Source organism: Aestuariibaculum sp. M13 (assembly GCF_024723255.1).
Classification (GTDB): domain Bacteria; phylum Bacteroidota; class Bacteroidia; order Flavobacteriales; family Flavobacteriaceae; genus Aestuariibaculum; species Aestuariibaculum lutulentum.
Genome location: NZ_JANIAC010000005.1, coordinates 57,672 through 173,014 on the forward strand (window position 1 = coordinate 57,672; position 115,343 = coordinate 173,014).

107 protein-coding genes (2 of these 107 cut by a window edge) are annotated in these 115,343 nt (G+C 34.3%); 62 read left to right on the plus strand and 45 right to left on the minus strand.

Translation table 11 applies throughout. The features are described from left to right. Positions 1-258: the start of a BatA domain-containing protein gene (locus NO995_RS15670; protein WP_258228322.1), read on the minus strand. Its footprint begins 1,668 nt before the window's first position; only the first 258 of its 1,926 coding nucleotides appear in the window; the start codon lies at positions 256-258; its stop codon lies off the left edge, out of view. A 78-nt stretch (positions 259-336) separates the two neighbouring features. After that, the gene (locus NO995_RS15675) at positions 337-1,344 is read right to left on the minus strand and encodes a glycosyltransferase family 2 protein (protein WP_258228323.1); all 1,008 of its coding nucleotides are present in this window, start codon (positions 1,342-1,344) and stop codon (positions 337-339) included. 107 nt (positions 1,345-1,451) lie between these two features. On the opposite strand from NO995_RS15675, the gene NO995_RS15680 reads away from it, so the two are divergent. Then, positions 1,452-3,344, plus strand: coding sequence for a peptidase M61 (locus tag NO995_RS15680; RefSeq protein WP_258228324.1), 1,893 nt, complete (start codon positions 1,452-1,454; stop codon positions 3,342-3,344). Between the two features lie 54 nt (positions 3,345-3,398). Here the strand turns inward: NO995_RS15680 and NO995_RS15685 are convergent, their stop codons facing one another. The 4 genes from NO995_RS15685 to NO995_RS15700 form a co-directional block, all read right to left on the minus strand. Continuing rightward, positions 3,399-5,207 carry a cytochrome-c peroxidase gene (locus tag NO995_RS15685; protein WP_258228325.1) on the minus strand — a complete coding sequence of 603 codons (1,809 nt, stop codon included), beginning with the start codon at positions 5,205-5,207 and terminating at the stop codon, positions 3,399-3,401. A 95-nt stretch (positions 5,208-5,302) separates the two neighbouring features. Then, the gene (locus tag NO995_RS15690; RefSeq protein WP_258228326.1) at positions 5,303-6,772 is read right to left on the minus strand and encodes a PhoX family protein; all 1,470 of its coding nucleotides are present in this window, start codon (positions 6,770-6,772) and stop codon (positions 5,303-5,305) included. A gap of 251 nt (positions 6,773-7,023) precedes the next feature. After that, a complete protein-coding gene (locus tag NO995_RS15695) occupies positions 7,024-8,520 on the minus strand; it encodes a S10 family peptidase (protein ID WP_258228327.1) in 1,497 nt (498 codons plus the stop codon). A 31-nt stretch (positions 8,521-8,551) separates the two neighbouring features. Then, on the minus strand, positions 8,552-9,316 hold the full coding sequence (locus NO995_RS15700; RefSeq protein WP_240573364.1) for a TIGR02757 family protein: 765 nt from the start codon (positions 9,314-9,316) through the stop codon (positions 8,552-8,554). 222 nt (positions 9,317-9,538) lie between these two features. Here NO995_RS15700 and NO995_RS15705 point away from each other — a divergent pair, with 222 nt between their 5' ends. Then, the gene (locus NO995_RS15705) at positions 9,539-10,348 is read left to right on the plus strand and encodes a hypothetical protein (protein WP_258228328.1); all 810 of its coding nucleotides are present in this window, start codon (positions 9,539-9,541) and stop codon (positions 10,346-10,348) included. A 78-nt stretch (positions 10,349-10,426) separates the two neighbouring features. Here NO995_RS15705 and NO995_RS15710 read toward each other — a convergent pair whose 3' ends face one another. Then, entirely contained in the window at positions 10,427-11,092 is a 666-nt protein-coding gene (locus tag NO995_RS15710) for an ABC transporter ATP-binding protein (RefSeq protein WP_258228329.1), read from the minus strand. A gap of 116 nt (positions 11,093-11,208) precedes the next feature. Between NO995_RS15710 and folE the strand changes: the two genes are divergently transcribed. From folE to NO995_RS15725, 3 genes are all read left to right on the plus strand, one after another. Then, a complete protein-coding gene (gene folE / locus NO995_RS15715; protein WP_258228330.1) occupies positions 11,209-11,796 on the plus strand; it encodes a GTP cyclohydrolase I FolE in 588 nt (195 codons plus the stop codon). Between the two features lie 116 nt (positions 11,797-11,912). Continuing rightward, on the plus strand, positions 11,913-13,169 hold the full coding sequence (locus tag NO995_RS15720; RefSeq protein ID WP_258228331.1) for an N-acetylmuramoyl-L-alanine amidase: 1,257 nt from the start codon (positions 11,913-11,915) through the stop codon (positions 13,167-13,169). Then, positions 13,166-13,441, plus strand: coding sequence for a hypothetical protein (locus NO995_RS15725; protein ID WP_375141565.1), 276 nt, complete (start codon positions 13,166-13,168; stop codon positions 13,439-13,441). Before NO995_RS15720 ends, NO995_RS15725 begins: the two co-directional genes overlap by 4 nt. Positions 13,442-13,479: 38 nt before the next feature. Here the strand turns inward: NO995_RS15725 and NO995_RS15730 are convergent, their stop codons facing one another. The 8 genes from NO995_RS15730 to NO995_RS15765 form a co-directional block, all read right to left on the minus strand. Further along, a complete protein-coding gene (locus NO995_RS15730) occupies positions 13,480-15,732 on the minus strand; it encodes a TonB-dependent receptor (protein ID WP_258228332.1) in 2,253 nt (750 codons plus the stop codon). Positions 15,733-15,820: 88 nt separating this feature from the next. Beyond that, a complete protein-coding gene (locus tag NO995_RS15735) occupies positions 15,821-16,117 on the minus strand; it encodes a hypothetical protein (protein ID WP_258228333.1) in 297 nt (98 codons plus the stop codon). A gap of 38 nt (positions 16,118-16,155) precedes the next feature. Then, complete coding sequence (locus tag NO995_RS15740; RefSeq protein WP_258228334.1) at positions 16,156-16,653, minus strand: DUF6787 family protein; 498 nt, start codon at positions 16,651-16,653, stop codon at positions 16,156-16,158. A gap of 33 nt (positions 16,654-16,686) precedes the next feature. Next, entirely contained in the window at positions 16,687-17,127 is a 441-nt protein-coding gene (locus tag NO995_RS15745; protein ID WP_258228335.1) for a DUF6146 family protein, read from the minus strand. 160 nt (positions 17,128-17,287) lie between these two features. Beyond that, entirely contained in the window at positions 17,288-17,926 is a 639-nt protein-coding gene (locus NO995_RS15750) for a DUF937 domain-containing protein (RefSeq protein WP_258228336.1), read from the minus strand. A gap of 105 nt (positions 17,927-18,031) precedes the next feature. Next, positions 18,032-18,982: a D-2-hydroxyacid dehydrogenase gene (locus NO995_RS15755; RefSeq protein WP_258228337.1), complete on the minus strand. Its 951-nt coding sequence runs from the start codon at positions 18,980-18,982 to the stop codon at positions 18,032-18,034. A gap of 80 nt (positions 18,983-19,062) precedes the next feature. Then, positions 19,063-20,127, minus strand: coding sequence for a 3-phosphoserine/phosphohydroxythreonine transaminase (gene serC, locus NO995_RS15760; protein ID WP_240573353.1), 1,065 nt, complete (start codon positions 20,125-20,127; stop codon positions 19,063-19,065). A gap of 84 nt (positions 20,128-20,211) precedes the next feature. Then, entirely contained in the window at positions 20,212-21,270 is a 1,059-nt protein-coding gene (locus tag NO995_RS15765) for an acyl-CoA reductase (protein ID WP_258228338.1), read from the minus strand. A gap of 179 nt (positions 21,271-21,449) precedes the next feature. Here NO995_RS15765 and NO995_RS15770 point away from each other — a divergent pair, with 179 nt between their 5' ends. Then, a complete protein-coding gene (locus NO995_RS15770) occupies positions 21,450-21,803 on the plus strand; it encodes a 4Fe-4S dicluster domain-containing protein (protein ID WP_240573351.1) in 354 nt (117 codons plus the stop codon). Positions 21,804-21,874: 71 nt separating this feature from the next. Here the strand turns inward: NO995_RS15770 and NO995_RS15775 are convergent, their stop codons facing one another. Continuing rightward, on the minus strand, positions 21,875-24,565 hold the full coding sequence (locus tag NO995_RS15775) for a TonB-dependent receptor (protein WP_240573350.1): 2,691 nt from the start codon (positions 24,563-24,565) through the stop codon (positions 21,875-21,877). 162 nt (positions 24,566-24,727) lie between these two features. On the opposite strand from NO995_RS15775, the gene NO995_RS15780 reads away from it, so the two are divergent. Both NO995_RS15780 and ychF read left to right on the plus strand, forming a co-directional pair. Continuing rightward, complete coding sequence (locus NO995_RS15780; protein ID WP_240573349.1) at positions 24,728-25,228, plus strand: hypothetical protein; 501 nt, start codon at positions 24,728-24,730, stop codon at positions 25,226-25,228. A gap of 114 nt (positions 25,229-25,342) precedes the next feature. Continuing rightward, positions 25,343-26,437, plus strand: a complete 1,095-nt coding sequence (gene ychF, locus NO995_RS15785) for a redox-regulated ATPase YchF (RefSeq protein ID WP_258228339.1) — start codon at positions 25,343-25,345, stop codon at positions 26,435-26,437. Between the two features lie 78 nt (positions 26,438-26,515). Here ychF and NO995_RS15790 read toward each other — a convergent pair whose 3' ends face one another. Beyond that, positions 26,516-28,423 carry a peptide-N-glycosidase F-related protein gene (locus tag NO995_RS15790; protein ID WP_258228340.1) on the minus strand — a complete coding sequence of 636 codons (1,908 nt, stop codon included), beginning with the start codon at positions 28,421-28,423 and terminating at the stop codon, positions 26,516-26,518. A 21-nt stretch (positions 28,424-28,444) separates the two neighbouring features. Next, positions 28,445-29,731, minus strand: coding sequence for a transglutaminase-like domain-containing protein (locus NO995_RS15795; RefSeq protein WP_258228341.1), 1,287 nt, complete (start codon positions 29,729-29,731; stop codon positions 28,445-28,447). A 240-nt stretch (positions 29,732-29,971) separates the two neighbouring features. Between NO995_RS15795 and NO995_RS15800 the strand changes: the two genes are divergently transcribed. The 4 genes from NO995_RS15800 to NO995_RS15815 all read left to right on the plus strand — a co-directional run bounded on the left by NO995_RS15800 (position 29,972) and on the right by NO995_RS15815 (position 35,762). Then, positions 29,972-30,877: a DMT family transporter gene (locus tag NO995_RS15800; RefSeq protein ID WP_258228342.1), complete on the plus strand. Its 906-nt coding sequence runs from the start codon at positions 29,972-29,974 to the stop codon at positions 30,875-30,877. 122 nt (positions 30,878-30,999) lie between these two features. Next, the gene (locus NO995_RS15805; RefSeq protein ID WP_240573344.1) at positions 31,000-32,850 is read left to right on the plus strand and encodes a DNA topoisomerase IV subunit B; all 1,851 of its coding nucleotides are present in this window, start codon (positions 31,000-31,002) and stop codon (positions 32,848-32,850) included. Positions 32,851-33,011: 161 nt separating this feature from the next. Beyond that, positions 33,012-33,155: a hypothetical protein gene (locus NO995_RS15810; RefSeq protein ID WP_240573343.1), complete on the plus strand. Its 144-nt coding sequence runs from the start codon at positions 33,012-33,014 to the stop codon at positions 33,153-33,155. A gap of 9 nt (positions 33,156-33,164) precedes the next feature. After that, on the plus strand, positions 33,165-35,762 hold the full coding sequence (locus tag NO995_RS15815) for a DNA gyrase/topoisomerase IV subunit A (RefSeq protein ID WP_258228343.1): 2,598 nt from the start codon (positions 33,165-33,167) through the stop codon (positions 35,760-35,762). On the opposite strand, the gene NO995_RS15820 is transcribed toward NO995_RS15815, so the two are convergent. Further along, on the minus strand, positions 35,759-36,556 hold the full coding sequence (locus NO995_RS15820) for a TerC family protein (protein ID WP_258228344.1): 798 nt from the start codon (positions 36,554-36,556) through the stop codon (positions 35,759-35,761). The two genes, NO995_RS15815 and NO995_RS15820, sit on opposite strands and share 4 nt — an antisense overlap. A 112-nt stretch (positions 36,557-36,668) precedes the next feature. Between NO995_RS15820 and bshC the strand changes: the two genes are divergently transcribed. The 5 genes from bshC to NO995_RS15845 all read left to right on the plus strand — a co-directional run bounded on the left by bshC (position 36,669) and on the right by NO995_RS15845 (position 43,693). Beyond that, a complete protein-coding gene (gene bshC, locus NO995_RS15825; RefSeq protein ID WP_258228345.1) occupies positions 36,669-38,270 on the plus strand; it encodes a bacillithiol biosynthesis cysteine-adding enzyme BshC in 1,602 nt (533 codons plus the stop codon). Positions 38,271-38,279: 9 nt separating this feature from the next. Beyond that, positions 38,280-39,653 carry an aminotransferase class V-fold PLP-dependent enzyme gene (locus NO995_RS15830; protein ID WP_258228346.1) on the plus strand — a complete coding sequence of 458 codons (1,374 nt, stop codon included), beginning with the start codon at positions 38,280-38,282 and terminating at the stop codon, positions 39,651-39,653. Positions 39,654-39,713: 60 nt separating this feature from the next. After that, a complete protein-coding gene (gene guaA / locus NO995_RS15835) occupies positions 39,714-41,249 on the plus strand; it encodes a glutamine-hydrolyzing GMP synthase (protein WP_240573338.1) in 1,536 nt (511 codons plus the stop codon). Positions 41,250-41,522: 273 nt separating this feature from the next. Then, positions 41,523-43,445 (plus strand): LysM peptidoglycan-binding domain-containing protein, encoded by a 1,923-nt coding sequence (locus NO995_RS15840; protein WP_258228347.1) that lies wholly within the window; start codon positions 41,523-41,525, stop codon positions 43,443-43,445. A 17-nt stretch (positions 43,446-43,462) separates the two neighbouring features. Then, positions 43,463-43,693, plus strand: a complete 231-nt coding sequence (locus NO995_RS15845; RefSeq protein WP_188222363.1) for a DUF3820 family protein — start codon at positions 43,463-43,465, stop codon at positions 43,691-43,693. Here NO995_RS15845 and NO995_RS15850 read toward each other — a convergent pair. Continuing rightward, a complete protein-coding gene (locus tag NO995_RS15850) occupies positions 43,683-44,078 on the minus strand; it encodes a hypothetical protein (protein WP_258228348.1) in 396 nt (131 codons plus the stop codon). The two genes, NO995_RS15845 and NO995_RS15850, sit on opposite strands and share 11 nt — an antisense overlap. Before the next feature lie 314 nt (positions 44,079-44,392). Between NO995_RS15850 and NO995_RS15855 the strand changes: the two genes are divergently transcribed. The 3 genes from NO995_RS15855 (at position 44,393) to NO995_RS15865 (ending at position 48,816) form a co-directional block, all read left to right on the plus strand. Next, positions 44,393-46,033, plus strand: a complete 1,641-nt coding sequence (locus tag NO995_RS15855) for a CTP synthase (RefSeq protein WP_258228349.1) — start codon at positions 44,393-44,395, stop codon at positions 46,031-46,033. Positions 46,034-46,111: 78 nt separating this feature from the next. Further along, positions 46,112-48,007 carry a membrane protein insertase YidC gene (gene yidC / locus NO995_RS15860; protein WP_258228350.1) on the plus strand — a complete coding sequence of 632 codons (1,896 nt, stop codon included), beginning with the start codon at positions 46,112-46,114 and terminating at the stop codon, positions 48,005-48,007. A 137-nt stretch (positions 48,008-48,144) separates the two neighbouring features. Next, complete coding sequence (locus tag NO995_RS15865; protein WP_258228351.1) at positions 48,145-48,816, plus strand: toxin-antitoxin system YwqK family antitoxin; 672 nt, start codon at positions 48,145-48,147, stop codon at positions 48,814-48,816. Between the two features lie 78 nt (positions 48,817-48,894). Here NO995_RS15865 and NO995_RS15870 read toward each other — a convergent pair whose 3' ends face one another. Then, positions 48,895-49,869, minus strand: a complete 975-nt coding sequence (locus tag NO995_RS15870) for a fasciclin domain-containing protein (RefSeq protein WP_258228352.1) — start codon at positions 49,867-49,869, stop codon at positions 48,895-48,897. 236 nt (positions 49,870-50,105) lie between these two features. On the opposite strand from NO995_RS15870, the gene mnmA reads away from it, so the two are divergent. The 6 genes from mnmA (at position 50,106) to NO995_RS15900 (ending at position 56,442) form a co-directional block, all read left to right on the plus strand. Beyond that, positions 50,106-51,293 carry a tRNA 2-thiouridine(34) synthase MnmA gene (gene mnmA, locus NO995_RS15875; protein ID WP_258228353.1) on the plus strand — a complete coding sequence of 396 codons (1,188 nt, stop codon included), beginning with the start codon at positions 50,106-50,108 and terminating at the stop codon, positions 51,291-51,293. Between the two features lie 26 nt (positions 51,294-51,319). Further along, entirely contained in the window at positions 51,320-52,924 is a 1,605-nt protein-coding gene (locus NO995_RS15880) for a S8 family serine peptidase (protein WP_258228354.1), read from the plus strand. After that, positions 52,924-53,865, plus strand: coding sequence for a nitronate monooxygenase family protein (locus NO995_RS15885; RefSeq protein ID WP_258228355.1), 942 nt, complete (start codon positions 52,924-52,926; stop codon positions 53,863-53,865). Before NO995_RS15880 ends, NO995_RS15885 begins: the two co-directional genes overlap by 1 nt. Before the next feature lie 287 nt (positions 53,866-54,152). Beyond that, on the plus strand, positions 54,153-55,529 hold the full coding sequence (locus NO995_RS15890) for an MATE family efflux transporter (protein WP_258228356.1): 1,377 nt from the start codon (positions 54,153-54,155) through the stop codon (positions 55,527-55,529). 9 nt (positions 55,530-55,538) lie between these two features. Then, a complete protein-coding gene (locus tag NO995_RS15895) occupies positions 55,539-55,766 on the plus strand; it encodes a hypothetical protein (RefSeq protein WP_240573326.1) in 228 nt (75 codons plus the stop codon). A 100-nt stretch (positions 55,767-55,866) separates the two neighbouring features. After that, positions 55,867-56,442: a phosphatase PAP2 family protein gene (locus NO995_RS15900; RefSeq protein WP_240573325.1), complete on the plus strand. Its 576-nt coding sequence runs from the start codon at positions 55,867-55,869 to the stop codon at positions 56,440-56,442. Here NO995_RS15900 and meaB read toward each other — a convergent pair. Next, on the minus strand, positions 56,439-57,521 hold the full coding sequence (gene meaB / locus NO995_RS15905; RefSeq protein WP_258228357.1) for a methylmalonyl Co-A mutase-associated GTPase MeaB: 1,083 nt from the start codon (positions 57,519-57,521) through the stop codon (positions 56,439-56,441). The genes NO995_RS15900 and meaB overlap by 4 nt on opposite strands. 52 nt (positions 57,522-57,573) lie before the next feature. Beyond that, the gene (locus NO995_RS15910) at positions 57,574-58,131 is read right to left on the minus strand and encodes a DUF2911 domain-containing protein (protein WP_240573323.1); all 558 of its coding nucleotides are present in this window, start codon (positions 58,129-58,131) and stop codon (positions 57,574-57,576) included. Positions 58,132-58,309: 178 nt separating this feature from the next. Between NO995_RS15910 and NO995_RS15915 the strand changes: the two genes are divergently transcribed. Genes NO995_RS15915 through NO995_RS15925 form a run of 3 tightly spaced genes read left to right on the plus strand, consistent with a single transcriptional unit; the run spans position 58,310 to position 60,939 of the window. Further along, positions 58,310-58,861, plus strand: a complete 552-nt coding sequence (locus NO995_RS15915) for an RNA polymerase sigma factor (protein ID WP_258228358.1) — start codon at positions 58,310-58,312, stop codon at positions 58,859-58,861. Then, positions 58,845-59,426 carry a hypothetical protein gene (locus NO995_RS15920; RefSeq protein ID WP_258228359.1) on the plus strand — a complete coding sequence of 194 codons (582 nt, stop codon included), beginning with the start codon at positions 58,845-58,847 and terminating at the stop codon, positions 59,424-59,426. Before NO995_RS15915 ends, NO995_RS15920 begins: the two co-directional genes overlap by 17 nt. Positions 59,427-59,436: 10 nt before the next feature. Continuing rightward, the gene (locus NO995_RS15925) at positions 59,437-60,939 is read left to right on the plus strand and encodes a CCDC174 family protein (RefSeq protein ID WP_258228360.1); all 1,503 of its coding nucleotides are present in this window, start codon (positions 59,437-59,439) and stop codon (positions 60,937-60,939) included. Between the two features lie 7 nt (positions 60,940-60,946). On the opposite strand, the gene miaA is transcribed toward NO995_RS15925, so the two are convergent. The 8 genes from miaA to NO995_RS15965 form a co-directional block, all read right to left on the minus strand. After that, positions 60,947-61,855 (minus strand): tRNA (adenosine(37)-N6)-dimethylallyltransferase MiaA, encoded by a 909-nt coding sequence (gene miaA, locus NO995_RS15930; protein WP_258228361.1) that lies wholly within the window; start codon positions 61,853-61,855, stop codon positions 60,947-60,949. Beyond that, entirely contained in the window at positions 61,848-62,708 is an 861-nt protein-coding gene (locus NO995_RS15935; RefSeq protein WP_258228362.1) for an ion transporter, read from the minus strand. The genes miaA and NO995_RS15935 overlap by 8 nt, the downstream gene beginning before the upstream one ends. Before the next feature lie 21 nt (positions 62,709-62,729). Continuing rightward, positions 62,730-64,697, minus strand: a complete 1,968-nt coding sequence (locus NO995_RS15940; protein ID WP_258228363.1) for a transglutaminase domain-containing protein — start codon at positions 64,695-64,697, stop codon at positions 62,730-62,732. 40 nt (positions 64,698-64,737) lie between these two features. After that, on the minus strand, positions 64,738-66,744 hold the full coding sequence (locus NO995_RS15945; RefSeq protein ID WP_258228364.1) for a DUF3857 domain-containing protein: 2,007 nt from the start codon (positions 66,742-66,744) through the stop codon (positions 64,738-64,740). Between the two features lie 38 nt (positions 66,745-66,782). Then, positions 66,783-68,147: an exonuclease domain-containing protein gene (locus NO995_RS15950; RefSeq protein WP_240573315.1), complete on the minus strand. Its 1,365-nt coding sequence runs from the start codon at positions 68,145-68,147 to the stop codon at positions 66,783-66,785. Between the two features lie 32 nt (positions 68,148-68,179). Continuing rightward, positions 68,180-68,848, minus strand: a complete 669-nt coding sequence (locus tag NO995_RS15955) for a YggS family pyridoxal phosphate-dependent enzyme (RefSeq protein ID WP_258228365.1) — start codon at positions 68,846-68,848, stop codon at positions 68,180-68,182. Positions 68,849-68,863: 15 nt separating this feature from the next. Beyond that, the gene (locus NO995_RS15960; protein WP_258228366.1) at positions 68,864-69,754 is read right to left on the minus strand and encodes a 3-hydroxyacyl-CoA dehydrogenase family protein; all 891 of its coding nucleotides are present in this window, start codon (positions 69,752-69,754) and stop codon (positions 68,864-68,866) included. A gap of 88 nt (positions 69,755-69,842) precedes the next feature. Then, positions 69,843-70,802 carry a Gfo/Idh/MocA family protein gene (locus NO995_RS15965; RefSeq protein WP_258228367.1) on the minus strand — a complete coding sequence of 320 codons (960 nt, stop codon included), beginning with the start codon at positions 70,800-70,802 and terminating at the stop codon, positions 69,843-69,845. A 161-nt stretch (positions 70,803-70,963) separates the two neighbouring features. Between NO995_RS15965 and NO995_RS15970 the strand changes: the two genes are divergently transcribed. Next, positions 70,964-71,605, plus strand: coding sequence for a protein-L-isoaspartate(D-aspartate) O-methyltransferase (locus NO995_RS15970; protein ID WP_240573311.1), 642 nt, complete (start codon positions 70,964-70,966; stop codon positions 71,603-71,605). On the opposite strand, the gene NO995_RS15975 is transcribed toward NO995_RS15970, so the two are convergent. The 5 genes from NO995_RS15975 to NO995_RS15995 all read right to left on the minus strand — a co-directional run bounded on the left by NO995_RS15975 (position 71,602) and on the right by NO995_RS15995 (position 75,357). Further along, positions 71,602-72,045, minus strand: coding sequence for a nuclear transport factor 2 family protein (locus NO995_RS15975; protein WP_258228368.1), 444 nt, complete (start codon positions 72,043-72,045; stop codon positions 71,602-71,604). The two genes, NO995_RS15970 and NO995_RS15975, sit on opposite strands and share 4 nt — an antisense overlap. Positions 72,046-72,056: 11 nt before the next feature. Then, positions 72,057-73,856: a Xaa-Pro dipeptidyl-peptidase gene (locus NO995_RS15980; protein ID WP_258228369.1), complete on the minus strand. Its 1,800-nt coding sequence runs from the start codon at positions 73,854-73,856 to the stop codon at positions 72,057-72,059. A gap of 44 nt (positions 73,857-73,900) precedes the next feature. Continuing rightward, the gene (locus NO995_RS15985) at positions 73,901-74,455 is read right to left on the minus strand and encodes a hypothetical protein (protein WP_258228370.1); all 555 of its coding nucleotides are present in this window, start codon (positions 74,453-74,455) and stop codon (positions 73,901-73,903) included. A gap of 94 nt (positions 74,456-74,549) precedes the next feature. Then, entirely contained in the window at positions 74,550-75,008 is a 459-nt protein-coding gene (smpB, locus tag NO995_RS15990) for an SsrA-binding protein SmpB (protein ID WP_258228545.1), read from the minus strand. A 139-nt stretch (positions 75,009-75,147) separates the two neighbouring features. Next, positions 75,148-75,357 (minus strand): dodecin, encoded by a 210-nt coding sequence (locus NO995_RS15995; RefSeq protein ID WP_240573306.1) that lies wholly within the window; start codon positions 75,355-75,357, stop codon positions 75,148-75,150. 271 nt (positions 75,358-75,628) lie between these two features. Between NO995_RS15995 and lpdA the strand changes: the two genes are divergently transcribed. The 5 genes from lpdA (at position 75,629) to NO995_RS16020 (ending at position 81,681) form a co-directional block, all read left to right on the plus strand. Next, the gene (gene lpdA, locus NO995_RS16000; protein WP_258228371.1) at positions 75,629-77,029 is read left to right on the plus strand and encodes a dihydrolipoyl dehydrogenase; all 1,401 of its coding nucleotides are present in this window, start codon (positions 75,629-75,631) and stop codon (positions 77,027-77,029) included. Between the two features lie 261 nt (positions 77,030-77,290). After that, positions 77,291-77,857: an RNA polymerase sigma factor gene (locus NO995_RS16005; protein ID WP_240573304.1), complete on the plus strand. Its 567-nt coding sequence runs from the start codon at positions 77,291-77,293 to the stop codon at positions 77,855-77,857. 224 nt (positions 77,858-78,081) lie between these two features. Next, entirely contained in the window at positions 78,082-78,909 is an 828-nt protein-coding gene (locus NO995_RS16010; RefSeq protein ID WP_258228372.1) for a mechanosensitive ion channel domain-containing protein, read from the plus strand. A 137-nt stretch (positions 78,910-79,046) separates the two neighbouring features. Continuing rightward, complete coding sequence (locus NO995_RS16015; RefSeq protein WP_258228373.1) at positions 79,047-79,961, plus strand: DMT family transporter; 915 nt, start codon at positions 79,047-79,049, stop codon at positions 79,959-79,961. A 229-nt stretch (positions 79,962-80,190) separates the two neighbouring features. Beyond that, entirely contained in the window at positions 80,191-81,681 is a 1,491-nt protein-coding gene (locus NO995_RS16020; protein WP_258228374.1) for a nitrate/nitrite transporter, read from the plus strand. Positions 81,682-81,763: 82 nt separating this feature from the next. Here NO995_RS16020 and NO995_RS16025 read toward each other — a convergent pair whose 3' ends face one another. Both NO995_RS16025 and NO995_RS16030 read right to left on the minus strand, forming a co-directional pair. Beyond that, positions 81,764-82,552, minus strand: a complete 789-nt coding sequence (locus NO995_RS16025; RefSeq protein ID WP_258228375.1) for a S1/P1 nuclease — start codon at positions 82,550-82,552, stop codon at positions 81,764-81,766. A gap of 15 nt (positions 82,553-82,567) precedes the next feature. Continuing rightward, positions 82,568-83,881 carry a voltage-gated chloride channel family protein gene (locus tag NO995_RS16030; RefSeq protein ID WP_258228376.1) on the minus strand — a complete coding sequence of 438 codons (1,314 nt, stop codon included), beginning with the start codon at positions 83,879-83,881 and terminating at the stop codon, positions 82,568-82,570. A gap of 791 nt (positions 83,882-84,672) precedes the next feature. Between NO995_RS16030 and NO995_RS16035 the strand changes: the two genes are divergently transcribed. The 18 genes from NO995_RS16035 to NO995_RS16120 all read left to right on the plus strand — a co-directional run bounded on the left by NO995_RS16035 (position 84,673) and on the right by NO995_RS16120 (position 101,246). Then, positions 84,673-85,134, plus strand: a complete 462-nt coding sequence (locus NO995_RS16035) for a hypothetical protein (RefSeq protein ID WP_258228377.1) — start codon at positions 84,673-84,675, stop codon at positions 85,132-85,134. A 214-nt stretch (positions 85,135-85,348) separates the two neighbouring features. Continuing rightward, on the plus strand, positions 85,349-87,193 hold the full coding sequence (locus tag NO995_RS16040) for a hypothetical protein (RefSeq protein ID WP_258228378.1): 1,845 nt from the start codon (positions 85,349-85,351) through the stop codon (positions 87,191-87,193). 122 nt (positions 87,194-87,315) lie between these two features. After that, complete coding sequence (locus tag NO995_RS16045) at positions 87,316-89,103, plus strand: DUF885 family protein (RefSeq protein WP_258228379.1); 1,788 nt, start codon at positions 87,316-87,318, stop codon at positions 89,101-89,103. 633 nt (positions 89,104-89,736) lie between these two features. Then, positions 89,737-89,934: a hypothetical protein gene (locus NO995_RS16050; protein WP_258228380.1), complete on the plus strand. Its 198-nt coding sequence runs from the start codon at positions 89,737-89,739 to the stop codon at positions 89,932-89,934. Between the two features lie 147 nt (positions 89,935-90,081). Continuing rightward, positions 90,082-90,645, plus strand: a complete 564-nt coding sequence (locus NO995_RS16055; protein WP_258228381.1) for a hypothetical protein — start codon at positions 90,082-90,084, stop codon at positions 90,643-90,645. 218 nt (positions 90,646-90,863) lie between these two features. Further along, the gene (locus tag NO995_RS16060; RefSeq protein ID WP_258228382.1) at positions 90,864-91,631 is read left to right on the plus strand and encodes a threonine/serine exporter ThrE family protein; all 768 of its coding nucleotides are present in this window, start codon (positions 90,864-90,866) and stop codon (positions 91,629-91,631) included. Positions 91,632-91,642: 11 nt separating this feature from the next. After that, positions 91,643-92,122 (plus strand): threonine/serine exporter family protein, encoded by a 480-nt coding sequence (locus NO995_RS16065; protein WP_258228383.1) that lies wholly within the window; start codon positions 91,643-91,645, stop codon positions 92,120-92,122. Positions 92,123-92,206: 84 nt separating this feature from the next. Next, entirely contained in the window at positions 92,207-93,274 is a 1,068-nt protein-coding gene (gene rsgA / locus NO995_RS16070; RefSeq protein WP_258228384.1) for a ribosome small subunit-dependent GTPase A, read from the plus strand. A 358-nt stretch (positions 93,275-93,632) separates the two neighbouring features. Continuing rightward, positions 93,633-94,139 carry a porin family protein gene (locus NO995_RS16075; protein WP_258228385.1) on the plus strand — a complete coding sequence of 169 codons (507 nt, stop codon included), beginning with the start codon at positions 93,633-93,635 and terminating at the stop codon, positions 94,137-94,139. Positions 94,140-94,241: 102 nt separating this feature from the next. Then, positions 94,242-94,868 (plus strand): hypothetical protein, encoded by a 627-nt coding sequence (locus tag NO995_RS16080; RefSeq protein ID WP_258228386.1) that lies wholly within the window; start codon positions 94,242-94,244, stop codon positions 94,866-94,868. A 79-nt stretch (positions 94,869-94,947) separates the two neighbouring features. Next, the gene (locus NO995_RS16085) at positions 94,948-95,598 is read left to right on the plus strand and encodes a hypothetical protein (protein WP_258228387.1); all 651 of its coding nucleotides are present in this window, start codon (positions 94,948-94,950) and stop codon (positions 95,596-95,598) included. Between the two features lie 152 nt (positions 95,599-95,750). After that, positions 95,751-96,482: a hypothetical protein gene (locus tag NO995_RS16090; protein WP_258228388.1), complete on the plus strand. Its 732-nt coding sequence runs from the start codon at positions 95,751-95,753 to the stop codon at positions 96,480-96,482. A 9-nt stretch (positions 96,483-96,491) separates the two neighbouring features. Then, positions 96,492-97,562 carry a sensor histidine kinase gene (locus NO995_RS16095; protein ID WP_258228389.1) on the plus strand — a complete coding sequence of 357 codons (1,071 nt, stop codon included), beginning with the start codon at positions 96,492-96,494 and terminating at the stop codon, positions 97,560-97,562. Beyond that, positions 97,534-98,235: a LytTR family DNA-binding domain-containing protein gene (locus NO995_RS16100; protein WP_258228390.1), complete on the plus strand. Its 702-nt coding sequence runs from the start codon at positions 97,534-97,536 to the stop codon at positions 98,233-98,235. The genes NO995_RS16095 and NO995_RS16100 overlap by 29 nt, the downstream gene beginning before the upstream one ends. Positions 98,236-98,249: 14 nt before the next feature. After that, positions 98,250-99,005: a hypothetical protein gene (locus NO995_RS16105; RefSeq protein ID WP_258228391.1), complete on the plus strand. Its 756-nt coding sequence runs from the start codon at positions 98,250-98,252 to the stop codon at positions 99,003-99,005. 32 nt (positions 99,006-99,037) lie between these two features. Beyond that, positions 99,038-99,541 (plus strand): hypothetical protein, encoded by a 504-nt coding sequence (locus NO995_RS16110; protein WP_258228392.1) that lies wholly within the window; start codon positions 99,038-99,040, stop codon positions 99,539-99,541. A 103-nt stretch (positions 99,542-99,644) separates the two neighbouring features. Further along, positions 99,645-99,989, plus strand: a complete 345-nt coding sequence (locus NO995_RS16115; protein WP_240573286.1) for a hypothetical protein — start codon at positions 99,645-99,647, stop codon at positions 99,987-99,989. A gap of 48 nt (positions 99,990-100,037) precedes the next feature. Then, positions 100,038-101,246, plus strand: coding sequence for a DUF418 domain-containing protein (locus NO995_RS16120; RefSeq protein WP_258228393.1), 1,209 nt, complete (start codon positions 100,038-100,040; stop codon positions 101,244-101,246). A gap of 71 nt (positions 101,247-101,317) precedes the next feature. Here the strand turns inward: NO995_RS16120 and NO995_RS16125 are convergent, their stop codons facing one another. The 4 genes from NO995_RS16125 to NO995_RS16140 all read right to left on the minus strand — a co-directional run bounded on the left by NO995_RS16125 (position 101,318) and on the right by NO995_RS16140 (position 105,503). Further along, positions 101,318-102,202 carry a hypothetical protein gene (locus tag NO995_RS16125; RefSeq protein ID WP_258228394.1) on the minus strand — a complete coding sequence of 295 codons (885 nt, stop codon included), beginning with the start codon at positions 102,200-102,202 and terminating at the stop codon, positions 101,318-101,320. 222 nt (positions 102,203-102,424) lie between these two features. Further along, positions 102,425-103,138, minus strand: coding sequence for a LytTR family DNA-binding domain-containing protein (locus NO995_RS16130; RefSeq protein WP_240573283.1), 714 nt, complete (start codon positions 103,136-103,138; stop codon positions 102,425-102,427). Beyond that, the gene (locus NO995_RS16135; protein ID WP_258228395.1) at positions 103,135-104,205 is read right to left on the minus strand and encodes a sensor histidine kinase; all 1,071 of its coding nucleotides are present in this window, start codon (positions 104,203-104,205) and stop codon (positions 103,135-103,137) included. The genes NO995_RS16130 and NO995_RS16135 overlap by 4 nt, the downstream gene beginning before the upstream one ends. A gap of 212 nt (positions 104,206-104,417) precedes the next feature. Further along, positions 104,418-105,503 (minus strand): acyltransferase, encoded by a 1,086-nt coding sequence (locus NO995_RS16140; RefSeq protein WP_258228396.1) that lies wholly within the window; start codon positions 105,501-105,503, stop codon positions 104,418-104,420. Positions 105,504-105,669: 166 nt separating this feature from the next. Between NO995_RS16140 and NO995_RS16145 the strand changes: the two genes are divergently transcribed. The 7 genes from NO995_RS16145 to NO995_RS16175 all read left to right on the plus strand — a co-directional run bounded on the left by NO995_RS16145 (position 105,670) and on the right by NO995_RS16175 (position 110,427). Beyond that, positions 105,670-106,878, plus strand: a complete 1,209-nt coding sequence (locus tag NO995_RS16145; protein ID WP_258228397.1) for a hypothetical protein — start codon at positions 105,670-105,672, stop codon at positions 106,876-106,878. 64 nt (positions 106,879-106,942) lie between these two features. After that, positions 106,943-107,305 carry a VOC family protein gene (locus tag NO995_RS16150; protein ID WP_258228398.1) on the plus strand — a complete coding sequence of 121 codons (363 nt, stop codon included), beginning with the start codon at positions 106,943-106,945 and terminating at the stop codon, positions 107,303-107,305. 47 nt (positions 107,306-107,352) lie between these two features. Then, positions 107,353-107,886, plus strand: coding sequence for a hypothetical protein (locus NO995_RS16155; protein WP_258228399.1), 534 nt, complete (start codon positions 107,353-107,355; stop codon positions 107,884-107,886). A 24-nt stretch (positions 107,887-107,910) separates the two neighbouring features. Next, on the plus strand, positions 107,911-108,669 hold the full coding sequence (locus tag NO995_RS16160; protein ID WP_258228400.1) for an SDR family NAD(P)-dependent oxidoreductase: 759 nt from the start codon (positions 107,911-107,913) through the stop codon (positions 108,667-108,669). A gap of 79 nt (positions 108,670-108,748) precedes the next feature. Then, entirely contained in the window at positions 108,749-109,039 is a 291-nt protein-coding gene (locus NO995_RS16165; RefSeq protein WP_258228401.1) for a hypothetical protein, read from the plus strand. Positions 109,040-109,089: 50 nt separating this feature from the next. Next, a complete protein-coding gene (locus NO995_RS16170; RefSeq protein WP_258228402.1) occupies positions 109,090-109,641 on the plus strand; it encodes a peptidylprolyl isomerase in 552 nt (183 codons plus the stop codon). A gap of 30 nt (positions 109,642-109,671) precedes the next feature. Continuing rightward, positions 109,672-110,427, plus strand: coding sequence for an NERD domain-containing protein (locus tag NO995_RS16175; RefSeq protein WP_258228403.1), 756 nt, complete (start codon positions 109,672-109,674; stop codon positions 110,425-110,427). A gap of 69 nt (positions 110,428-110,496) precedes the next feature. Here NO995_RS16175 and NO995_RS16180 read toward each other — a convergent pair whose 3' ends face one another. Next, the gene (locus NO995_RS16180) at positions 110,497-111,849 is read right to left on the minus strand and encodes a DEAD/DEAH box helicase (protein ID WP_258228404.1); all 1,353 of its coding nucleotides are present in this window, start codon (positions 111,847-111,849) and stop codon (positions 110,497-110,499) included. 43 nt (positions 111,850-111,892) lie between these two features. After that, complete coding sequence (locus tag NO995_RS16185; protein ID WP_258228405.1) at positions 111,893-112,783, minus strand: aldose 1-epimerase family protein; 891 nt, start codon at positions 112,781-112,783, stop codon at positions 111,893-111,895. A 79-nt stretch (positions 112,784-112,862) separates the two neighbouring features. Here NO995_RS16185 and pabB point away from each other — a divergent pair, with 79 nt between their 5' ends. Next, complete coding sequence (gene pabB / locus NO995_RS16190) at positions 112,863-114,155, plus strand: aminodeoxychorismate synthase component I (RefSeq protein WP_258228406.1); 1,293 nt, start codon at positions 112,863-112,865, stop codon at positions 114,153-114,155. Here pabB and NO995_RS16195 read toward each other — a convergent pair. Then, on the minus strand, positions 114,152-114,844 hold the full coding sequence (locus tag NO995_RS16195; protein WP_258228407.1) for a hypothetical protein: 693 nt from the start codon (positions 114,842-114,844) through the stop codon (positions 114,152-114,154). The two genes, pabB and NO995_RS16195, sit on opposite strands and share 4 nt — an antisense overlap. Before the next feature lie 124 nt (positions 114,845-114,968). Between NO995_RS16195 and tilS the strand changes: the two genes are divergently transcribed. After that, a protein-coding gene (tilS, locus tag NO995_RS16200; protein ID WP_258228408.1) for a tRNA lysidine(34) synthetase TilS crosses the window boundary here: on the plus strand, positions 114,969-115,343 show its start. Its footprint extends 951 nt past the window's final position; only the first 375 of its 1,326 coding nucleotides appear in the window; it begins with the start codon at positions 114,969-114,971; its stop codon lies beyond the right edge, outside the window.

Sequence of the window (115,343 nt, forward strand, 5' to 3'; positions counted from 1 at the left end):
TGTTTTAAAATTGTCGTAGTTTGAAGTAAATGGTTGCGCAAATGCCAAAACAATACAAGCCAAAAGCAGTAACCTTGTGAGTAATACCAGCCACTTTTTTATCTGTGAACTTTTACGGGTTTCAATGCTGACGCGTTTTAAAAATGCCACATTGGTAAATTCAACTTTTTGAAACTTACGAAGTTGAAATAAATGAATAATAATAGGAATGAGCAGTAAAAATAAAGCGTAAAGAAGTTCGGGGTGTTTAAACTGCATACTTGTCTATATAGGTTGAAAAGTACATAAAAGTACATGAATTTTTTGTAATTGAAAATTCAAGGAGACAAAACTAAATTAACAGAAGAAAAAATAATCGGTCATAGGGAACATACTCTGATTTTCGAAATAAGTCTTAATCTTAATTTGCGCTTTTGGGTTGGCTACAGTAACAATGCTTTGCGACTGCTTAATGGTTTCCAAGTGTGTAAAGGGTTTCATTTCCTGCTTATAAATATGTTTCCCAATTTTTTTGGGGTTGTCGCAAATCCATTCAAAAGGAATGTTATTTTTAATAAGTGTTTTGGCAATAGTTTTTCCTTTCCACCCGGCACCCCAAACTACAAGTGGTCTGGTATTGTCGTAATCTAACTCCAGGAAATAATGCATTTTTATGTCTAAAAAGGTATTCTCGGCATAATTATCATGTGTTCTGGAAGTCCGGGTTTGATAATCGCGCCAGTAATGCAGGAGTTTATCGCATGGAATAATTTTGTAGTTGTGCTTGTAAAATCGGAAAGTTAAATCGTAATCTTCGGGGTATCTGTTTGGGGTAAACCCGTCACAGTTTATAAAATCCTCCCTATGAATCATCCAGCAAGGTGAAGGAATCACACATTCTTTATAAATTTCAGAGTAATTATCTCCGGTTTTGGTTAATCCGTTAAGCCACGCTTCATATTTATTATACCCGTCGCTAATGCCTTCTTTAGAAAAATAATTAACCAAACCTGTAGCAACGTGCTGTTTACCGTGTTTTAAAAGATTGTTTAGTAACACCTCAAGTTTGTTTTTCGGCATAATATCATCACTATCCATGCGTGTGATATAGTCACCAGAACTTTCATTAAAACCTAACCGTAGTGCATCAATAATACCACTGCCATCATTTTTAAAGAGTTTAATTCTCGTGTCCTTTTTGGCGAACGATTTTACCAGATTATAACTATCATCGGTAGAAGAATCATCTATAATTAACAATTCCCAGTTAGTATAACTCTGATTTATTATAGATTCAATGCAGTTTGTAAGGTATTGTTCTGTATTTTTGAAAGGCGTTAATATACTTATCAGTGGATTATGCATTTGGCGAATATACGTAAATCATCATTTTAACAAAACCTTATGAGCCGATTGTGTAACAGAAATAGTAATTTGGACGTCACTTATAAGAATTAAATAAAATCAACTTAATGAATACAAAACCTATAACCGCCTTATTAGCGGGTATTTTGATGGCAAGTTGTAGCACATCAAAAAATTCAAGTAACGATTTAGCTATAAACACCCCAATTGAATCATTCATCAATTTATCTCACGTGGTTAACGATAAAGCGCCGGTAACTATAAATCCGGGACGTTTTACAACGCAAACCGTAACCTACAGATTACCAAGAGTCGTTCAAGGAACCTATTCTGTGAGTAACTTCGGAAAATATGTAGACGATTTTAAAGCCTTCGATTATGATGGCAACGAAATGCCTGTTGTAAAAACAGATATGAATACCTGGACCATTGATAATGCAAAGAAGTTAGATAAAATTACGTATTTAGTTAATGATACTTTCGATATTGAGGAAGTAGGAGGAATAGGTGAAGAACAACCGTTTTCGCCAGCAGGAACCAACATTGAACAAACAAACGATGTATTGAATTTACACGGCTTTATAGGGTATTTCGATTCATTAAAGAATAATCAATACAAGTTAGATGTTACGGCTCCTTCTAACTTTACCAGAAGCTCAGCATTACCCGAAGTGTCTTCTAAAACAAGTGAAGACGGACGCTTTGTAACAACAAGTTATTTTGCGACGCGTTATTTCGATATTACAGATAACCCGATGTTTTATGGGAATTTAAGTGTTGAAGAGTTTCAGGTTGGTGACATTAAAATCGTTTTAAGTGTATATTCACCAAACAAAATACATTCGGCTACATCTTTAAAAGATGCGATGTATAAAATGATGAAGGCGCAAAAGGCGTTTTTAAGAGATATTAATTCGACACCGCGTTATGATATTTTTCTGTATTTATCTGAAGGTTTAGCAGAGTCTCCAAAAGGTTATGGTGCTTTAGAACACCATACATCAACAGTCGTGGTTTTACCTGAAGCATCAAGCGAAGGGGAATTGGCTGAAAGCATGGTTGATGTGGTATCTCATGAGTTTTTTCATATTGTAACACCATTAAGTGTACATTCTGAAGATGTACATTATTTCGATTATAACAACCCAACATTTTCAAAACACCTGTGGATGTACGAAGGGGTAACCGAGTATTTTGCAACTTTATTTCAGGTAAATCAAGGCTTGGTTAGTGAAGCTGATTTTTACAATAAAATCATGCAGAAAATTCAAGGCGCTAAGAATATGGATGACGCAATGAGTTTCACAATAATGAGTGAAAACGTATTGAAAGCTCCTTATAAAGACCAGTATTTAAACGTGTATCAAAAAGGAGCCTTAATAGGTATGTGTATTGATATTACGTTAAGAGAAGAAAGTAACGGCCAGCGTGGTATTTTATCGTTAATGAAGGAATTATCTAATAAATATGGAAAAAACAAGCCGTTTGAAGATGATAAGTTGATTGATGAGATTGTGGCTATGACGTACCCGTCGTTACGTTCATTTTTCGATACCCATGTTATTGGAGATACACCAATTAACTACAACGAATATTTTAATAAAGTTGGTTTGGAAATCGGAGAAGGCCAAATTGAAACGAACTATGTATTTAATGGAGGTTCTTTAATTTTTGCAGCCGATCCACAAGCGGGAAAAATATTTTTCAGTGAAGCCGTAACAGAAAACAGTTTCTGGAATGATAATGGTGTACAACCTGGAGATGTGCTTAAAGCAGTAAACGGTACAGAAATGACCATGCAAAATGCCAATCAGTTATTACAACTAATGTTTGGATGGAATCCAGGAGAAGACATTGAAGTAACTTTAGAAAGAAATGGTGAAGATGTTGAAGTTAAAACTACAACAACACAATCGTATACCTTTGGAGAAGGTATTATAGAAAAGCCAGATGCTACAGAGGCACAGAAGAAACTTCGTGAAGCCTGGTTAAAAGGTTAATCTTAAAAGTTAATGAATAAAAAAGCCTGATGAAATCGTCAGGCTTTTTCTATTTTATATGGATTCGCTATTTTCGTTTTCGTCTGTTAGACTCTTTAAAAATGCAATAATATCTTGAATTTCGGTAGAAGTTAGATTTAAAGCATCTGGAGGAAGTGTTTGGTTTTCTAAAGCAATGCCTAAGCCTGCACCGCCGCCTTTATTATAAAAGTTTAGAACTTCTTCTAAGCTCTTAAAAACACCGTTATGCATATACGGACCCGTTTTGGCAACATTTCTAACGGTTGTTGTCTTAAAAAAGTGTTTGCGCTCTGGTGTATGAAATAAATCAAATCTCCCTAAATCGCCATCTATTTCAGCATGAATAGAATCGTTCGTTTTTGGTACACCAATCAATTCCATTTCGGTTTCTTTAAACGTGGTTGGTACCGTCCCGTTAAATAGTGGTGCAAAATGACAAGTCGCACATTTAGCTTTTCCGGTAAAGAGATTAAAACCGTTAATTTCTGAAATGTTTAAGCTGTTTTCTAAATCATTAATATTATTATCGAATTTAGAATTGAATGGCGCCAAACTGCGTATAAAGCTAGCTATGGCGTGCCTTATATAGTCTTGCTTAATAGAGTCATTAAAGGCTGTTTTAAAAGCTTCAATGTATTCAGGGTTGTGTTTTATGGCATTTTCAAATCCTTTTAAATCACTGTGAAACTCATTTTCATTGTTAATTACCGAAACGATTTGCCCCTCTAAACTTCCGGCACGATTATCATAGAAAAATCCTTTTTGTAATCCGGCATAAAGTAGAGTAGGACTGTTTCTGGTAACACCTTTTGAAATGGCTAAGCCATCGGTATATCCTTTTTCAGGAATGTGACACGTGGCACAACTTATAGATTTAGACGCAGATAATTCCGTTTCAAAAAACAAGGTTTTACCTAATGCAACTTTAGCTGAAGTTAGACTGTCATTATAATCTGAAAAATGGTTGAGGTTGAATGTGTTTTTAGAGAATAATGAAGTAGCATCGTTATTTATAGCTTTTGTAAATGGGAATTTTACCTTCCAGTCGCTTACTGTTTTATTCCAAAGCTCCAGATTTTTATGCGTATTAGATTTAATGAAGGCATAACGATTAAAACTATTAAAGTCTCCTGTTAACTCGCTAATGGCTTTTTCAATCGCTTGATGCCATGCCTTATAAAGTGTTTCGTCGTTAAATTCATCTTTATATATACTTAAATATGTTTCTAAAGCTGAATATGTGATTTGCCCTTCGGTAAGTGATTGTTCTAAAACGGGAGAATCAAAACCTGTAATACCTGTTAAAGCGGTTCTTATTATCTGGTCTCTAATCATCCATAAAACATGATAAGGTTTTATGTAATTAAAATTCAGATTTTTTTCAATAAGTTCTAACCTGATTTTTGTTTTTACAGCGTGATCTGCAATGGATTTAAAGTCTGGTGTTTCAGTAAAAATTTCTTCTTCTAAAACTTGAAAACCTGTTGGGTTATTAATTTTTATGTCGGTAGCATCCTCTTCTTCAACCTTTAAAATATTCGGCTGATTTAAAAACTTGTAATTTTCAGAATCAACAAAAGCCAATACGGGTTCGGCTTTTTTAAAATGAAATCTGGCATTTACATAATGCTTTTCGGAAGCTTTTATATTATCAGATTCCGATAGGCTGTCTAAATAGGCAATTGTTGATATAAGCTCATTTGAAAAAGCTTTTTGAAGTGTTTCGTTCTTGTTATTATCCCTGGCTAAATAAGCAGTTTTTTGTTCTTGTAAGCAGGAAGTGAATAACAGGGAAAAGAGGCCTATGAAAACATAAGCCTCTTTTTTAATTATAAATTTCATCTGTTTATTTTTATTGTTTTTAATGTCAGATGGAATACGCCAATAATCATTTCGGTTGGTATCAACTTAATTGTTATGGCTCATTTCATAGGATATTATCTCTTTAAGCCTTGAATTACGTAAAGCATACTACCTTCGTTTGAAGCAGGATTTGGATTTGCTAAAGGATCTGTAAAGTTAGCATCTGTCCAACCATGGTTTTGCGTGATTAATAAAAATGTTCTATCTACACCAACAGTCTCAGAAATATCAATCATACCTGTAATTTCCCAGTCGTTACTTGTAGAACCGTAACCAGCACCAGCAGCTAATTCCTGATCACATTCTAAAACGGTTTTTAGGTTTTTAGAAACAATATTATACTCGTATAATTGAGCAAAATGACTTTTTTCTGGAGTGTCAGGATATCCGTTTGGATCTTCCTGAATGTAAACGTAGTTTTCAGTAACAACTAAGTTGTCTGGACTATGGAATTCTTTAGCTTTTCCGTCTAAAATATCACCGTCTAAAACACAAGTAATAGTTCCAGATAACGGATTGTTTTCATCTAAAATAACGTGGTAAATTCTTCCGTAGAATGAACCTTTGTTTAGTAAAGCATCTTTTTTTCTACCAGTAACAGCAAAGAAAAATTCTCTGTTATTTTCAGATGAACCTTTTCTCCAGTCAATATCTTCAACTCTCGAAAAGCCCATAATACCTTTAGCTCTTGATTCAGTTTCTAACTCGTCTAAAGTTCTTTCGCTGTATTCTTCGAAAGTAATATCGTAAGATACACCTTCTTTCATATCCATTTCAAAGTTGACACCTTCAGTAAGCACTTTTAATCCATAAAGGTTTCCGTTTTCTAAATCGGCGTGATCACCAACATACATGGCTAATTGTCCAGAAGGGATGTTGTTATCACTTGTGTCATCTCCAATTAAAACAACAGTTTTTCCAGGAAATGCATTTTTATGCATGGCTACAGCATTTTCGGTAGACCATTGTCCTAAAGCTGGTAATAAATTAGCAACCGATGCTTCGTTGGCATCTTTAAAAGGATCTGTAGCAAACACCCCTTTTGAAGCGCCTCCCCATTCTCCTCCAGAAAGGTATAAAGGACCAAATCCGTGTTCTTCAGGCGTTATTAAAGAACCTGAGCATTGTGCAGTATTAGCGGTAGCTGCGGCATTTAGAATATATTCTCCATGAACTGGCTTAAACGTTTCGTCTAAAGTAATTCTTGCAATAGAATAATCGGCTTCTATATTATTAATAAGTGTGAATGTACCGTCTTCATTTTTCATCAAAGCAGCACCATCGGCCATACTTCCGTAAACGAAATTTGGAGATTCAACTAAAACGTCTTCTGAAGATAAAATTGGATAAACAGAAAGATTTTTAAATCCTGGTTTTAGCTTTAAAAAGTTAGGTGTTACTGAGTGCGCTTGTAATGCTACCTTGTTTCCTTTTAGAGACATTGATGCATTGGCTGTAGTTAAAGCTTCTTCCTGAGTTGTTAAATCGTTGTTGCAACTAAACAGAGAAGTTGCTACAACCGATGCAAGTACTAATTTTTTCATTGGTTTAATGTTTGATTAATTAACAACGTAAAATTAGATGGATAAACCTCTGAATATGTTAATTGTACATTGGCTTTAAATGAAGATTTGGTTATAGCAACGTTACCAATGTAAAGTAAACTTCAATATTTAAAATGATTCTATATAGAGTTGTGTAAGGTGATGATTTATAGTTGATTTAAAATAAAAAAGCGATTGATAATTTAAACCTTATCAATCGCTTTTAAATTGTTTTCTAACTTTTTAAGAAACTAATCTATCTCATATTTGGCAGCTTTTCCGTTAGATAGGGAGTTGCTGATAAATTCGCGTAAATCGTCGTTTGCAGTTTTTAAATCTTCATTTCTGATGTACATCATATGGCCACTTCGGTAACCTTTAAAAGCAAAACGGTCTTTCATTTTTCCACTTGGGTCGATTTGCCACATCGTATATTTTGCCCCAAAATATGTTGTAGCTCCGTCATAATATCCCGATTGTACCAACACCTTTAAATATGGATTTTGCGCCATGGCTTGTCTTAAGCCGTCGCGAGTATTATCGTTACTATCATCCCAAGGATGTACATCTCCAAACATATTGTATTTAATGTCGGTTTTAAATTTAAGATGTTCTCTTATGTAATAGTTAATAGCAGGAGTAAAGGCATGGTTCCATGTCGTTAATTCCGGGCTATAATCTGGCTTAACACCAATGTCTTTTTTGTCTAAACCAAGGTATCTGGAATCTAAACGACCAATAATATGTCCGCTTTCATCACGAAGTAAGTCTTTCCAAAAGAAGTTCGTAGGTACATCTAAGTTATTCTGAAGGATGGCTGTTTTGCTTAATCCTGAGTATTTTGCGTATTGTTCGGCAATATTATTTTTTTCAGTTTCTGAAATAAATCCACCTTTAGCAATGGCAGGCATTAACTTGTTGATTGCAAAATTTTCAACCTCTGGTAAAACGTCAGATAAATCTTTTTGTTGTAAATCTGAAGGTAGTTTGTCATGATACCATGCGGTTGCAGCATAATAAGGTAAATTTAAAGCAGAGTATTCTGGTTGTCCGGTGTTGTATTGTTTGTAATCGGCAGGCGAAACCATAATAACACCGTTTAAGTACATCCACTGGCTGTTTTGTAAAGCATTGGCTAATCCCATGACGCGGGTACCACCATAGCTTTCACCTATAAGATATTTAGGAGATTCCCAACGGTTTTTACGAGTGACGAAGGTGTTAATCCATTCTGCAAGATATTTTATGTCTGCATTAATTCCGAAGAAGGTTTCTCTGTTTGGTAGTTTTCCTTCTTTATTTTTAATCATCCTCGAATAGCCTGTGTTTACAGGGTTTACATATACAATATCAGCCACATCAAGAATAGAGTGTGGGTTGTTTTTTATACCATAAGGTTGAACCGGATAGCCTTCCTCATCAAGATTCAAAACCTTAGGTCCGGTGTAAGCAATGTGCATCCAAACCGAAGCTGATCCAGGTCCACCGTTAAATGAAATGACTAATGGTCTGTTGGCTCTGTCTTTTACGTCATTACGTTCATAATACGTGTAAAATAAAGTAGCAATTGGTTCGTCATCGTTGTTCCAAACGGGTTGTGTTCCAGTAGTTGCTGTGTATTGGAAACTTTTTCCGTTAATGGTAGCTGTATCAGTTGTTACAACGGTAGTATCTGTGGGTATTTTTCTGTTTTGAGCAAAAACAGTAACTATAGAAACCGAAAGAATCAGGGTAAAGAGTTTTGTCATAGATTTTAGTTTTTATTATGATTGATTATTTTTAAAAGCCTTCAAAGACTCCTAAGCCGAATAAGGCAAAATCGTATTTTACTGGATCTTTAGGATCTAAAGTTCTAAGCGCTGTATCTAATTCCAGAAGGGCTTTAGCATCGTTTTGCTTTCGAGTTAGTAAACCCAATTTTCGAGCGACATTTCCGGAATGAACATCTAATGGGCAAGATAATTGAGCGGGTGTAATGCTTTTCCAGATACCCAAGTCTACACCGGTGTTATTTGGTCTAACCATCCATCTTAGATACATATTTATTCGCTTTGCGGCCGAATTTTTTAGTGGGTCACTTACGTGTTTTTGTGTACGTTGTAAATGGTCTATTTCAAAAAATGTTCTTTTAAATTCCGAGATGGATTTCTGAACTGAATATGGTTCGGCGTGTAAAGCAAACAGTGTTTCAAGTCCGTTGTGTTTGGTGTAAATATGTTTTAAACACTTGATAAACTGAATGGCGTCTTCGCCGTTAAAGGTGCGGTGTACAAAAGGTTGTAGTTGCTCTAAATCGGTTTCAGAATGGTTTATAACAAAGTCGTAGGGTGTATGGCCCATCATATCCATCAATTTATTGGCGTTATTGATGATGCTTTTTCGGTTTCCCCAGGCAATAGTTGAGGTTAGGAAAGCTGCAATTTCAATATCTTCCTTTTGAGTAAATAAATGTGGGATTTGTATGGGGTCGCTCTCAATAAATTTAGGGCTGTTGTATTCTTCAACCTTGGCATCGAGAAATTCTTTAAGTTCTGAAGGGCTCAATATTTAAAATTTCAGATTAATTGTTTTTACATGAATTCAAAAATACCAATAAATACAAAATAAGGTTATTATAAATATGTTAAAAGCTATGGCCTTTATAAGATAAATTGCTATAAAATATCGGTAAAATGCACAAAAACACTTTAAAATGTAATATTGTGACATGTTTTTATATTAAAAATGAAATTTATAACGTTAATTAGTCCATCAAAACATTGTATTATGAAAAAAATTATTGCCCCAATTTTGGCCATTTTATTAGTTAGTTGTGATGGAGAAACTGTTAAGAATACTATTGACACCGCAACAGCTATAGATGCTTTAACCGAATATTCAACGGTGAATAAAGTGTTTCAGGATGTTGGAAATAACAGTGGAGATGCTGTTTTAAGCTCAGAAGGCACTGCTTCTACAGCAAAATTAACCGCTACAAAAGCAGAGGGTCCCGTTATTACTATTGATCCTTTGGATTTAACAACTTTTCCAAAAACCATTACTATTGATTATGGTACAGGTGTATTATGTAAAGACGATATAACTCGCAAAGGCATTGTAACAATTGTTTCAACCAATTGGTATGGCGTAGAGGGCAGTGTTCATACTTCTACATTTACCAATTATTATCATGAAGATTATAAAGTTGAAGGAACACACATTGTTGAAAATTTAGGACAAAATACAGATGGTAATTTAGAGTATAGTGTAAAGATTACCGGAGGAAAAATTACAACAACTTCCGGAGCTACAATTGAGTATTCAGAAGATTCAACTAGAACATGGATTGCTGGTAGTGATACGCCTTTAAATATTTGGGATGATGAATATTTATTAGATGGTATTCAAAACGGTACCAGTTCTAAAGGTGTGGATTATACTTTAACTGTTGAAGAATCACTGCATTTTGTATTATTACCACGAAGTATTGAAGCAGGAATTTTAGATATTGATGTAGCAGATATTGAAGACATCAAATTGAATTACAATACTAAAATGGTGACTATTTTAGGTAAAAATATCCCTTTCGGGTATTAAATTAATTTTTAAGTTATTTTAAGAAAAGGGCTTATAGAAAATTTAATAGGCCCTTTTTATATGTTCTATTTTCAGAGTTTACTGATTTGTAATATTTCCATCAACCATAACCAGTTTTCTGTCTGCCAGATTGGCTAATTCTTCGTTGTGTGTTACAATCACAAAGGTTTGACCGAATTCATCACGCAATTTAAAAAACAGACTATGAAGATTCTCGGCAGTTTCGCTGTCTAAATTTCCCGAAGGTTCATCGGCAAAAATTAAGTCCGGATTATTAATTAAAGCACGAGCTACTGCTACACGTTGTTGTTCTCCTCCGGAAAGTTCATTTGGCTTGTGGTCGTAACGATGCGATAAACCCAAAAAGTCCAGTAATTCTTTAGCGCGTTTTTCGGCATCTGCTTTTTTTGTTCCTTTTATAAATGCTGGTAAACAAACATTTTCTAAAGCTGTAAATTCAGGAAGTAATTGGTGAAACTGAAAAATAAACCCAATGTGTTCGTTTCTAAATTTAGCCAAGGCTTTATCTTTAAGATTGCCAATATCAATACCGTTAATAGTTAATTGATAATCTTCTTTTGATGAAGCTTTGTCTAAAGTGCTTAATATTTGTAAAAGTGTGGTCTTCCCTGCGCCAGATGCACCAACAATAGAAACCACCTCGCCTTTTTTAATATGTAGGTCAACACCTTTTAAAACTTCTAAATCGTTATAGAATTTATGTATGTTTTTTGCTTGAATCATGTGTTTGAAATAGGAGCCGTGAATTTACTACTTTAAGCCGTTCTGTACAATTAAGAATTGTTTTTTATTGCCAAATGCGATTTAAGCTATATCTTTATTCTTCTAAAAAAATTGAAATGCATTACAAATCATTCGAAGAATATAACGACGAAGCAACCGAAGGAATTAAAGATAATTACAATAAAATTATTAGCGATTTAGGAGAAGATACAAATCGTGATGGATTGCTTAAAACACCTGAACGCGCGGCAAAAGCGATGCAGTTTTTAACTCAAGGGTATCATCAGGATCCGGTGGAGATTCTTAAAGGCGCCATGTTTGAAGAGAGTTATAACGAGATGGTTATTGTTAAAGATATTGAGTTGTATTCACTTTGTGAGCATCATATATTACCTTTTTTCGGTAAAGCGCATATTGCCTATATTCCAAACGGACATATTGTTGGACTAAGCAAATTACCTCGAGTGGTCGATGTTTTTGCCAGACGATTACAGGTGCAGGAACGCCTAACCGAACAGATTTTAGATTGCATTAACGATACTTTAAAACCGCAAGGTGTTGCTGTGGTTATTGAAGCGTCGCATATGTGTATGATGATGCGCGGTGTGCAAAAACAAAATTCATTAACAACAACTTCAGGGTTTCGTGGGCAGTTTGAAAAAATAGAAACGCGAAACGAATTTTTAAAGCTGATAGGGAAGTAGTTTATTCATTTTCATTTGATTTAAAACGAATGTCGTTTTAATGTCGTGTGAAAGACCTGATGATTTTTTTTGAATGTTTTTAAAATGAATTTATTCTTGTTAAAAATTCAATTTTAATGAAAACTTTAGACTTCGGAACTCAATTAATTGAAATTAGAAATGCCAAGGGGCTAACTCAGGAAGAGCTTGCAGAGAAGTGCAATATATCTGCTCGAACTATTCAGCGAATCGAGTCGGGGAAAGTGCAGCCAAGAGCCTATACAATTAAAGTTATTTCAGAAGCTTTAGGATTTGATTTCTTTGGAGATAAAGTAAGTTTAACTGAAACTTTAAAAGAAAGCAAAAGTTTAAAATTGAATAATTCATCCATTTTATGGTATGTACAAGATTTATTTAATTTAAAAACAAATACAATGAAAAAAGTATCTATTTTAACCACTTTATGTCTAATTGTTGGAGTTAGCTTAATTTCTTTTAAATCTGAAATTAAAGCACAAGGTTCAAAAAAGGACAAAACTTTTTCTTATTCCGAAATTGAAAATAATAACCCTAGAGATTGGAATGGAAGAATTCAAGTTGTTTTTACGAGTGAACAAACGTTTGAAAATTTGGTTTTCATCAAAAATAGATTAAAAGAACAGGGAATCACTCTTACTTATAAAGAAGTTAAATTTGACGATAAGGATAAATTAGAATCTATAAATTATTCTGTAGATTGTAGTGATGGATTTAAAGGAAGTTATGCTATAAATCAATTAAATTCTGTTAACCAGAATAAGAGAATAGGTTTTTATCGAGATTATTCAGAGTCTACTAAAACCCCTTTCTTTATCGGAAATTTAAAAAAGGTAATTGTAATTGATGCTGGACATGGTGGTGTTGATCCTGGGAATATTTCAGATGAAATAAAAGAAAAAGACATTGTTTTAAAAATAGCTGAAAAGGTAAAGAAGATTTATAAAGAATCTGATTTTGAAATTTTAATAACAAGAACTTCAGATGATTTCATTAGTTTAGGAAATAGAGTTAGTTATATTAATAATTTAAGTCCGGAGCTAGTTATATCATTACACACTCACGTGGTTAATAATGCAAATACTAATGGTTTCAATTTTTTTGTTAGCAGAGATGGAAAGTTTCAAGAACAATCGAATACTTTAGCAAGTAAGATGATTTCAAACCTTGAAGTCAATTTCAAGGTGAATGAAATTAAAAATGCTAATTTTGTAATTTTGAAAAATATTAATTGTCCCGGAGTTTTAATTGAACTAGGGAACATGATGAATCCAGAAGACAAAAATTTGTTGTTAACCGAAAAAGGACAAAATAAAATTGCGGAGGAAATTGTTAAAACAATAAAATATTTAGATTGAGTAAATACAAAAAATTATTGTTAGGCATTTTATTTGATGCCATTGGTTATGTGTCATTTATAATTCCTGGAATAGGGGAGTTTTCAGATATTGTCTGGGCACCACTTTCTGGCTGGTTAATGACTAAGTTGTATAAAGGAAAAGCGGGTAAAGTGGCAGGGGTTATAACCTTTGTGGAAGAAGCACTCCCTGGTTTAGATGTAATTCCAACTTTTACTTTAATGTGGTTGTATACTTATGTTCTGAAAAAGGAACCTAAAGATTTAAAATAAAAAAATCCCTTTCTAAACAGAAAGGGATTTTTTGTAGGTTATAATTGATATTTTAATCCAATATTAATGTTTCTACCCATATTAAAAATGCCGTCTGGTTTTAAACGCGACAGGTGATTGATATAGGTTTTATTCGTCAGGTTCGTACCAGAAATACTTAAAGTAGCTTCATTTTTAAATAAATTAAAACTTCCGCCAAATCCTGCACTAAGTAAGTTGTAACCATCGGTTGAGGTTTCAAAGGTGCTTACGTTATTTTGATTAAAGGTACTTGCTAATTTCACAAAGGTATATCCATTTTTAAGCCAAGGTTTTTCAAACTCAACTCTTAAAACATTGCTTAAAGAGTTCGCTGGAATTAACGGTAAATATTCATCATTAGCCTGTTTTCCTGTTACTGTTTCAAAGCTTGATTCGATGTGTAGCCAGTGTATAGGGTGCGGGTGAATATGTACACCTACTTCACCACCATATAGCTTGGCATCATTCTGAATATAATCGTAAACCGGGGTGTCGTCTATTGTATTTCCGTTTGGCGATAAGTAAATATAGTCATTTACCTTGTTGTAAAATCCGTTGACAAAAAACTCAACGTGTTCGTTTTTAAATTCCAGAGCAATATCGGTTTGAAAATTTTGCTCGTTGTTTAAATCTGCATTACCAACTTCGTAACGATTGGATCCATGGTGAATACCATCGGAAGTTAATTCGGCTAAATTAGGCGCTCTAAACCCAGAAGCGAAATTAACGCGTGCGGTCAGGTTTTTAAAGATGTTAGTTTTAAATCCTAAGGCACCATTAAAACTATTAAAATCCCGGTTTAATCCGGAAACAACGTTAATGTTTCGGTTATCGTAACGTGCACCAAGCTGAATATCGATAGCTTCAAAATGAATATGAGAGGTTCCCATAACACCAAAATCGTTGGTTGTTGCATCGGGAATTAGTTGTTCTTCACCGTAGTTGGTGTTTACCTGATTCATGCCTTGAACACCCACGATGGTTTCAAACTTACCTAATTGAGGTAAGGTGTATTTTACATCGTAATTGGCCGTTTTTAATTTCATTTGAAGCGACGGCACTAAAATTTCATGGTCTTCGTCATGTTCATCTTCGTGGTGTTCTTCTTCTTCATGTTCTTCGTGTCCTTCCTCATCTTCATCATGATGGTGCTCGTCTTCAAATTCTTTTCTATCGTTGTAAATATAACCTAAATTAATATCTAACTTCGAGTTGTTAAAGAAGATGGTAGATTTAGAACTGAATACATGATTCGTTATATTTTGGTATCCAAGCATTGGTGTTTTTAGAGTAGATTGTACACCTATTTCTTCAGGAATACCTAGCTTAGAATTGTTTACATTGTATCTGAATTCCGTTTTAAAGGTATTAACCTGATAACCAATTCCGGCTTTAAAATCCTGCTCTCTGAATCGTGTATTGGTTACACGGTATTCGTCTGTATCGTAATCGGAATGTTCAGTAAGACTTCCTCTAAATAACAATTTAAAATTATTTTCAGATGATTTGTATCCGGCACTTGTGTTAAATCCTTGTGTGTTGCTGTAATAGTTACCACTAACATCTCCACTTGATGTATTGTCTTGAGCAAATTTTTCCGGGTTTAAATATAAAACACCACCAAGCGCATCACTACCATAAAGTAAGGACGCCGGGCCTTTAATAACCTCGACACTTTCCACACCGTTACTGCTAACTCCAAGACCGTGCTCGCTACCAAATTGCTGATTCTCCAGACGAACACCTTGGGTGTACACTAAAACGCGGTTAGAACTTAAACCACGAATTACAGGTTTACCAATACTTAATCCGGTAGTTACACTTTCCACACCGGCAATATTGCTGATGCCCTCTGTTAAATTTACAGCGCCGTTGGCATTTAAATTTTCAACAGAAGCACGTTCAACTTTCATAACGTTTTCACTTTGTAACTTATGAAATGGCGTAGAAATAATAATATCTTCCATTTCAATAGCTGAATATTCCAAACGTATTTCAATGAATTGCAGATTTGGGATATTAACAGTTAAGGATTTGGTCTCATAGCCTAAAATAGAAACCACCATTTTATAGTTTCCTGATGGTAAATTCTCTAAGCTAAATTGTCCGTTTTCGTCTGTAATTGTTCCTTTTTCAAGGTCTGATAGGTATATGTTTGTAAATGCTAAACTTTCGTTTGTTTTGTTGTCTACAACAAGACCTTTTAACGAATGTTGTGCATAAATATTAGTCATTGCTAAAAGCAGCAATGTATTTAATAATAATCGCATGTAAAGTATGTTTTAAAAACCAATTAAGGCTTTTGTAATTTAATAATATGTTGACACTAATTTCTTTGTTAGTGTGTTAGGTTCATTATTAAATAAGGGCAGGAGGACCACGTAAAGCGGTTTGTAAGCGTTGGTAATCACTTAGAAAATGGTATTGAGAAACAATTTCTGGTGATTGTTCTTTTGGAGTAAAAATAGTGTACTCAAAAAGATTAAATGTGTATTGATGATGAACTTTGTACTTGTAAAAGTCACAATCGGTATCCAGTTTGTGAAGGTGGGTTGTTTTTTCACCTTTACAAATATCGTGTTCATGATGTGCAAAAAGATGGGCGAACTCAAATACAGCAGGCTTCAATAGCGAAATAGCCAAAAGCAATGCCATGGTTTTAAAAATAATATTTGCTCTAACTTTTTGTTCCACTAGCTTAAAAAACGCTTAAACCCGATACGTTTCAATAATTTTTTTACAAAGGTCCAAAAAAAGTCGAATTGACCAAAAATCCAACCGATAGAAACTAATAAAATCTGATAAAAAATTAATCCGATGATGATATAAAGTATCCAATAAAGACCTGAGCCCAGATTTTCTTTAGTAATCCCGATAAGTTTCATTAAGGGTTTGCTGACATATAAGGAAGACGACCCCGTAACAGCAAAAACAATATAAATTCGAATAAATTCCCAACGGTAATTTACTTTCCATTTATTTTCCAGTTTTTTAAATGTAAAGAGCACAAACTTTATAAGTAGAAAATAAATAACCACGCTCAATAAAATATTGAAGATAATATGAGATTCTTTAATGAAAATATAAGATAATTTAAACGCCGAATACGCCAGAATAAGAACTCCTAAAACAGGGAAGAGGAGCTGCCAGTTATGTTGTATTTGCCAACGTTCTTTAAATTTTTGCACCATAAAAGTCTTGTACAACAAATGTAGTTAAAGTCCTTAAATTCTGGGAACAAAACCTGCTAATTGTTGCTTGTAGGTTAATTGAAAATAGATGAAATAATTATAGAGTTTGTAATTTACATCATAACCGTAATCGATTTGAGGTTGGTAGTCGATTTGCATTTCGTATAAATTGGGATTATAGCGTTGAGGTTGTATGACTCTGCTATTCCATTCGGTAACGTAAATACGATTTCTGTTTTCTAAATATTCTTGAGAATAGAAGCCTTCCGGTTTTGCTCTGCTGGCTAGCCAGAAATTAAAACCAGGTTCAATTATGATAATTTCATATTCTAAATCGTCATTGGCTATGGTAACGGTATCGCTGAGTTTCGTCGCATCCAATTGTTCATTGGTATTTGCAGTCGCAGCAGGTTTTGAAGTATTACATCCAATAATGAATCCAAAAGTAAGCAGTATGTATACCAGTGTTCTCATAAGATGTTAATTGTTACCGTTTGTGTAATAGTCTGAATTCTTTCATTAAAATTACAAAAACTGAAAATTTAAATAGCTATAGTTTCAGGTTTTAACAAAATAAAAAATGCCAGAATATTTTATCTGGCATTTTTTATTTTCAATGAGAAATGGCTATTTATTATTTTCCGAAAAGCCCGCCAAGCATGCCGCCAAGACCACCTTTCTTTTTGTCACCACCTAAAATCATACCAGCAACATCGTCAATCACACTTCCGTCACCATCGGCATCTAAAATAGTCGTTAGAAAACTTTGCTCACTTTCAGCAGAATTTCCTCCAATTAATCCGCCTAATAGGCTGTCTAAACCACTTGAATTATTAACGTTTTGTTGTTTCGCTTGATTTCCTAACATGCCCATTAAAATAGGAGCAGCTACTTTTAATATTTGTGCAACCGAACTTGCATCAATTCCGGCTTTAGCACCTAATGCATTTTCCACAGTCTGTTGCTTGTTGCCTAACACGTGGCTTAAAATTTTTCCTCCATCCTGAATGATATTGTCGTCTACGCCACCTTTAAACAAATCGCCCAGATTATCTAAAATACTACCGTCGTGTTTTCCACTACTTAAAGCACCTAATAAACCTTCTGCACCCTGTGGAGTAGAAGCATTACGTTTCATAGCTTGCATTAAAACCGGTAGAGCCATAGTTAAAACGTCTTGTGTTTTACTTTCTGACTGATTGGTTTGGTTTGAGACACCGTTAATAATTGTTTTACCTATATCGCTGTTTAGTAAGTCTAAAATACCTGACATGTTTTTAATTTTAATATTAATAGTTATTTGGTTTTTGAAGGTACAAAAAAAAAGTCCCATACATATGTATAGGACTCAGATATAACCTAAAGGTCACATTAAATTTTAACCAAGAATGCTGATGATTTGCTCAGCTAACTCAGTTCCAATTCTATCTTGCGCTTCGCTAGTCGCTGCACCTGTATGAGGAGTTAACGACAAAGAAGCATTCATTAATAACTGAATTTCCGGAGTTGGTTCTTTTTCAAAAACGTCTAAAGCAGCACCAGCAACTTTACCAGATTCTATAGCGTTTACTAAAGCAATTTCATCAACCACACCACCACGAGCAGCATTAGCAATAAATACACCATCTTTCATTAATTCGAATTCTGGAGCACCAATAACGTATTCTTTTTGAGCAGGTACGTGTAAAGTAATGAAATCGGCTTGTTTTAAAACGTCTTCCTTAGAAATTGTATTGATTTCGAAGTTTACTTTTTGTCCGTCGAAAAACTCTAATTCTAAGTTCGCTTTTTCCAGGAACGGATCGAAAGCGATTACTTTCATTCCTGCTCCTAAAGCTACTTTTGCAGTTGCCTGACCAATACGCCCAAAACCTAAAACACCTAAAGTTTTACCTTTTAACTCAACACCTTTACCATAGGCTTTTTTTAGCGCTTTAAACTTAGTGTCTCCTTCAAGAGGCATTTCTCTGTTAGAGTTGTGTAAGAAACGTGCTAAACCATAGAAATGTGCAAATACTAATTCTGCTACAGAGTGAGATGAAGACGCAGGTGTATTGATTACAGAAATACCTTTTCCTTTAGCGTATTCTACATCAATATTATCCATACCAACACCGCCACGACCAATGATTTTAATACTTGGACAAGCATCAATAAGGTCTTTGCGTACTGTTGTAGCACTACGTACTAATAAAACACTAATTTCTTTTTCGTTAATATAGTTTATTAACTGTTCTTGAGCTACGGTAGTAGTAATTACTTCAAAACCTCCTTTTTCAAGAGCTTCAATACCACTGTTTGAAATACCGTCGTTTGCTAATACTTTCATTTTATTTATTTTTTGTTTCCTTACAATCGGAAACCTTAATTGTTCGGTTTATTAATTGTTAGTCGGTGTTTATTTAAAATTTAAGCCTTGTTTTCTAATTCACTCATTACTTCAACAAGAGCCTGAACACTCTCGATAGGTAAAGCGTTGTACATAGAAGCTCTGTAACCACCAACACTACGGTGACCATTAACGCCGCTAATACCTGCTTCTTTAAGCATAGCATCGAAAGTTTCTTTTAAATCTTCGTTTACCAGGTTAAAAGTAGCGTTCATAGGCGAACGATCTTCTACAGCAGCGAAACCTTTAAATAAAGGGTTAAGATCTATTTCAGAATACATTAATGTAGCTTTCTTCTCGTTAGCTTCTTCAATAGCAGCAATACCACCTTCATTTTTAAGCCACTCTAAAGTTAACATAGATGTATAAACGGCAAAAACAGGAGGGGTGTTAAGCATACTATCAGCTCCAATGTGTTTTTGATAATCTAAAATAGCTGGAATATTACGAGATACTTTTCCTAAAAGATCTTCTTTAACAACGACTAAAGTTGTTCCTGCAGGACCCATATTTTTTTGAGCTCCGGCATAGATTAAATCGAATTGTGTAAAGTCTAATACACGAGAGAAAATATCACTACTCATATCGCATACTAAAGGCACATTTGTAGTAGGGAACGATTTAATTTGTGTACCAAAAATGGTATTGTTAGACGTTAAGTGTAAATAATCTAAATCTGAAGGAACGTTGTATCCTTTTGGAATATAGTTAAAGTTAGCATCTTTAGAAGATACAACTTCGATAATGTCACCAATTTTTTGAGCTTCTTTAATAGCTTTTTCACTCCAAGCACCAGTATTTACATAACCCGCTTTTTTCTCTAAAAGATTCATTGCAGTCATTAAAAACTGTAAACTTGCACCACCTTGTAAAAATAGTACTTGATACCCTTTACCTTCTAAGCCTAATAATTCTAAAACTAAGGCTCTTGAGTGTTCCATAATGTCAATAAAAGCTTTACTTCTATGAGACATTTCAATTAAAGATAAACCTTCGTTATTATAATCAATTACGGCTTTGGCAGCCTTTTGCAACACTTCTTGTGGTAAAATGCTTGGTCCAGCACTAAAATTATGTTTTTTCATTTCTGTTGTAGAGTTGTTGATTTTAAGGATACAAAGTTGCTAATTAATTGATGATTTACTACTGAAAATTCAATAATTTTTTCATTAAATTGATAATAAAAATTCAACAGAATCGACACTATCCGCATAATCCCAAAGTTCCGGTTTTTGAGTCGCTCCAAAAGCAATTTCTTTTTCACTGAATCCTTTAGCAACAATACATTGAATTTGCTTTTCGTCTGCTTCTAATTTTTCCTTCAATTGTTCCAGGCTATCGTAATATTCATAAAAGACCGTAGCAATGGGCGAAGCATAACTTTGGTCTTCTTTAATCATTAAAAAACCATTTTCAAGCATATCAAACTCACTCATCAAATACACGGCTTTATTATAGTCATAATTATTGGCGTATTTTGCCTTTTCTATAATGGGATGCCAGTTGTACATGGCATTAAAAAAGGCATCAAAATCATAACCTTTTGGGATGAATAGTTTTGATACATTTCTGCAGCCTAATCCATAATATCTAAAAATGTCTTCACTTAAGTTCTTAAGTTCCTCCTCAGTTTCATTTCCAGTTAGTACAGCAACAGAATTACGATTGTTGCGAATAATAGACCGTTTGTCTTTAAAATAGTATTCAAAGTATCGTGCTGTATTATTGCTTCCGGTAGCGATAACCGCATCAAAATTTTCAACCTTTTCTTCTGTGAAAGAGATTAAACCTTTGAAATCAGGTTCAACGAATTCTAAATATTTTGACAAATAAGGAAGCAGGTGTTTGTCGTTGCTGGATTGCTTTACTAATACTTTATGACCAGTAATTAAAACCGAAATAAAGTCGTGAAATCCTACTAACGGAATATTTCCCGCCATAATAATGGCTACCTGTTTTTGAGAACCATTTTCTATTTTATAAGGTTTAAGCCAGGTATTTAGTTTCGCAGGAGTTAGTGAATCGCTCCAGCCTTTTAAGGAAAACCTGATGTTTTCAGGCGTAAACCAACCATTGTGTTCTTCGGCTAATTTTAATTGATGTTTAAATCCGTCGAAAAACATGTCGTTCAATTCAACAGTATCTTGTTTTTCGATTGTATCGTTAGAAAATTGACGTATAAAATCTCCTAATTTTACAAAAGCATTAATTCTTTGCTGTAAATTCATTCTGAATTTGGTTATGAATAGTTTTGGCGTTATTTTTGCTTTGCAAAGTTAGAAAAATGTAATGAATCAGGTTTTTTAATCGCCAATTATTTGAGGGTTAAAAACTGATGTTTAAAAGTTTATTGAGCAAGTTTTTTTACATTTTGAAACATTAAAATTTAATTGAACTAGAGAAAGTTATGGCTATTATAATAACTGATGAATGTATTAACTGTGGAGCTTGTGAGCCGGAATGTCCAAATACTGCAATTTATGAAGGTGCAGACGATTGGCGTTACAAAGACGGAACAAGTTTAACAGGAACAGTAGTATTAACTAACGGTACAGAGGTTGATGCAGATGACGCACAAGAACCAATAAGTGATGAAATTTACTATATAGTACCAGATAAATGTACAGAGTGTAAAGGGTTTCATGATGAGCCACAATGTGCTGCCGTTTGTCCGGTAGATTGTTGTGTGCCTGATGATGACCATGTTGAAACTGAAGAGGAGCTTTTAGCTAAGCAACGCTTTATGCACCCGGAAGATTAATCGAAAGAGATTTTTATAAATAGAAAACCCAAGCTTTAAAGCTTGGGTTTTTTTATGTTGTATGGTTGTGTTTACAATTTAAAGCTCAATCTTCCAAAAAGATAAGTTCCGTCTGAACCCATTTGAACAGAATCGGCTAAACCACCCTGATCTGTCCAGCCATCAAATTGAGGTGTTGGATATTTGTTTAATAAATTGTTGGCTCCAATACTTATTTTAAGCTTTTCAGAAAGATCGTAACCAACACTTAAATCTAAGACTATGGAAGCTTTGTAAATATCGGTAGCAACTTCATATAAAGCATCGGCTTCTGCCTGAGTTGTTGCAGGAGAATCTACCCATTGAAAGTCTTGTAATTCAACTTTACTAAATTGAGTAAGGGTAAGGTTCGCATTAAATTTAGAAGTTGCATAGCCTAAATTCAACCCAAATTTATAATCAGGTGCAGCGGCTTTCAAATAGGCTTGAGAGAATGGTCCGAAGAATGTAAACTCATTTAAATCACCATTATGGATGTCTTTAATTTTTAAGTCATTTATATTACCAATAAGTCCCACTTTAATATTACCATCACTACCAATTGGAGTATCGTAACTTAGTACAATATCAACTCCACTGGTTCTGGTATCAACACCGTTGGCGAAAAACTGCGCAGCATCTACCTTTAATGGCCCTAAAATGGTTTGGTCGGTAAAGTTGTCTGTTAAGATGATGCGATCATCAACGGTAATGGAATAAGCATCAACTGTAGCAGTGAAATTACCTGCTTTAAAGGTGAATCCTAAGCTGGCATTAAATGCTTTTTCTTCGTTTAGCTGACCAATACCAAAGGCTTTGGTAACGGTACTGTTGTTTGCAGATAGAAGGGAAGGTACAGACTCTCCGGCTACAATATTGGTGAAAATAAGGTTGTAATATAATTGTGCTAACGAAGGCGCTCTGAATCCTGTAGATATGGATCCACGAAGCGAAAAATCTTCACTTATTTTAAATCTGGTAGCTAATTTACCATTAAAAGTATTTCCAAAATCGCTATAAGTTTCGAATCTAACTGCCCCAGCCAGCATAAAGGCTTCACTGATGTTGACTTCGGAATCTAAATAAATCCCATAATTGGTTCTGCTGCGATCTACTTCGTTAGCTGGGCTGTAACCTGGAAATCCTTGAGATCCGCCAGGTAAATCGTCTCCATTGGCATCTGTTGCTACCGTTTGAAGTGCTGGATTTGTTATGACTACACCATTTTCATCATATAAGCCATATGAAGGAATTTCTCCTGAAAATATTCCGAAGTTTTCGGTTCGGTATTCAAAACCAAAGGCCAAACTCACACCAGAAAAGATATCGTCATAATAATTACTAAAGTCAAGTCCTGTTGTGTTTTGTGATAAGTAATGGCCACCCGCATCAAAATCGACAGGAGAGGCATTTTTCATCGAGGCGTTATTACTGTTTTTTATGAAATAATGAAAGTTGTTTTTTCCGTAGGTGTTATTAAAATCAACATTCCAGCCATTTTGCATTTCATGTCTTACACCAACGGATACTGAGGCATCGGTAATATTGGACGTAATTCTTGGAGTGAATCCATCGGGGTACAAACTGGGAACAGAACGGTTATCGCCATCGTCAAAAGAATCTCTTGAAAACGCATTGGCGTTGGTGTCTCTAAAATTTCGACCACCAAAGGCATAAATTTCTGTGTTATCATTCACAGGAATTGATGAATTAATCATAAAATTGAAGCCATCAACACCCGCACTACCGTAACCTTTTCGCCAAGAAAATCCTGGTCTTAAGGTGTTTTCTTTTGAAAGAAATTCGGTTGTAATGTTAATATATCCGCCATCATCAGTTAAGGCTAAGCCGTAATTGGCGTCAATTTTTACAGTTTCACCATCCCAGTTTTTATCTTTTCCGTCTAAGCGATTTTTGCCTTCTACATTATAAAGTGTTTCACCTGTGGCTTCTTCCCAGCCATCGCCTATGGCTGTACTGTAAGCGCCATAGGTAATTCCGCCAGAGAATCCATCGGTATTATCCCTTAGAACAATATTAATTACACCGGCAATAGCATCAGATCCGTACTGCGCTGAAGCACCATCTCTTAAAACTTCAATTCTTTTAATGGCATTGGCAGGAATGGCATTTAAATCGGTTCCTGAATTACCGCGTCCCCGAGTTCCGAAGATGTTTACCAAAGAAGATTGGTGTCTGCGTTTTCCATTTATTAAAACTAAAGTTTGATCGGGACCTAAACCGCGTAAGGATGCCGGAACAATATGATCGGCACCATCGGATCCTGATTGCTTGCTGGCGTTAAAAGAAGGGGCAGCGTATTGTAAAATATCATTGACTTCCACCTTTCCTGTAGTTGAGGCTATTCCGGAAACATCTAAAACATCCACAGGGACTGGTGTGTCGGTAGCTGTCCGTTTAGGGCTTCGAGAGCCCACCAGAAGAACTTCGTCAAGACTAACGCCTTCCTCTAAAATGACATTTATTTTTGTTTGATTGTTAACAGGGACTTCTTTTGAGTCAAAACCTACGGAGCTGAAAACTAAAATGGCATTACCATCAACATCAATAATAAATTCGCCATTAAAATCCGAAGTAGTCCCGCTACTGGTACCTTTCACGACAATATTAACCCCCATAAGAGGTTCTCCTGAATTGTCTGTTACCGTACCTGAAACGCTTAGTTGAGCAAAAGAAAATGTTAAGCAACATAGGCTTAACAGCAGTGTAAAAATACTTTTCATATGAAACAATGGATTGGTTAGTAATATAAAGATAATCAAAAAGTTAATAGAATTGTGTGCTCTTGAAATTCCTTAGAAAAGGAGGTTTTTTAGATTTATTTAACATAATCAGAATTTAAACCATATTGTTTTTAAGATGTCTTAAGGCTTAAAAACAAACCGATGACTAACAAATACATGCGAATTATACATCGCTATTTAGGATTCTTTTTAATAGGAATCATGACCGTTTACGCCTTAAGTGGTGTGGTGTTAATTTTTAGAGATTCAGATTTTTTAAAGATTGAATCTGAAGTTGAAAAACAGCTACAGCCTAATTTGCCAACTAATCAACTAGGGCGGGAATTAAAAATCAGGGATTTTAAAGTAGCCAAAGAGGAAGGCGATGTTTTGTTCTTTAATAATGGGGAATATAACAAAGCAACAGGAGAGGCTAAATTCATTCAAAAGGAACTTCCATTAGTTTTAAATAAAATGACTAAGCTTCATAAGGCGAAGTCGAAAGATCCATTGTTTTATTTGAATATTTTCTTCGGGGTATCGTTGTTATTCTTCGCAATATCATCATTTTGGATGTTTATGCCTAAAACACATATTTTTAGAAAAGGTATGTATTTTACCGTTTTTGGAATGGTGTTAACTTTTATCTTGTTATTCCTTTAGTTTTAATTTTGTAGATATTGCGTCGATATTCTTAAAATAATTGAAGAATTAACTACATTTGCACTCGCAAAAACGAAGACCTAAGTCTTAATATTTTATCTAATATTTAAATACATGAAAGCAGGTATTGTAGGATTACCAAACGTAGGGAAATCAACTTTATTCAATTGTTTGTCTAATGCAAAAGCACAAAGTGCGAACTTCCCGTTCTGTACTATCGAGCCTAATATTGGGGTGGTAAACGTACCAGATCCGCGTTTGGAAAAATTAGAATCTTTAGTTAAGCCAGAGCGTGTATTGCCTGCAACTGTAGAAATTGTAGATATTGCAGGATTAGTAAAAGGAGCAAGTAAAGGTGAAGGTTTAGGAAATCAATTCCTTGCAAACATTAGAGAAACAGATGCTATTTTACACGTATTACGTTGTTTTGATAACGATAATATCGTTCACGTTGATGGTAATGTAAACCCTATTCGAGATAAAGAAACTATCGATATGGAGTTACAGTTGAAAGACCTTGAGACTGTTGATAAGAAATTAGATAAAGTGAAGCGTGCTGCTAAAACTGGTAATAAAGAAGCTCAAAAGGAAGAGGCGGTTTTATTACAAATTAAAGCTGCTTTAGAGGAAGGAAAATCGGTTAGGGCTTTAGAATTTAATGAAGATGATTATGAAGATTTCGTGAAACCAGCACAGTTTATTACAGAAAAACCAGTAATGTACGTTTGTAATGTAGATGAAGGTTCTGCGGTTTCTGGAAATGAATACGTTGAAAAAGTTCGTGAAGCGGTAAAAGATGAAAAAGCTGAAGTTTTAGTGCTTGCCGTTGGAACAGAAGCTGATATTAATGAACTGGAAGATTACGAAGAGCGTCAGATGTTCTTAGCTGATATTGGGTTAGAAGAACCGGGGTCTTCAAAGCTAATTCGTGCGGCTTATAAATTATTAAATCAGCAGACGTATTTTACGGCAGGTGTAAAGGAAGTACGTGCATGGACCGTAAATATTGGTGCTACTGCACCTCAGGCAGCTGGAGTAATCCACTCAGATTTTGAAAAAGGTTTTATTAGAGCTGAGGTAATTGGTTATGATGATTATGTAACTTACGGTAGTGAAAGTAAAATTAAGGAAGCTGGAAAAATGCGTGTTGAAGGAAAGAATTACATTGTTAAAGATGGTGATGTAATGCATTTCTTATTCAACGTTTAATAGAAAAATTTTAAATCATATTATAAAATCCTGTATTGGTCCTCAATACAGGATTTTTTATTTAAAAAGAATAATGATCTAAATTTTATTGAAACGACGATTCATTATATGTTTTCCATCCATATGGATTTCCATAACATACCTTCCTTCTTCTAAATGGCTAACATCTAAATCAGTTTTGGAATCTTTAATATTGTCGAAGTCATGTTCTTCTATAAAAACGCCATCTTTGGTTAATCGCACTTTTAGTTTACATGCTTTATTGGCTGTTGTGAAAATGCTCAGACTATCTTTAGTCATGCGTGGATAGATGGTTACAGAATATTTTAGTCTGTTTAAATCGGTTTTTGCAGATTTGCTAACTCTAAAGGTGTAGTTCTGCTCGTTGCCAAAATCGTTTTCAAAGGCATGCAATATATTGTGATTTATATCCTTTAGTTGAAGCCTTCCAAAGCCAGCTTTTCTATTATACCAGAACTCTAAACCGTCACCAACCGTATCGGTTAGTTTTAATCTGTATTTGCCTTCAGCTAAATTTAAAGTATCGTAATACTGCGTTGCAGCTTCAAGATTATTAGGTGCTTTTTCAAAAATAATAGTATTGTTTTCGTTTACAATAGTAAGGTGGTTTTCTCCTGGATTGTTATTGGTTAAAAAGTCTACAACTAGATTGGTAGGCAGGGTTGGGATATCATCAAATTCTGAAGTTAATGTGTTGTCTCCAGTCCATTCATCTTTTTTGCCGTTTGGATTTGTTAGTGTAACAGTAAAATGATTAACACCTGATTTGTATTCGATGTGATTAGGAATTGTTATCACTGTAGATTCGTAAAAAGGAAGATGGCCAACCCAGTCGAAGCTTTTTTCTTCAAAACCTTCCGTTTTATAAGAGATTGTAACCGATGTTAAAGGTGCTTTTCCTAAGTTTCTGATTTTAATTTTGGGTTGAAAACCTTTCGGATTTTCTCTATTGAAAGCTTCATCGCTGTTTGGGGCTATGATGTCTTCAATTTCAACATCGTTAGTATGATTTGGTGTTTTGTATTGAAAGAAATACGAGGTGATTTGTTCTTTGGGCTGGTTGATATTATTAGCTGAAAAAGGCATCATATTTAAATCTAACACATGGCTGCTTTTAGTTAAAGGCATATCTATAATATCAGGAAGTTGTAAATCGCCCGGACACCAATCGGCGCGGTCGTAAATCCATGTGCCGCCTTGCGGGTATAACGGATTGTCGCTACATTCTTTCCATAAATCGCGCTTGTCAATTGTTTTGTTATCAAAAGTTAATTCGCGCCATCGGCTGCAAAATTCACTGCAACCACTCGGGCGATCCATGCCGTGTCCTGTATGCTGAATTCTGAAACGTCCAAAGTCAGCATCATTTTGTTTTTTAATAGTTATCGGTTTTAAGCTATTTTCAATATCATTTTCTGGGTTGCCGTATTCAAAATTACCTTGCCACATCTCTTTGACGGAAACAAAATCGGCAACTGCCGGACCAAAATCTATTTTAAAGCCAATGGTTAAATCCCAGCCAGTTTCAGACGATTCATACCCAGAATGTACATAAGCCACCTGAACGCTATCGTGTAAAAAGGGAGCAAAGTCGGTAACATCGGTTTTCCAGGTATAGTTCCAGCCTTCTTTAAAACTGCTTCCGTAAGGTGTAAGCATACGTCCGATTTCAAATTCACGCTCGTTATTATTTTCATCTATACAGGTAATTTTCACCCGATCCATGTAATCCCAATGCGCTATTTTCATGTGCTCTGGGTAAGCCAGTGTTAGATACATGGTCACTTTCCTAATGGCTTCAGATTTTGATGGAAATGTTGCCCATTCGGTAAATGTATTAACACCTTCTTTGGGATTGGTGGTTATTGTAGTTTTGTTGTGTGCAATAACATGAATGCTTTCCTTTTTCGGTGTTTTGTTGCACGCTATAAACAGAAATAAAAAGCCTAGTATAGAGTGTTTCATGAGGTAAAAGGATTTTTGACGTTATTCTAAAATCAATTTAAATTCTTCGTTTGGCTTTTCGTCTGTTTTTATGGAGAAGCTTTGTTCAATATTGTTCTTAATATTGCTCACCACAATTTTATAGTCTGTGTCTTTTTTTAGTTTAATTTTTAAGAATTTATTCATGTCGTCGGTTGGACGAGGCGAGTAGCCAAAATCAATAATTTTATCATCTAAGTAAACATCAACTCTGCAATCTAAACGAGAGTCGCTTTGTGAAGTATTCTCATTTTTAAAAACAACAAAATTTGCTATAAGTTCATCGTCTGCAAGTTTTGAATTCTCTATAGATTCTTTGTAAAGATCAATATAACGTTGGGTAACATTTACGCCATGTATATAAGGCTTTTCGTTGTTTTCGTCAGCTTTTCTTTTCCATTCTTTTAAACTTTTCAAGGTTTTAGGGTTTAAAAGGGTTGTGTCTAAAGTTTTCAATAGGAATTTTGCAGCTCTGCCTGCGTAATAATATTGCCCTGTGGGTTTGTAGGATACCGCGTAAATCCAGTGTAGTGGGTTGTTGGGGTCTGCTTTACCGGCATCCGCTAAAAACCAGGATTTGTTTAAATCGTCAGGGTAGTATTCTATAAATTTCCATTCGTTATCAATCCAGACTTCACACCAGGTGTGGTTGCCTTTCATGTTGGTCCACATGGCTGTTCCTGCTAATCGGGAAGGAATACCAACGGAACGAAAAGCATCTGTTAATATTATAGATAATCCAGTACAAGTGGCCATATTTTCAGACATGGCTTCTTTTGGACTGGAATCAACAATCGATCGTTTTATGTTGTATTCAACATTAACCTCTTTATTAATAGGTTTGGCAATGGCGAAAATAGCATCCTTTAAATTGGTTTCGTATTCCACATATTTTGAAAAACGTTCGTAAAAGTCTTTTCGCCAAGGGTCACGGGTTTCGGCAACATTGGTATATGGTAAAACATCATTGAAAAAGATAGAATCGGGCAGCGTTTTGCACCAAGGAAAACGCTCCCGAGCTTTATAGGCGTATGCGGCATTTTCTAAAAGGAAGTCAGCTTTTAAAGTAGTTAAATCGCGCTCGGGCATATAACTTATTAAAAACGCCATACCTTCTTTTTGGTTTTTTGGAGCATCAGTTAATGCCTTTAAAATTTCGGGTGCGTTGTTATTTGCTTTAACTAAGGCGCTATCTAATAATGGATAATAGCTTTCGGGAATATCTTGGTATTTAGATTGGCAGCTTATTAAAACAGTTGCTGTAATAATTGATAAAACTAATTTTCTCATGTTTTGGGTTAATATGTGTGAATGTGTCAAATTATGAAAAAGGTAAAACTTAGGCTTTCAATTTTCGACTAACAACAGGTTTGCTTGTCTGAACATCGTAATATTTTGTTATATCTAAGAGTTGTTTTAAAATAGCGTTATACCTTCGCGCTGTGAAATGAGCTTTGCAATACATTTGAAGTTAGTAAAAATGTTACAGGCTAATTCCATCTGACAATAATATCAAATAGAAATCAACAGATGAAATCAAGACAATCTTTTATCTACGGTGTTTTAATAGGGATACTGGCGGTGGTATTATTTTCTTCAAAGGCCGTAATGGTAAAATTGGCTTATCAATACAACGTTGATGCTATAAGTGTGCTATTGTTACGCATGTTGTTTTCATTCCCTTTTTACATTATTATAATTTATATCTACAGGAATGAAAAAAAGTCTTTAGAAGTGACCCGAAAAGATTACGTATGGGTAGTGTTTTTTGGTTTTGTGGGGTATTATTTAGCGAGTTATTTTGATTTTGTTGGACTGACTTATATTAAGGCAAGTTTAGAGCGTATTATTCTGTTTATCTATCCAACTATTGTATTGTTTTTTAATAAGTTTTTTTTGAAGAAACCTATAACCAAAGTGCAGGCAGGAGCGATACTGTTAACATATATAGGGGTAGTTATCGCCTTTTGGGATGAGGTTGCCATTTCGGGAAATGACACCTATTTAGGAGGTTTTTTAATTTTTTTAAGTGCCGTGACCTATGCGTCGTATTTGGTTGGAACCGGATGGCTAATTCCTAAATTTGGAGTGGTAAAGTTTACATCTTATGCTATGTTGGTATCATGTATATGTGTGTTTATTCATTATGGATTTATAAATGAAATTGATTTATTAAGTTTTCCTTGGCAGGTTTACGGTTACGGATTTTTAATTGCGGTTTTTGCAACGGTTATTCCGTCGTTTTTAGTGTCAATGTCCATTAAGTTAATCAGTTCGTCAAACTTTGCGATTGTTGCAGGTATTGGGCCAATATCAACAATCATTCTGGCATCCATCTTCTTAAATGAAAAATTAACATTGTTGCAATTTTTTGGAGCATTAATAGTTATCATTGGGATATTATTTGTCAGCCTAAAAAAAGAATCAAAAAATTAATTTCGAGGTTCTTAACAAAATACACCCTTAATATTGTTAATTATTTTGTCGAAATGAGGTTTCATTTTTTCGCGGAGTGTATTATATTAGCATCAAATCTCACTTAACTTACTGGAAATTTTATGGCAGAAGAAACCAATTACACCGAAGATAATATACGTTCGTTAGACTGGAAAGAGCACATTCGTATGCGTCCAGGGATGTATATCGGAAAACTTGGTGACGGATCTTCTCCTGACGACGGTATCTACATTTTACTTAAGGAAGTTCTAGACAACTCGATTGATGAGTTTGTAATGGGGGCTGGAAAGAATATTGAAATTTCTATTCAAGGCAATAAAGTTATTGTTAGAGATTTCGGTCGAGGTATTCCGTTAGGTAAAGTTGTAGACGTGGTGTCTAAAATGAATACCGGTGGTAAGTACGATTCCAAAGCCTTCAAGAAATCGGTAGGATTAAATGGGGTAGGTACCAAAGCGGTAAATGCCTTGTCATCTTATTTCAGAGTAGAATCGACACGAGATAATAAATCAGCTTCAGCGGAATTTGAAAAAGGCGAGTTAACCAATCAGGAGTTTTTAGATGAAACCTCACGTCGCAAAGGAACCAAAGTATCCTTTGTACCTGATGAAACTATTTTTAAAAACTATAAGTTTAGAAACGAGTACATCGTTAAAATGCTTAAAAACTATGTATATCTGAATCCGGGTTTAACCATAGTTTTTAACGGAGAAAAGTATTTTAGTGAGCATGGTCTTAAAGATTTATTATCTGAAAATATAAATCAGGATGATAGATTGTATCCTATCATTCATTTACGAGGCGACGACATTGAAATTGCTTTAACGCACAGCAAAACACAGTATAGCGAAGAGTATCATTCGTTTGTTAACGGACAAAATACAACACAGGGAGGGACACACTTAAATGCTTTTAGAGAGGCTTTGGTGAAAACCGTGCGTGAGTATTACGGTAAAAACTACGATGCATCCGATATTAGAAAATCGGTAGTAAGTGCCATTGCTATTAAGGTGATGGAGCCTGTATTCGAGAGTCAGACAAAAACGAAATTAGGATCGACCGATATGGGAGGAGATTTGCCAACGGTAAGAACCTATGTTAACGACTTCGTAAAAACTTATTTAGATAACTATCTACATAAAAATCCTGAGGCAGCCGATAAGCTTCAGCGTAAAATATTGCAGGCTGAACGTGAGCGTAAGGAGTTGTCTGGTATTAGAAAATTAGCGAAAGACCGTGCGAAAAAGGCCAGTCTTCACAATAAAAAATTGCGTGATTGTCGTGTGCATTTTGGAGATACCAAAAACGAACGCAATCTTGAAACCACACTTTTTATTACCGAGGGAGATTCGGCATCCGGAAGTATTACTAAATCTCGTGATGTCAATACACAGGCGGTATTCAGTTTAAAAGGTAAACCGCTTAACTGTTACGGTTTAAGTAAAAAAATTGTATACGAAAACGAGGAGTTCAACCTGTTACAGGCCGCTTTAAATATAGAAGAGTCTTTAGAAGATTTACGTTATAACAATGTGGTAATTGCAACCGATGCCGATGTCGATGGGATGCACATCCGTTTGTTATTAATTACCTTCTTCCTTCAGTTTTTCCCTGAGGTTATTAAAGAAGGACATCTATATATATTACAAACCCCATTATTCAGGGTAAGAAATAAAAAAGAAACCATTTATTGCTATACGGACGAGGAGCGTGTTAACGCGATTGAAAAATTAAAGCCAAAACCTGAAATTACACGATTTAAAGGTTTGGGAGAGATATCTCCGGATGAGTTTAAACACTTTATTGGTGAAGACATCCGTTTAGATCCTGTAATGTTGGATAGCCATATGTCTATTGAAGAATTATTATCCTTTTACATGGGTAAAAACACACCTTCAAGACAAGAGTTTATAATTGATAATTTAAAGGTTGAATTAGATATTGTTGAATAAACAGGCTTTTAAATTATTGATAAATCATTATTTCAGGGTTAAATTAAGAATTTGATGATAAAGTTTCGTTAAAGTAGATACAGACATTATAGGTTTAGAGTTAATTTTGTAGTATAAAAATTAATAATTCCCTGTGTTGAGCAGGCTAAAAGCAAAATATAATGTTATACACTTTAGAAAAATCAAGCGAGACAAAAAGAGATTATTCTTATTTACACATTGAAGAACCAAATACAGTAAATAGAAAACGAACCATTAAAATTAAAGGGCGAGTAACGATTAGTGGCAAGCCTAAAGAAAACTAACACATTTAAATGATTGAAGAAGGCGACGATTTAATTAACGAACAAGACGAACCGCAAGAAACAATTACCCGTGTGACGGGTATGTACAAGGACTGGTTTTTAGATTATGCCTCGTACGTTATATTAGAACGTGCCGTGCCTGCAATAGAAGACGGATTTAAACCCGTACAACGTCGTATCATGCACTCCATGAAGGATCTGGATGATGGGCGTTATAATAAAGTAGCCAATATTGTAGGACACACCATGCAGTACCATCCTCACGGAGATGCAAGTATCGCCGATGCCATGGTGCAAATAGGTCAAAAAGATTTGTTAATTGATACCCAAGGAAACTGGGGTAATATCTTAACAGGTGATGGTGCTGCTGCTTCTCGTTATATCGAAGCGCGTTTATCGAAATTTGCGCTCGATGTTGTTTACAATCCAAAAATTACTGAATGGCAGGCCTCTTACGATGGTCGCCGTAAAGAACCTATAAATTTACCGGTTATGTTCCCGCTATTATTGGCGCAGGGAGCAGAAGGTATTGCCGTAGGACTTTCTACAAAAATATTACCTCATAACTTCATTGAACTTATTGAGGCTTCTATAAAGCATTTACAAGGCAAGCGTTTTACAATAGTTCCAGATTTCCCAACTGCAGGAATTGCAGATGTTTCGGGGTATAATGATGGCATGCGAGGTGGTAAAGTTCGTGTTCGAGCTAAAATTTCGCAATTAGATAAAAATACATTGGTTATCACCGAATTGCCTTTTGGGACGAATACATCATCCCTAATCGATTCCATTCTTAAAGCGAACGAAAAAGGAAAAATTAAGATTAAGAAAATTGAAGATAATACCGCAGCACAGGTAGAGATTTTAATCCACCTGCCACCAGGATTATCTCCAGATAAAACTATTGATGCTTTATACGCATTTACCAGTTGCGAGAGTTCCATTTCACCATTAGGTTGTGTTATCGAAGATAATAAACCGTTGTTTATTGGTGTTAGTGAAATGCTTCGTCGTAGTACGGATAATACGGTGCAACTTTTAAAGCAGGATTTAGAAATAAAACTTGGCGAGTTTGAAGAACAATGGCATTTTGCATCATTAGAACGTATATTTATTGAAAACAGGGTATATCGTGATATTGAGGAGGAAGAAACCTGGGAGGGTGTTATTCAGGCTATTGATAAAGGGCTTCAACCACACATCAAGCATTTAAAACGTGCGGTAACCGAAGAGGATATTGTTCGTTTAACCGAAATTCGAATCAAACGTATTTCGAAATTCGATATTGATAAAGCGCAACAAAAAATTGATGCTTTAGAAGAGCAAATTGCTCAAATTAAACATCATTTAGAGCATTTAATAGATTATGCCATTGCTTATTTCACCAGACTTAAAAAGGAATACGGTGAAGGTCGCGAACGTAAAACTGAAATCCGTGCGTTTGATGATGTAGATGCAACAAAAGTGGTTATTCGTAACACCAAGCTTTACGTGAATCGTGAGGAAGGTTTTGTTGGAACATCATTAAAGCGAGATGAGTATGTGTGCGATTGTAGCGATATAGACGATGTGATTGTCTTTACTAAAAACGGTAGTATGATGATCACTAAAGTTGATTCAAAAACGTTTGTTGGTAAAGATATTATTCATGTCGATGTCTTTAAGAAAAGAGATAAACGTACCATTTACAATCTTATTTATCGCGATGGTAAATCAGGACCCTCATATATAAAACGATTCAACGTTACAAGTATTACCAGAGATCGCGAGTACGATTTAACCAACGGTAATAAAGGTTCGGTATTACTATATTTTTCAGCAAATCCGAATGGTGAAGCTGAGGTCGTGACCATTTTATTAAGACAGGCCGGAAGTATTAAGAAATTGAAATGGGATATCGATTTTGCCGATATTTTAATTAAAGGAAGACAGTCTAAAGGAAATTTAGTTACCAAATACGCCATCAAAAAAGTAGAGCTAAAAGAAAAAGGAGTTTCTACATTAAAACCTCGTAAAATATGGTTCGACGATGCTGTACAGCGATTAAATGTTGATGGTCGAGGCGAGCTTTTAGGAGAATTTAGAGGGGAAGATAAACTTCTTATAATTAATCAAAAAGGGATCGTTAAAACCGTTACGCCAGACGTTACGTTACATTTTGATAACGATATGATTGTATTGGAGAAATGGAATCCGAAGAAACCTATTTCGGCTATTTATTACAATGGAGAACGCGAGCTGTATTACGTGAAACGTTTTTTAATTGAAAACGAAGGAAAAGAAGAATCTTTTGTTCCTGAGCATGAAAATTCTCGTCTAGAAATTGTTTCAACCGATTGGTTACCTATGGCTGAAGTCGAGTTTGCTAAAGAACGCGGAAAAGATCGTAAAGATAATTTAGAAATAAATTTAGAAGAGTTTATCTCAATAAAAGGTATTTCGGCAATCGGAAATCAGTTAACAAAAGATAAGGTTAAGCAAATTAACTTGTTGGACCCTTTGCCTTTTGAAGAACCTGAAGAAGTACATGCAGACGACTTAGAAGTTTTTGATGAAGATATAGTTGAAGGCGAGGAGGAAGACGATTCTCAAACTTCATTATTCTAATCGATTTTTCTTTGTTGTTTCTGAATTCTGAAGTTTATAAATTCAACGAATAATGAAAAGGCAATGGCGAAATACAAATAACCTTTAGGTATAGCTCCAACCGTATTTCCAAATAATGTGGTGTGCGACAGGTGAGCAGCTTCAGTAATAAGCATAAAGCCAATTAGGATTAAAAAGGCTAAGCCTAAAATTTGCATACTGGGATGTGCATTGATGAATTTTCTAATCGGGTTTGCAAAGCCAATCATAATAAAAATAGAAATAATCACAGCTATAATCATTAACATCAGATTGTAGTTGTGATTATCATGTAAACCGTTTGTCATTCCAACGGCAGTTAAAATGGAATCAATTGAAAATATAAAATCAATGAGCATAATTTGAACTATAGCCTGCGATAAGCTTTTCAATTTCTTTTTATTTAGTTGGTTTTCATCGTGATGAGGTAATTCTACTTTTTCATGAATTTCAGAAGTACTTTTAAAAATTAAAAAGAGTCCTCCGCCAAATAAAATAATAGCCTGCCAGCTGATGGATATATGTAGCCACGATAATTCTAAAGTATAAAAGGGTTCTTTTAAGCCAATTAAGAAGGTTACGAAAAACAGCAGGATAATACGCTGTATCATGGCTAACAGTAAGCCGATAGTTGTGGCTTTCGATTGCTGTTTTTCCGGAAGTTTATTGGCGGCTAATGAAATAAAGACAATATTGTCTATTCCTAAAATAATTTCTAAAAACGTTAAAGTAAGTAGCGCCATAATGGCATCGCTGGTAAAAAGGAAATCGAGCACGGTTTAAAGTATTAGTTTATAAATTTAAACAAAAACTCTTAACGAAATTTTTAGATTTTACCACTATATTAACTATATCTTTGCATCTGCGTTTCAATTTTTAATATAAACTATGTTATTAGACGGTATTTCATTTAAAAACACAGGATATTTTTCGAGTCTTATCTGCGACTACCTGGATGAAAACCCGCAATTGAAACCCTTTTACAATCGTTTTCCCAGCATAGAGAATTTTAAAGGACAAATAGAAGAAAAAGCATCTAGCTTTAATTTAGATTCAAGATTGACTTTGGTCAAAGCTTTAAAAGAGCAGTATGAAACGGTTGAAACATCAGAATTGACCTTAAGTCATATTGATGCTCTGCAAAACGAAAATACGTTTACTATTACCACAGGACATCAATTAAACCTGTTTACAGGACCTTTGTATTTTCTTTATAAAATAGTCTCGACAATTAATCTTTCCAGAGATTTAAAAGAAGCCTATCCTGATTATAATTTCGTGCCAGTGTACTGGATGGCTACTGAAGATCATGATTTTGAAGAAATAAATTACTTCAATTTCAACGGGAAAAAGGTGCACTGGAACAGAATAGCATCTGGCGCAGTAGGTGAATTATCAACCGAAGGTTTAGACGACGTTTTTAATTTGTTTGATTTAGAATTAGGAACTAGTAAAAATGCCGAATATTTAAAGCAACTTTTTAAATCGGCATATTTAGAGCATGGAAATTTAGCTGATGCCACACGATATTTAGCAAACGAACTGTTTAAAGACTATGGCTTAGTTATCATCGATGCTAACCATAAAACTTTAAAACAACAATTAGTTCCTTATATAAAAGAGGAGTTGTTTAGCAATACCTCCTTTACAAATGTTTCTGAAACAAACGCTCAATTAAGCGCCGTAAGTAGTGATTACACGATTCAAGTGAATCCTCGGGAAATTAATGTGTTTTACATTAAAGAGGGATTACGTGAACGTATCGTATTTGAAAACGAAAGTTTTAGTGTTTTAAACACTGAAATTTCATGGACAAAATCTGAAATAGAAAAAGAGCTTCAGGAGTTTCCGGAGCGTTTTAGTCCAAATGTTATTACACGCCCTTTGTATCAGGAAGTGATTTTACCAAACCTGTGCTACATTGGTGGTGGTGGTGAATTGGCATATTGGTTTCAGTTGAAACAATTCTTTAATAAAGTAAATGTGCCGTTTCCGGTGTTGTTGCTTCGTAATTCAGTATTAATAGAAACCGAAAGTCAGCATAAAAAACTTCAGAATTTAAATATATCAACGACCGATATCTTTTTAAAGCAATCGACGTTTATCAATAAAAAAGTACGTGAAATATCGAATATAGATATCGATTTTTCAGAACAAAAAGATACCCTTCAAAAGCAATTTGAAGACTTATATGCTTTGGCAGAACAAACCGATAAATCGTTTTTAGGAGCAGTAAAAGCTCAGGAAATAAAACAAATAAAAGGTTTAGAAAACTTAGAAAAACGTTTGCTTAAAGCACAAAAGAAGGCCTTGGCAGATCAGGTATCACGAATGACCGATTTGCAAAACGAATTATTCCCTAATCAAAGTTTACAGGAACGTAACACCAATTTCTCTCAGTTTTACTTGGAGTATGGTGCGCAATTAATTCCTGAACTTATTAAACATCTTAATCCTTTAAATAAGGAATTTTCTCTTTTAAAATTATAAATAGTAAGCATGCATAAAATTGACATGGGACTTATTGAAATGACACTGGATGTCATGAAATATGTCATTGGACGAGTATCAGAAGTAGAGCATCCTATCGGGAAGCCTAAAAAGTATGAAGAGTTAAAAGCATTGGTAGGAGAAACCATTACCGAAAAAGGTGTTGGTGGAGAATACGCTTTTAACTTATGGAAAGAGCACTTATCTAAGGCGAATGTGCCGGTAGACCACCCGAGAAATCTGGCGTTTGTACCAGCCTCGCCAACCAGAGCAGCTATTATGTTCGATTTAATTACGGCAGCGTCAAGTATTCATGGTGCTTACTGGATGGAAGGTGCAGGAGGTATTTTCTGTGAAAATGAAGCTATGAAATGGATTGTGTCTTTAACAGGCATGCCTGAAGGTGCTTTTGGTGTATTCACCAGTGGAGGTACTTCGGCTAACCTTTCTGCAATTGTTACAGCACGTGAAAACTGGCGCACAAACGATCCGAGTCATAAAGGTCAAAAAGGATTAATCATCACATCTATCGGGGCGCATTCCTCGGTTAAAGCTATGGCTAAAGTTGCAGATTTAGATGTACACTTGGTGGATACCGAAGATCGTTTAGAAGCTTCAGCATTAAGAGCAACGATTGATGGTTTATCTCCAATTGAGCGTGAGCGTTTATTTGCAGTAGTAGGTACCGGAGGAACAACCAATGCTGGTATTGTGGATGATTTAGATGGTATTGCCGATATCTGTGCTGAAGAAAATTTATGGTTCCACGTTGATGCAGCATACGGCGGAGGAGCTTTATTAGCCGATTCTGTGAAGCATTTATTTATAGGAATTAATAAAGCTGATAGTGTCACTATCGATCCGCACAAATGGTTATTCTCTCCTTACGATTGTGGGGCAGTTATTTATAAAGAACCAGAATTAGCAAAACAAGCACACTCTCAGCAAGGATCTTATCTAGATATTTTTAAAGATGAAGGTGCTCACGGATTTAATCCAACCGATTATCAAATACAGTTAACCAGACGTGTTAGAGGGTTGCCTTTATGGTTCTCATTGGCTATGCATGGTACCGATAAATATAAAGAAGCAGTAGAGCGTGGTGTTGAACTGGCGCAAATTGCAGGTAAAATGATTGAAGAAAGTCCGTATTTAGAACTGGTAAGAGAGCCAAGTTTATCATGTGTATTATACCGTAGAAAAGGTTGGGCTCCTCAGGATTATACCAACTGGACATACGACAACCACAAAAAAGGATTCGCTTTAGTAACTCCAACCAAATGGAAAAACGGCGATAATTTTGAAACGGTTTCACGTTTTTGTTTCATTAATCCTGATACCACCGAGCGTGATATCGAGATGATTTTAGAAACGATGGCCTAATAATTTTAAAAAAAAGCAGACACCTAATTGTCATTATAAAATCTATTATTATTTTTGCGCATGCAACACGATAAGGTATTAATTTTAGACTTCGGATCGCAATACACACAGCTTATTGCACGTCGAGTAAGAGAACTCAACATCTATTCCGAGATTCATCCATTCAACAAAATTCCAGAAGATTTAGCATCTTACAAATCGGTTATCCTTTCGGGTAGTCCGAATTCAGTAAGAGGAGAAGATGCTTTACACCCAAACTTAGACGGTATTAGAGGAGTAAAACCAATGTTAGCCGTTTGTTATGGAGCTCAGTATTTAGCACATTTTTCAGGTGGTAATGTAGCACCTTCAGACACCAGAGAATATGGTCGTGCTAATTTATCATTTATTAAAACTGATGAAGAATTCTTCGCTGGAATTAATGAAGGAAGTCAGGTTTGGATGAGCCACAGTGATACTATTAAAGAATTACCAACGAATGGTGTTTTAATAGCTAGTACTAAAGATGTTACTAATGCGGCTTACAGAATTGAAGGCGAAACAACGTATGCTATTCAATTTCACCCAGAGGTATATCACTCTACAGATGGTAAGCAATTATTAGAAAACTTTTTAGTGAATATTGCTGGTGTAAATCAAGATTGGACACCAGATTCATTTATTGATGAAACTGTTGAAGCTATTCAGGAGAAAGTTGGAAATGATAAAGTAGTACTTGGTTTATCTGGTGGAGTAGATTCTACTGTAGCTGCGGTACTTTTAAATAAAGCCATAGGCAAAAACTTATACTGTATTTTCGTAAACAACGGTTTATTACGTAAAAACGAATTCCAAAGCGTATTAAATCAGTACGAAGGTATGGGGCTTAATGTAAAAGGAGTAGATGCTTCAGAGCGTTTCCTTGAAGCATTAGCAGGTCTTGAAGATCCTGAGTTAAAACGTAAAGCTATCGGTAAAACATTTATTGAAGTTTTCGATGATGAAGCTCATAAATTAACCGATGTAAAGTGGTTGGCACAAGGAACCATTTATCCAGACGTAATTGAAAGTGTTTCTGCTACAGGAGGACCTTCAGCTACAATTAAAAGTCACCATAACGTAGGTGGTTTACCAGATTTCATGAAACTTAAAATTGTAGAACCTTTACGTGCTATCTTTAAAGATGAAGTAAGACGTGTAGGAGCAACCCTAGGTATCGACCCTGAATTATTAGGTCGTCACCCATTCCCGGGACCAGGTTTGGGAATCCGTATTTTAGGTGATATCACTGCTGAAAAGGTACGTATATTACAAGAAGTTGATGCGATTTTCATCAATGGATTAAAAGAATGGGGACTTTACGATAAAGTTTGGCAAGCTGGAGCGATGTTATTACCAGTAAACAGTGTAGGTGTTATGGGAGATGAGCGTACGTATGAAAAATGTGTGGCGCTTAGAGCTGTAGAAAGTACCGATGGTATGACTGCCGATTGGGTAAACCTACCATACGAGTTTTTACAAAAAACATCAAACGAGATTATCAATAAAGTTAAAGGTGTTAATAGAGTAGTATACGATATTAGTTCAAAACCACCGGCAACTATCGAGTGGGAATAATTTTCATTTCGAAAAAATAAATAAAATGGTTTGTATTGGGTTACGTTTGTTAATTCAATACAAACCATTAATTTTTTTAGTAGTTTGTCATTTTTACAAACAATATTTTTAGTTTAGCGGTATCTTATTTAATCATACTAAACGTATATAATAAGAGTTTTATATAATATTGTTAATCACGGATTTTTAATTTTGGCATATTATATGTGATTAGACAAAAGAGAAGCGTATCTAAAAAGGTACTTATCCTAAAAAAAAATAAAAATAGATTACATGTTTAAACATCTTTCCGTTTTAGGTTTTGCGGTTTTATTTGGTATAAATACGGCAAACGCACAAAATTTTAGTACACACCAGGTTAAAAAGGGAGAAACAGTAGAGGCGCTTGCTAAGCAGTATTATGTAACGCCGTCACAGATTTATGCGCTTAATCCTGATGCTAAAAAGGAATTAAAACCTAATACGATATTAATTATACCAATTTCTAAAGCCAATAAACCAGAGGTTGAGGAAACTAAAGAGTTGGTAGGGTTTAAACCGCACCGTGTTGGTAAAAAAGAGACTTTGTATAGCTTGGCTAAAGAATATGAAGTATCTGAAGAAGATATAAAAAAGCACAACAAGTTTTTATATGCTGAGCCTTTACGAAAAGGAGATAAACTTCAAATACCGGTATATAAAGTAACACGAAAAACAAAAGAAAGTGATGCTGTAACAACGTATATCGTTCAACCAAAAGAAGGAAAATGGCGAGTAGCATATAAATTTGGCATCACTTTAAAAGAATTTGAAGAGTTGAACCCTAATTTAGGCGATTCGCTTCAGGTAGGTCAGCAGGTTTATGTACCGAATATTGAAAATAAGGACCAGAAATCGGTAGATGAACAATACAGTTATTATAAGGTTTTACCTAAGGAAGGCTTTTACCGATTAAATATAAAGTTAGGATTAGACCAGGAAGCTTTAGAAACTTTAAATCCGGAACTAAAAGAAACCGGACTTAAAGAAGGTATGATTTTAAAAGTACCTTATTCGGCTACGGTAAATGGAGCATCTGCTAACGAGGTAAAACCAGTGGCTTTAAATAATAAAATATCAGATTTTAGTACTAAGCATATTGCAGTAATGTTGCCGTTTCGTTTAAATCGTGTCGATTACGATTCTGTGGCAGATACCAAGCGTAGTATTAAAAAAGATCCGTATTTAAACGCTTCATTGGATTTTCATTCTGGGGTATTGATGGCGGTTGATTCTTTAAAAAAACTTGGAGTTTCTTTAAAAGTTGATGTTTACGATACCAAACATGAAGTAAGTGAGGTGGCAAGAATTATTAATAATAATGATTTTGAATCTGTTGATGCTGTTATCGGACCGTTAACCTCAAATACATTCGAAAAAGCAGCGATAGAATTAAAACAATATAATACACCAATTGTATCGCCAATTGGAACAGATTTAAGATTGTATGATAATGTGTTTCAGTCAAGACCTTCAGATAAATTATTGAAATCGAAAATCATTAATTATGTTAAGTCAGACTCAGCTGATAAAAATATTGTAGTGATTTCTGATACTAAAAATTCGGCGATAGCTAATGAGTTGAAAAGTGAATTTACTTATGCGCGATTAGTGTTTTCGAGAAAAGATAAAGAAGGCAAAGATGCCAATTACATCATGGTTGGTGATGTGCAAAGTGTATTGAAACCAGGAAAAAACTATGTGTTTTTAGAAACGCAAAGTGAAGGTTTAGCATCTAATGCAACCAGTATTTTAGCTTCTCTTAATCAAGCTAAGAATGGAAATTCAGGCATTGAAATTATTTTAGTAACAACGAATTTCAATGAAGCTTTTGAAGGAGACGAGGTGTCTAACGACCAATTATCCAGATTACATTTTCATTATGCAACAACAGCAAAAAGTTATAGTGAAAGCGACAATAATTCTTTTGTAAAAGCGTATGAAAAGAAGTATGGCTTAACACCTAATAAACGTGCTGTAAAAGGTTTCGATTTAACTATGGATGTGGTATTACGATTAGTAACTTCAGAAAATTTATATACTTCGGTAAACCAGTCGCCACTTACAGAATATGTTGAAAACAAGTTTGCTTATAATAAAGAACTTGTTGGCGGATATTACAATAATGCGGTTTATGTGGTTAAGTACGATAATTTAAATATTGTAGTTGTAGAGTAGTCTATAAAACGAGATTTATGCTTACAGATAACAAGTTTTTAATAGACCTGGCACATACCAAAATGCCTTACGGTAAGTATAAAGATCGCTACTTAATAGATTTACCTGAGCATTATATTGTTTGGTATCATCAAAAAGGCTTTCCTAAAGGGAAACTTGGTGATATGCTCACTCAGGTATATGAATTAAAATTAAACGGATTAGAAGAATTAATCCGAAACATTAGAAAGCAGTACCCTAAACCGTAACATTAGAGTACTGCTGACTCCACTTTAACAAAAATTGCTTGAAGCGTTCGCTTCTTGCTTTGTAGGTCAAGGCCCATACAATAGACCATACCGAACATGCTATAAAAACACCTAAACCAAGTTTTAAATCATAAAGCGAAAGAGCAATGCTTATTATAACGCCTATTATTAGGTTAAGTATAAAAGCATGTTTAAGCTCTAGTTTAATAAATCCGGTTAGGCAATTCCAGGCATTTAATTTATTAGTGATATTAACGGTTTCCTGATGTGAAAAGTCTAAAGTAATAGATTGTGATAAGGGTATAGTAACCGTTAATTCATTTGTATTTCGAGTAAAGGTATAACCAAACTTTTTTAAAAAGGTTTCAGTATTTTCAATGGTCATGATTTCTGAATTTTTAGTTGTTCCTATTTGATTATAAGTAGGTTACAAGGTATTTTGTAAAAATAATTCTTTTGAATTAAAGCATTGCTAATAAGTATGTTAAGTTATTGTAATGTTTGAATTTATGAGAAATTGATGGTTTTCAACTTCAAAATTTAAGCATCCTTTAAAGAATTTTAAAATTTTTAATCAGATTTTAGTTTGCTGAAAATTGATTTCCTGATGCTGTTAATAATAAGCTATTAAATAACTAAAAAACTATTCGGTAATAACTATTTAAATTTTGTAAATTTGCCTGCGTTTATAAGCGCATCATGACAAGTACAGCAAAATACATTTTCGTAACCGGAGGAGTTACATCATCATTAGGAAAAGGAATTATAGCAGCATCTCTTGCAAAGCTATTACAGGCCCAAGGATACAGGGTAACCATTCAAAAATTAGATCCATACATTAACGTAGATCCAGGAACCTTAAACCCATACGAACACGGTGAGTGTTATGTTACGGAAGATGGTGCTGAGACTGACTTAGATTTAGGTCACTACGAGCGTTTTTTAAACGTACCTACCAGCCAGGCTAACAACGTTACTACAGGTAGAATTTACCAAAGTGTGATTCAAAAAGAGCGTCGTGGCGAGTTTTTAGGGAAAACAGTTCAGGTTGTTCCTCATATTACAGACGAAATTAAAGAACGTATTCAGATTTTAGGAAAATCTGGAGATTACGATATTATTATTACAGAAATCGGTGGTACTGTTGGTGACATCGAGTCTTTACCATACGTAGAAGCTGTTCGTCAGTTACGTTGGGATTTAGGTGAAGATAATGGTATTGTTATTCATTTAACTTTAGTACCATATTTAGCGGCTGCTGGTGAGTTAAAAACCAAACCTACACAACACAGTGTAAAAACATTGATGGAAAGTGGAGTACAGGCCGATGTTTTAGTATGTAGAACAGAGCATGATTTACCATCAGATATTCGTCGTAAACTGGCATTATTCTGTAATGTTAGAGAAGAAGCTGTAATTCAATCTATTGATGCTTCAACAATTTACGATGTACCTAATTTAATGATGAAAGAAGGCTTAGATAAAGTGGTTCTTAAAAAATTAGGTTTAGCCTCTACAACACCAGATATTTCTAAATGGAATGAGTTCTTAACACGTCTTAAAAATCCAAAAACTGAAATTACTATTGGTTTAATTGGTAAATACGTTGAGTTACAGGATTCTTATAAATCTATTTTAGAAGCTTTTATCCACGCAGGTGCTGCTAACGAAGTAAAAGTCAATGTAGAGTCAGTACACTCAGAATACATTAATAAAGATAACGTAGATATTAAATTAGGTCATTTAGATGGTATCCTTGTAGCACCAGGTTTTGGAGAGCGTGGTATTGAAGGTAAAATTGATGCGGTTCAGTATGTACGTGAAAACAATGTGCCTTACTTTGGTATTTGTTTAGGTATGCAAATGGCTGTTATCGAGTTCTCAAGAAATGTACTTGGTTTAAAAGATGCCGATTCTACTGAAATGAATCCTAACACTACAAACCCGGTTATCGACTTAATGGAAGATCAAAAAACCATTACCGATAAAGGAGGAACGATGCGTTTAGGAGCTTGGGATTGTGATTTAAAATTAGGAAGTATCGTTCGCGATATTTACAAATCTGAACACATTTCAGAGCGTCACCGTCACCGTTATGAGTTCAATGGTAAATACAAACAAGCCATTGAAGACGCAGGTATGAAAGCAACAGGATTAAACCCTGAAACCGGATTGGTAGAAATCGTTGAAATTCCTACACACCCTTGGTTTGTTGGTGTTCAATACCACCCGGAATATAAAAGTACCGTTGCAAATCCACATCCATTGTTCGTAGGATTTGTAAAAGCAGCTTTAAACCATAAAAAGAAGACATCAAGTGCCAGAATGGCACAAAAATAATATTGGTTAGCTTATTGCTATAGAATGTTGGTTGAAAGACCAACATTCTTAATATTAGACTAGATACAATCAGAATTCATGGAAGAAAAAAAATTAGATCTTAATTCGGTAATAGGTTTTATACTTATTTTCGGAATTTTAATGTTCATGCTTTGGAAAAACCAGCCAACGCCTGAAGAACTTGAAGCACAGGAAAAAGCAAAGCAAGAACAGGTAGCAGCTGAGAAGAAAGCTAAAGAAAAGGAAGCTTCATTTGTTGAAGCGGCCGAAGATTTTTCAGCAACATCAGCTTCAGATTCTTTAAAGTTAATCGCATTAAAAAATAAATTAGGTGCTTTTGCTTATTCAGCAGCTAACACTTCTAATGAAGAAACTTTAGTTGAAAGCGATTTATTAGCTTTAAAATTCAGCAACAAAGGCGGATATCTTTCAGAAGTTAGATTAAAGGAGTTTGTAGATTTCAAAGGAAATCCTATCTATTTAATAAAAGATAACAACGCATCTTTTAATATCAATTTCGGAACAACCGATAGCAGAATATTAAACACCAAAGATTTACTTTTTGCTCCGACCATTACTAAAAACGGAGATGTTACAGTAGTTTCTATGAAACTAAAAGTTTCAGAATCTAAGTTTTTAGAATACCGTTATGAGTTAAAAGAAGGTGATTATATGATGAATTTCACTATCCGTTCTCAAGGATTAAGTGAAATTATTAACAGTTCGCAAGACATTAACCTAGACTGGAACTTAAAAACCTACCGTCATGCTAAAAGTATTTCTTATGAGAATCGTTATACAGAGGTGGTTTATGAGTACGAAGAAGGTAAAGACAATTATTTAGGTCAACGTGAATTAAGTGATGATACCGCTGAAGATTTAACATATGTAGCGTTTAAACAACACTTCTTTACTTCTGTTTTATTGTCAGAGGAACCTATTAAAACAGCAAGTCTGGAGTCTCGTAATTTAGTACAAGACGAAGATATTGATACGGTTTACACCAAAGCCTTTACAGCTAAAATGCCTTTACAACTTAAAGGTGGCGAGTTAAGTCAGTCGATGGATTGGTATTACGGACCAACAGATTATAAAATATTAAACAAATACGACAGAAATTTAGATGAAATCGTACCGCTTGGATGGGGTATTTTCGGTTGGATTAACCGTTACTTATTTATTCCGTTCTTCGCATTTTTAAGTGGCTTCTTACCATACGGTATTGCTATTATCGTGATGACGATTTCTATTAAATTATTAATGTCGTTTGTACAATACAAGCAATTCTTGTCTCAGGCAAAAATGAAAATTTTAAAGCCGGAATTAGATGCCATTCGTGAGAAGTACAAAGACAATAAAATGAAAGCGCAACAAGAAACCTTAGCGTTACAAACTAAGGCAGGAGCGAGCCCAATGGCAGGATGTTTACCGGCATTAATTCAGTTACCTGTATTCTATGCGTTATTTCAGTTCTTCCCATCGGCTTTCGATTTACGTCAAAAAAGCTTCCTTTGGGCAGAAGATTTATCGTCTTACGATACTATTGCAGAATTACCATTTAAGATTCCATTCTATGGTGATCACGTAAGTTTATTCCCGTTATTAGCGTCTATAGCCATTTTCTTCTATATGCGTTTAACAACAGGGCAACAAGTGGCAACACAACCACAGCAGGAAGGCATGCCAGATATGGGTAAAATGATGAAATACATGATGTATTTCTCTCCAATCATGATGTTATTCTTCTTTAATAATTATGCATCAGGATTAAGTTTGTATTACTTTATTTCTAACTTAATCAGTATCGGAATTATCTTAGTGATTAAGAATTTTATTCTTGACGAAGATAAAATACATGCAGAGATGCAGGAGAAAAAGAAAAAGCCTAAGAAAGAAAGTCGTTTTCAGCAAAAAATGAAACAAATGATGGAAGAAGCTGAAAAACAAAAGCAAATGCAACAAAAACGCAAATAATTAGTTTCAATTATATTAAAAAGCTGTCATAATTTTATGGCAGCTTTTTTGTTTTATAATAGGTATAAAAACAATACTTTCGTTGTTTTGTAGTTATTTCAATAACCCCAAAATCTATTATAATAAAAATTACAACTATGAAATTATTACACTTTGGTTTAGGTCTTCTCCTGTCGTCTGTCGTTTCTGCGCAAAGCATAAATCAATTAGATGCTAACGGTAAACGCGATGGTATCTGGAAGAAAAATTTTGATGGAACCGATATTTTGCGTTACGAAGGTGAGTTTACCCACGGAAAGGAAACAGGGCTTTTTAAATTTTATAAAAATATTAGAAATAAAGCTGTTTTAACCGCTACCAAACAATTCAACCCACAGAATAATATAGCCGAAGTTATTTTTTATGCCTCTACAGGTAAAGTGATTAGTGAAGGCAAAATGGATGGTAAACTGTACATAGGCGAATGGAAATATTATCAAAAAAATAACGATAAGCTTTTAATTCTGGAGCATTACAATACAAAAGGCGAGTTAGACGGTGAACGTATTGTGTATTATAATAACGGAATTATGGCTGAAAAGCAAATGTATAAAGCTGGTAAACTTGATGGAGAGTCTTTATCGTATTCAGAAAATAATAAATTAATTAATCGGGCTAATTATCTTAATGGTGAAATGCACGGGGCTTATTTGGTTTATTTTTTAGATGGTACACCGGAAGTAGAAGGGCAGTTTAAAAACGGACAAAAATCTGGAGTTTGGAAGTATTATGAAAACGGCGCTTTAAAAGAACAGAAAAATTTCGATTAAAATTAAAAACCTCCTTAGTTAGCTAAGGAGGTTTTTTTAGATAATACTAAGATTATCATCATCTATCAATCAATTTGCTTAGTTTAAAGCGGGTAAAATTACTTTATCAATAACATGAACAACACCGTTTGTAGCTTGAATATCAACTAGACTAGTTACAATATTACTAACACGACCGTTAGCATCGGTTAATGTAAAAGCTGAAGCATCGGCTGTAATATCGCCTCCAAGTGTTGAAACAGCTCCACTAGCCAATTGCGACGATTGTACATTTGCATTTACAATATGGTGCAGTAATACAGCGTCTACTGTACTGGTTGAAATATCAGTTAAAGCGGTTGCATTTAATTCTGTTAATAAGGATACAAAGGCATCGTTGGTAGGCGCAAAAACGGTAAATGGTCCGGCAGTTGCATCTGAAACCGTATCAATGTAAGGAACCGTTGGGTCTCCTGTATCGGCGTAAGCCAAAACATCAACAAGAGTCGATAATGCCGTATTAGAAGTTGCAAACGTAGCTATGGTTGGTAAATCAATAACAGCATCTACAACGTGTATAATTCCATTAGATGCTTCAATATCTGGAATAGTAACCGATGAGCTTCCGTTAAACATCACTCCTGAAGTTCCGTTGTAATATAGACTCAATTTTGTACTGTTTGGACCGTCGGCCAAAGTATTGGTGTAGCCCATATTTCCAATTAGGTCAGATGACATAATATTAGAACCGCCAATAACGTGATTTAGTAAAATTTGTGTCAGAGCGGCTGTAGGTACTGTATCTAAAGAAGCAAAGCCTTTGGCTGATAAAAACGCAGAGAATGCGGTGTTGGTAGGAGCCAGAACTGTTTTGTCGCCAGCTGCAGAGAGTGCATCTACTAAATCGGCTTTTACAACAGCTTCTACCAGAAGACTTAATTCTGGAGAGGCTTGAGCAATTTCAACAATGTTTAATGGCTCTTGTATTTTGTCATCATCGTCATCACTACACGATGAAAAGACAACCACAGTCATTAATAACATAAGTACTTTTAAGAATTTTAAATTTTTCATTTTCGTCAGGATTTTAATTTGTTTAACAAATATAATAAAAGATTAAACAAAAAATATTAATCTAGTTTAACTTTTTTTTAAAAATATTAAACAAAATTATATTTTCTATTCAGACTTATGTCTTTTTATGTGTCCGTAAAATTGATAATAATACGTATCTTTGTGCCCTCATTTCTAGAAAATGAAATCGTACTATACGTACTAAGTGTAATTTATAAAAAGAAATTTTAGGATTGATGAAACGAGTTATCATAGGACTTTCAGGTGGTGTGGATTCAAGTGTTGCTGCGTATTTGTTACAGGAACAGGGCTATGAAGTTATTGGCTTGTTTATGAAGAACTGGCACGACGATTCTGTAACGATTTCAAATGAATGTCCTTGGTTAGACGATAGTAACGACGCCATGTTGGTGGCAGAGAAATTAGGTATTCCTTTTCAAACGGTCGATTTAAGCGAGCAGTACAAAGAACGTATTGTCGATTATATGTTTCAGGAGTATGAAAAAGGCCGTACGCCAAATCCGGATGTCTTGTGTAACCGTGAAATTAAATTCGATGTCTTTATGGATATCGCTTTGGGGCTTGGTGCAGATTATGTGGCAACAGGACATTATTGTAGAAAGGGAACTATTGAAAAGGACGGGAAGGAAGTTTATCAGCTTCTAGCTGGGGTAGACAATAATAAAGATCAGTCGTATTTCTTATGTCAGTTATCTCAGGAGCAATTGGCTAAGTCGCTATTTCCGATTGGAGAATTAACTAAACCTCAGGTAAGAGAAATTGCTACAAAATTAAATTTGGTAACCGCCGAAAAGAAAGATTCTCAAGGATTATGTTTTATAGGTAAGGTGAAGCTGCCAGATTTTCTTCAGCAACAATTAAAACCTAAAGAAGGAATTATTGTTGAAGTGCCAAAAGAGCAAACTATTTTTAATGGAGAAGCACCAGAGTTCCAATCGGAGGAAGAAAAGCTTGAATACTTGTCTCGTAAAATAGATTATAAAATAGACTACGGAAAAGTAGTTGGAAAGCATCAAGGGGCTCATTATTTCACTAAAGGTCAGCGTAAAGGTTTAGGCGTTGGTGGTACAGTAGAACCTTTGTTTGTGATAGATACCGATGTACAAGAGAATGTAATCTATACTGGTCAGGGAAAGGAACATCCAGGATTACTTAAAAAAGCCTTATTTATTACAAATGAAGAACTTCACTGGATTCGAACAGATTTAGCTTTAGAAACCGATGAAACCATGGAAGTCATGGCACGAATTCGTTACAGACAGCCTCTCCAAAAAGCTATTTTGCATAAAGTAAATAGTGGCTTGTATGTCGAGTTTGAAGAGTTTCAGTCGGCAATAACAGAAGGTCAATTTGCTGCTTGGTATTTAAATGATGAGTTAGTAGGTTCTGGGGTAATTTCGTAAATTGCAGTAACTAAATTACTGCTACAATGAAAAACTACCTACTATTCTTCTTGCTGTTCGTCTATTCATTTCCTTTATTAGCACAGCAGGATGCATGGGTTTACTTGACTGATAAAGCTAATGTTCAGGCTAGTTTAGACAATCCAATTTCTATTCTTACTCAAAAAGCAATCGATAGAAAAAACAAACATGGAGTAGCTATTGATGAACGCGACGTGCCGGTAAATGAAACCTATATTAGCAATCTTAAAACAGCCACAGGAATTACGGTCATGGCCAAATCTAAGTGGTTTAATGCTGTTCATGTTCGTGGAACTCAAACCGATATTTCGAATTTAAAATCTAATTATGCTTTTGTTGATTATATCGATTTTGCCGATAAAAGTTTAAATGCTTCCAAACAGGCAAAACAAAAAACGGCGAGTAAGTTAGAGTCGGTTAATACCACTTTTGTTTATGGAAATTCTGCCAACCAGGTCAATATGATTAATACCGACGATTTGCATTTGGCAGATTATACCGGAACAGGAATGACCATAGCCGTTATGGATGCCGGATTTCCAGGTGTAAATTCGATTGGCGGTTTTCAGCGATTAAGAAATGCGAATGGTATTTTGGGAACTTACGATTTTGTAAATCGTAGTGATGATGTGTATAATTCTACAGAAAACCATGGTACATTAGTATTAAGTACTATGGCTGGCTTCATAGAAAATAGCTATGTAGGTACGGCGCCCGATGCGTCTTATTATTTGTTTATTACTGAAGATGGACCTAATGAAAATCCTGTTGAAGAAAGTTACTGGGTTGAAGCTGCAGAGCGCGCCGATAGTTTGGGGGTCGATGTCATTAACACCTCATTAGGTTATGGCGCCTTTTATGATAATGCAAATTACAATTATGCCACAACAGATTACGACGGACAAACAATCTACATTACTAAAGGTGCTAATATTGCTTTTGAAAAGGGAATGCTGTTAGTGAATTCGGCAGGAAATGAAGGTTTTGCAGGATTGAATGCACCAGCTGATGCCGCGGGTGTTTTTACAGTAGGGGCGGTAAATAGCGCTGGAACTTATGCTACGTTTAGTTCGGTTGGGAGTTCTATACAACCGACTCAAAAACCCGATGTTGTAGCCCAAGGGCAGGGTAGTGCTGTCATTACAGAAAATAATGTTCTGGCAAGTGCAAATGGTACCTCCTTTAGTTCGCCCATTTTAGCAGGTGGTTTAACGTGTTTATGGCAGGCGTTACCCGATAAAACCAATACCGAAATTATGCAGTTGGTTCGCGAATCGGGGTCGAAGTATAACTCTCCAGATTATCAATACGGTTATGGAATTCCGGATTTGTATGCCACGTTGAATAAAGTCTTATCGGTTCGTAAAGAAGATATTAATCCTATAAAGGTTTTTCCTAACCCAGTGAGAAATATGCTTTATCTTCAGTTGCCCACTATGAATTATGATTTTGCCGTGTCGTTTTATGATGTATTAGGTAAGCTGGTATTAGAAATAACGGCATCTTCAAATAAAAATCAAATCGATGTCTCTCCATTGTCAAAAGGACTTTATGTTATGAAAGTAAAAGGAGTAGAAAAAAGCATCACACTTAAAATAATCAAACAATAATGTCGAATAGAATTACTGAATTATTTCAGATTAAGTATCCCATTATTCAGGCGGGGATGGTGTGGAATAGTGGCTGGCGATTGGCTTCATCAGCCAGTAACTCAGGTATTTTAGGTTTAATCGGGGCAGGCTCCATGTATCCGGATGTTTTGCGTGAGCATATCCAAAAATGCAAGCAAGCCACAGATAAACCATTCGGAGTGAATGTTCCTATGTTGTATCCAAACATAGAAGAGCTCATGAACATTATTGTAGAAGAAGGTGTGAAAATTGTTTTCACTTCAGCAGGGAATCCAAAAACATGGACATCCTGGTTACAGGAACGAGGCATTACTGTTGTGCATGTGGTAAGTAGCGTGAAGTTCGCTTTAAAAGCGCAAGACGCTGGAGTGGATGCTATTGTAGCAGAGGGTTTTGAAGCTGGAGGCCATAATGGTAGAGATGAAACTACAACACTTACGTTGATTCCTATGGTAAAAGAACACATTACGATTCCATTGATTGCAGCAGGTGGTATTGCCACAGGAAAAGCCATGTTAGCAACTATGATTTTGGGAGCAGATGGCGTTCAGGTAGGAAGTCGTTTTGTAGCCAGCGAAGAAAGCTCTGCACATCAGGCATTCAAGCAATTGGTAGTTGATGCTAAAGAAGGCGATACCCAGCTAACTTTGAAAGAACTCGCGCCTGTACGATTAATAAAGAACAAGTTTTTTAATGATATTCAAGCTCTATATAAACAATCTCCATCGGTTGAGGACTTAAAAAACTTATTGGGTCGTGCCAGAGCAAAACGGGGTATGTTTGAAGGAGATTTAGAGGAAGGCGAACTGGAAATTGGTCAAATCGCAGGACTCATTCATGATATAAAACCTGTCGCTACTATTGTAAACGATATCGTTTCAGAATTTGAAGAAGCAAAGAGAAATGTAAATAATCTTTAAGGGTTGTGTTAAATAATAAAAAAGGGAAACGAAAGTTTCCCTTTAATATATTGAAACGTGAAGTATTAAATTTTTTAAATCCCAATAAAAATAAAAGCTAAATGTTTCAATATGCTGTAAATTCTTAAGTGAGAGGTTCCTGTTAAGGAAGGTGCTAATTTACGAAATAACAGAGGTTTAATGGAAATAAAATCACTGTAAGTTATTAACAAATGTTAAGAAATGACCTTTGTGAAAATCATATTTAAAAGTTAGTCCATCCTAATCTTAAAGAGTATTTTTGCAGCATGCAATTAAATGACTACACTAAAGAGTTTAAATATAACTGGACGTTGGCTGCGCCTGTAATGTTGGGTATGCTAGGGCATACGTTTGTAAGTTTTATCGATAACGTTATGGTTGGGCAGTTAGGAACGGCGGAGCTTGCTGCTGTTTCTTTGGGTAATAGTTTTATGTTCATAGCCATGTCTTTGGGTATTGGTTTTTCAACGGCTATAACACCTTTAATAGCCGAAGCCGATGCAGCTAAAAATTTTGACGAAGGAAAATCGTTTTTTAAGCACGGTTTGTTTTTATGTACGGTTATTGGGGTATTATTGTTTTTGTTTCTCCTTTTAGCTAAGCCACTAATGTATCTTATGAAACAACCAGTCGAGGTTGTAGAATTAGCTATTCCGTATTTAGATTTGGTGGCGTTTTCACTTATTCCTTTAATTATATTTCAAGGATTTAAACAATTCAGCGATGGTTTGTCGATGACGCGTTACCCAATGTACGCGACCATTTTAGCCAATTTGGTGAATGTGCTTCTGAATTATCTATTGATTTTTGGAAAATTTGGTTTCCCTGAATTAGGCATTGTAGGAGCAGCCTATGGAACCTTAATTTCCAGATTCGTCATGGTGGCTTACATCTATGTGTTGTTAAAGCGAAATAACAAATCTAAAGGTTACGTTACCCAGATTAAATTATTTGTTTTACATAAGCTAGAACTGAAAAAACTATTAAACCTTGGTGCACCCAGTGCCATGCAAATGTTTTTTGAAGTGGCCATATTTACGGCAGCCATCTGGTTGAGTGGTTTATTAGGAAAAAATCCGCAGGCCGCCAATCAGGTGGCTTTAAACCTGTCGTCTATGACCTTTATGGTGGCGACGGGATTAAGTGTGGCGGCCATGATTAGGGTAGGAAACCAAAAGGGATTAAAACAGTATATCGATTTACGTCGTATCGCTTTTTCAATTTTCTTACTAGGAAGTATTTTAGCTCTGTGTTTTGGGTTGATGTTTTTTGCTTTGCATAACCATTTACCAAAATTATACGTTGATTTTGATGATGTAAAAAATCTTGCCGATAATACCGAAGTGGTTTCCATAGCTTCAAAATTATTAATTGCAGCTGCGATATTTCAAATTAGCGATAGTGTTCAGGTTATTTTCCTGGGTGCATTACGTGGCTTGCAGGATGTTAAAATACCAACTATTATTACTTTTATTTCGTATTGGTTAGTCGGTTTTCCAATTAGCTGGTATTTAGGTAAAGAAGACGCTTATGGTAGCTTTGGAATCTGGCTGGGCTTACTTGCCGGATTAACAACTGCAGCTATTTTATTATATATTCGATTCAATTATTTAACGAAAAGATTAATTTTGTCTAATAACTAAAAACACACCATGTCACTACCAAAATTTATACTTGGCGATAATACAGAATATCCAAATGCTATTTTTGTAATTCATACCGAATTTCCTAGATTTATTATTAATCTTGAGAATGACGAAGTAGAGTGGTTCGAGGAATTTGATGAAGAAGATCAAAAAGAATTAGAAGTTGAAACAGAGAACGCTATTAAACTGGCAACCGAGTTTTACGATAATGAAATTGCTAAATACGAAGAATAATTGCGTTAAGGATAGTAGCGATATCCTTTACTTTTTTAAGTAAAGATTAAGCGAATAGCCTGACGAATGTGAAGCATTGGTAACGCCCAAATACACTTTAATGATCGACAAACTTATACAATTAGATACTGAGCTATTTTTATATTTAAACAATTTAGGAACACCGGCCTGGGATGGATTATGGCTGGCGATTACGGCAAAACTAACCTTTGTGCCGTTGTATGCTATTTTATTGTATTTGTTGTATAAAAAGTTTGGTTTACGCTCGTTATTAATCTTTGTTGTGGTTATTGCTTTAATGATTACGTTTACCGATCAGGTAACGAACTTATTTAAGCGTACGTTTGAAAGGCCTAGACCTTGTCGCGCTGATGGTGTTATGGATCAAATGCGATTTATAGCCGAGCGATGCGGAAAGTATGGGTTCTTCTCGGGGCATGCTTCAAATTCTATGGCTGCTGCTATTTTTGCAGGGTTGATGCTTAGAACGTATTACAAAAATTTAATTTTTATTCTTTTATTCTGGAGTGCTATTGTGGCTTATAGTAGAATTTACGTGGGCGTACATTATCCGTTAGATCTTATTTGCGGATTAACCTTTGGAGCCATTTCAGGATTTATGTTTTATAAATTATCACTTTATTTACTGAAGCGTTTTGGTAAGACTGAAAACTAATTTTTAGTCTTAATATTCAAGATATATTCAGCAGCGGCAAACGGCGTTGTTTTATTTTGCTCTATAAGCTTTAATTGGTTGTTTAATTCTGTTTTTACGGTTTCGTTATTAAAAAACGTATGGGTTAAAGCATTTTTTATGGTCTCTAAAAGCCAGAATGTATTTTGCTCGTTTCGTTTTGTGGTGAAGTAATTATTTTTGGTGGTAATTTCTACGTATTCCTGAATAATATCCCAGACATAGATGATGCCTTTATTTTCAATAGAGCTACAACTACTAACTTTAGGCGTCCACCCCGAAGGTTTGTCGTTGTACAAATGAAGCGTTTTACGAAGGTCAGATTCGGTGGTTTTTGCTAAATTCCGATTACTTCCATCAGCTTTATTAATCACGATGGCATCAGCCATTTCAATAATGCCACGCTTTATGCCTTGCAATTCATCGCCGGCACCTGTAAGTTGTAACAATAGAAAGAAATCGACCATGCTATGTACGGCTGTCTCACTTTGTCCCACACCCACGGTTTCAATTAAAATAACATCAAATCCGGCAGCTTCACATAAAATAATGCTTTCTCTTGTTGTTCTGGCCACACCACCCAAAGTGTCACTGGCAGCCGATGGTCGTATAAAGGCATTTTTATCTTTTACCAAAACTTCCATGCGAGTTTTATCGCCTAAAATGCTTCCTTTTGATATGCTGCTGCTTGGGTCTATAGCCAGAACGGCAACACGTTTGCCAATAGAGGTTAGAAATGAGCCAAAGGCTTCAATAAATGTACTTTTACCAACGCCAGGAACTCCTGTAATACCAATTCTTATAGAATTATTAGCGTGAGGCAAACAGGCTTTTAAAAGTTTATTAGCTTTTTGAGAATGTTCAGGATTGATGCTCTCAATAAGGGTGATACCACGGCTTAAAGCTGCAGTATCTTTATTTAAAATACCGGTAACTAAATGTTCAATATTGGGAATGACTTTTCGGTTACTTTTAATTTTGGCAACAGAAGAAGCATTGGTGATTTCAGAATTTGAAATCCCTTGACTTTCCTGTAACGCAGATGTTTTATGTTTTACCAAAATTGAAATAATTAAGGTATAAGTTACAAAAAGGTAACTAATTTCAGGTAGATTATTCTTTTAAAGGCACCTGAATTTTTACATCATCCCAGGCCATAGTTAAAAAAAGATTATCAGTAGAATTATCGAAGGCAATGGTGAATTGTTCTACTACTGAATCAATATTTTTTACAGGCACATCGATATTCACTACATCGTAATTAGGGTCCCACATGGGTTTCATTTCAGAATTGACACCCCAGGAATATTGTTTTGAGTTGAAGATAACAGTCCAAATCGTGTCCTTTGGTACAGTCCATAAAGTGTATTTGCCCGCGGGTAATGAAAAACCATCAACATGTAGTGCTGTGTTGGTTTCAAAGGTGGTTGCTTCGTTCGCACCTGTACGCCAAACCTGATTGTAAGGCACTAAGGCACCAAAAATTTCACGCCCTTTTTTATAGGGTCTGTTGTAAAACACTTCTAATTTTAAATCGTTAAGTTTAAATTCTACAGTATCTTTAGGACTCAGTCTTTTAGCGAAAATATTTTCAACAAATACGGTATACAGAAGTAAACCCAGGGCTATAACAGAAAAGAGAATTAGGACGCGCTTTAAAAAGGTGTTCATGAAATATATAGTATTTGAAAATCAAATATACTTTAAAAAGTAATAATTAATAAAAATTCAAACGCACATTTCTTTCTTTTAGTTTTATTTTAAGAAAAATATTTTTCGTTTTTGCAACACTTTAACTTTTGTGTCGTCTTTATAAATGAACTAACTTAAACCAAAAGTCAAAACCAGCATGTTTCAAGCCGATATCATTGAACAATGCAAACAGAACAATCGAAAAGCACAACTGCAGTTGTACAACCAGTACTGCGATGGTATGTATATTGTTGCCAAACGATTTTTAAAAGATGCCAGTGATGCTGAAGATGTGGTGCAGGAAGCTTTTATAAAGGCATTCTCAAAACTTCATCAGTATAAGGCAGAAGTGACTTTTGGCGCATGGTTAAAACGTATTGTCGTTAATAAAAGTATCGATTTTTTAAAAGCCAAAAAGCAACAATTAGTTGAATTAGAAGAAGTGCATTTAAAAGTGGTGGATACCGTAAATGATGACAAATGGTTAGTAGACGACGCTATTACATTATGCGACGTAAAACAAGCAATTAGCAATTTGCCGGATAAATACCAATACGTCGTGATGCTTTATTTAATTGAAGGTTACGATCATCAGGAAATTTCAGAGATTTTAAATATTTCTGAAGTTGCATCGCGCACACAATTATCCAGAGGAAAAGCAAAATTACAAGAACTGTTAACACTAAAACAAGATGGCACGAGATATTAGAGATTTATTTAGAGAAGAAGAGATTGTAAAAGAATCTATGCCTAAAAACCACGAGGCTCGCTTTTTAGAAAAGCTGGAGGACGCGCTACCTGTTTCAAAACCAAAATACAATTGGTTCAGTATCGCTGCCAGTGTTATTGTTCTGTTAGGGTTTAGTTTTATGGCTTTTCAGTTTTATAATGCTAATGAAATACAAGTTGAAAATACTCCGGAAACTATGGTGAGTACAAAAACCAGTGAAGTTAAAACTTTGGGAGATGTTTCTCCAGGCCTTAAAAAAGTTGAGGATTATTATTTAGCGAGTATCAATTTAGAGTTAGCAAAAATTAAGTTTACACCAGAAACCAAAGAACTTTTCGATGGTTACGTAAAACAATTGGAGGAACTGGATAAGGAATATCAACGTTTATCTGAAGAATTAACCAATTCAGGGCCAAGTGAGTTAACCGTTAATGCGCTAATTGATAATTTAAAATTTCGTTTAAATCTGTTATATCGCTTAAGAGCACAATTACAGGAATTAAACCTTTCAAATGAATTTGAAAACAAAAATCAATCCATCTAAAAATCAAAAAATGAACAAATCAATTATAAACAAAGCCCTTTTTCTGTTAAGTTTTTTCATTGCAGGTCATGTTATTGCCCAAGAAAAGCTTTCCAGATTATCACAATCAATTAATGTAGATAAAGACGTTACGGTTAGTTTGAATACCAGCTACAGTAACATTGTTATTGATACCTGGAATAAAGATGTTGTAGAAATAGAAGCTTATGTAGAAGGTGAAAAATTAAGCAAGGAAGATTTAGAAAAAGCCTTAAAAGCCTGGAATATAGATGTCGATGCTACTAAGAGTGAAGTAACAATTTCTACCAAAGGAAATGCACCCCAGGTATGGGCGTACAAATATAGTACAGGTGATGACGATGAGGCTATTAATACGGTTATTAAAGAATTAAAATTTGAACTGGCAGATATGCCTGAAATTCCAAAATTCGTTGTTATTCCTCAGATTCCAGAACTTCCGGAATTACCTGAGATGCCTGAATTACCAGTGTTACCTGCAGGTGTTGGGAAAGTACATTTCGATTACGAAGCTTATAAGAAAGACGGTGAGAAGTATTTGGAAGAGTATACCAAACAGTATGAAAAAAGCTTCGGAAAAGATTATGAAAAGAAAATGGAAGCCTGGGGAAAGAAGTTTGAAAAAGAATGGGGAGAGAAATATGCCAAACAAATGGAAGAATGGGGTAAACGTTTTGAAGAGCAAATGGAACGTGATGCCAGTAAACATGAAGCTGATGCAGAACGTATGTCGGCTGAAATAGAAAAACGTCATGCTAAACAAATGGAGGAGCGTGAGCGTGCTTTGGAAGAGCGTTTAAAGCAACGTGAAAAACACATGGAAGAACGTGAAAAATATATGGAGGAGCGTGAGCGATTGGCAGACGAAAGACGTGTGGTAATTGAAAAAATGGTTACAGATAAAAATATGTCAGGTGTTAAAAAGACCATTAAAATTAAGTTGCCTAAAAAGGCCAAATTAAAAGTGAATATCAGACACGGAGAAATTGAATTTGCTTCAGCAATTGATAATTTAAAGGCGAATTTAGAATACACCAAGTTTAAAGCAAATAGCATTAATGGAAGCCAGACTTCCATTAATGCCTCTTATTCACCTGTTGTAGTTACCACGTGGAATGTTGGCGACTTAACCTTGAATTATGTTAAAAAAGCAACGATTAATAATGCAAAACAGTTGGTTATTAATTCGAATTCATCAAATGTAGTTATCGATAATTTACAGGGAAGTGCCATTATTAATGGATCTATTGGTGATTTGAAAATTTCAAAAATAGACGATACCTTTTCAAATTTGAATGTGATGCTTCAAAATAGTGATGCCACCATTATTTTACCGAAGGTGGAATATAGCTTGCAGTATGTGGGTAATCATTCCCGTTTTAGTCACCCCAAAAAAACATCTCAAAACAATGTGTCTACATTTTCAACAGGAAACCTAAGTAGTGGAAAAAATATTGTTGTAAATGCGAAGTACAGTTCGGTAGATATGAAGTAAAGCCTGTTTACTCTTTAATTTGTTCTTTACAAGATGCTATAATCTTTTCTACAGCAGTTTCATAATCAAACCACAAAGTCTTTTCAGTTTTCTTAAACCAGGTAAGCTGTCTCTTGGCAAAACGTCTGCTGTTCTTTTTAATTTCTGAAACAGCAAAGTCTAAATCCCATTTTCCTTCTAAATAGTTGAAAATTTCCTTGTAGCCAACCGTATTTAGGGCATTTAAATCTTTATAGGGTAGCAGGTTTTTAACTTCGTTTAATAAGCCTTCTTTCATCATGATATCGACACGTCTGTTTATGCGATCGTAAATGATTTCCCTATCGGCAGATAATCCTATGGTAATGGTTTTAAAGGGTCTTTCGTTTTCTTTTTTATTTAAGAATGAAGAGTATGGTTGTCCTGTACCAATGCAAATTTCCAGTGCTCGAATTACCCGATGCGGATTATCAATGGCAATCGTATTGTAGGTAACAGGGTCTAAGGATTTTAATTGCTCTTGTAAATAAGTCAATCCTTTAGTCTCTAAATCAGCGTTTAATGAATTTCGAATGGAAGCATCAACATCCGGAAAATCGTCTAACCCCTTGGTTACGGCATCGACATAAAGTCCTGAGCCACCTACCATAATAACGACATTGTGGTTTTTAAAAAGGGTTTCCAGACAGGTTAATGCATCCTTTTCAAAAGAACCTACACTGTAATTATCCTGTATGGATTTATGATGAATAAAATGGTGTTTTGCAGCAGCCAGTTCTTCAGTAGTTGGGGCTGCTGTACCAATTTGCATTTCTTTAAAAAACTGTCGACTATCGGCAGAAATAATTTCGGTGTTAAAGTAATTAGCCAGTTTAATGCTAAGTGCGGTTTTGCCAATGGCTGTTGGCCCGATTATAGAAATAAGAAATTTACTCATCGTTTAATTTATGGCCGCAATGATAACAAAAATCCGCGTCATCTCTATGTTTTTCAGTTGAACAGTTTGGACAAACTTGTGTATTCAGGTGCACAGGTTGCTTAACTTTTTCTTCTTCATTTTCATCTTTTTTAATCTGGCTAGTATATTCAGCCGAGACAATTCCTGTAGGAACCGCTATAATACCATAACCTAAAATCATAACCAAAGACGCAATAAATTGACCTAGAGGTGTTTGTGGAGCAATGTCTCCAAATCCCACCGTAGTAAGCGTTACAATACACCAATAAACACTTTTAGGAATGTTGGAAAAGCCGTTTTCTTCACCTTCAACCAAATACATTATTGTTCCCAGAATAATTGCAATGATAACGACTGTAAATAGAAATACAGAAATTTTGGCACGACTTGCCCGCAATGCCGAAAGTAAACGTAAGGAAGCACCCAGATAACGAGCCAACTTCAGAATTCTAAAAATACGTAACAAACGCAATGCCCTGAGTGCGGCTAGAGCATGAATGCCTCCAAAAAACAGAGAAATATATTTTGGTATGGTCGATAATAAATCGATTATACCATAGAAACTAAAAATATATTTAAAAGGTTTTCTAACAGTTACAATTCTGGCAATATACTCAATACTAAATAGGATGGTGATAACCCACTCAGATATATTAAGAATAGTATGATATTTACTGTCTATACTCTTTACGCTTTCCAACATAACCAGTAAAATACTGGCTAAAATTACGATGAGTAAAACCACATCGAATAGTTTACCGGCAGGCGTGTCGGCTTCATATATAATTTCATGAAGTTTTGTGCGCCAGTTTTTGTCTTGTGGTTTATCCATTAATTCAAAAATAAGAAAAGATTAGCTATTTGATTTTAAGACAAAAATGGAATTTTGTTGAATATCGACCAATTTGTTAAAAATCTCTTTAAGATAAGGATAAAATTCTGGGGGATATGCAGGTGATTTTAAGTTGAATTTTAAAATTAAATTTATTGAGTTGTCTACTAATTCAGATGTAAATATAAGCTGACCAGCGTTGCTTGGAAGTGAAAGATTTGTGTCTTGTGGTTTTTCAAGCAAAGTATATTTATCACCTAAATTAATTTTAAAAGAATACATATAATTTGTTCTATACCCAAAGTCAACCGGGTAGGTGCGCTCTTGAAGTTTAAAGGGATTTTCGGAAGTAAACTTATCGAAAAAGGGATTTAAATAGATGTTGTCTCCAATTTGTTCGGTTTTGTACTGGATGTTATAGGTTTCATAAAAGTTATCACTGGTTTTATCTTCAGAGATTAAATTATAGTCTGAAATTTCAGTGTTGGGTAGTGAATTGGAAAGTTCATCTACGTATGAGTTTTTATTTGGAAAATAACGCTCCTTGGAATACAAGGCATGATATCCAGACGATTTTCGTTTTACTTCTCCAATCAGGTTTTTCTCATCATCAAAATTTAGCTCGGTGTTGTACATGGTATAGGTCGTTCTTATAGGATTTATATCAATCCAGGAACTACCACTTTTAAAGTCTAATAGACGAGCGTAACCATTTAAACATCTAAAAGGAATTTCACCAAAAGTTAAATAACGTTCTGTAGCATCTAAGAAGTAAGTGTTATTGTCGACAATAGCTTGAACTGTTAAATAGTTAAAATCTGAAATTACAGGTATTTCTTTTGTAGCAAAACCATTTTCGCGCGTAGACATGATTATAGGTTTTACCTCTATTCCAGAGGCATCAAGTAAATTATGAAGTAAAATATTGATAGATGAAACGTTGCCGGATTTGTTTTTAATTAATTCTTTTACAGACAACTCATCGTTATAAATACTGTACTTGCCATCCCATGTGTAATTTTCCTGAACAAAATAGTAGATGGCTTTAGCCTTTTTTAATATATCAGTTTCATTAATAATTGTTTCTGGAAGAAATTCTGTGGCATCAATAGATTTTAGTATTTGACGACCTACACTTTTTTCCTTTTTAAGTTCATCATCAACATCATCCCAGGATTTTGTATAATGATTTACAGCTCCAGTGAAATTTTTAAAACTCTTTAATTCGTATTCAATACGAGCTAAATAATTATGTTTTGATGTCATGTAGTCTTCTTCTATGAAAGCAGGAATATCTTTCATAGCGTATTTAGATATGGTACAGTCGGCAACACCGCCATTAAAAGTTGTTAAACAATGTTTAGCAATTTTAGATTCGTTGGTCATTAATTTTTTACCACCTATAAGTTTTATGTGGTATTGCCAGTTAGCAGGAACACTTGTGTTGTATTCGCTATATAGTTTGGGAATGTCACCTTGAAAGTTCCATCCTTTATAATTAAACATGAATGGAGATGTAATTTTGTAGCTGTAAGTAATAACAGAACCTTCCTTTATGTTAGGTAAGGTGAATTTTACCAAATTGTAGTTTTCGTTGTATTCTTCGTTGTGAATGTCTTTTTTGCTTAAAGTTGTTTCTTCAATTTTATCACCAGAAATAATGTTATGCGTGGATGCTAATATATCAAAGACTTTTTGAGAATTGTCTTTGTTTTTATATAAGGGGATAACAATGGTAGCTTCATCAAAGCCCTCACGATTTAAAATCTTTAATTTGCATTCTATTTCTGTTTTTAATTCAAAATCCTCGTTGTCTACATAACTATTTCCTCTTTCATAAATAATTAAGGCATTTGCAGTTGAGTCTTTTGAAAAAGCCGCAGCTTTTACATCTTCAGGTTTTACGTTAAAACTGTAAGGGTAATAATTTTCTTGAGCAAAACAATAAAGATTTAAAAGTAAAATCAGGGCAATCGTAAATTTTGTCATTTAGTTATAAATGTGATTGTTTTTAAACTAAAATATAAAATTATAGTTGTTTTCTTTCAAGAATGATGTTTGAATTTTCTTGAATTCTAATCAATTCATTAAGAAATTCTTTAATTGATTGATAATAATCAGGTTGGTAAATTGCCTGATTAAAATTAATTTTAAAAATTAAATTTACAGAGTTGCCTATTACTTTGCTTGATAACACCATGGTTCCACTTTTGTCAGGTAATTCCAGTATTAATTTTTCAGGAATTTGCTTTATGGAATAGCTGTCATTAAAATTTAATTGAAACATGTATAGGTAATTATCTTTGAAACCAAAGTTTATGGGGTATATTCTGTTTTCTGATTTTAAAGGGATGTCATCAAGATATTTAATCAAGAACGGGTTAATAGTAACTGTATTATTGTCTGTTTGAACAGTGTAAGTTATGTTGTAAGTTTCTTTAAGATTTACATCCTCTTTTAAAGTGCTAACTGCAAAATCTGAAATTGTTTTATCAGGAAAACTTTCTGTTAAATTCTTAAAGTACGATGGCTCGTCGTTAAAATAATTTTGTTTAGAATTTAAGGCATGATACCCAGTTTTTTTACAGGCTACAGTTCCTTTTACATTCTGGTCCTTATCGATATTGATTTCTAAATTGTATAGTTGATTTGTTGTAAAAAGGGGATCGATATCTATCCATTCATTATTGTTTTTAGAGTTTAGGCCCATACCATATTGGTTAAGGCATTTAAAAGGGATTTCACCAAAGGCTAAATAGGGATTTGAAGCGTCTAACAAATACGTCTTTTTATTAAGTTCGACTTCAGCAAGCAAATAATTGAAATCAGATAAATCGAAGTTGATTTTTGAAACTAACCCGTTATCTCTTGTAGATAATATTACAGGTTTAGCTTTTATATCGGCTTCATTTAATGCATTTAATAGTAATAGATTTATGGATTGAGCATTGCCAGATTTATTGTCAATAACGTTATTTAGGGAAAAATCTTCAACGATATTGTTAACTCCATTGCAATTGTAGTTTTTCTGAATAAAATTATAGATTTCTTTGGCTTTAATTAGTTTATTGGTTTCAGATAGGATTTTATCGGGTAAAATTTTATTGACTTGAGATTGTGTTAATTGTCTGCCTGTAATTTTACTTTGAATTACCTCGTCATCAAAATCTTTGTGGAATTTTGTATAATCAGTAACCTTACCAGAAACAGATGTAAATTGCTTTAATTCGAATTCAATTCGAGCCACAGAACTTCTTTTAGATAGAGTATAGGCCTCTTCTTTAAAGGCAGGAATATTTTTCATTATGTAATAAGAATCAAAACAATCGATATACAAATAAGGACTGTTTGCCAAAACCGTTGGAATGGTGTTTTGAATGGCGAAGCATTTTGGTTTAATTAAAGTGTTAGAATCGGTTAAATAGATATCTCCATAAATTTTAACGTCATATTCAAAATTTTCGGGAATACTTAACTCTAATTTACTGTATAATTTAGGAATGTCTTCTTGAAACTGCCAACCGTTAAGATGTGTCAAGAAAGGAGATTTAATAGTATAATTATAGGTTATTACAGAGCCAATTTTAACATTTTGTGGATTTAAGATTAGTGAAGACCTATGTTTATTATGTTTTTCGTTTTTAATCAGGTCCTTATTCAATTTGGTTTCAATAATTTCATTATTCTCCATATTATGGGTAATAACTCTAATATTTTCAACTTTTTCACTAGCTAGTTCATTATTGTATAAAGAAATATAATGTATGGCGTTACTCAACCCAGATTCATTTAAAATCTTAATTTTTCGAATAACTTTTCTAATAAAATAGATACGATCTTTAAATTCAAAATCAATATCTGTAGAAACTTGAACAGATTCGTAAATGATTAAGGCATTGGCTTCAGAATCTGCTTCATAACTGGAGCCCTTTAAGTCTTCATAGGTAACATCATACCCTTGAGTATTATAATATTCCTGAGAAAAACCACACAGACTTATAAAGAGCGTTAGGATTTTAATTAATTTTCGTGTCATAACAGTTTAATCGGTACTGTTAAAGTTCTGAAAATTAATTAATCAAACAAAATTGTTTTTAGTTTCTTATTCTTTCTTAAATAACTTTGAATAATATGTTGCGTGTCTCTATTATTCTGCATTGGAGTAATAATAGATTGAAGAATCTCAATATTATTAATCTGGTAGTTTAGATTATAAAAACCGATACCTTTAAATACGCCATTTTCAATTAAAATAGCACTGCGCTCGTCAATATCACGACCTCTGTCTATAATAACCATGTTTTGGTTAGTGTAACTGTTTTTAGCTATTAATTTAGAAACACGATCGTTATAATTTTCGGGAGATTCTTTGCCAATGCAAGCGCCTTCACACTGTTTTATATCGTAATTAAAACAACTGGTTTTGGTTTGGTATATGCCGGTTAGTTTCTGGCAAAGTTTATATTCTTCAACGGCGTGGTTTATAAAACTTTTACCGCTGTCTCTGTTGCTAAACGTGGTTATGGGTTTTTTACGACCGTCTGCAATATCTATTTTTAAATTAATATACCCCTTATCGTCAGTAAAGCTGTAAAGGGCATGAGTAAAACGCGTTCTACGGAGTGCACGATTAAATTTAGGTTTAATGTTTTTAATCGCTTCACTTTCCTTTAAAAGCGCTACAAGTTCGCTACCTGTGGTTTCATAACTCACCGAATCCACTAAATTCTGAATTTGTTTAGACTTTCTATTGGTATTGGTAAAATGCTGATTGACGCGTTTTTTTATATTGTTACTCTTGCCAATATAAATGATATTACCTTCTGCATTATGAATATAATAAACACCGGTTTCCGAAGGTAAATCGGCTAAAATATCTAAATGTCTTGGTTCAAGCTGATGCTTAGGATTTAGTTTAATAGATTGCTGAATGATACTTTTAGAAGTGTCTTTATCTAATAACAGTTTAAACAATTTAAGCGTTGCCAATGCATCACCTGATGCTCTATGGCGATCGCTTACAGGAATCCCTAAAGATCTTACCAATTTGCCTAAACTATAAGAAGGTTGTCCCGGAATAAGTTGTTTAGAAAGTTCTACGGAACATAACGAAGGACGAATATATTCGAAACCTAAACGTCTGAATTCGGTACACAATATACGATAATCAAACTGGGCATTGTGAGCCACCAAAATACAATCTTCGGTAATCTCAACAATGCGTTTAGCCACTTCAAAAAACTTAGGGGCATTGCGTAACATATTACTGTTTATGCCCGTAAGGTTAACGACAAAAGGTTGTATTTCGCGTTCAGGATTAACAAGGCTAATAAACTGATCTACAATTTGATGTCCATCATATTTGTAGATTGCAATTTCGGTAATGCCTTCCTCGTTATATTTACCACCAGTCGTTTCTATGTCTAATATTGCGTACAAATAATGTTCTTAAGTTTAAAGCTTGAAATGTCTTAGTTGTAGTTTCGTTCCCCAAATATACTACTTCCAACCCGAACCATTGTACTTCCGCAGTCAATTGCTAACTTATAATCACCACTCATACCCATACTTATGGTTTCTAATTTGCAGTTTGGAGTTTCAATAGCTTTTAATTCATCAAAAGTTTCTTTTAATTTGGTGAATTCCTGCTTTATTTGAGTTTCATTATCAGTAAAAGTAGCCATACCCATAACGCCAACAATTTTTATATTTTGTAATTCTGAAAAGTCATCAGATTGCAATATTTCTGAAGCTTCAGCGGTTGTCATTCCAAATTTACTGTCTTCTTCAGCTATTTTTATTTGTAGCAAGCAGTTGATGGCTCTTCTGTATCTCGCGGCTTGTCGGTTTATTTCATTCAGAAGTTTAAAATTATCGACACCATGAATTAAATTCACAAAAGACGCCATGTATTTAACTTTATTGCGCTGCACATGACCAATCATATGCCATTGAATATCTTTAGGCATCACCTCGTGTTTCTCGACCATTTCCTGAATTTTGTTTTCACCAAAAATGCGTTGTCCGGCATTGTAGGCTTCCATTAAATCAGGAACAGGTTTGGTTTTAGATACCGCTACAAGGGTAACATGTGCAGGTAAATCGGATTTTATATGATTTAAATTTTGTGGTATTGACATTTTTTAAACAATATATTATTTAGAGAATTGAATCGATATGGTTTCGGCCTTTTTACTTTCTGAATAATCGTAAAATCCTTCCCCGGATTTTACGCCTAATTTTCCGGCACGAACCATATTCACTAATAACGGACATGGTGCATATTTCGGATTTTTAAATCCGTCGTACATCACATTTAAAATTGATAGACAAACATCCAACCCAATAAAATCGGCAAGTTGTAATGGTCCCATAGGGTGTGCCATACCCAGTTTCATCACTGTATCAATTTCAAAAACTCCTGCAACGCCATTGTATAAGGTTTCAATAGATTCGTTAATCATGGGCATTAATATACGGTTCGCAACAAACCCTGGATAATCGTTTACTTCAACCGGAGTTTTTCCTAAATCAGCTGAAAGTGTCATGATAGTTTCGGTAACAACATCGCTGGTGTTGTAACCACGAATCACTTCAACCAGTTTCATGATAGGCACCGGATTCATAAAATGCATACCAATAACTTTGTCAGGTCTGGAAGTAGCTGCTGCTATTTGGGTAATGGAAATAGATGAGGTATTGGTTGCCAGAATAGTTTCTTCGGCGCAAGCTTCATCTAACTGTTTGAAAATTTTCAGTTTTAAGTCGATATTTTCAGTCGCTGCTTCAATAACCAAATCGGTTTGTCTGACGCCTTCAGGAATGCTTAAAAATGTTGCAATATTTGATAAGGTTTCGGCTTTATCTGTTTCATTTATAACTTTCTTAGCTATCATTCTGTCTAAGTTCTTTGAAATGGTTGATAAGCCTTTTTCTAAAGAAGCTTCGCTAATATCAATAAGATTCACTTTAAAACCGTTTTGAGCAAAGGCATGAGCAATACCATTACCCATGGTTCCTGCCCCAATAACTGCAATCTGTTTCATTTTTTAAGCTATTTGTTATCTATTAAATGCATAAATAGTTTGATATTAAAAATACCAAACTATTTATGAGTATAAAAACGTTGCTTAGTTAAAAGCAATTTATAATTTGAGTTGCTACGCGCAAGGCTTCGGTACCGTCGTGTAATGTTACTATTGGTGCTCTGTCGTTATTAATGGCATCGGCGAAGGTATTTAATTCATCTAAAATAGAATTGTTATTCGCAACAGGCGGATTATCGAAGTAGATTTGCTTTTTCTCTCCTTCGGCATTTTGTAATACCATATCGAAATCGCCAGGATGTTCCGGAGCGTCTTTCATTTTTACGACTTCACATTTTTTCTCAAGGAAATCTACCGAGATGTAAGCATCTTTCTGGAAGAAACGTGCTTTACGCATTTTCTTTAATGAAATTCTACTTGCTGTTAAGTTGGCTACACAACCATTTTCGAATTCGATACGGGCGTTGGCAATATCAGGAGAATTGCTGATAACAGCAACACCGCTGGCACTAATATGTTTTACTTTAGATTTTACAACACTTAAAATAATGTCGATATCGTGAATCATTAAATCTAAAACCACAGGAACATCGGTTCCTCTTGGATTAAATTCCGCTAAGCGGTGCGATTCAATAAACATAGGAGCGTTAATTTCGTCTTTAACAGCTAAAAAAGCAGGGTTAAATCGCTCAACATGACCAACCTGACCTCTTAGTTTGTTTTCGGCTAAAAGTTCGCGGATATGTTCGGCTTCTTCAACCGTATTGGTAATAGGTTTTTCTATAAAAATGTGTTTGCCTTTCGCAATAGCTTGTTTGGCACAATCGTAGTGAGAAAGGGTAGGTGTTACAATATCTACCACGTCTACAGCATCAATTAATTCCTCTATAGAATTGAAAAACTTATATCCGAATTCGGCTTCTACTTTTTTACCGTTTTCCTCGTTGGCATCGTAGAAACCAACAAGTTCATATTTATCTGATTGATTTAGAAGTTTTAAATGTATTTTTCCAAGGTGACCAGCACCAAGTACACCGGCTTTTAGCATAATAATATTAGGTTTTCAACAAAAATAAGATATTTAAAGTATGAATATCATTATTATTAGTATAAATTTTCGACTAAAGAAAGGCAACGGAAATTCTATAAAAATTATTTTCAGCTTTAAAATGTTTAACTAATTTTAGCCTTTACAAACACCAGCGAATATTGAAAGATACTTTTAGACATAAGGGATTACGCCAGCAATTGGTTAATGTGTTAATTGACAAAGGAATAAAAAATGATGCCGTATTAAAGGCCATTGGTAAAATACCGAGACACCTTTTTATGGATTCTGGTTTTTTAGATCATGCGTATGTCGATAAGGCATTTCCTATTGCAGCAGACCAAACCATTTCGCAACCTTATACTGTAGCTTTCCAAACCGAATTGTTAGATGTAAAGCGCGAAGATAAAATTCTTGAAATAGGAACAGGAAGTGGTTATCAAACCGCAGTTTTACTGGAATTGGGAGCTCGTGTTTATTCTATAGAACGCCAGCAGGAGTTGTTTAAAAAAACCAGTAAGTTTTTACCTCAATTGGGCTACCGAGCTAAAAGCTTCATTTTTGGTGATGGTTATAAAGGCTTGCCTCAGGAAGCGCCGTTTGATGGTATTATTGTTACGGCTGGTGCGCCATTTGTGCCTAAGCCTTTGTTAAGCCAGTTAAAAGTAGGGGGTAGGTTAGTGATTCCTGTGGGTGAAGATGTACAAATTATGAACCTATTTATTAGAAAAGGTCCTAAAGAATTTGAACAACATGAATTTGGAGAATTCCGCTTTGTACCTTTGCTAGAGGATAAAAATTAATCCCATACAAATTTCCAGGAACCATTACTTTGGCGCCGCCATACCGTATGAAAGATGCCTTTTGTAATTATGTCTTTTCCGGTTGTGTCTGGATGCGTATAGCTGTATGTTCCATAAGTATAGGCTAGATCACCCGATGATGCAACATCTACAAAATCGGGCGACCATTTAAGTCCTTTTGAGTTTGAATCTACCATATATTCGGCAATGGCCGATTTACCTTTAATCAGTTTTTCATTACGAAGTAAAATAGCATCATCGGAAGCAAAATAAAGAAATGCTTCGTTCATCCCTTCGCTTTGCGCCATTTCGGAAAAACGGTGTTCGGTTTCTAAAACCTCCTGTTTCCAAAGCTCTATTTGTTCTTTATTAGGCTTCATATCTTGGTGGCATGAGATGATAGATAAAATGCATAGCGAAAGAGCGATTAAGGATTTCATCTTTTGTTAGGTTACTCTTTTGTTGCGCTTTCAAAAGCATTAAGTCCACCAACAACAGGTAAAGTTAACGTTGTTCCGTCTAAATCAACGGTTAATTTAGTACCAGGTTTTGGATGCAGTGTAAATTCTTTGTCGCTGGAAAAAATCATTAAGCCGATTTGTTGACCTGCTCTGATAATTTGATCATCAGGCATTAAATCGAAAGTCACTTCATAAAATTTACCTGGCTTTAACGGCTCGCTTTCTAGAATGGATTTGTGGTTTTGAGGATCGGCCCAACCACGAGTAATAATATTGTCGGTGATCTTTACTTTGCCTTCGTTCCAAGGTAATGACACTAACCAAACCGATAAGTTTGCCGCAGGTTTATTACTTGCCAATTTAACGGTAACTTTTGGAACACCTGAAATATGAAGATCTTTTGAAAGTTTAGGGGTGATATAAATAAGACGATTTTTTGAACTTTCAGCTTTAGCTAAAGTAGCACCGTCAAAATTTACATCATCAACTAAGGTTTCTTTGCCTTGCTTTTTTGATGTGTTTACGCTTAAACTTCCTTTTGCAGGGTTTCCTTTAACTAAATGAAGTGTTACTGGCTTAGCTTCAGGATTTGGGAAATCGGCATAAGCTGTTGGCTCAGACTGTTTGTCGTTTTCTCTAACAATCCATGCTTTGTTGCTTTCATTTTCTACTCCGTTATCAATTCCGAATAAATAATGTGTAAACCAACGGTTCATCATCCCTACTGGAGGTGGTCCGCCATGTCCATTTTGATGATAGTAGATTTGGGTTTCCAAGCCCATTTCTTTAGCTTTTTTATAGATTCTATAACTGTGCTCTGGCATGACATTCCAATCGTTAAATCCGTGAGACATTAACAACGCAGCTTTCATCGGTGCCATATCGTTTAAATAATCGCGACCTGCCCAAAAATCATTATAATCGCCAGTAATTCTATCCTGATATTTTCTAAGAATAGAATCTCTGACAAACTGATTGTTATGTGCTCTTTTTGATTCATCACCACTATGTATAAATTCATAAAGAACATCAATATCTTCACCTAAATACCCCCCTGGAGAACGTACCAATCCGTTAGAGCGGTAATAATGATAATACGATGTATTCGGCGCTACAGGGATAATGACTTCCAGTCCTTCAACACCTGTTGTTGCGGCTGCTAATGGAAGTGTTCCGTTGTATGATGTTCCAGTCATACCAACTTTTCCGGTGGTCCAGTACGCTTCAATCGTTTCATTTCCGTAAGGCTCGGTATAACCTTTTGCGCGTCCGTTTAACCAGTCTATAACTGCTTTAGGAGCCAATGACTCATTATCTCCTCCAACCGTTGGAGAGCCTTGAGATAATCCTGTTCCGGGAGATGACGAGTGGACTACGATATAACCTCGAGGAACCCATATGCCAACTTGAGAATTTGATATAATTGGACGTTTTCCTATTCGGGTCACTTCAGGGTGTACATGGTCTTTAGGTTTTTCACCTAATTCGTGATTAACATCCCAGAAGATACCATCAATATCTGGAGCGACACCGGCGTAGTATGGGCTTGATTCGTAAATAACAGGAAGTTTTAGCCCCTCAGTTTCGGTTTGAGATGGTCTGGTAACATCTACATGCACACGATCTAGTTTACCATCACCATCAGAATCGAAAGTGGTTTCTACCCATAAATCATGTCGAATCCATTTGTCAGGATTACTGAAGGCTTCAATAATTTGAGCCTCACCGTTTTTAAAAATGGGTTCAGCTTTTTGACCAAAAGTAGAGGTAGCTGAAAAAAAAATGCTCATAAGAATAGAGCATTTTAAAGTGTTGTTTAATTTCAACATAAATATTAAGATTTTTGCTTTGGTAAGTATGTTCTCGGTATTGGTGTTCTTCGAGACTCGTTTGCCCAGTATATATTTATAATCCACCAACGTTTACCATCATTATATAATTGAATACTGTTGATGCCTCTCATAAAAGGCTCTTCGTCTTCTTTATTTTTATAAGCTTCATAGGTGCTGAATACTTGAGACATATTGCCAAATGTATTGGAAGTACGATGAATTTCTCTTTCATGAAAACCATGTTCAACCATCCATTTTCCAGAGTTTTTAATGTAATCGCCCGGATTCATATAGCTAACCATAGCTTCACGCATTTGGTTTTTTCCTGAAGCAATTAATTTAGCATCTTTATAGAACAGAAATTTGAATAAATCCCAGTTGCGTTCTTCTCCAGGATCTCCGGAAATCACATCATATAATGTACGAACAATATTGTCTATGGTTTGTACATTTTGTGTGTAATCAGGTTCTTTGTTTTCTTCTTTAGGAGCTTCATCCTGAGCAAAAGTTGAAATAGATAAAGTGCTTAAAAAAGCAAGCAAAATGAGTTTTTTCATTCTATAAGGTTATAAAATTAAGCTTAAATATAGCCGTTTGGTTCTTAATATCTTGTTAAACGTATCTTAAACATTAATATTTTAGGTTACGTTTTTATTTGTAAGCTTTCTTTATTCTGTCTAAATCACGTTTATTATCGCGGTCTTTAATAGTATCGCGTTTATCGTGTAATTTTTTTCCACGAGCCAGAGCAATATCCATTTTAGCAAATCCCTTATCGTTAATAAACAGACGAAGTGGAACTATGGTAAGCCCTGTGCTCTGTACTTCTTTATGAAGTTTTTTTAATTCGCGTTTGTTTAAAAGGAGTTTACGTTCGGCTTTTGGTCGGTGGTTGTAGTAGTTTCCAAAGGCGTACTCTTCAATAGTCATATTGATTACGAAAAGTTCACCACGTTGGTTAAATTCACAAAAGCTCTCAGCTATAGAGGCTTTACTACTACGTATTGATTTAATTTCGGTTCCCGTAAGCACAATTCCTGCGGTATACTTATCAAGTATTTCATAAAGGAAACGGGCTTTCTTATTTTGTATGTTAATCTTTTTCTGCATCACGCACAAAACTACACAATTTACTCGAAAATTGAGATTTGTAGAAGCATCAAAGATTACCTAAAATCCAAATTATATTATTCTTTTATTTAGTTGATTTAATATGAGGATGTTTATCAAAGGTAAGCTGGTGGTGATTTTAAGGGTTCATAGTAAAGCCGACTTTTAAAGTCACTTGCCACATGGCTACCTGTCCGTCTTCAATATTACCGCGGGTTTCAATAACTTCAAACCATCTAAGGTTATGAATTGATCTTGAAGCTTTTTCTAAAGCATTTTGTATGGCATCATCGCTAGATTTTTCTGAAGTGCCAACAATTTCTATTTTCTTGTAAATATGTGCATCCATGTCTATTGTTAATTTTAAAATGATTTATATAAGATACGAAAAATGGATGAATCATTCATTTTATTAAGTATTTATACTTAATTAATACTTAGATTTTATTAGGTTTTATTTGAAAAAAAATAGTCTTGTTATTGTTTTTTTGAAATATTAATAATTAGTGTTATAAAAATGATAAAATCACTTTATAATGAATTGTTTTTTATTGTCTTCCCATAAAACATTTGTACTTTTGTTTCTCGACTTTTAAATAAACGATTATCAAAATAATTTTATGAATTCATACGATGTAGCCGTTATCGGCTCGGGTCCTGGAGGATATGTAGCAGCTATTCGTTGCGCACAATTAGGCATGAAAACTGCCCTTATAGAAAAGTACAGTACATTAGGAGGAACTTGTTTAAATGTAGGCTGTATTCCAAGTAAAGCATTATTAGATTCGTCGCACCATTATGAAGATGCGGTTAAGCATTTCGAAGAGCACGGTATTGAAATCCCTGGAGATGTAAAAGTGAATTTAGAGAAAATGATTGCTCGTAAGCAAGCAGTTGTTGATCAAACGACAGGTGGTATCGATTTCTTAATGAAGAAAAACAATATCGATGTTTACCACGGTTTAGGAAGTTTTAAAGACGCTACGCATATTACTATTGCAGGCGAAGAAACTATTGAAATCGAAGCAAAAAACAGTATTATCGCAACAGGAAGTAAGCCATCTAGCTTACCTTTTATAAATATTGATAAAGAGCGAATTATCACATCTACAGAAGCTTTAAAACTTAAAGAAATTCCAAAACACTTAATCGTAATTGGAGGTGGTGTTATTGGTTTAGAGCTTGGACAAGTATATAAGCGTTTAGGAGCAGAAGTATCTGTTGTTGAGTTCATGGATCGTATCATTCCAACTATGGATGGAGGTTTGTCGAAAGAACTTAACAAAGTTTTAAAGAAACAAAAATTCAATATCAATACGTCTCACAAAGTGAAATCTGTAGAGCGTGTTGGTGATGAGGTTATCGTAAAGGCTGATAATAAAAAAGGAGAAGAAGTAGAATTCAGAGGAGATTACTGTTTAGTATCTGTAGGACGTCGTCCGTATACAGACGGATTAAATGCTGAAGCTGCAGGCGTTAAATTAACAGAACGCGGACAGATTGAAGTTAACGATCACTTACAAACCAGTGCTTCAAACATCTATGCAATTGGAGATGTTGTTAAAGGAGCGATGTTAGCGCACAAAGCGGAAGAAGAAGGTGTATTTGTAGCTGAAACATTAGCAGGACAAAAACCTCATATCGATTATAACTTAATTCCAGGTGTGGTTTACACATGGCCAGAGGTTGCTGCCGTAGGTAAAACTGAGGAGCAATTAAAAGAAGCTGGAGTAGCTTACAAAGCCGGATCTTTTCCAATGCGTGCTTTAGGTCGTGCCAGAGCAAGTATGGATATCGACGGATTTGTTAAAGTATTAGCGGATAAAGAAACCGATGAAATTTTAGGTGTACACATGGTTGGTGCTCGTGCAGCCGATATGATTGCTGAAGCAGTTGTAGCTATGGAGTTTAGAGCATCAGCTGAAGATGTTTCTCGTATGTCTCACGCACACCCGACATTTACAGAGGCTATTAAAGAAGCAGCATTAGCAGCTACTGAAGATAGAGCGTTACACATGTAATTACCATTTCAAAATAAATATATAAGCCCTTTTACTTTTTAAGTAGAAGGGCTTTTTTGTTTTTATCTAGGTTGGTTTTTATGTAAGATAAATCACTTATATAATGACTGTAAATTGATATATGTCAATAAATAGATGAAAAAGAAAGTAACTTTTATGGAGGTTGCATTTTTTTTGTAATTTTTTTCAAAATAGAGTGACTTATCCTCTTGGGTTGTGTCTCATTTAAAAAGAAAGTAATAAAATAGCAGCAAGCGCACCTTGAAAATCAACAATATTAGTACCAGTTTACCAGATGAGGATCTTGTTCGCGCCATTGTTAAAACCAATGACACGCTATTATTTGAAGTGCTCTATGATAGGTATGCGACGCTAGTTTATAACAAATGTTTAAGTTTTTCAAAAGATGAAGATGAAGCAAAAGATTTAACTCAGGATGTATTTTTAAAGCTTTTTGTGAAGTTGTCTAGTTTTAAAGGAAGTTCAAAATTTTCAACATGGTTATATGCGTTTACGTATAACCATTGTGTCAATTATATAACGAGAAATACGGCTAAAAAAATAGAAAAGCAGGCGGTAGATCATTACGATATTGAAAATATTACCGATGATCATTACGACGAGGATTTTAGCCAGATGAAGGTAGAGAAACTAAAAGATGCATTGAACTTAATTTCTCCTGATGAGAAAATGATTTTACTCCTAAAGTATCAAGATTTCTTGACAATTAAAGAAATTGAGAGTGTGTTAGGAATTGGTGAGAGTGCGGTTAAAATGAGAATTAAACGTGCCAAGGAAAAGCTTTTAACAGTATATAATGAATTTTGATAATGGATAATCCGTTTCAATATATAAATAAGCCCCTAAAAGAAGTCCCCCCGGAACTTAAGTCTAAGGTGATGAACGATATCGCCGTGGCCAAGCTACTTATGGAAATGGCGAGTTTGTTCTCTTTCGATATTGCTAAAGTTATAGAACAGACCGTAAAACAAAGAAAAAAGAAAATGTAAAAGATCACTAAACCAAATAAAACCTAACGCTAAAAATAAAACATGGATAAATTAACGGAATGGAATGATAATGTAATGCATTCATTATCAACTATGACAAATGAAGTGGCTAAAGTGGTGCCTAATTTACTCGGTGCATTGGCTGTTCTAATTATAGGATGGTTAAGTATTAAGCTTATTGTTTTTGTTGTTAGACGAGGACTCAAGTTTGCTAAAGCCGATAAGTTAGATGATAAACTAAATGAAATTCAGTTCTTGGGAAGTAGCCAATTGAATTTCGATGTTATTGGCATTATAACCAAGTTTGTGAAATGGGTGATGTATTTAATTATTGTTATCGTAATCACCGATATTTTAAATCTTACCATAGTTTCAGAGGAAATCAGAAACTTTTTGAGATACATTCCGCAGTTATTTTCGGCGTTAATCATATTTACCATTGGTTTACTACTAGCTAATTTTATTAAAAAGGGGATTCAGTCTTTTTTTGATTCTATGGATATGTCTGGTGCTAAATTTATCAGTCAGGTGGTATTTTTAGTATTACTTGTTTTTATATCTATTACCGCATTAAATCAGGCAGGGGTAGACACAGAGATCATTACAAGTAATATTACCATGATTTTAGCGGCCTTTTTACTGGCATTTGCTATTGCTTTCGGTTTGGGAGCACAACGTGTGGTAAACGATTTACTAAGGGCGTTTTATGCCAGAAAGACTTATGAAATAGGACAGGTTATAGAGTTTAACGATATTAAAGGTGAGGTCGAGCGCATTGATAATACTTCCATTACCATAAAAACATTAACAGGGAAATTGGTAATACCGATTAAAGATATAGTAGAGAGTCAAGTAAGAATACGGGAATAACTTTAAGTTAGGGTTAAAATTTGGTTGGTTACTTTTCTGTAATCCGAACGCTCTTTACTCATCCCTTTCCATTAATTTGGGAAGGGATTTTTTTATTGGTTTTAATCGGCTAAATTAGCCCGGTAATTTATCTTTAAATGAACAGGTCGTATTTAGAATTGCATATTGCTATTATTTTAGCTGGCTTTACTGGTTTGTTTGGTAAACTGGTAACGCTTAATGAAATGCTGTTGGTGTTTTACCGTGTATTATTTTCATCTGCAGTATTACTTATTTTGCTGAAGTATTTACAGCGTCGCAAAACCAATGTGCCATTCTGGAGTAAAACGAATGGACTCATGTTAGCAAATGGGGTGTTACTGGCTTTGCATTGGGTGTTCTTTTTCGGAAGTATTAAAGCCTCAACCGTGTCGTTGGGTATTTTGTGCTTTTGTCTCACCAGTTTTTTTACGGCTATATTGGAACCTTTAATAAACCGAAAGGGCTTCTCTATTCGGAATTTAGGCTTAAGTACCCTTAGCTTAATAGGGATTGCTTTAATTTTTGGTTTCGATAGTTCGTATAGGCTAGGTATTGCGCTGGGGGTTATTTCTTCAATATTTATATCGGTATTTACCATTTTTAATGAGCGTTTTATTCATAGACATGATACGCTTAAGGTAACTACGTTTCAAATGGTTGGCGGGTTTATAGGATTAGGATGTATTATTCTTTTGTTTACTCAGGTTACCGATTTTGTGTTTCAATTTCCAAATACCTCAGATTTGGGGTATTTATTAATCCTGTCCCTGTTCTGTACGGTATTACTGTGTTTGTTACTGAATAATGCCTTGCGCCATATCAGCTCGTTTACTGTGAACTTAAGCTTTAATTTAGAGCCTATTTATACCATTATACTTTCGGCTATTATTTTTAAAGAAGCCGCCGATTTTACCTTATCCTTTTGGATTGGTTTAAGTTTCATTGTGCTTTCTATTGTACTCCAAACACTTTTTGCGCGTGCGTCTCGTAAACGGATTAAAGCACAGGCTTTGTCTGAATTACCAACCTAAACCACTTTTTTTTACCAATTACAAAATTAAAACTACGTATTTTTTACGTAGGTCGTAAATTTTAACAACTTCCTAAAACCATTGTTTTTACTGCTGTTTCGCAGGTTTTATTCATTTTTGACTTAAAATTATTAGGTTTTTTATTTGTTTCTAAGTATTTATACTTATATATTTGCGTCAGTTACGTAATAAATACGTATTTCTGTTTTAGGTTTTAAAATACATTGGTATGAAAGTAACACAAGGCGCAAATAAGACATTGTTTATTAATACTCTGGCATTTACATTCTGTTTTGCAGCATGGCTGTTAAATGGTATTCTGGTAACGTTTCTCGCAGATAATCAGGTGTTCGACTGGAGTGCTGTAGAAATAGGATGGCTAATAGGTATTCCAGTGCTAACAGGCGCTATATTTCGTTTACCGGCAGGAATTTTAACAGATAAGTTAGGAGGTAAACCGGTATTTGCTGGCTTGCTTTTAATTTGCGCCATACCAATGTATCTTTTGTCTTATGCCAATGGGTTCTGGTCGTTTGCTTTATGCAGTCTGGGGTTTGGTATCACAGGTGCCAGCTTTGCAGTAGGTATTGCCTTTTCCTCAATATGGTATCCTAAAGAAAAACAAGGCATTGCCCTGGGGATTTTTGGAGCTGGTAACGCTGGAGCAGCCATCACAACCTTAATAGGACCAAAACTTTTAAATTATTTAACCGATGGCAAAACCAATTTAGAGGGGTGGCGAATGATGCCACGAATTTACGCCGCATGTTTAGTATTGATGGCGATTATATTCTTTTTAACGACGACCAATAAGAAACCGGCATCAAGTACAAAAAGCCTCTCAGGCATGTTACAACCGCTTAAGAGTGTACGCGTCTGGCGATTTGGGTTGTATTACTTTTTAGTGTTTGGTTGCTTTGTGGCTTTCGCAGGATGGCTCGTGCCATATTACACCAATGTGTATGCTCTGGATTTGGCCACAGCAGGACTATTAGCCTCATGTTTTAGTTTGCCATCAGGAGTAATCAGAGCTTTTGGTGGCTGGTTATCCGATAAGTTTGGAGCCAGAAAAGTGATGTACTGGGTGTTAGGAACATCGGTGGTGTTAAGTTCGGCGTTGATTATCCCCAGAATGGATATTTACGCTGCAGGAAAAGGCATTATGGCGAAAGGCTCAGGAGAAGTTACTGAGGTAAGCGATACGCATATTGTGGTTAACAATATAACCTATCCTGTAATACAGCGTTCAAAAGAATTGGCTCATGCTAATGATGAGTTTAGGGTTTTCCCAGTTAAGGAATCCTGGCAACAGGTACGAGTAAAGAAAGGCGATCAGGTGAATAAAAAAGAATTGCTGGCCGAAGGGAAAACTCATATTTACTTTCAGGCTAACGTGTGGATCTTCGCCATTATTGCCATAATAATAGGATCGGTTTGGGGAATAGGAAAAGCTGCTGTATATAAACATATTCCTGATTATTTTCCGGAAGAAGTTGGTGTCGTAGGAGGTATGGTTGGTGTACTTGGAGGTTTAGGAGGTTTCTTTTGTCCTATTTTGTTTGGGTACTTACTGGAAGGCACAGGACTTTGGTCGAGTTGCTGGATACTTATGCTCATACTATCGGCAGTTTGTTTGATTTGGATGCACAGAGTAATACAGCAAATGACAAATAAAGCAACACCTTTATTGGTTAATAAATTTGAGAATAATGTAGATTAAAGTTGTTTCAGGTGTTGTAGAATAAAAAGTCGTCTTGTTGTTAGTCCAAGACGGCTTTTTATGTTTTAAGCAGTTGGTTGTTTTAAAAAATATCGTTCAATATTTTCGCTAAACGAATACCAGCTATTTGTAACTGACTTCTAACCGTTTTAAAATGATCGTAAGAATAACGGTATCTTAAGTTTTCGTTGGGTTCAACAGAAGCGTAGACTTTTTTAGTAATGTCGTGGGTTTCGTTCACCCAATCTATAACAGAACCTTCCTGAATGGCTTTTATTTGATTTTTAGATAATACATCGGCATTGTCAGCCAATTCATCATAGCCCATTTTATAATCTTCAATCATATCTGAATCCCATACGCGGTGCAGGTTGCTGTCTTTGTAAAACCATTGTAGTTTGAAATCATTTCCGCCTTTATCTTCAGCTAATCCCACATGCATTGGCTGGTGTAGATCACCTATAAGGTGAATAAGCATTTTTAAATGGAAGACTTTATCTTCATCAGTAGTATTATTATCTAACAACACGTTTTTACAAGCTTCAATTCCTGTAACTAAATCACCTTCAGGGTTTTTTTCTGAAGTTTCATAAGTTTGGTTGAAAGGCATATTTACATAATGCCAGGTATAATATTTGTCGTATGCTTTGTCTGATTTTATGTCGTCGCCATAGGTCGAGGCAAACGCTAAAGAATGTTGTTTCAGCAAACGGTTGACTTCACGTTTCGCTTTTCCTTTTAAATATTTTTGAGCAATTTCGCCAACCACACGATGTCCGGTAGCTCCCCAGTCGTCTACTGTTGAGGCGTTAAGATTTAAGGAGGAAATAAGAATAGTTAAAATACAAAGGTGAAGGGAGAAGGATTTCATAGATATGTATATATTTTATTTTGGTTTATTCTGGTCGCGACGGTCTTCCACATCAGATAGATGCAGACCTTTTTCACGTAAATAATAATTGTTTTTAGGACTTCCTATAATCTGCGAGGCATACACTCCGGAATGTCCGGAAAATAAATAGGCCGTACTGCAGGCCAGAGCGATAAACACTCCTGATTCGATTCCGAAAAGTTCTATACCCATTATCGTACACGCAATTGGGGTGTTGGTAGCTCCGGCAAATACGGCTACAAATCCCATACCGGCCAATAAGCCCATTGGTAGCGGAATGAACCATATTAATGCGTTTCCCAGTGTGGCGCCAATATAGAATAAAGGCGTGACTTCGCCACCTTTAAATCCTGCTCCCAAAGTAAATGAGGTAAACAGAACTTTTAGAAGGAAATCGTATGAGTTTAAGTCGACACTAAAGGCATCTACAATAGTCGGAATTCCTAAACCTATGTATTTGGTCGTACCCATAAAGTAAATGGCGATAGCTAATATCACACCACCAATTACAGGACGTAACGGCGGATAGCTAATATATTTTTTAAACAGGTCGCTCCAAAAGTGCGTAGATTTAGAGAATAGCATGGCAACCAGACCAAAAATGATACCGGCCAGTAAAGCCCATAGCAGATTGATGGGGGTCATTTCGGCTACGCTATCAATGTGATAATGGGTGTGGGGTACGCCCCAAACCCGGCAAAAATAATCGGCAAATACGGCAGCCATAAAACTTGGGATGATGGCATCTAAACGTAAACGCCCTAAAATAAGCACTTCCAACGCGAAGATTCCGCCTGCTAAAGGTGTACCAAATACCGAAGCAAAACCGGCGCTAATACCGGCAATTAAAATGATTTTTCTATCGCGTTTCGAGAGTTTTAAAATTTTGGTAAACTGGTCGGCAATAGCACCACCTATTTGTACTGCTGTACCCTCACGACCAGCCGAACCCCCGAATAAATGCGTAACAATGGTTCCGAAGAGGACCAAAGGCGCCATTTTAAATGGGATGATTTTTTTAGGGCTATGAAATTCTTCCAGTAACAGGTTATTGCCTTTTACAACACTGCTACCAAAAAGGTGATAGGATAAGCCGATAATGAAACCACCTACGGGCAGTAACCAGATAATCCATAAGTGAGATTCGCGGTAATTGGTTGCCCACTCTAAAGCGGTAAGAAAAAAGGCTGAAACGCTACCTGCCAGAGCTCCTAATACCAAACAAATAAAAAGCCATTTGATAAGATATAATAGCGATGGTATTTGTTCGAAAGCAAAAAGCTGTTTTTTAATATTGGTTAGGTTCATACATTGCAATAAGACACAAATATAAATGAAATAATAAATTTTGTAAGCTTATGTGCACTAGGGTTTTGAAATATTTAATGGAAGTGTATGGCGAAACATGTAATTTTTTGTTGAATATATGCATTTTAGTTGTTTTTGTACAAAATTGTTGTTTTCGTGTATTTTAGTTGATTATGCGGTTTTTATTCAGTTTTGTCATATTCTGTGTTTTTAACACGGTCATACTTTAAGGTGGGCTTTGCTACGCTTTAACTACTGCTTTGCTATGCCTTTGAAGGCATAAATCGAGAAATCGTTAAGTGTGAACTGTGAGCGGATATGATTAAGAATTGGTTATGGATGACTATTAATTGAAATGCTTTGTTACGAGTGCTTTATATTTTGAAACACTATCTTTTAATCAAATCAAAAAAGAAGGATTGTTAACCGTTAACCAGACGGTTATGGTTAAGATACATGGCTTTTAAGAGCGTAAAACCTTAGTTTCTGTATTTAATTGTAAGAATTAACGCATGATATTAGCCTTTTATAGGGGTTTGATTCGAGTTTCCTTCGGGAATGGTTCGGGTTTTCTTCGTAAAATAAGGGTTTTACCGAAGGATTCCCGAAGGAATATCGAATATGACTCGAAGGAAACCCCTAAAATAGGTTTTTCAATTAAATAGGTGTTTTCTTAAATTAAGAAAAATTCTTGTAGGTATTTATGTATATTTGGATGTGTGTAATAAAAATAAATACACTGGTGTGTTTATATACACGTTGTATGTAAGCCAATTAATCAGTAACAAAGAATGAACTTTATTAAAATAAATCATAAGAAAATTATTATTTCAGCCATTTTGATTACGTCATCTATTGGATTATTCTTTGTATTTTGGTTAAACTCAGTTTTTAGCGTAAAAGAATCTGATAATAAAAGAATCAAGCAATTATTTGAATTTTATACTCAAACTGACTTCCCAAAATCAGGAGTGATTATCAATAAAGATAGTTTTATCCAAGTACTAAGTGATGGTTGGGAGACTAGTATCATAAAAGTTAACAATATAACCGAGTTTGAAAAAATAATAAATAAACTTGAGGACAACAAAAGCTTAATTAAAGCTAAAGTCGGCGAATCTGGCTTTGGGTTCTCGTCTAAAATAACTTATAATAAAACAAAACTATTAGACTCAACCTATTACAAACAAAAAGGTTTTATTTTAGGATATATTAAACATGACAACATAATTATACTTGAGAAATATTGGTAACAAAGCCTACATACAACACCAGTAGCCGTTGCACAAGCCCATAATTTTATAAAAACATGATACATAAGCGCCCATTTTAAGGGCGTTTGTTTTTATCCCCATATCCAAACAAGTTACACCTTACGGAATACCGCACAATATTGTAAGAATAAATAACTATATTAGTAGCTAAGTAGTTTACTAACTTACAAATACCTAACTAAAAACCAACCTTATGAAATTAGAAAAGATACTCGATAAACTAGGCTCTATTGAGAAAAATGCTTTTATAAAAATTATTGATAACATTATATCTAAAAACCCAAAGCATCTTAAAGAGATTAATAAAATTCTAAGTTCGTCTGATAAAGGTTTAAAGTCGGTTGACAATCAAAACATAGCTACTATTTTTGCATTAACCTCTCACGAGTTTCAAGAGCATATAAAATGTGAGTTTCAGGAAATATCGTCACAATTAGACATCTTAATTGACATTATTATACGCGACGGCAACTGTATTATGAAGCAGGATTGGTTTTCCAGATTATACGAAACCGAAATAAAGAATTTAAAAGCCAAGATTAAAGGACTTAATGCCGATTTTGAAAATGATAAATCAGATTTAAACCCTAACAGAAAGCGAGATTATCGTATATATAAGGCTTGTTTACATACAGCTTATCACAATGATGTTGACAATAATAGAGATGCCAAAGTATCGGCTGACGAATTATCTATTATATTAACCCTATCTAGACAGTTAGGCTTATCTCAAGAAGAAGTGAAGTTGATAAACTACTCTATTCTCCCCATACATAAGCTCGATATTCATGAAGTTATAAAGGGACTCAAAAACATTGGTGTCATTTTTTATTCTAATAAAGAAAACACCATTTATGTAGCTGACGAAATGGTTAGAATTTTACGTAAAATTCGTAAAAAGGAAGTCGCTGAAAAATTCTTCAGAAGAACTCTCAAATTATTAAGGGAACCTGTAATTAATCAAATTGCCCGAGACCACAACATCGACAGAAAACTAACTTACTCTCAAAAAATTGAAGAGATTATTAAAGAAGGAATATCTTTTACCGGCTTGCTCCTTAATGACATTTACAAACAAGAAAGCACACTCACCGAAAAGAAAAAAACTTTAAATGAACTTTGTGAGAAGGGACTAAACATTAATAACCTAAAAGGCAGTACACTTGAGGATAAAATAAGTAGCCTTATCGAACATTTTGAAAATGTTGAACGTGATGAAAAGGTAGGTATATCACTAGATGGTTTCGACAAGTTACTTAGTGAATTGAACACTTCGCTTCCTAAATTAAATAAACAAATACGAGAACAATTTGAACTACAAGACGAATTTGTATTAAAAGCAGACTTTTTACTAGACTATAATATTAAGCCTCGTGACATATTAGACCTGATAGAAAAACCAGACTTAACCAAGTTCATAAAAGATAATGGTGTTAAACAACGTGGCGACGATATCCTAAATATACTTGAACATTATAAGGATGTAGAAAACCTGTATTTAGAAAACTATGAAAATGTGGCTTACAGGAATTTAAATGCTTTAAAAGAAAATGGAATTACCATAAAAGAAAGTGAATTAGGCTTAAAGTTTGAAGATTTAACCAAAACCATATTCAAAGGTATAGGTTTTAATGTAGATGACACCTTTAAAACCAAACTAAACACTAAAAAGGATATGATGGATATTCTTTTAAATTTAGGCAACAACGAAATTATAATTGTAGAATGTAAAACCAGTAAAGAACGAGGTTATAATAAGTTCAGTTCAGTCTCTAGGCAATTAAAATCTTATCAAAGTTTGGCTCTTAACAATGATTTGAGAATTATAAAAATTCTTCTTATTGCTCCAGAGTTTAGCGATGACTTTGTTACCGATTGCGAAATGGATACAGAAATGAACTTATCTCTCATTACTGCCTCTACGCTATCTAACATAGCTGAAGCATTCAAAACCTCAAAATACAACGCGTTTCCTCATGTATTATTCAGAGACATTGTTATAAATGAAGAACGCATTTTAAAAGCATTAAGCAAATAGTTTTCTTTAAATGAAAAGAATTTTTTTATAAAATTACTAAACCAAAAACAAGATAAACCAAACAGATAACTGACGGTTGTATAAATAGTTACCATTCATTGAACGAAGACAACAAAACAATTATGAGAAAAATAATTTTAGCAATTTCAATACTTATGATGTTTAATACTTCTTGTAAAAAAGAAAAAGAAACATCTATGGAAACTTCAAAAGAAAATATAATTTTTAACCAGCTGTTAAAAGACTATAACGAGGGTAAATTAAAATTAGTCCCATTGAATGCAACCTTTGCTGGTGACAATCGTTATAATGACCAGTTTCCAAATTTTTTGTCGGATGAATATGTACAAAAAAGCAATGCATTTTTTAAAGATTATAAAGCTAAACTTGCTCAATTTAAAGATGATGACTTGACAGAAAGTCAACAAATGAGTAAAGCTGTTTTAGATTGGGACTGCGACATGGCCTTAGCACAAGCAAGTTATAAAAATGATTTGCTAATGCCCATTGACCAAATGTGGAGTGTAAATTTAACTATGGGACAATTTGCTAGCGGAAGTAGTGCACAGCCTTTTGAAACAATTAAAGACTATGATAACTGGTTAAGTAGATTAGAACAATATAATTCTTGGCTAAAATCTGCTAAGATTCGTATGAACCAAGGAATTAAGGAGGGGTATATTCTTCCAAAATCATTAATCAAAAAAGTGATTCCTCAATTTGAAGTATTAGCGAATACAGAATTAGAAAATCATCTTTTCTACTCTCCCATCAAAAACTTCCCTGCTGATTTTTCAAATGAAGATAAAGAAAGACTAACGAAAGGTTACACCACTATATTGAATGATAAATTAATTCCTTCATTTAAGTCTATATACGAGTTTTTAAAGACTGATTATTTAGCCGCAGGTAGGGAGGATAGTGGTATTGATGGAGTTCCCCAGGGAAAAGAATATTACCAGCATGCTATTAAAAACTATACTACTACAAATATGACCGCGGATGAAATCCATGAGTTAGGATTAAAAGAGGTTGCTCGTATTTTAGCAGAAATGGAAAAAATAAAAAAGGAAGTTGGCTTTGAAGGAGACTTAAAAGCATTCTTTAATTTTGTTAGAAACAATAAGGAATTAATGCCATATACCGAACCTCAGCAAATCATTGACAATTTTAATGCTATTCATAAAAAAATGAAACCGCAATTAGAAAAGCTATTTGGTAACAAACCAAGAACTCCTTTCGTGGTTAAGCAAACTGAAAAATTTAGAGAAGCTTCTGCTAGTGCAGAATATAATCCTGGTTCATTAGACGGGACTCGTCCTGGAGTATTCTATGCTCCTATTCCAGATGCTTCTAAATACAATGTTTTTTCAGATGAAGCTTTATTCTTACACGAAGCTATTCCAGGACATCACTATCAAATTTCATTAACGCAAGAAAATGAAAGTTTACCAGATTTTAGAAAAACAATACGGCATAGCGCATACAGAGAAGGTTGGGCTTTATATACTGAAAATTTAGGTAAAGAATTAGGCTTATACACAGATCCTTATCAGTATTTTGGAATGTTAGGAATGGAAATGCATCGTGCTATTCGTTTGGTTGTAGATACAGGTATGCATGCAAAAGGATGGAGTCGTGAAAAATCAATTCAATATTCCTTAGATAATGAAGCAGAAAGTGAAGCGAGTATTATTTCAGAAATTGAACGTTATATGGCTAATCCAGGGCAAGCATTGTCTTATAAAATTGGACAGTTAAAAATTAGAGAATTACGTGATAAGGCTTCAAAAGAATTAGGTGATAATTTCGATATTAGAGAATTTCACGATCAAGTTTTAGAAACTGGTAGTATTCCTTTAGAACTATTAGAATCAAAAATCAACAAATGGATTTCTACTCATAAATAATTTTTTTCAATTGTTACTAATACCTAAAAAATATAGAAGCGAATATAACAAAGAAAAATATAACAAAACGAAATGGCAACAATGGCTCCTATGAAAAGAACTAGTACAGTTCTTCAAAATCTAACAGACATGCTATTTTGAAATTAAATTACCTGTTTAAAACTTGCTTTAACCTATTGACATATTTCGGTATTGTAAACAAGGTAGTTAAGTAACCTGAACAAATTATTTTAATTATGTTTTTTCTTTTGTTGTCCAGGGGCGTATGGTTTAGCTGATTTGCTACCTGTATATTTCTTTACTTGACCCGGAGCGTGCGCTTTATTTGGATTAGGGTGAAATATATAAAGTTTTTTACTGCAGCTTGTTCCAAAAGTGAATATTAGAGTTAATAATGCTAGTTTTAAAAATTTTAAATTCATCCTTTTTATATATTTATTATTGTTAAAGTAGGCTTTAAACAATAGTTGTTTATATATTTAAGTTACGAAAAGAGTCAGCATTTGGATGTTTTTTCAGAATTACAAAGCCAAAATGATTTTAAACTAAATGAGGGGTAAACAATTGAAAAAGCTTAATATTAACAGGTTTAATATGTTGCTATATTTTCAAGACCAGACAATAACACCAACTATGAAACTTCTATCAATAACCTTTTATATTATTCTTTTTGCTATTCAGTTTACATTCGCTCAACATGATAAAAATATTGTAACAGGAGAAAAAATTAAAAAACTGTTGGAAATTCAATGGTGGAATTGGGATATAGAACGAATAACAAGAAATGTTCAGAATTTAACTGACAATAAACTTGAAAAAATAATTGAATAAAAATACGACTACTGCCAACAGGGTGTAATTCATTCCCGTCGGATTACTTAAATGGAATCCTTTGCAATAAATTATCTTTAGAGCCAGGAGAACATTTTCAGTTGGAAAAGTCTGTACAAATCATATAAAACACGTTAGCTTTAAGCCATGAAAAAAACTATTCTGACATTAATATTTCTAACTAATTTATCTGTTATGTTTTCTCAAGAAAAAGATGAGAAATTATTCTTTGAAATAAAGAATTTTATAAAGGTAAATAATGAATCTAACTTTGAAAAAATGGTTGAATATTTTCCTGAATTTACATTTGACTCGATTTCTCGTAGAGAATTTTTGAGTCAACTAAAAGAAGTGTCATCCAGTACAATGAATGTAAACATAAAAATGGATAATATATTTGAAATTGACACTTTGATTACTTTAAACAAAGTTAAATATGCACGTATTAACTTACCACAGGAAACCACAGTGAATTTCAGTGAATTTAAGGATAAAGGAGGAGCGGATTTTGCAAGTCAAATGGCTTATTTATCACTAGTAAAAGAATATGGGGAAGAAAATGTTAAACTAGATAAAGAAAAATGGACAATCACAATTGTGAACGTTTTCCCAATTTATGCAATAGAAGAGAAAAGCGGATGGAAATTTACTGTGCTGAATAAGAAAACTAAAAATTATATTCCTAAAACTATTCAGAAATCAATACAGTAAAGATTTAAGAGTTTAAAGCTAAAAATGTATAAGTTTTGTTTACTTTTTTCTATAGAAAGTGTGGGGCAATTGTAGTATCTTAGTTTGTAATCTGATAATCCTGGATTTGATTGTAGAATAGTAACAAGAACCCTATTTGCTATACATCAGTCAAGCAGTTTTATTCTGATTTTTTATATATCAAGAACATATAGGTAACCTGCAAAAGCTTTAGGAAAATGGCAGACAAGGAAAATGAAATTCAGGACATAGGAATGATTTTGCTGCGAATCGGTTCCATGTTACAAAGTTCGGGAGCTTGTACTGCTCGGATTAGAATCATTTTAGAGCGTATTGCACGCGCTTATGATATGAATGCAAATGCCCTGATTACTCACAGAGCGATTATTTTAACCTTATTAAACCAACAGGAAGAACCTGTTTTTAACAGTGTAAAACGAACCGCATCTGTTGGGGTTAATTTTAAGATTGTTTCGGGGATTAGTTTGATGAGTTTGAATATTAAAAACTCTAAATGGCAATTAGTTAATATTATAAAGGAACTTGATAAACTTGAAAATGCACCTCATTATCATCGGTTTATTGTTATGAATGCGGTGTCACTGGCTGGTGCTGGTTTTTGCTTCCTTGCTGAAGGGAGTCTTTTTTCAATGTCGGTTTGTTTTATAGCTACTTTTTTAGGGCTTTTTGTTAAGCAGGAAACCACACGAATTCATTTAAATCCATATTTATGTGTTTTCTTAGGAGCATTTACAGCGACCTTTATAGCTGGTGCTTTCAGGTGTTTTTTCCCGGAAGCAGACCTTGAACACGCGTTTGCAACCTCGGTTTTATTTCTTATTCCCGGGGTTCCTTTAATTAATTCGTTTATCGATTTCATTGATGGAAATCTGTTAAATGGGATAATTCGTTTAATTAACGGTTTAGGTATTTCATTTATGATTGCCATAGGAATGATTTGTTCAATTGTAATTTTCGATTTATAAATATGGATTATGTGCTCTTAATATTGAAAGCTTTGGCAGGAGGGGTTGCCGCTATAGGTTACGCCATTCTGTTTAATACACAATCTTCATCACTGGTTACCATATTTTTTATTGGTATAACCGGTATTTTTATTAAAGTTGGACTGATGCTTTTTGGTATTAACGTCATTATTACCTCGTTTTTTGGAGCGACAAGTGTTGGCTTTTTAAGCTATTATTTGGCACGTTATATAAAAAGACCACCTTTAACCATTGCTATTCCTTCAATTATTCCAATGGTGCCTGGCATTTTTTTATACCGCATGATGATTGGATTTGTAAAATTGGCTGATAGCAGGGAAATTACTGAACATGAATTTATTAAATTACTGTCGCATACGTATTCAAATGGGATAAAAGCCATATTTATACTTTGTGTTTTAGCAATTGGCATAAGCTTCCCTTATCTTCTTTTTAGAAAAAGTTCGTTGCATTATATTCATAAAAAGTAAATGTAAAGAAGGAAACACTACATGTGCTCAGGATATCGTTTAAAAGACAGGTGAAAAATTGAGATTAATGTAATATATTTTAATATGACTCTGGAAGATTTAGGATATAATAAAACCTTAGAAGATTATAGACAACAGCATAATCTCGGAGCGTTTGATGTGGGCAGGGTAGCGCAGGAGCATAAAGATCGGTATGTGGTAGTCACCGATGCGAAAACTCTGGACTGTGAACTTATAGGGAATTTAAGATATACGGCTACAAGTAGAAATGATTTACCTGTTGTTGGAGATTGCGTTGCTATTTCGGAATATGATGAAGGTAAAGGGTTAATTCATGCTGTTTTGCCTCGTTTTTCTGTTTTAGAACGTCAAGCCATAGGTAAATATGGAGAAGCGCAATTAATAGCCAGTAATGTCGATTATGGATTAATTATACAGTCGGTAAACAGAGATTTTAATATCAACAGGTTGGAGCGTTATTTAACCTTATGTTACGCTTCGAAAATCAAACCAATAATCGTTGTTACAAAAACAGACCTGACAGATGTGCAGAAGGTAAATGTCTTACTTGATGAAATAAACAATAGGATTAAAAATGTTTCTATTGTTGCTGTGAGTAATAAAACCCAAATGGGGATGGATGACCTGAAAAAACTGATTTATAAGGGTAAAACCTACTGTCTTTTAGGGTCGTCTGGCGTAGGTAAATCTTCGCTTATAAATAGTTTGAGTGGAGCATATTTGATGAAAACAGGAAGTATTAGTGAACGTATAGACAGAGGTAAACATGTTACCACACACCGAGAGCTAATACCTTTAATAAACGGAGCGATACTTATTGATAATCCGGGAATGCGAGAGGTTGGAATAACAGATGCTTCAGGCGGATTAGAAAGCACATTCGAAAAAATATACGAATTAACACAACATTGTAAATTTTCAGATTGTACGCATACTACAGAGCAGGGCTGTGCTGTAATATCGGCCATAGAAAAAGGAGAAATAGAGGAATCGTTTTTTGAAAACTATCTAAAAATGGAAAGAGAAAAAGAACATTTTGAATCGACAGTAGCCGAAAAACGCAAAAAGGATAAAGACTTTGGTAAGATGATAAAACATTATAAGAAGTCTAAAAACTCTAATAGGAATTAAATAACGACTCTGTCTAAACAAAAAAATATATAGCCTTTATTGAATAGGAATGCTGCTGAAATTAATGAATTTTAAAAACTTTTTAGAATGTAAAGTAATTTTTGAGTAACCGGTAAAATAATTACGAACGATATCCAGTTTGTAATTGCAATGTGATTTTATCTCTCCCATAAATAAACTTCAAAAAGGATAAAATGCTATATAAGATTTTTCATTATAATTTTTTCCTTTAGCATATAAAGTAATTAAGAGTTTTTATTTCAATTGTTTGACATCCAATTCACCATGTTGAACGAAAAATATTGAAGTTCTTTTCGTTTTATTTTTCATTTACACTACAAACATTAAATGACCAATTATGAAAACAATTATTTCAACATTAGTTCTTTTGACATTTATAATGAATATGAATGCTCAAAACTTTGGTGTAAGAGTAGGGGCGAATTTCGCAACAGCTAAAGCTGATTTTGATGGTATTTCTATAAGTGATAATGAAACAGGATTTTATTTAGGAGCTTATGGTGAATTAAAAGTTTTAGAAAATCTGAAAATTAGATCTGAGATTAACTACATTTATGTGAAGGATTTAGATCAACTCCAATTTCCCCTTTTAGCTAAATTCGCTGTCTCAGATAAGTTTAACATATTAGCCGGACCTAGTTTTACATTTTTGCAGGATGCAGGAGAGGATGAAAAATCATTCAATTTCGGAATTGATTTCGGGCTTTCATACAATATATGGAACAAATTTGATCTGGAGGCAAGGTATAGTGTGGGACTATCTAATTTGGCAGAGGACAATTATTATGATGCTAAAATAAAATTACATGGTTTGTTTGTTGGCGTTGCATATAATATACAGTAAAGCATAAATAAAATGACATAAGATTAATTGATAGTGTTAACTTTATATCTTATGATAAGGGCTATACTAACATTAGGGCTCTCAATTTAAATTTCCGGAACAATGAAAAAATTAAGCTTAAATAGACTGTATTTTTATTTGTTGCTTATGGTGATTGTTTTCGGATGCGCATCATTTCCTAAAAAAAAGACACCGGTAAGCAACCTCAATTCTGAGAACATCAGTAACCTAAATGGGAGATATGAATTAATCGAAAAGTATTCAGGAGGAACAAAAGATACTTCAACTATTTGGAAATCAGCTTTTAATTTTTCAAGTGCAGATCGGGGACATTATCCTACTTTTTTTGATGAAATTAATTTTCAGGTTTTTAAAGAAAACGAACTCAAGGTAGATTCCCTAAAAACTTATTCGTTTACATTGAAATTAATAGACAGTAAGAACTTAAAAATAGATTATTACGAAAACGATAGTCTTTTTTTCGGAAACACGATTAAGTACAAATTTAAAAATGATGGTTATATCTATTTAATAAGTACAAATTCTGAAGTTGTAGGTATTCCGTATTTGTTTGGTGGGGTCACAAAGAAAAGAAGTAGAATAACCCTCAATAAGGAAAATGATTTGTTGTTTGAGACTTCTGAAGTCGTTACTGGAGGATTATTGTTTGTACTGGTAAATCCAGGAGAAAAAATGAAATATGAGAAGGTATTTCAGCGAATAGAATAAGGTACTTACCTTCTTGTTCTCGAAAAAATCAAAGTTAATAATACTGAAGGGTTTTTCAGATTGTCAAGCAAATAAGAAAATGAATAAAGACAATTTTAAAATATTATTTGGCTCTCTAATTCTGTTAAGCTTAGTAATGAGCTGTGCCAGTTTCCCTAAAAATGAATTCCCATCAATTTCTTATATCAATAGGAGTAATATAAGCTTGTTAGAAGGGAATTATTGTATGAAGCATTTTAATACTGCCTACTATAATGATAGTATTCTTCATAAGTCTGTTAGTAAAGAGGACTTAAATAAATATCCTACACTATTTCATGAAATTAATAATGGTTTGTTGGTGAGGCGTTTAAAATTGGATTCAGAAAAAGCACATACGTTTTCTTTAAAAATTTTAAATCCCAAACGTATTGAAATAGATTATATCGAAGATGATCTTATTATTAGAAAAAATAGCATTAGATATAGATTGAAGGATGATGGCTTTGTATATATAAAACACAGAAATTTTAAAATTATTGGCATTCCTTATATTTTGGGTGGAATTAATCAAAAAAGAAATCGTTTAGCATTGAATGTAGATTATAATTTGCTATTTGAAACATCCGAATTTCGGTCGGGAGGTGTGTTTTATCCTGGATTTATGGTGCCGGTAATTAATTTTGGAAGCACGTCAAAATATAGAAAAATATATAAGCGTATTGATGAGTTAAATAACGATAATGAATAAGTGTAAAGTAATGATTTTTTTGCCTAAATTGTTATAAAGTGATCCGTTAGTCTATAAGTGTTTGACTTACTAAGTGCCTTGTTCAACGAAATAATTATAAAGATGAAAACTATTGGTGTAATTTCAACTTAGAATTTTAAACCAGAGAAATCATGAAAACACGTTACTTTTTCATTTTTGCAATTACAGTACTTATGCTAAATTCATGTATAGTAAAGTCTTTATATCCATTTTACACTAAAGAGACTCTTGCATTTGAAAAAAGTTTTTTGGGTATCTGGAAGGACGACAAGGATTCTAATAATGAATGGATTATAGCTTCGATTAAAGATTATTGGGAAGAAGAAAGAAAACACGATACCGTACTACCTTCTCCCAGAGAGATAGAAGATTATAACAAACTAAAGGAAGGGTACTTTGTTATTAGTAAACAAAAGAAAGGAGTGGCTATTTTTTTTGCAATGCCATTTAAAATAAAAAATCAGTTTTTTTTAGACTTTATACCTTTTACTTCAAGTTGTGATTGTTGTGTAGACCTTTATTGTTATCATCAAATTGCAACACATTCTCTGGTAAAGTTTGATATTTTAAATAATAACAGTGTCTCAATTAGGTGGTTTTCGTCTGAAAAAATGAATGATTTAATTGATAACCACAAAATCAATATTAAACACGAAAAATACGATTCTAATTATTTGCTAACGGCATCACCTGAAGAATTGCAGAAATTTATAGCAAAATTTATGGACTCCAAGGAAAAAGAGAAATGGAAAACCGATGTTGCTTATAACTTGGAAAGAACAGAAAGCGGTGAAAAATCATTTCAGTACATTAAAAAACTTATTAATGGAGAAGAAAAATTGAAGGGCATTAATTTAAACTAGAAAGCATTTATGACATCCATTAATACATTAAAAATAGTTAACCATAAACCCATTATTTTTAATTTGGTTTTATGGGCTGTTTCTTTTGTGATTCTTTTGAAATCTTTTTCACGAAATGGTGTTCCTCATAAAATAGATTATATCTATACCAGCAGTTTTTTAGCTACTATAATTATTCCTGTACTTATTAATCTTTATTTTTTGTTACCCCGCTTTTTAAAGCAGGAAAGATATCTGGTGTACGGCTTGTTGTTTATGGCTAACCTTTTGGTGTTTACTCAATTAAATATTTGGTTCTATACTTATCTTATTGATTATCTCTTTCCTGATTACTATTTTATTTCCTACCATTCAGGTGTGAAACTCATCTCTATTTTTAGTGTCTTTTTAGTGGGTACTACATTAATTAAGCTTTCTGTAGATTGGTTCTATTTTAATAAGAAGGAAAATGAAGAACTAAAGTTAAAAAATCAACAAATTCAAGCTGAGTTATTATTGTTGCGTTCCCAGATAAATCCTCATTTTTTATTCAATTCTTTAAATGTAATTTATGCTTTAGCTATTGAAAAAAAGATAGAAACGAAAGATGCCATTGTTCAGCTTTCTGATATTTTGAGGTATGTAATTTATGATTCAGACTCCAAATTAGTAACTCTTAAAAATGAGGTTTCATTTTTAAAAAATTATATTGAATTTCAGCAGTTTAGGCATCAAAAAAACAAAGACATCATTTTTAGTCATAATGTAGAAGATGAGAATTATCAAATTTACCCTATGTTATTGTTACCACTTATAGAGAATAGTTTTAAGCATAGTAATGCTAGCTCTACAAAACTTCCTTATATCCACATAAGCCTTACACAAAATGACAACGAATTTATTTTTGAAATTGAAAACAATGTTTCTGAAAATAATTTGCAAGATAATGGTTATTCGGGAGTGGGATTAGAGAATGTTAAAAAGAATCTGGAGATTATATATTGCAAATCTCATAATTTTATAGTAGAAAAAAGCAAGGACTCATTTAAGGTAATCTTAAAATTATTTAATCATGACAATAAATTGCCTAATAATAGATGATGAACCTTCTTCCCAAACGGTTCTTATAAACTTTATTGAAAAAATTGACTTTTTAGAACTTAAAGGGGTTTGCAGAAATACATTTGAAGCTCTTGAGTTTTTAAAGCAAAACAATAATATTGATTTGCTTTTTCTAGATGTTAATATGCCCAAGGTTACAGGGTTAACGTTTTATAAATCGCTTCACAATCCTCCGGATGTTATTTTTACTACTGCATACCCGCAATATGCTGTTGAAGGATTTGAGGTTAACGCTCTTGATTATTTACTTAAACCTTTTTCATTTGAACGGTTTTTTACCGCTGTAAATAAAGTAATAGAAAAGAAATACACCAATGATAAAGCTCTGGAAGAAGATCATTATTTGCTAATTAAATCAAACAAGACACTATATAAGGTGTTTTCAAAAAAAATATTCTTCATAGAAGCTTTGGGAGACTATGTAAAAGTACATTTGGATGATAAGTATATATTAACCAATGCAACCTTTTCATCTGTTTTAGATTCACTTCCAAAGAAGATGTTTATCAGAACTCATAAATCATTTGCCATTAATTTTAAAAAAATGTCAAGTATTAGTGGAAATCAAATAAGTATAGGTGATAACAAAATTCCAATTGGCCAAAAGTATAAAGAGGAGTTTATGAACTATGTAAATAACATGAATACATAAAACAATATGTTAATATGAAAATGTTTTCTTTTTTTAAAACAATATGGTTTGGTATTATTTTTTTGATAGCAACATCGGTATTGGCACAGAATACTACAAGCGTTTTTGAACCGCTCCCAAGTAATTCTGAAAAATTAGATCTTGTCTATCCTAAAGCATATTTGTTTAATTCATATAAAATTAAAATACCTAATTATGGAGTAGCCAAAATAAAGGAAAATGCTCCAGATTCTGATGCTTTAAAAAAGCAAAAGATCTCAATTAGTTTAACGGATTTAAATAATAATACGGTTAAAATAGAAGCAAAATCGACACAAGAATATGTCTATTCTGTAAAAACACACTATTTAGAAAATAACGCTTTGAGAATTTTAAAAACTGGATTAGAGGTTGATACTGAAGAACACTTAATAGATTCTATTGGTCCTAAAATGATTGAAGGAACTATAATTACTAATCTGGAAAATTTAAAAAAGTGGAATATCAGTTTAGTTAAACCCAAGAACCCTTCAATTTTCTTTGAAATAGGTAGCCTTACAGAGGGTGATCGAACAATAAAAGTGATACCATCAAATTTGGATAGTAACTACAATATAAATCAAGAAGGGAAGATTCATCAAGATGCACTTTTTTATGAATTAATAGAAGATGGTATCTCGTTAGGAGCTATTGCTTTTAATGGGGAAAGTGGAATTTGGTTTAAACCGGATTTAGAAACGGCAACTAAACTAGTTTTATGTTCTATAATGTTGTTATTGATAAACTTTTAAGTAATTATACTAACAATTAAATCATCGTTGTCATGTTAAAATTTATGTTGTTAATTTTCAATATAGTTATTTTTAATAGCCTGATTGCTCAAGAAAATGGGCTCAATATTTATAATGAGCAAATATCTAAAAGTATCCTTATTAAGGAAAATAAAAGGATTCGTATTAAAACCTTTGATGGAGAAAAATTAACCGGAAGGTTTAAAATAATTGACGATGAAACCATTTACATCAAGAACAGAGAAATAAAGCTTAGCCAAATAGAAAGAATAAAAAAGCACCCTTTGGTGATGTCTGTTTTAATAAATGGATCACTTTATTATCTGGGAGCAGGGTTTTTGATTGGAGGTATTGAGTTGGCAATTTTAGCATTTTCTGGAGGAGATGCTTCTGCTTTACTTCTAATACCAGTTGCTTTACTTACAATGACACCTTCTCCTTTTTTAATTAAGGGAGCAATTAAATCACCTAATATTCTTAAAAGCTATAAAAGTTCAGATTTATGGCAATACGAGGTAATAGAAATATCGGATTGATTAAGTCTAATAACTAAATATAAATAATATTAAAGACTGTTTTAATTTCGTAAATTGTTCAATCAATTTTTTGAAAAATTAGTTGATTTTAAATCATGAGGAAATGAAACAGTTAATTTTTATACTTACGGTGTTCTTGGTTGTAGGTTGCGAACAAGGCCACAAGAAGAAAGATTTTTTAGGAACCTGGGATATTGTTTCGCAAATAGAAATTAAAACCGGAAAATTAATAGACCCGGATTCTAAAATTTTGCATGTGGCAAAATTTACAAAGGATTCCCTGTATATAGATTCAGATATAGTGCATAGCTGGAAAGTTGAAGGCGATTCTATATTTATGGATAACTCTACTCCGGGCGTTTATATAAGGGAGCTAACTTCAGATAAACTTGTTGTTGAATTTGAATTTTTCGATTTAATTCAACTGATTTTAAAAAGACGGGAGTGATAAAATGATAATTTTGTTTTAAAAATGTAAAACAAGATTTTTAGGATAATGAAACGAATAAGGGAAATAGATGCATTAAGAGGTTTTGCTTTATTTGGCATCATTATGACGCATATGTTTCAGGGGTATCTGGCGAGTTTAGTGCCTCCTCAATATAATGGTTTTAACATGTTTTTCCCTGTTGACGAATTAAGCCGTTTTATGGTTAGGAATTTCTTTGTCGGGAAGTTTTATGCCATTTTTTCAATGCTTTTCGGACTTAGTTTTTATTTAATTTTAGATGGGAAAAAAGATGCGAGCTCTAGGAAGTTTGCATGGCGTTTGGTGTTGCTTTTTGTTATCGGTTACGTGCATCACATTCACTATCGAGGAGACTTTTTAACAGTCTATGCTGTTTTTGGAATAATTTTAATTCTTTTTAGAAAAATCCCAACGAAAATAATTTTTGTGGCAGGACTGTTTTTAGCTCTTAATGGGCCTGCTGTTTTGCAAAAAGGGAGTGCTTTGTTTTTTCAGAAGACAGAGGCAGCACCACAAAATACAGGCGGAAAGACCAAATTAGAGTTAGCAAACAGTTATTTTGATTTGGTTCTTGAGGGGGAGTATAAGAAGTTATTAATATCTAATAGTACTGCAGGTTTTATTAATAAGTATAATTATTTGAAATCCAGTGGACGAATGTGGATTGTTCCCGGATTGTTTCTTCTTGGGCTTTGGGTAGGAAGAAGAAAGTGGCACGAGAGGTTGGCACACATTCCTTTGAAGAGATTGATTTTAGTATCCTTTAGTATAGGGATGCCTTTAGTTTGGATTAATTTTCATTTTTCGAGGTCTAATTATTCAGAGTTTGTACAGTTTTTAGGAGGGATATCTAAGGACGCTTCAAATATTTTTATGCCCTTATTTTATATAGGTTTGTTGCTTTTGGCTTATAAATCGAATTTCATTTCAAAATTTATAAAATATTTAATACCAGTTGGGAAAATGGGTTTGACGACTTATGTGTTTCAATCGGTATTTGGTTTATTTGTGTTTTACGGATATGGTTTAGGATTACTGTTAAAATTGTCGGGAACTGTTGCTCTTGGTTTAGGGCTACTGTTTTTTATAATGCAAATGTTGTTTGCTCAATGGTGGTTTAGCAAGTTTAAATACGGGCCTTTAGAATGGCTTTGGCGATGCGGAACCGATAGAACATGGTTATCTAATAAACTGTCGGAATCAGACAGAGTTTCTTTAAAATTTCCAGTGAGTTAGATTAAAGCAAATAAAAAGGGGAACATGATTAAATGCTCCCTTTTTATTTGTTTAAGAGTTATCCTTTAAAATTATCTGGTAACAAAATCGCTCAGCGTAATGTATATGTTGCCATTTAATTCATCGTGATAGATGTTGTATTTTGTCGGGTAGTTATTTCCGGGTTCTTCAAAGGTAAGCGGTTGGGAGTAAGTGCCACTAAACTCTTCTCCTGATAATAAATAATCAACGGTTATCATGGGTTCAGTAAACGTGTTTTTTTGAGCATAAGACCCATAAACCATAATGTGAGTAAATGTATTGCTTCCTATAAACCAGGAAATTGGAAGCCAGTGTTTACCCATATTAGGATACGAGGCTTGAATTAATGGCGGTTTTACATAATCGTTTGGCATTTTTGTTGGATCAGGAAAAAGATTGAAGGCATCAACAATATCTTGATTATTTTGATCGTAGGTTGGGATTGCTAAACGTTCTTCCAAAGTAATGGCATAAAAGTGTAAATCGAAATGAGGAACGTTAAATCCGGGATCATGACCCATGGGCTGAAAGTTTAAACCAATATGTTCAAAAGGGGTTACTTCTTTGGCTTTGCTGTGTAAAGGTAAAACTGTGGCACCATCTTCAACAAGCGTTCCTGGCAAGATATTATTTTCAGGCATTACCATTTCTCCGTCTGTAGGTATTGGTAAATCTACCAAGACATCAGGTGTGAATTCAATTGCTAATTCCAGTGGAAATCCTTCTTTGTTAATACTAATCCAGGAGCGGGCTTTGCCATTAAGGTATTGTACTTCCGGACCTTTAAAGACATTGAATTTATCCGAACTGGTTTTTAAGGAGCTGTTAGTACTTGTTGATGCATTGGATAAGTCATCATTAGTACTGCAAGAGCAAAAGCTAAATACAATGACAAGAGCCATTACTTTCTTTAAGTTGTTGATTAATGTTTTCATTTTCCTAAGTTTTAGTGTTAATAGAAATTATTAAGCGGTTGTATAGGAAGAAGCTCAGTTTAGTTTTGAAGACGTTATAAAATTAAATGCAATTTAGGAGAGAAAACATTAAATGAGGTGTACTATTGAATTTTGTAGATAGATAAGCAGATAAATGCGACAAATCACTTAAATCGTATTTTATGGTTAATTAGGGGAAATAAATTTTAGTTGGCAATTATTCTAATCTTCTAAATTATAGTTGCCAGGTGCCAATTTTTGAACCATTTCTGAATAATTTTTGCCGAAAGGAATTTCAATTTTACCTATTTCTACATCATTTTTTGTGAAGGCAGTAACTTTATTGATGGAAATAATAAATGATCGGTGAATTCGAATAAATAAATTTTTAGGAAGCATATCTTCAACCGAAGACAGTGTTTGTTTGACCTTCAACGTTGTGCAATCCTCTTTGTGGATGATGATATAATCTCTTAAACTTTCAATGTAAAGTATTTCTTCAAGAAAAATTTTAATCATTTTTCGATCAGAGCGGAAATATAAAAACCCTGAATCATCTATAATTTCTTCAGATTCAGTTGCATTTAACTGAGAATATTTATTAACAGCTTTCAGAAACCGTTCGAAGGAAATGGGTTTAAGAAGATAATCTATGGCATCAAGGTCGAAGGCTTCAATGGCGTACCCTTTGTGAGCTGTTGTAAATATAACTTTGGGTGGGTAGCGAAGGGATTTTAATAAATCAGTGCCAATTAATTTGGGCATGTTTATATCTAAAAACATTAAATCTATTTTGTGTTCGTTTAAAAGCTCGATGGCCTGAAAGGCATTAACACAAGTTCCAACAATATCCAGCTGGTTTAAAGTTTTAATATAATTTGTTAATACTTTAATTGCGGGGGGCTCATCATCTACTATAAGACATTTGTGTTTCATAATGAGTGTTGTTTGATTAGTTTATCCTTAAATTCTTCTTGTAGTTCTTCTAACTCAATTTCCAGGTCAACAATAAAAACATCATTTAGTAAGTTGGTTTTAAATTTATATTTCCCATGGTATAGCAACTCTAATCTTCGCATTACATTTTGTAATCCCAGGCCACCGCTATGTTTTGTGTTTTTATTATTAAGATGTTCTATACTATTCACCAGTTTAAATGTCATTACAGATTCTTTTAATATCATATCCAGACGAATCCAGCATTGGTCTATTTGTTTACTCGTGCCATGCTTAAAAGCATTTTCTAAAAACGGGAGCAGAAGCATGGGGGCTATTTGGAAATTTTTAACCTGGCCAGAAATGGTTATCGATATGTCTAGGCGGTCTCCATAACGCAATTGCTCTAAAGCAATGTAATTTCTGAGAAGTTCAATCTCTTTTACCAGCGGAATTCTGGCTACATCACTTTCATAAACCATGAATCGAAGTAATGAAGATAGTTTTAAAACTATTTCAGGGGCATGAATAGACTGTTCTAAAGTGTGAGAATATAAATTATTTAGTGTATTAAACAAAAAGTGCGGGTGCAGCTGCGCTTTTAAAAGTTTTAATTCTGCCTGCGACTTTTGTTTTTCGGCTTCCAAGGTTTGTTGTTTTTGTTCATACCAGTACTGTAACAATTTTATAGAGATTACAATGCCACCAACATGAAAAAAAGGCAGAACATTTTTACCTATCAATACGGTCATTCCTTTTAATTGTGAATTAATATTTATAGAGATTTGTGCCAAGGAAGTGTAAGCCCCACATAGTAATACTGTGATGATAAGTCCTGCTGTAAATGAGATGAATTTTCGTTTAAGTAAGAATTTGGGTATTAGCAAATGATCAAGAGAATAAGCCATAATCATAAATCCAGGTAAATACAAACTTGCATTTATAAACGATTTTTTAGGATTTATATTAAGCCCAAAACCCCATGCAAAATAGGTTGTAATCAGTAACCAAAACAAAGTGTGTAAACCAATGGTTTTGAGTGTCTTTGCCCATTTTATTTGATCCATAGCCATAGTCAGAATTTTATTTAAAATAGTTAATAATTTTGTCTAATTAAAATTTAATTTTTGAAATTCAATTAGTTATGGATGAATGGTGTTAATTAGTCATTTTGTCTATCTCTACAGTTTAAGATTTGCTAGGTGTTTGTCGGGGTGAAGATTTTCGTTTTTATAACTTCAATTCTGTAATATGCCCCGTAATTATAGGTATTTTAAACTTACCTTTTCTGTCTTAATCTCGTTAAGTAATTGCGAACCGGAGTATCGTAAAATTTCATGACAATCCAGCTGAAAAGTACCATCGTGATGGTTCCGAAAATGATTATGTAGGCTAGTTTTTCAGGCGAAGGGTTTTGTGTAACATAGTAATTGCCAAACCACCAGATGCCTGCATAGTGCGTCATGTATAACGGGTACGAGATGTTTCCTAAAAACATACACAATTTTTTGAAAGATTCAGATAGAATAGAACCAGCTCCCAGAGATACTAATAACGGGAAATAAAACAAAACCACTAAAGCTTCGGTTATCCAGTTTAGAGAACCCCATGGCATCACAAAAGCAGCAGTTAATAGCACAGATAATCCAATAAAACCTAATTTGTTTTTAATAATCCAACCAGATCTGTGAACAACCAACCCGGCAAGGAAAGAATAAAACATTCTTATACCACCATCTGCAAAAGTGCCACCGCTCCAGCCGCCAAGTAAATTTTCAGAAGAATAACTCACCCCAATAAGTGCAACTGCCGCAGGAATTAATAGAACTTGCAGTACTTTTTTAGATAATTTAATGAGAATGAAAGCATACAGCAAATTTGCGATGTATTCCCAGAATAAAGACCATGCAGGAGCATTTAAGCTGAATAAATTAAAGCCACGTTCTTTCATTACAGGTAGCGGAATAACAAATAAAGAGCAGATTAAAATTAAAAGTAGTTTAGCAATCGAATATCCCTCGGCATGATTTTCAAAAGGATCAATCAACAAGCCAATAAAACCAATTAAAGACCCGAAAATAACTAATGGATGTAATCGTATAAGTCGGGATGTAAAAAACGATTTTAGTCCTATTTGTGGTAGCCTGTTATCGTAAGCATAAGCGATTACAAATCCCGAAAGGCAGAAAAAGAAATCTACAGCCAGAAATCCGTGAGCTATAAAGTTTTTAGAAAAGTCGTCGTAGTAAATCCACTCCATATAATGAAACACCACTACCGCTAATGCGGCAATCCCTCTTAAGCCGTCTAAAATATGAAAATGGGGTTTGCTTTGAAGTTGGGTTGAGGTTGTAGGTTGATTCATGAAAGAAGATGAGATTTGTAGTTAATTGCTGTAAATCTATAAAAAAATCGATGATAGCATAGGAATTGGAGAGATTATAAGTAGTAAAAAGAAATCATGGAATTAAAAATATTTTTTAGTATATTTCCTACATGATAATTTTCTAACCAACTCAATTAAATCATTTATGAGAAAACCTATTTATGTCGCCCTATTGTCCTTTGTTGTTTTATCGTGTAAAACCAAAGAGGTGGAAATAATGGAAATTACTTTTGAAAACCGCTATAAGTTTACCAATGAAATAGAGAAAAGTGTTCTTGGGGAAAATCCGGATTATCAAGATTCTTCGGTCGATTATTCATATGTTGTTAATCATGAAAAGGCATTAGAACATTGGGATTTAGCAACCAATGCGCAGCCTAAAAAATATAAGCAAGAGCAATTAGATTCTGTTCGTAATCTTTACAAAGTAAATGACGCAAAAGACTATATTTTAAGTCAGGCTAATAATGAAAAAATTATAATGATAAACGAAATGCATTATAATGCTACGCACAGAATTTTCACAGAAGAATTGTTAAAAGATTTGTATGCAAAAGGATATAAAAATTTATGTGTAGAAGCTTTATATAATGATGGATCAGATACTTTATTGAATGCTTTGAGGTATTCAAAATATGAATTTGGAACGTATTTATGGAATCCACAGTTTAGCAACATGATTCGTAAGGCTTTGAAAATTGGCTTTAAAATACATGCCTATGAAACTAAAGGAGATATTGGAGGGGAGGTAAGAGAAATAGATCAGGCTAATAATATGGCTAAAATTATAAAAGAGAATCCTGATGAGAAGTTTTTAATTCATTGTGGAAGTGGTCATGCTCTCGAAGGAAATATTAAGTTTTTCGGAGGTGCAGCATTAGCAGGTAGGTTGCATCAATTGACAGGGATAGATCCTTTTACTATTGATCAAGTGTTTTATTCAGAAAAATCTAAAAGAGAAAATAGTAACATCTTTTCTCAGGCATTTAATTTTGAAAACTACTCAATTTTATTAGATAAGAATTCAAAACCATTTGGTTACAAAAAGGGAGAAGAGAGGATGGACTTAGTGGTGTTTCACCCAATGACTACTTATAATAACAAAAGACCAAACTGGGTTTTTGAAAGGGGAAATAAAGATGTTGAAATAAACATGAATAAGATAAATCTAGAATTTCCTGTTATGGTTCTTGCATTCAATAGTAATGAGGAGTTGCATGAGGCTATTCCCATTGATATAACAGAGGTAGAGAAAAGAGATGCAGGTTGTCATCTTGGGTTGCCAAAAGGAAATTATAATATTGTTGTAACAAATAAATCGGAATCCATTTTGTTTAAAAAGGATGTTTTGTAATTTGGTTTAAATCTGTAGGTCATTGAAGGTGAATGTTTAGTATCTTAGATGAAAAAGTATAAACATGTTAGGACTTCGAACAACCATTTATAAGGTTAGTAATATTGAACAGGCTACCGATTGGTATAGCAAAGCTTTTGAAACTGAGCCGTATTTTAATGAACCGTTTTATGTAGGATTTAATATTGGTGGGTTTGAATTAGGACTTCAGCCAGAAGAAGAGCCTGTTCCAGATAAGGCGGAAAGTGTCGTGTCGTATTGGGGTGTTGATGATATTTATGCGACATTTAATAGGTTGCTCGATTTAGGAGCAACAGAACATGAAGCGCCCTTTAATGTTGGAGGAGAACTCATGACGGCTACTGTAAAAGATCCTTTTGGAAATATAATTGGTATTATTTACAATCCGTATTTTAAAATGGAGTAGGACGAGTAGCATTTCGTTTACTATCTTCGTTTTATATTTATATTTCCATGAAATTAACTTATACATTAGGTAAAGCAGACTTTTTAGAATATCAGCTGTATGCTTCTTCAAAATCCAAATCACATAAAAGCAGACGTTTTCGTTCCCGTATCATTATCCCGATTATTTATGTGGCATTAGGAGGTTATGTTGTAAGCTTAGGTAATACAACCGAAGGCTTAATGTTTGCCGGTATTGGTGTTGTTTGGTTTTTGTTTTACCCCAAATATTCCAAATGGCGTTATAAGAAACATTTTCAAAAGCATATCGAAGAGCATTATCAAAATAGAATTGATAAAACAGTTGAATTAACCATAGAAGATGGCAGCTTACAGACTAAAGATTTTACGGTCGAAACCAAAGTAAATGCCAGCGAATTAAAGGAATTAATTGAACTTCCAAAACATGTCTTTATCAGGCTAACAACCGAGTTGGCATTAATTGTTCCGAAACAGAAGATTAAAGATTTAGAGGTATTTAAAAATGAAATCCAGTCTTTGGGAGCGACTTATGTTGATGATATCCAATGGCAGTGGAAGTAAATATTTAAAAAGAGGAAATAAATTATGAAGACAAAAATAGCATTAGTAACCGGAGGAAGTCGTGGCTTAGGAAGAGATATGGCTATCAATCTGGCTAAAAAAGGCTTAGATGTTATTATTACTTATCATAGCAATGAAGCAGCCGCAAAGGAGGTTGTTAAGGTTATTGAAGACTTAGGTCAAAAGGCTAAGGCGTTTCAGTTAGATACCAGTTCGACAGCGGGATTTGATGATTTTTTTAAGAACATTTCCAATTATCTGAAAGAAGAGAATGGTAGTCCGAATTTCGATTTTTTAATTAATAATGCGGGTACAGGGTTATATGTGCCTTTTGAAGACACCACCGAAGCCCAGTTTGATGAGATGGTTAATGTGCATTTAAAGGGCGTGTATTTCTTAACGCAAAAAGCGGTGCCTTTTTTAAATGATAAAGGTGGTATTGTAAATATATCTTCAGGTTTAGCACGATTTACGTTGCCTAAATCGTCTGCCTATGCTTCTATGAAAGGTGCTGTTGACGTGTTTACGCGTTATCTGGCCAAGGAATTGGCGTATAAAAAAATAAGAGCAAATGCTGTGGCGCCTGGAGCTATTGCTACAGATTTTGGTAATGGTGAGAATAAAAAGAACGAAGAAAAAAGAAAACTACTGTCTAATGTCACTGCTTTAGGTCGTGTGGGTGAGCCAGAGGATATTGGGAGTATTGTGGCCTTTTTATGTACAGACGAAGCGGGGTGGATTAATGGGCAACGTATTGAAGCTTCAGGAGGTGTGTTTTTGTAATTGACCTTGGTGCAATTATAAACCTTTGTTTAAAAATAATTATGTAGTTTGCGGGCGTTTTAACCCCTAATCTTAAATAATGAAATCAGTTTTATTTTTTACATTCTTAACTGCAGTTGCAAAATCGGCAGTCATCGCCTGTATAGGGCTTTTAGTTAAAGACCATTTTAAAACCTTTTTAACGTTAATTACCAGGAAAGCTATTCCGGAAAGCGAGACAGAAGCTGTAAACTCTGAAAAATTTAATAATGTATTAAAATGGATAGGTATTGCTATTATAGCTTTAGGCGTATGTATGGCTGTAACGGCATTTGCGAGTTTTATTGCCGGTATTGAAATGTCTTCAAACCGATTAAAACTTAATTTTTAATCTCATAAATGAAATATCTCCAAATAATAACGTTTAGTCTTCTTTTATTTATGTCTTGTAAACATGAGAAACATACAACAATTGAAATCGAAACAGATTTAGGAAATATTGTTTTAGAGTTGTACCATGATAAAGCTCCAAAAACCTGTGCCAATTTTTTAAAACATATTGAACAGGGGACTTTCAAAGATGCTAGTTTTTACAGAACAGTTCGTTTAGATAATCAACCTGAAAATAATGTGAAAATTGAAGTCATTCAAGGTGGAATTAATTCTGAAGAAACTCCATTTGAACCGGTACTACATGAAAATACCAAGCAAACAGGTATTTTGCATGAAGAAGGTACTTTATCTATGGCGCGTTACGAACCCGGAACAGCAACCACAGAATTTTTTATTTGCATAGGTAATCAACCTGAGTTGGATTATGGGGGAAAACGTAATCCTGATGGACAGGGCTTTGCTGCCTTTGGTAAGGTCGTTCAAGGAATGGATGTGGTTAAAGCTATTCAGCAGTTAAAGGATGAAGATCAGATGTTGATTAAGCCTGTTCCTTTCAGCATTGTGTCTGTTGGATCTACTACCCTTTATAATACTTTATAGAGCTCCAAACGGTAGACTTTTGTGTTAGAAATGGCAATTGTTATTCTTCTTTTTGTTTTAATTTTTTACGGGTTTTCATACCATTATAAGAGCAATATACGTCCTAGAATTATAGGAGCTCGAGGAGAGCATGAGGTGGCAAAAAAGCTAAGCAGACTTAATAAACGAAAGTATCTGGTTTTAAATGATGTTTTATTAAAATTCGGAGATTCTACGACACAAATAGATCATATTGTTGTCTGTAAGGCAGGAATTTTTGTGATAGAAACCAAAAACTATAAAGGCTGGATTTACGGACACGAACATGCCGAATACTGGACGCAATCTATTTATAAATTCAAGAAGAAACTCAGAAATCCAATTAAACAGAATTGGGTACATGTTTTTGCTTTAAAGGAGATTTTAGCACCTTTTGGATTTATCGAATATTTTCCAGTTGTTGTTTTTGCTGGTAGCGGAAAGTTAAAGCATGTTACATCGTCTTTACCGGTTATAAAAACCAAAAAGCTTAGAAGAGCTATAAAGAAATCAACCCAAACGGATTATTTACCTCCTGATATCATGAAGCAGATTACAGATACGTTATTGGAATCTAATATTACTGACAGAAAAGAAAATAGGAGGCATATAAAACGGGTAAAAAAGCAAGTTAAAGAAAAGAAGAATCAGATAGGCGGAAGATCGTGTCCTAATTGCGGAGGTAAACTCGTTATTAAAGGCGGGAAATATGGTAGGTTTTATGGGTGCTTGAGCTTCCCAAAGTGTAGATATACAATTAAGTGTTAATACTTGTGATATTCTAGTTGATTGATATAAAAAATCCCTGTTCAATCATTCTGGACAGGGATTTTCTTCTTATTTTTTCTTATTACGCTTATTGAAGTTTTTATCGCCTCGTGTTTTGGGCTTTTTGTATTTCTTTGCGATTTCACGTCGGTAAGAACCTCCTAAATTTTCTTTTTGATTTTTAGCTTTCTTTTCATGAAATGCAGGTCCTGGAGCATCTTCTTCGTTACGTTTCGTAGGATTGTTACGTTCTTTTACTTTAGTGCGTTCTTCTTCTAAAAGTTGTTCTGATATTTCAACCATGTCAGGGAACTCTAAAACAGGAATTTCCATGTTCATTAAACGTTCGATGTTTTCGCGGGCTTCCTGTTCTTTTTCAGTTGACAGTAAAATAGATTTACCTTTACGTTCAGCACGACCTGTTCTACCAATACGGTGCATGTAGTTTTCGGGGAAGTCTGGGGTATCTAAATTGATAACATGACTTACGTTTTCAATATCCAGACCACGAGCCATAACATCTGTAGCTACTAAAATGCGGTTGTCATCATTTCTGAATTGTTCGATGCTTCGTAAACGGTAGTTTTGTGTTTTGTTCGAGTGAATTACACACAATTCTTCCTTAAAATGAAGGTCTAATTCCTCAAACAGTTTATCGGCAATCTTTTTATTCGATACAAAAACAATCACCTTATTGAATGTTTCGGCATCATTCAGAATATGAACTAACAAATTTACTTTCGTAAAAAAGTTTGGTACATTATATCGCGTTTGCTCAATATTCTCTAACGGCGTTCCTGAAACCGCAATCGATACACGCTCTGGTATGGTGAAGAAATCGTTTAGTAATTCATCTACATCTTCGGTCATTGTCGCCGAAAACATAATATTCTGACGCTTTTCGGGAAGGATATCAAAAATATTAATTAATTGGTGTCTGAAACCTAAATCCAGCATCACATCAACTTCATCAATCACAAGCTTCTGAATTGATTTCAGCTGAAGTACGCGACTTAAAGCTAAATCATATAAACGTCCCGGTGTAGCCACTAAAATGTCTAAGCCTTCGGCAACCGCCATTTTTTGAGTGTTAATGTTGGTGCCTCCATAAACACCAAGTACTCTGGTGTTGATGTATTTGGTAAGTTTTTCAATTTCTTCAACCACCTGAACTACCAATTCGCGGGTAGGTACTAAAATAAGCACACGTGGATTTTCTTGTTTTGAAAATTTTAAATTCTTTAAAATTGGTAGCATGTAAGCAAAAGTTTTACCGGTACCAGTTTGTGCAATACCAACAATGTCTTTTCCAGAGCTAACAATATTAAAAGCTTCCGCCTGAATAGGTGTAGGTGTTGTAAAACCTAAATCGTCTAAGGCGTTGTATAACGGGGTATTTAAATTTAAATCTTTAAAAGTCAAAACGTATAATTTATAGTGGGCAAAGTTACGCTTATTATTCTACTTACACTAAATGCGTCTTATGTATTTCGATTTGGTAGCTAGCTTTAAATGTTTTTCCTGATTCTAAACTTAAAATGCCATCTTTGGTTTTAAAGTCCTGATTATGGGATACACTGTCGGCAATGCCTAACCAGGGCTCAATACAAACGTAATCGCCGTTTGGTTTTGCCCAAATGCCTAAATAGGGAAAATCGTGATAGGATACGGTTATAATATCTCCGGAATGTGCACTATTTAAAGTGATTTTTCTGGATTTTAAATCTTTAAAAATTAGAGCATCTTTATCGAATAAATTGTGCTTAAGTTTTATGGTATCTGAATTATCTAAAAAAGGAATAGATTCGTCAAAAATAAGTCCGTCCGAAAGGCTAACCATATGGGTTTCTGAATTTTCAGTATGCTCAAAAACCAGGTTGTAATCTTCATAGGCTTCGTTGTTGTAAACAGGACATTTAAATGCCGGATGCCCGCCTAAGGAAAAATACATGGTTTTATTGTCCAGATTTTTAATGGTATGAATAATATCTAAGGTGTTTCCGTTTAGTTTGTAAGTAATCAAAAATTCGAATTTGAACGGGTATGTTATTAAAGATTCCTGATCGTAAGTAAGTTTAAAGGTTATACTATCCTGAGTTTGCTCGGCTAATTCTATTTTATCGTTATCCCTAATAAAACCGTGTTTAGGTAATGAGTACGGTTTGTCTTCCAGAAAATAGGTGTTGTTTTTTAAGGCTCCGATAATGGGAAACAGGTTAGGAGCGTAGCCCGCCCAGACATCGGGGTTGGCATCCCACATAAACTGAGTTTGGTGTTTTACAGAACTTATTTCGCATAATTCGGCGCCGGTTTTTTTAACGCCAATTTTTAGCAGGTCGTTTTTTAATGTGAACATGAACAGAATATTTAAACTAATATACAAAACTTGTGAATTTTTAAGGATTCTACCTAAATTTGCGCCATAATTTTTTCACTTGAGAGCAGTACAAAATCGTCATATCGAAGACATTCAGTTGTTTAAGCAAAAATTGTTGTTGTGGAGTCAGCAGTTTGAAGATGTTGTTTGGTTGGATTCCAACAATTACAAACAGCAATATGGACAATATGACGCTGTGTTAGCAGTTGATGCATTTACCAGTATTAAAACTGATTATACACAGGCATTCGAGCAGTTAAAAGACTATCAAACTCAGGCCAAAGATTGGATTTTTGGGTATTTGACCTATGATTTAAAAAATGCTGTTGAGCCTTTAAAATCTGAAAATTTCGATGGTTTGGAGTTTCCTGATTTATACTTTTTTCAGCCAAAACGTTTATTCTTTTTAAAAGATAATCAGGTTGAAATGCTGTATTTAAATATGGTAGATGATGAAATGGATATTGACATTGAAGATATTATGTCAGTTGATATTTCTGAAAAACAATTACAAAGTGATCCTATAAAAATTCACCTTCGCATTCATAAAGACGCCTATCAGGAAAAGGTGAAAGCTATGTTGAACCATATTCACCGTGGTGATATTTATGAGGCTAATTTTTGTCAGGAATTTTATGCTGAAGACACTCAGATTCAACCGTTGGAAATTTATAATAAGCTAAACAATATTTCTAATCCGCCATTTGCCACATTTTTAAAATGTAACGATAAATATTTATTATCGGCTTCACCCGAGCGTTACATAAAAAAAGAAGGTAACAAAGTCATTTCTCAACCCATTAAGGGGACTGCCAAGCGCGCTAAAGATTTGGCTGAAGATGAACAACTGAAAAAGGAGTTGGTTGAAAATGAAAAGGAGCGCAGTGAGAATATTATGATTGTAGATTTGGTGCGTAACGATTTATCTAAAACCGCCATTCGAGGTAGTGTTGAGGTCGAAGAGTTGTGTAAGATTTACACCTTCGATCAGGTGCATCAAATGATATCGACAGTGAAATCGGAAGTAACACCAGAAACGCATCCGGTGGACATAATTGAAACCACATTCCCTATGGGAAGCATGACCGGAGCACCAAAGTTTTCGGCAATGAAAATTATTGAAGCTTTGGAAGAAACCAAACGCGGGCTATATTCCGGAGCTGTGGGGTATTTTTCTCCAACCGGAAATTTCGATTTCAACGTGGTGATTAGAAGTATTCTTTATAATGAACCTAAAAAATACGTTTCCTATTCCGTTGGAGGTGCTATTACAGCAAAAAGCGACCCGATAAAGGAATATGAAGAGTGCCTTGTGAAAGCCAAAGCCATGCGCCAGGTGTTGGAGGACTAATCTAAATTTGTTTCAAAGGTTTTTTTTACCCAGTTAATAATAGTGTCAATGCGTTTTTCTTCAATGTGCTTTATGGAAGCAATATCTTTTATGGTTAGTTTTCCAAAGACATACAAATCAATAATATTCGAGACATTAATAGGTAGTCGACTATAAATATTACCTATAACCTGTTGCGAATTGTTGCGTTTTGATGCTTTTGTATTAAAAGCATTGAGTATAGAGTGGTTATTATCATCATATAAGAACATGTGTTTATCATGACCGTTTTGTTGATAGGAGATATCATTAAGGTCTTCATTCATCACATAATCAAAGCCATCGTCAATGGTATACTCTTCTTCAAGCGCTTTCAATTCATCTTCTAAAAGGTTACGTGTACTAATGGTGTTTTTATGAAAGGCTTCTTTTTCGTAAATGCTGTCCAACTGAGTGTTAACCATTTTAAAAAGCTTCATTTTCAGGGTATTGTTGTCAATATCTACATCATAGCCTTTTTCGTAAAAAGCCACGAGCGTGTCATCTACTACACCATTTGAAGAATACATTTTTCTGGGAATAATACCGGTCGATTCAGCAATGTAAAGTCGGTGTTTAACATAAGGATGAAGTTGTTGAGACGCTGAAATAACCTTTTTGTTGAAAGCAATCTGTGTTGCTTTGTCGTTTAATTTATCAATTGTGCTCATAATCCTCACGTATTAAAATTACTATTAAAAGATACTAAATTTCGAGATTTAAAACTAAAATTTTGTTGCATTTTAAATGCTTGTAGGATATCATTTTCAAAAGGCATTATTGTATATTTGAAACATGCTTAAAGAATTTCAAGACCATATAGAATCTCGTTTATCGTTCTTAAAGGAGAGTAAATTGCTCATTGCCATTTCCGGCGGAATTGATAGCGTGGTGTTAACACAGCTTTGTGTAAAGTCTAACCTGAATATAGCGCTGGCCCATTGTAATTTTAATTTACGAGGAGATGAAAGTGATGCCGATGAAGATTTTGTGTTGCAACTGGCAGAAGATTTAGAATTGGAAGTTTTTGTAGAAAGTTTTGATACCAAGGCTTACGCCGAAGAAAACAAGCGTTCTATACAAATGGCGGCTCGCGAGTTAAGGTATAATTGGTTTACTGAATTGTCAGAGCAGTTAAAATTTGATTATGTGCTAACAGCCCATCATGCC

Coding starts and splice junctions, on each gene's coding strand:
- NO995_RS16165 (WP_258228401.1), top strand. CDS start 108,749: ATGAAATCAGTTTTATTTTTTACATTCTTAACTGCAGTTGCAAAATCG.
- NO995_RS15865 (WP_258228351.1), top strand. CDS start 48,145: ATGAAATTATTACACTTTGGTTTAGGTCTTCTCCTGTCGTCTGTCGTT.
- NO995_RS15680 (WP_258228324.1), top strand. CDS start 1,452: ATGAATACAAAACCTATAACCGCCTTATTAGCGGGTATTTTGATGGCA.
- NO995_RS15810 (WP_240573343.1), top strand. CDS start 33,012: ATGTTATACACTTTAGAAAAATCAAGCGAGACAAAAAGAGATTATTCT.
- NO995_RS15800 (WP_258228342.1), top strand. CDS start 29,972: ATGAAATCAAGACAATCTTTTATCTACGGTGTTTTAATAGGGATACTG.
- NO995_RS16185 (WP_258228405.1), bottom strand. CDS start 112,783: ATGTTCACATTAAAAAACGACCTGCTAAAAATTGGCGTTAAAAAAACC.
- NO995_RS15750 (WP_258228336.1), bottom strand. CDS start 17,926: ATGTCAGGTATTTTAGACTTACTAAACAGCGATATAGGTAAAACAATT.
- serC (WP_240573353.1), bottom strand. CDS start 20,127: ATGAAAAAACATAATTTTAGTGCTGGACCAAGCATTTTACCACAAGAA.
- NO995_RS16090 (WP_258228388.1), top strand. CDS start 95,751: ATGAAAACACGTTACTTTTTCATTTTTGCAATTACAGTACTTATGCTA.
- NO995_RS15765 (WP_258228338.1), bottom strand. CDS start 21,270: ATGAATTTACAGCAAAGAATTAATGCTTTTGTAAAATTAGGAGATTTT.
- NO995_RS16040 (WP_258228378.1), top strand. CDS start 85,349: ATGAAATTAGAAAAGATACTCGATAAACTAGGCTCTATTGAGAAAAAT.
- NO995_RS15920 (WP_258228359.1), top strand. CDS start 58,845: ATGGCACGAGATATTAGAGATTTATTTAGAGAAGAAGAGATTGTAAAA.
- NO995_RS15830 (WP_258228346.1), top strand. CDS start 38,280: ATGCATAAAATTGACATGGGACTTATTGAAATGACACTGGATGTCATG.
- NO995_RS16060 (WP_258228382.1), top strand. CDS start 90,864: ATGGCAGACAAGGAAAATGAAATTCAGGACATAGGAATGATTTTGCTG.
- NO995_RS16140 (WP_258228396.1), bottom strand. CDS start 105,503: ATGAATCAACCTACAACCTCAACCCAACTTCAAAGCAAACCCCATTTT.
- NO995_RS15890 (WP_258228356.1), top strand. CDS start 54,153: ATGCAATTAAATGACTACACTAAAGAGTTTAAATATAACTGGACGTTG.
- NO995_RS16055 (WP_258228381.1), top strand. CDS start 90,082: ATGAAAAAAACTATTCTGACATTAATATTTCTAACTAATTTATCTGTT.
- NO995_RS16145 (WP_258228397.1), top strand. CDS start 105,670: ATGAGAAAACCTATTTATGTCGCCCTATTGTCCTTTGTTGTTTTATCG.
- NO995_RS15685 (WP_258228325.1), bottom strand. CDS start 5,207: ATGAAATTTATAATTAAAAAAGAGGCTTATGTTTTCATAGGCCTCTTT.
- NO995_RS15980 (WP_258228369.1), bottom strand. CDS start 73,856: ATGAGCATTTTTTTTTCAGCTACCTCTACTTTTGGTCAAAAAGCTGAA.
- NO995_RS15755 (WP_258228337.1), bottom strand. CDS start 18,982: ATGAAAGTATTAGCAAACGACGGTATTTCAAACAGTGGTATTGAAGCT.
- NO995_RS15855 (WP_258228349.1), top strand. CDS start 44,393: ATGACAAGTACAGCAAAATACATTTTCGTAACCGGAGGAGTTACATCA.
- NO995_RS15935 (WP_258228362.1), bottom strand. CDS start 62,708: ATGGATAAACCACAAGACAAAAACTGGCGCACAAAACTTCATGAAATT.
- NO995_RS16175 (WP_258228403.1), top strand. CDS start 109,672: ATGGCAATTGTTATTCTTCTTTTTGTTTTAATTTTTTACGGGTTTTCA.
- NO995_RS16125 (WP_258228394.1), bottom strand. CDS start 102,202: ATGAAAACATTAATCAACAACTTAAAGAAAGTAATGGCTCTTGTCATT.
- NO995_RS15720 (WP_258228331.1), top strand. CDS start 11,913: ATGAAAACTTTAGACTTCGGAACTCAATTAATTGAAATTAGAAATGCC.
- NO995_RS15995 (WP_240573306.1), bottom strand. CDS start 75,357: ATGGATGCACATATTTACAAGAAAATAGAAATTGTTGGCACTTCAGAA.
- NO995_RS15675 (WP_258228323.1), bottom strand. CDS start 1,344: ATGCATAATCCACTGATAAGTATATTAACGCCTTTCAAAAATACAGAA.
- miaA (WP_258228361.1), bottom strand. CDS start 61,855: ATGAGTAAATTTCTTATTTCTATAATCGGGCCAACAGCCATTGGCAAA.
- NO995_RS15705 (WP_258228328.1), top strand. CDS start 9,539: ATGAAAAAAATTATTGCCCCAATTTTGGCCATTTTATTAGTTAGTTGT.
- NO995_RS16045 (WP_258228379.1), top strand. CDS start 87,316: ATGAGAAAAATAATTTTAGCAATTTCAATACTTATGATGTTTAATACT.
- NO995_RS16100 (WP_258228390.1), top strand. CDS start 97,534: ATGACAATAAATTGCCTAATAATAGATGATGAACCTTCTTCCCAAACG.
- NO995_RS16135 (WP_258228395.1), bottom strand. CDS start 104,205: ATGGATCAAATAAAATGGGCAAAGACACTCAAAACCATTGGTTTACAC.
- lpdA (WP_258228371.1), top strand. CDS start 75,629: ATGAATTCATACGATGTAGCCGTTATCGGCTCGGGTCCTGGAGGATAT.
- NO995_RS15940 (WP_258228363.1), bottom strand. CDS start 64,697: ATGACAAAATTTACGATTGCCCTGATTTTACTTTTAAATCTTTATTGT.
- NO995_RS15895 (WP_240573326.1), top strand. CDS start 55,539: ATGTCACTACCAAAATTTATACTTGGCGATAATACAGAATATCCAAAT.
- NO995_RS15710 (WP_258228329.1), bottom strand. CDS start 11,092: ATGATTCAAGCAAAAAACATACATAAATTCTATAACGATTTAGAAGTT.
- NO995_RS16120 (WP_258228393.1), top strand. CDS start 100,038: ATGAAACGAATAAGGGAAATAGATGCATTAAGAGGTTTTGCTTTATTT.
- NO995_RS16075 (WP_258228385.1), top strand. CDS start 93,633: ATGAAAACAATTATTTCAACATTAGTTCTTTTGACATTTATAATGAAT.
- NO995_RS16015 (WP_258228373.1), top strand. CDS start 79,047: ATGAACAGGTCGTATTTAGAATTGCATATTGCTATTATTTTAGCTGGC.
- NO995_RS16160 (WP_258228400.1), top strand. CDS start 107,911: ATGAAGACAAAAATAGCATTAGTAACCGGAGGAAGTCGTGGCTTAGGA.
- NO995_RS15740 (WP_258228334.1), bottom strand. CDS start 16,653: ATGGTGCAAAAATTTAAAGAACGTTGGCAAATACAACATAACTGGCAG.
- bshC (WP_258228345.1), top strand. CDS start 36,669: ATGTTATTAGACGGTATTTCATTTAAAAACACAGGATATTTTTCGAGT.
- NO995_RS16130 (WP_240573283.1), bottom strand. CDS start 103,138: ATGAAACACAAATGTCTTATAGTAGATGATGAGCCCCCCGCAATTAAA.
- rsgA (WP_258228384.1), top strand. CDS start 92,207: ATGACTCTGGAAGATTTAGGATATAATAAAACCTTAGAAGATTATAGA.
- NO995_RS16035 (WP_258228377.1), top strand. CDS start 84,673: ATGAACTTTATTAAAATAAATCATAAGAAAATTATTATTTCAGCCATT.
- NO995_RS15975 (WP_258228368.1), bottom strand. CDS start 72,045: ATGAAATCCTTAATCGCTCTTTCGCTATGCATTTTATCTATCATCTCA.
- NO995_RS16115 (WP_240573286.1), top strand. CDS start 99,645: ATGAAACAGTTAATTTTTATACTTACGGTGTTCTTGGTTGTAGGTTGC.
- NO995_RS16150 (WP_258228398.1), top strand. CDS start 106,943: ATGTTAGGACTTCGAACAACCATTTATAAGGTTAGTAATATTGAACAG.
- guaA (WP_240573338.1), top strand. CDS start 39,714: ATGCAACACGATAAGGTATTAATTTTAGACTTCGGATCGCAATACACA.
- NO995_RS15790 (WP_258228340.1), bottom strand. CDS start 28,423: ATGAAACACTCTATACTAGGCTTTTTATTTCTGTTTATAGCGTGCAAC.
- NO995_RS16110 (WP_258228392.1), top strand. CDS start 99,038: ATGTTAAAATTTATGTTGTTAATTTTCAATATAGTTATTTTTAATAGC.
- NO995_RS15815 (WP_258228343.1), top strand. CDS start 33,165: ATGATTGAAGAAGGCGACGATTTAATTAACGAACAAGACGAACCGCAA.
- NO995_RS16020 (WP_258228374.1), top strand. CDS start 80,191: ATGAAAGTAACACAAGGCGCAAATAAGACATTGTTTATTAATACTCTG.
- NO995_RS15915 (WP_258228358.1), top strand. CDS start 58,310: ATGTTTCAAGCCGATATCATTGAACAATGCAAACAGAACAATCGAAAA.
- NO995_RS15965 (WP_258228367.1), bottom strand. CDS start 70,802: ATGCTAAAAGCCGGTGTACTTGGTGCTGGTCACCTTGGAAAAATACAT.
- smpB (WP_258228545.1), bottom strand. CDS start 75,008: ATGCAGAAAAAGATTAACATACAAAATAAGAAAGCCCGTTTCCTTTAT.
- NO995_RS16025 (WP_258228375.1), bottom strand. CDS start 82,552: ATGAAATCCTTCTCCCTTCACCTTTGTATTTTAACTATTCTTATTTCC.
- NO995_RS15985 (WP_258228370.1), bottom strand. CDS start 74,455: ATGAAAAAACTCATTTTGCTTGCTTTTTTAAGCACTTTATCTATTTCA.
- NO995_RS15845 (WP_188222363.1), top strand. CDS start 43,463: ATGCTTACAGATAACAAGTTTTTAATAGACCTGGCACATACCAAAATG.
- NO995_RS15960 (WP_258228366.1), bottom strand. CDS start 69,754: ATGAAACAGATTGCAGTTATTGGGGCAGGAACCATGGGTAATGGTATT.
- folE (WP_258228330.1), top strand. CDS start 11,209: ATGCATTACAAATCATTCGAAGAATATAACGACGAAGCAACCGAAGGA.
- NO995_RS15770 (WP_240573351.1), top strand. CDS start 21,450: ATGGCTATTATAATAACTGATGAATGTATTAACTGTGGAGCTTGTGAG.
- NO995_RS16195 (WP_258228407.1), bottom strand. CDS start 114,844: ATGAGCACAATTGATAAATTAAACGACAAAGCAACACAGATTGCTTTC.
- NO995_RS15805 (WP_240573344.1), top strand. CDS start 31,000: ATGGCAGAAGAAACCAATTACACCGAAGATAATATACGTTCGTTAGAC.
- NO995_RS15925 (WP_258228360.1), top strand. CDS start 59,437: ATGAACAAATCAATTATAAACAAAGCCCTTTTTCTGTTAAGTTTTTTC.
- NO995_RS15870 (WP_258228352.1), bottom strand. CDS start 49,869: ATGAAAAATTTAAAATTCTTAAAAGTACTTATGTTATTAATGACTGTG.
- NO995_RS16080 (WP_258228386.1), top strand. CDS start 94,242: ATGAAAAAATTAAGCTTAAATAGACTGTATTTTTATTTGTTGCTTATG.
- NO995_RS16155 (WP_258228399.1), top strand. CDS start 107,353: ATGAAATTAACTTATACATTAGGTAAAGCAGACTTTTTAGAATATCAG.
- NO995_RS16050 (WP_258228380.1), top strand. CDS start 89,737: ATGAAACTTCTATCAATAACCTTTTATATTATTCTTTTTGCTATTCAG.
- NO995_RS15690 (WP_258228326.1), bottom strand. CDS start 6,772: ATGAAAAAATTAGTACTTGCATCGGTTGTAGCAACTTCTCTGTTTAGT.
- NO995_RS16105 (WP_258228391.1), top strand. CDS start 98,250: ATGAAAATGTTTTCTTTTTTTAAAACAATATGGTTTGGTATTATTTTT.
- NO995_RS15775 (WP_240573350.1), bottom strand. CDS start 24,565: ATGAAAAGTATTTTTACACTGCTGTTAAGCCTATGTTGCTTAACATTT.
- NO995_RS15880 (WP_258228354.1), top strand. CDS start 51,320: ATGAAAAACTACCTACTATTCTTCTTGCTGTTCGTCTATTCATTTCCT.
- NO995_RS16170 (WP_258228402.1), top strand. CDS start 109,090: ATGTCTTGTAAACATGAGAAACATACAACAATTGAAATCGAAACAGAT.
- NO995_RS15780 (WP_240573349.1), top strand. CDS start 24,728: ATGACTAACAAATACATGCGAATTATACATCGCTATTTAGGATTCTTT.
- NO995_RS15885 (WP_258228355.1), top strand. CDS start 52,924: ATGTCGAATAGAATTACTGAATTATTTCAGATTAAGTATCCCATTATT.
- NO995_RS16030 (WP_258228376.1), bottom strand. CDS start 83,881: ATGAACCTAACCAATATTAAAAAACAGCTTTTTGCTTTCGAACAAATA.
- NO995_RS15955 (WP_258228365.1), bottom strand. CDS start 68,848: ATGTCAATACCACAAAATTTAAATCATATAAAATCCGATTTACCTGCA.
- NO995_RS15745 (WP_258228335.1), bottom strand. CDS start 17,127: ATGAGAACACTGGTATACATACTGCTTACTTTTGGATTCATTATTGGA.
- NO995_RS15735 (WP_258228333.1), bottom strand. CDS start 16,117: ATGGCATTGCTTTTGGCTATTTCGCTATTGAAGCCTGCTGTATTTGAG.
- ychF (WP_258228339.1), top strand. CDS start 25,343: ATGAAAGCAGGTATTGTAGGATTACCAAACGTAGGGAAATCAACTTTA.
- yidC (WP_258228350.1), top strand. CDS start 46,112: ATGGAAGAAAAAAAATTAGATCTTAATTCGGTAATAGGTTTTATACTT.
- NO995_RS15795 (WP_258228341.1), bottom strand. CDS start 29,731: ATGAGAAAATTAGTTTTATCAATTATTACAGCAACTGTTTTAATAAGC.
- NO995_RS15910 (WP_240573323.1), bottom strand. CDS start 58,131: ATGAACACCTTTTTAAAGCGCGTCCTAATTCTCTTTTCTGTTATAGCC.
- mnmA (WP_258228353.1), top strand. CDS start 50,106: ATGAAACGAGTTATCATAGGACTTTCAGGTGGTGTGGATTCAAGTGTT.
- NO995_RS15730 (WP_258228332.1), bottom strand. CDS start 15,732: ATGCGATTATTATTAAATACATTGCTGCTTTTAGCAATGACTAATATT.
- NO995_RS15695 (WP_258228327.1), bottom strand. CDS start 8,520: ATGACAAAACTCTTTACCCTGATTCTTTCGGTTTCTATAGTTACTGTT.
- NO995_RS15945 (WP_258228364.1), bottom strand. CDS start 66,744: ATGACACGAAAATTAATTAAAATCCTAACGCTCTTTATAAGTCTGTGT.
- NO995_RS15850 (WP_258228348.1), bottom strand. CDS start 44,078: ATGACCATTGAAAATACTGAAACCTTTTTAAAAAAGTTTGGTTATACC.
- NO995_RS15840 (WP_258228347.1), top strand. CDS start 41,523: ATGTTTAAACATCTTTCCGTTTTAGGTTTTGCGGTTTTATTTGGTATA.
- NO995_RS16085 (WP_258228387.1), top strand. CDS start 94,948: ATGAATAAAGACAATTTTAAAATATTATTTGGCTCTCTAATTCTGTTA.
- NO995_RS16010 (WP_258228372.1), top strand. CDS start 78,082: ATGGATAAATTAACGGAATGGAATGATAATGTAATGCATTCATTATCA.
- NO995_RS15900 (WP_240573325.1), top strand. CDS start 55,867: ATGATCGACAAACTTATACAATTAGATACTGAGCTATTTTTATATTTA.
- NO995_RS16095 (WP_258228389.1), top strand. CDS start 96,492: ATGACATCCATTAATACATTAAAAATAGTTAACCATAAACCCATTATT.